General features: G+C 59.2%; 78 protein-coding genes, 24 pseudogenes and 1 other annotated feature (1 of these 103 running past the window's edge). Of the genes and pseudogenes, 48 read left to right on the forward strand and 54 right to left on the reverse strand.

Annotated features, from left to right (window positions below):
• Nucleotides 1–406, reverse strand: a pseudogene (locus S101446_RS15850) (type II restriction endonuclease); the annotation flags it as partial.
• Between the two features lie 474 nt (nucleotides 407–880).
• Here S101446_RS15850 and S101446_RS15855 point away from each other — a divergent pair.
• Together S101446_RS15855 and S101446_RS15860 are read left to right on the forward strand one after the other, a co-directional pair.
• Nucleotides 881–3,154 (forward strand): annotated as a pseudogene (locus S101446_RS15855) (copper-transporting P-type ATPase); the annotation flags it as partial.
• Between the two features lie 138 nt (nucleotides 3,155–3,292).
• Nucleotides 3,293–4,550 (forward strand): annotated as a pseudogene (locus S101446_RS15860) (cation:proton antiporter).
• A 40-nt stretch (nucleotides 4,551–4,590) separates the two neighbouring features.
• Here S101446_RS15860 and S101446_RS15865 read toward each other — a convergent pair.
• The 3 genes and pseudogenes from S101446_RS15865 to S101446_RS18790 form a co-directional block, all read right to left on the reverse strand.
• Nucleotides 4,591–5,961: a ClC family H(+)/Cl(-) exchange transporter gene (locus S101446_RS15865; RefSeq protein WP_087609056.1), complete on the reverse strand. Its 1,371-nt coding sequence runs from the start codon at nucleotides 5,959–5,961 to the stop codon at nucleotides 4,591–4,593.
• Between the two features lie 19 nt (nucleotides 5,962–5,980).
• Nucleotides 5,981–7,264, reverse strand: a complete 1,284-nt coding sequence (locus S101446_RS15870) for a chloride channel protein (protein WP_019092385.1) — start codon at nucleotides 7,262–7,264, stop codon at nucleotides 5,981–5,983.
• Nucleotides 7,265–7,653: 389 nt separating this feature from the next.
• Nucleotides 7,654–7,761: pseudogene (locus S101446_RS18790) on the reverse strand (integrase core domain-containing protein); the annotation flags it as partial.
• 168 nt (nucleotides 7,762–7,929) lie between these two features.
• On the opposite strand from S101446_RS18790, the gene S101446_RS15885 reads away from it, so the two are divergent.
• Together S101446_RS15885 and S101446_RS15890 are read left to right on the forward strand one after the other, a co-directional pair.
• A protein-coding gene (locus tag S101446_RS15885; protein ID WP_118963845.1) for an IS3 family transposase occupies nucleotides 7,930–9,116 on the forward strand; the annotation gives its coding sequence in 2 pieces (ribosomal slippage) (nucleotides 7,930–8,188 and nucleotides 8,188–9,116; 1,188 coding nt in all).
• A gap of 79 nt (nucleotides 9,117–9,195) precedes the next feature.
• On the forward strand, nucleotides 9,196–9,531 hold the full coding sequence (locus S101446_RS15890; RefSeq protein WP_244184667.1) for a type II toxin-antitoxin system death-on-curing family toxin: 336 nt from the start codon (nucleotides 9,196–9,198) through the stop codon (nucleotides 9,529–9,531).
• Between the two features lie 143 nt (nucleotides 9,532–9,674).
• Here S101446_RS15890 and S101446_RS18795 read toward each other — a convergent pair whose 3' ends face one another.
• From S101446_RS18795 to hmpA, 4 genes and pseudogenes are all read right to left on the reverse strand, one after another.
• Nucleotides 9,675–9,812, reverse strand: a complete 138-nt coding sequence (locus tag S101446_RS18795; protein WP_408884649.1) for a transposase — start codon at nucleotides 9,810–9,812, stop codon at nucleotides 9,675–9,677.
• A pseudogene (locus S101446_RS15895) lies at nucleotides 9,806–9,952 on the reverse strand (transposase); the annotation flags it as partial. The gene S101446_RS18795 and the pseudogene S101446_RS15895, both read right to left, overlap by 7 nt.
• Nucleotides 9,953–10,484: 532 nt before the next feature.
• Nucleotides 10,485–10,853, reverse strand: a complete 369-nt coding sequence (locus S101446_RS15900) for a DUF488 domain-containing protein (RefSeq protein WP_087608910.1) — start codon at nucleotides 10,851–10,853, stop codon at nucleotides 10,485–10,487.
• 2 nt (nucleotides 10,854–10,855) lie between these two features.
• The gene (gene hmpA, locus S101446_RS15905; protein WP_087608911.1) at nucleotides 10,856–12,064 is read right to left on the reverse strand and encodes an NO-inducible flavohemoprotein; all 1,209 of its coding nucleotides are present in this window, start codon (nucleotides 12,062–12,064) and stop codon (nucleotides 10,856–10,858) included.
• A 691-nt stretch (nucleotides 12,065–12,755) separates the two neighbouring features.
• Between hmpA and S101446_RS15915 the strand changes: the two genes are divergently transcribed.
• From S101446_RS15915 to S101446_RS15930, 4 genes and pseudogenes are all read left to right on the forward strand, one after another.
• The gene (locus S101446_RS15915; protein ID WP_087609057.1) at nucleotides 12,756–13,976 is read left to right on the forward strand and encodes a nitrate/nitrite transporter; all 1,221 of its coding nucleotides are present in this window, start codon (nucleotides 12,756–12,758) and stop codon (nucleotides 13,974–13,976) included.
• A 22-nt stretch (nucleotides 13,977–13,998) separates the two neighbouring features.
• Nucleotides 13,999–15,641: pseudogene (locus S101446_RS15920) on the forward strand (alginate export family protein).
• A gap of 29 nt (nucleotides 15,642–15,670) precedes the next feature.
• Nucleotides 15,671–18,568 (forward strand): nitrite reductase large subunit NirB, encoded by a 2,898-nt coding sequence (gene nirB / locus S101446_RS15925; protein ID WP_087608913.1) that lies wholly within the window; start codon nucleotides 15,671–15,673, stop codon nucleotides 18,566–18,568.
• A gap of 4 nt (nucleotides 18,569–18,572) precedes the next feature.
• On the forward strand, nucleotides 18,573–22,079 hold the full coding sequence (locus tag S101446_RS15930; protein WP_244184668.1) for a molybdopterin-dependent oxidoreductase: 3,507 nt from the start codon (nucleotides 18,573–18,575) through the stop codon (nucleotides 22,077–22,079).
• On the opposite strand, the pseudogene S101446_RS15935 reads toward S101446_RS15930, so the two are convergent.
• Nucleotides 22,048–24,675, reverse strand: a pseudogene (locus S101446_RS15935) (Tn3 family transposase); the annotation flags it as partial. The gene S101446_RS15930 and the pseudogene S101446_RS15935 sit on opposite strands and share 32 nt — an antisense overlap.
• A gap of 114 nt (nucleotides 24,676–24,789) precedes the next feature.
• Here S101446_RS15935 and S101446_RS15940 point away from each other — a divergent pair.
• Nucleotides 24,790–25,350 carry a recombinase family protein gene (locus tag S101446_RS15940; RefSeq protein WP_087608914.1) on the forward strand — a complete coding sequence of 187 codons (561 nt, stop codon included), beginning with the start codon at nucleotides 24,790–24,792 and terminating at the stop codon, nucleotides 25,348–25,350.
• A 64-nt stretch (nucleotides 25,351–25,414) separates the two neighbouring features.
• On the opposite strand, the gene S101446_RS18700 is transcribed toward S101446_RS15940, so the two are convergent.
• The gene (locus tag S101446_RS18700) at nucleotides 25,415–25,720 is read right to left on the reverse strand and encodes a helix-turn-helix domain-containing protein (protein WP_087608915.1); all 306 of its coding nucleotides are present in this window, start codon (nucleotides 25,718–25,720) and stop codon (nucleotides 25,415–25,417) included.
• 63 nt (nucleotides 25,721–25,783) lie between these two features.
• A protein-coding gene (locus S101446_RS15950) for an IS3 family transposase (RefSeq protein ID WP_118963845.1) occupies nucleotides 25,784–26,970 on the reverse strand; the annotation gives its coding sequence in 2 pieces (ribosomal slippage) (nucleotides 25,784–26,712 and nucleotides 26,712–26,970; 1,188 coding nt in all).
• A 59-nt stretch (nucleotides 26,971–27,029) separates the two neighbouring features.
• Here S101446_RS15950 and S101446_RS15960 point away from each other — a divergent pair.
• Nucleotides 27,030–27,407: pseudogene (locus S101446_RS15960) on the forward strand (lipopolysaccharide biosynthesis protein); the annotation flags it as partial.
• An 18-nt stretch (nucleotides 27,408–27,425) separates the two neighbouring features.
• Here the strand turns inward: S101446_RS15960 and S101446_RS15965 are convergent.
• Nucleotides 27,426–29,528, reverse strand: coding sequence for a TonB-dependent receptor (locus tag S101446_RS15965; RefSeq protein ID WP_244184684.1), 2,103 nt, complete (start codon nucleotides 29,526–29,528; stop codon nucleotides 27,426–27,428).
• 121 nt (nucleotides 29,529–29,649) lie between these two features.
• The gene (locus S101446_RS15970) at nucleotides 29,650–30,108 is read right to left on the reverse strand and encodes a DUF2946 family protein (protein ID WP_014106937.1); all 459 of its coding nucleotides are present in this window, start codon (nucleotides 30,106–30,108) and stop codon (nucleotides 29,650–29,652) included.
• A gap of 119 nt (nucleotides 30,109–30,227) precedes the next feature.
• On the opposite strand from S101446_RS15970, the gene S101446_RS15975 reads away from it, so the two are divergent.
• The gene (locus tag S101446_RS15975) at nucleotides 30,228–31,112 is read left to right on the forward strand and encodes an energy transducer TonB (RefSeq protein WP_341865155.1); all 885 of its coding nucleotides are present in this window, start codon (nucleotides 30,228–30,230) and stop codon (nucleotides 31,110–31,112) included.
• A 512-nt stretch (nucleotides 31,113–31,624) separates the two neighbouring features.
• Here S101446_RS15975 and S101446_RS15980 read toward each other — a convergent pair.
• Nucleotides 31,625–32,707: an IS5 family transposase gene (locus tag S101446_RS15980; protein ID WP_208620588.1), complete on the reverse strand. Its 1,083-nt coding sequence runs from the start codon at nucleotides 32,705–32,707 to the stop codon at nucleotides 31,625–31,627.
• A 154-nt stretch (nucleotides 32,708–32,861) separates the two neighbouring features.
• Here S101446_RS15980 and S101446_RS15985 point away from each other — a divergent pair, with 154 nt between their 5' ends.
• The 13 genes from S101446_RS15985 to S101446_RS16045 all read left to right on the forward strand — a co-directional run bounded on the left by S101446_RS15985 (nucleotide 32,862) and on the right by S101446_RS16045 (nucleotide 46,096).
• Entirely contained in the window at nucleotides 32,862–34,265 is a 1,404-nt protein-coding gene (locus S101446_RS15985; RefSeq protein ID WP_014106934.1) for an aminotransferase-like domain-containing protein, read from the forward strand.
• Nucleotides 34,266–34,605: 340 nt separating this feature from the next.
• The gene (locus tag S101446_RS15990) at nucleotides 34,606–35,088 is read left to right on the forward strand and encodes an MSMEG_0572/Sll0783 family nitrogen starvation response protein (RefSeq protein ID WP_010512510.1); all 483 of its coding nucleotides are present in this window, start codon (nucleotides 34,606–34,608) and stop codon (nucleotides 35,086–35,088) included.
• 24 nt (nucleotides 35,089–35,112) lie between these two features.
• Nucleotides 35,113–36,087: a Nit6803 family nitrilase gene (locus S101446_RS15995; RefSeq protein WP_048851485.1), complete on the forward strand. Its 975-nt coding sequence runs from the start codon at nucleotides 35,113–35,115 to the stop codon at nucleotides 36,085–36,087.
• Nucleotides 36,084–37,193, forward strand: a complete 1,110-nt coding sequence (locus S101446_RS16000) for an MSMEG_0568 family radical SAM protein (protein WP_087608919.1) — start codon at nucleotides 36,084–36,086, stop codon at nucleotides 37,191–37,193. The genes S101446_RS15995 and S101446_RS16000 overlap by 4 nt, the downstream gene beginning before the upstream one ends.
• Nucleotides 37,190–37,753: an MSMEG_0567/Sll0786 family nitrogen starvation N-acetyltransferase gene (locus S101446_RS16005; RefSeq protein ID WP_087608920.1), complete on the forward strand. Its 564-nt coding sequence runs from the start codon at nucleotides 37,190–37,192 to the stop codon at nucleotides 37,751–37,753. Before S101446_RS16000 ends, S101446_RS16005 begins: the two co-directional genes overlap by 4 nt.
• Nucleotides 37,750–38,724, forward strand: coding sequence for a sll0787 family AIR synthase-like protein (locus tag S101446_RS16010; protein WP_014106929.1), 975 nt, complete (start codon nucleotides 37,750–37,752; stop codon nucleotides 38,722–38,724). Before S101446_RS16005 ends, S101446_RS16010 begins: the two co-directional genes overlap by 4 nt.
• On the forward strand, nucleotides 38,721–39,899 hold the full coding sequence (locus tag S101446_RS16015; protein ID WP_087608921.1) for an MSMEG_0565 family glycosyltransferase: 1,179 nt from the start codon (nucleotides 38,721–38,723) through the stop codon (nucleotides 39,897–39,899). Before S101446_RS16010 ends, S101446_RS16015 begins: the two co-directional genes overlap by 4 nt.
• Complete coding sequence (locus S101446_RS16020; protein ID WP_087608922.1) at nucleotides 39,887–40,174, forward strand: MSMEG_0570 family nitrogen starvation response protein; 288 nt, start codon at nucleotides 39,887–39,889, stop codon at nucleotides 40,172–40,174. Before S101446_RS16015 ends, S101446_RS16020 begins: the two co-directional genes overlap by 13 nt.
• Before the next feature lie 16 nt (nucleotides 40,175–40,190).
• Complete coding sequence (locus tag S101446_RS16025) at nucleotides 40,191–41,438, forward strand: MSMEG_0569 family flavin-dependent oxidoreductase (protein ID WP_010512404.1); 1,248 nt, start codon at nucleotides 40,191–40,193, stop codon at nucleotides 41,436–41,438.
• A 15-nt stretch (nucleotides 41,439–41,453) separates the two neighbouring features.
• Nucleotides 41,454–43,226 carry an AMP-binding protein gene (locus S101446_RS16030; RefSeq protein WP_048851489.1) on the forward strand — a complete coding sequence of 591 codons (1,773 nt, stop codon included), beginning with the start codon at nucleotides 41,454–41,456 and terminating at the stop codon, nucleotides 43,224–43,226.
• Between the two features lie 278 nt (nucleotides 43,227–43,504).
• Nucleotides 43,505–44,938 carry a cytochrome ubiquinol oxidase subunit I gene (locus tag S101446_RS16035; RefSeq protein ID WP_087608923.1) on the forward strand — a complete coding sequence of 478 codons (1,434 nt, stop codon included), beginning with the start codon at nucleotides 43,505–43,507 and terminating at the stop codon, nucleotides 44,936–44,938.
• Nucleotides 44,939–44,940: 2 nt separating this feature from the next.
• A complete protein-coding gene (gene cydB, locus S101446_RS16040) occupies nucleotides 44,941–45,960 on the forward strand; it encodes a cytochrome d ubiquinol oxidase subunit II (RefSeq protein WP_087608924.1) in 1,020 nt (339 codons plus the stop codon).
• Nucleotides 45,947–46,096, forward strand: coding sequence for a DUF2474 domain-containing protein (locus S101446_RS16045; RefSeq protein ID WP_081477948.1), 150 nt, complete (start codon nucleotides 45,947–45,949; stop codon nucleotides 46,094–46,096). Before cydB ends, S101446_RS16045 begins: the two co-directional genes overlap by 14 nt.
• Nucleotides 46,097–46,538: 442 nt before the next feature.
• Here the strand turns inward: S101446_RS16045 and S101446_RS17820 are convergent.
• Nucleotides 46,539–46,682, reverse strand: a pseudogene (locus S101446_RS17820) (integrase); the annotation flags it as partial.
• Nucleotides 46,683–46,991: 309 nt separating this feature from the next.
• Nucleotides 46,992–48,178, reverse strand: a protein-coding gene (locus S101446_RS16055) for an IS3 family transposase (RefSeq protein WP_089179083.1) whose coding sequence is annotated in 2 segments (ribosomal slippage) — nucleotides 46,992–47,908 and nucleotides 47,908–48,178 — 1,188 coding nt in all. Because the reading frame shifts where the segments join, the coding sequence is not laid out codon by codon here.
• A 126-nt stretch (nucleotides 48,179–48,304) separates the two neighbouring features.
• Between S101446_RS16055 and S101446_RS16065 the strand changes: the two genes are divergently transcribed.
• Nucleotides 48,305–49,378: an alkene reductase gene (locus S101446_RS16065; protein ID WP_087608926.1), complete on the forward strand. Its 1,074-nt coding sequence runs from the start codon at nucleotides 48,305–48,307 to the stop codon at nucleotides 49,376–49,378.
• 312 nt (nucleotides 49,379–49,690) lie between these two features.
• Here the strand turns inward: S101446_RS16065 and S101446_RS16070 are convergent, their stop codons facing one another.
• Together S101446_RS16070 and S101446_RS16075 are read right to left on the reverse strand one after the other, a co-directional pair.
• Nucleotides 49,691–50,617: a ketopantoate reductase family protein gene (locus S101446_RS16070; protein ID WP_087608927.1), complete on the reverse strand. Its 927-nt coding sequence runs from the start codon at nucleotides 50,615–50,617 to the stop codon at nucleotides 49,691–49,693.
• A gap of 86 nt (nucleotides 50,618–50,703) precedes the next feature.
• On the reverse strand, nucleotides 50,704–52,146 hold the full coding sequence (locus S101446_RS16075) for a tyrosine-type recombinase/integrase (protein WP_087608928.1): 1,443 nt from the start codon (nucleotides 52,144–52,146) through the stop codon (nucleotides 50,704–50,706).
• A gap of 433 nt (nucleotides 52,147–52,579) precedes the next feature.
• Between S101446_RS16075 and S101446_RS16085 the strand changes: the two genes are divergently transcribed.
• From S101446_RS16085 to S101446_RS16105, 5 genes and pseudogenes are all read left to right on the forward strand, one after another.
• The gene (locus S101446_RS16085; RefSeq protein ID WP_208620585.1) at nucleotides 52,580–53,917 is read left to right on the forward strand and encodes a site-specific integrase; all 1,338 of its coding nucleotides are present in this window, start codon (nucleotides 52,580–52,582) and stop codon (nucleotides 53,915–53,917) included.
• Nucleotides 53,907–54,683, forward strand: coding sequence for a segregation and condensation protein A (locus S101446_RS16090; protein WP_087608931.1), 777 nt, complete (start codon nucleotides 53,907–53,909; stop codon nucleotides 54,681–54,683). The genes S101446_RS16085 and S101446_RS16090 overlap by 11 nt, the downstream gene beginning before the upstream one ends.
• Nucleotides 54,684–54,819: 136 nt before the next feature.
• A pseudogene (locus S101446_RS18515) lies at nucleotides 54,820–55,032 on the forward strand (DUF7146 domain-containing protein); the annotation flags it as partial.
• Nucleotides 55,033–55,073: 41 nt separating this feature from the next.
• Nucleotides 55,074–55,442, forward strand: a pseudogene (locus S101446_RS16100) (hypothetical protein); the annotation flags it as partial.
• 189 nt (nucleotides 55,443–55,631) lie between these two features.
• Nucleotides 55,632–56,585: a helix-turn-helix transcriptional regulator gene (locus tag S101446_RS16105; RefSeq protein WP_157684868.1), complete on the forward strand. Its 954-nt coding sequence runs from the start codon at nucleotides 55,632–55,634 to the stop codon at nucleotides 56,583–56,585.
• On the opposite strand, the gene S101446_RS16110 is transcribed toward S101446_RS16105, so the two are convergent.
• Together S101446_RS16110 and S101446_RS17825 are read right to left on the reverse strand one after the other, a co-directional pair.
• Complete coding sequence (locus tag S101446_RS16110; RefSeq protein ID WP_087608933.1) at nucleotides 56,569–57,411, reverse strand: sulfotransferase; 843 nt, start codon at nucleotides 57,409–57,411, stop codon at nucleotides 56,569–56,571. The two genes, S101446_RS16105 and S101446_RS16110, sit on opposite strands and share 17 nt — an antisense overlap.
• A gap of 129 nt (nucleotides 57,412–57,540) precedes the next feature.
• Nucleotides 57,541–57,714, reverse strand: a complete 174-nt coding sequence (locus tag S101446_RS17825) for a hypothetical protein (RefSeq protein WP_244184690.1) — start codon at nucleotides 57,712–57,714, stop codon at nucleotides 57,541–57,543.
• Between S101446_RS17825 and S101446_RS16115 the strand changes: the two are divergent.
• Nucleotides 57,656–57,900 (forward strand): annotated as a pseudogene (locus S101446_RS16115) (transposase); the annotation flags it as partial. The gene S101446_RS17825 and the pseudogene S101446_RS16115 overlap by 59 nt on opposite strands.
• A gap of 60 nt (nucleotides 57,901–57,960) precedes the next feature.
• Here the strand turns inward: S101446_RS16115 and S101446_RS16120 are convergent.
• Nucleotides 57,961–59,147, reverse strand: a protein-coding gene (locus tag S101446_RS16120) for an IS3 family transposase (RefSeq protein WP_118963845.1) whose coding sequence is annotated in 2 segments (ribosomal slippage) — nucleotides 57,961–58,889 and nucleotides 58,889–59,147 — 1,188 coding nt in all. Because the reading frame shifts where the segments join, the coding sequence is not laid out codon by codon here.
• A 63-nt stretch (nucleotides 59,148–59,210) separates the two neighbouring features.
• Here S101446_RS16120 and S101446_RS16130 point away from each other — a divergent pair.
• Nucleotides 59,211–59,840, forward strand: a pseudogene (locus S101446_RS16130) (IS256 family transposase); the annotation flags it as partial.
• 236 nt (nucleotides 59,841–60,076) lie between these two features.
• Here the strand turns inward: S101446_RS16130 and S101446_RS16135 are convergent.
• From S101446_RS16135 to S101446_RS17830, 4 genes and pseudogenes are all read right to left on the reverse strand, one after another.
• Complete coding sequence (locus S101446_RS16135; protein ID WP_087608934.1) at nucleotides 60,077–61,279, reverse strand: HNH endonuclease; 1,203 nt, start codon at nucleotides 61,277–61,279, stop codon at nucleotides 60,077–60,079.
• A gap of 118 nt (nucleotides 61,280–61,397) precedes the next feature.
• Nucleotides 61,398–61,598, reverse strand: a pseudogene (locus tag S101446_RS16140) (IS5/IS1182 family transposase); the annotation flags it as partial.
• Between the two features lie 438 nt (nucleotides 61,599–62,036).
• The gene (locus tag S101446_RS18800) at nucleotides 62,037–62,165 is read right to left on the reverse strand and encodes a hypothetical protein (RefSeq protein WP_219722976.1); all 129 of its coding nucleotides are present in this window, start codon (nucleotides 62,163–62,165) and stop codon (nucleotides 62,037–62,039) included.
• Nucleotides 62,166–62,266: 101 nt separating this feature from the next.
• Entirely contained in the window at nucleotides 62,267–62,458 is a 192-nt protein-coding gene (locus S101446_RS17830; protein WP_146008534.1) for a hypothetical protein, read from the reverse strand.
• Between the two features lie 376 nt (nucleotides 62,459–62,834).
• Here S101446_RS17830 and S101446_RS16150 point away from each other — a divergent pair.
• Nucleotides 62,835–63,470: pseudogene (locus tag S101446_RS16150) on the forward strand (Mu transposase domain-containing protein); the annotation flags it as partial.
• An 88-nt stretch (nucleotides 63,471–63,558) separates the two neighbouring features.
• A pseudogene (locus tag S101446_RS16155) lies at nucleotides 63,559–63,936 on the forward strand (ATP-binding protein); the annotation flags it as partial.
• Nucleotides 63,937–64,054: 118 nt separating this feature from the next.
• Here S101446_RS16155 and S101446_RS16160 read toward each other — a convergent pair.
• The 5 genes and pseudogenes from S101446_RS16160 to S101446_RS16180 all read right to left on the reverse strand — a co-directional run bounded on the left by S101446_RS16160 (nucleotide 64,055) and on the right by S101446_RS16180 (nucleotide 66,674).
• Nucleotides 64,055–64,459 (reverse strand): transposase, encoded by a 405-nt coding sequence (locus S101446_RS16160; RefSeq protein ID WP_087608935.1) that lies wholly within the window; start codon nucleotides 64,457–64,459, stop codon nucleotides 64,055–64,057.
• Nucleotides 64,460–64,519: 60 nt separating this feature from the next.
• A pseudogene (locus S101446_RS16165) lies at nucleotides 64,520–64,678 on the reverse strand (transposase); the annotation flags it as partial.
• Between the two features lie 118 nt (nucleotides 64,679–64,796).
• Nucleotides 64,797–65,534, reverse strand: a complete 738-nt coding sequence (locus tag S101446_RS16170) for an HNH endonuclease signature motif containing protein (protein ID WP_244184670.1) — start codon at nucleotides 65,532–65,534, stop codon at nucleotides 64,797–64,799.
• A gap of 35 nt (nucleotides 65,535–65,569) precedes the next feature.
• Nucleotides 65,570–66,409 (reverse strand): hypothetical protein, encoded by an 840-nt coding sequence (locus tag S101446_RS16175; protein WP_087608937.1) that lies wholly within the window; start codon nucleotides 66,407–66,409, stop codon nucleotides 65,570–65,572.
• The gene (locus S101446_RS16180) at nucleotides 66,396–66,674 is read right to left on the reverse strand and encodes a hypothetical protein (protein WP_087608938.1); all 279 of its coding nucleotides are present in this window, start codon (nucleotides 66,672–66,674) and stop codon (nucleotides 66,396–66,398) included. The genes S101446_RS16175 and S101446_RS16180 overlap by 14 nt, the downstream gene beginning before the upstream one ends.
• 70 nt (nucleotides 66,675–66,744) lie before the next feature.
• On the opposite strand from S101446_RS16180, the gene S101446_RS16190 reads away from it, so the two are divergent.
• Nucleotides 66,745–67,931 (forward strand): IS3 family transposase gene (locus tag S101446_RS16190; RefSeq protein ID WP_118963845.1). Its coding sequence is split into 2 segments (ribosomal slippage): nucleotides 66,745–67,003 and nucleotides 67,003–67,931, totalling 1,188 coding nucleotides; the frame shifts between segments, so codons are not numbered across the junction.
• Nucleotides 67,932–68,142: 211 nt separating this feature from the next.
• Here the strand turns inward: S101446_RS16190 and S101446_RS16195 are convergent.
• Nucleotides 68,143–68,655, reverse strand: a complete 513-nt coding sequence (locus S101446_RS16195; RefSeq protein ID WP_146008533.1) for a hypothetical protein — start codon at nucleotides 68,653–68,655, stop codon at nucleotides 68,143–68,145.
• A 345-nt stretch (nucleotides 68,656–69,000) separates the two neighbouring features.
• On the reverse strand, nucleotides 69,001–69,639 hold the full coding sequence (locus tag S101446_RS16200; RefSeq protein WP_087608940.1) for an SOS response-associated peptidase: 639 nt from the start codon (nucleotides 69,637–69,639) through the stop codon (nucleotides 69,001–69,003).
• A gap of 264 nt (nucleotides 69,640–69,903) precedes the next feature.
• On the opposite strand from S101446_RS16200, the gene S101446_RS16205 reads away from it, so the two are divergent.
• The 4 genes from S101446_RS16205 to S101446_RS16225 all read left to right on the forward strand — a co-directional run bounded on the left by S101446_RS16205 (nucleotide 69,904) and on the right by S101446_RS16225 (nucleotide 76,962).
• Nucleotides 69,904–70,680, forward strand: coding sequence for an ImuA family protein (locus S101446_RS16205; RefSeq protein ID WP_087608941.1), 777 nt, complete (start codon nucleotides 69,904–69,906; stop codon nucleotides 70,678–70,680).
• On the forward strand, nucleotides 70,580–72,118 hold the full coding sequence (locus S101446_RS16210; protein ID WP_279629061.1) for a Y-family DNA polymerase: 1,539 nt from the start codon (nucleotides 70,580–70,582) through the stop codon (nucleotides 72,116–72,118). The genes S101446_RS16205 and S101446_RS16210 overlap by 101 nt, the downstream gene beginning before the upstream one ends.
• Nucleotides 72,115–75,282: an error-prone DNA polymerase gene (locus S101446_RS16215; protein ID WP_087608942.1), complete on the forward strand. Its 3,168-nt coding sequence runs from the start codon at nucleotides 72,115–72,117 to the stop codon at nucleotides 75,280–75,282. Before S101446_RS16210 ends, S101446_RS16215 begins: the two co-directional genes overlap by 4 nt.
• Before the next feature lie 1,038 nt (nucleotides 75,283–76,320).
• Nucleotides 76,321–76,962 (forward strand): invasion associated locus B family protein, encoded by a 642-nt coding sequence (locus S101446_RS16225; RefSeq protein WP_087608943.1) that lies wholly within the window; start codon nucleotides 76,321–76,323, stop codon nucleotides 76,960–76,962.
• A 141-nt stretch (nucleotides 76,963–77,103) separates the two neighbouring features.
• Here the strand turns inward: S101446_RS16225 and S101446_RS16230 are convergent.
• A protein-coding gene (locus S101446_RS16230) for an IS3 family transposase (RefSeq protein WP_118963845.1) occupies nucleotides 77,104–78,290 on the reverse strand; the annotation gives its coding sequence in 2 pieces (ribosomal slippage) (nucleotides 77,104–78,032 and nucleotides 78,032–78,290; 1,188 coding nt in all).
• Nucleotides 78,291–78,370: 80 nt separating this feature from the next.
• Between S101446_RS16230 and S101446_RS16240 the strand changes: the two genes are divergently transcribed.
• Genes S101446_RS16240 through S101446_RS17835 form a run of 3 tightly spaced genes read left to right on the forward strand, consistent with a single transcriptional unit; the run spans nucleotide 78,371 to nucleotide 90,541 of the window.
• A complete protein-coding gene (locus tag S101446_RS16240; protein WP_244184671.1) occupies nucleotides 78,371–80,044 on the forward strand; it encodes a ShlB/FhaC/HecB family hemolysin secretion/activation protein in 1,674 nt (557 codons plus the stop codon).
• Nucleotides 80,041–89,943 (forward strand): two-partner secretion domain-containing protein, encoded by a 9,903-nt coding sequence (locus S101446_RS16245; protein WP_087608945.1) that lies wholly within the window; start codon nucleotides 80,041–80,043, stop codon nucleotides 89,941–89,943. Before S101446_RS16240 ends, S101446_RS16245 begins: the two co-directional genes overlap by 4 nt.
• A 25-nt stretch (nucleotides 89,944–89,968) precedes the next feature.
• Nucleotides 89,969–90,541, forward strand: a complete 573-nt coding sequence (locus tag S101446_RS17835; protein ID WP_157684869.1) for a hypothetical protein — start codon at nucleotides 89,969–89,971, stop codon at nucleotides 90,539–90,541.
• 105 nt (nucleotides 90,542–90,646) lie between these two features.
• Here the strand turns inward: S101446_RS17835 and S101446_RS18655 are convergent.
• A pseudogene (locus S101446_RS18655) lies at nucleotides 90,647–90,829 on the reverse strand (transposase); the annotation flags it as partial.
• Nucleotides 90,830–91,111: 282 nt separating this feature from the next.
• On the opposite strand from S101446_RS18655, the gene S101446_RS16260 reads away from it, so the two are divergent.
• The 3 genes and pseudogenes from S101446_RS16260 to S101446_RS18520 form a co-directional block, all read left to right on the forward strand.
• Entirely contained in the window at nucleotides 91,112–91,597 is a 486-nt protein-coding gene (locus S101446_RS16260; protein ID WP_087608946.1) for an SMI1/KNR4 family protein, read from the forward strand.
• A gap of 321 nt (nucleotides 91,598–91,918) precedes the next feature.
• Nucleotides 91,919–92,542: a hypothetical protein gene (locus S101446_RS17845; RefSeq protein ID WP_157684870.1), complete on the forward strand. Its 624-nt coding sequence runs from the start codon at nucleotides 91,919–91,921 to the stop codon at nucleotides 92,540–92,542.
• A 396-nt stretch (nucleotides 92,543–92,938) separates the two neighbouring features.
• Nucleotides 92,939–93,679: pseudogene (locus S101446_RS18520) on the forward strand (IS3 family transposase); the annotation flags it as partial.
• Between the two features lie 419 nt (nucleotides 93,680–94,098).
• Here the strand turns inward: S101446_RS18520 and S101446_RS16270 are convergent.
• The 9 genes and pseudogenes from S101446_RS16270 to S101446_RS16310 all read right to left on the reverse strand — a co-directional run bounded on the left by S101446_RS16270 (nucleotide 94,099) and on the right by S101446_RS16310 (nucleotide 102,126).
• Nucleotides 94,099–94,488 carry a holo-ACP synthase gene (locus S101446_RS16270; protein ID WP_087608948.1) on the reverse strand — a complete coding sequence of 130 codons (390 nt, stop codon included), beginning with the start codon at nucleotides 94,486–94,488 and terminating at the stop codon, nucleotides 94,099–94,101.
• Between the two features lie 18 nt (nucleotides 94,489–94,506).
• Nucleotides 94,507–94,818 (reverse strand): hypothetical protein, encoded by a 312-nt coding sequence (locus S101446_RS17860; protein WP_157684873.1) that lies wholly within the window; start codon nucleotides 94,816–94,818, stop codon nucleotides 94,507–94,509.
• Entirely contained in the window at nucleotides 94,787–96,382 is a 1,596-nt protein-coding gene (locus tag S101446_RS16275) for a patatin-like phospholipase family protein (protein WP_087609060.1), read from the reverse strand. Before S101446_RS16275 ends, S101446_RS17860 begins: the two co-directional genes overlap by 32 nt.
• Before the next feature lie 498 nt (nucleotides 96,383–96,880).
• Nucleotides 96,881–96,997 (reverse strand): annotated as a pseudogene (locus S101446_RS18805) (oxidoreductase); the annotation flags it as partial.
• Between the two features lie 38 nt (nucleotides 96,998–97,035).
• Nucleotides 97,036–97,338, reverse strand: a pseudogene (locus S101446_RS16280) (integrase core domain-containing protein); the annotation flags it as partial.
• 4 nt (nucleotides 97,339–97,342) lie between these two features.
• A complete protein-coding gene (locus tag S101446_RS16285; protein ID WP_157684874.1) occupies nucleotides 97,343–98,746 on the reverse strand; it encodes an IS30 family transposase in 1,404 nt (467 codons plus the stop codon).
• A 1-nt stretch (nucleotide 98,747) separates the two neighbouring features.
• Nucleotides 98,748–99,733 (reverse strand): annotated as a pseudogene (locus S101446_RS18525) (IS3 family transposase); the annotation flags it as partial.
• Nucleotides 99,330–99,446, reverse strand: a sequence feature (AL1L pseudoknot). (Overlaps the previous pseudogene by 117 nt.)
• 50 nt (nucleotides 99,734–99,783) lie before the next feature.
• Nucleotides 99,784–100,619, reverse strand: a pseudogene (locus tag S101446_RS16300) (site-specific integrase); the annotation flags it as partial.
• Nucleotides 100,620–101,820: 1,201 nt separating this feature from the next.
• Nucleotides 101,821–102,126: a hypothetical protein gene (locus S101446_RS16310; protein WP_087608952.1), complete on the reverse strand. Its 306-nt coding sequence runs from the start codon at nucleotides 102,124–102,126 to the stop codon at nucleotides 101,821–101,823.
• 228 nt (nucleotides 102,127–102,354) lie between these two features.
• On the opposite strand from S101446_RS16310, the gene S101446_RS16315 reads away from it, so the two are divergent.
• Nucleotides 102,355–102,648 (forward strand): transposase, encoded by a 294-nt coding sequence (locus S101446_RS16315; RefSeq protein WP_087608953.1) that lies wholly within the window; start codon nucleotides 102,355–102,357, stop codon nucleotides 102,646–102,648.
• 347 nt (nucleotides 102,649–102,995) lie between these two features.
• Here S101446_RS16315 and S101446_RS18810 read toward each other — a convergent pair whose 3' ends face one another.
• The 11 genes from S101446_RS18810 to S101446_RS16370 all read right to left on the reverse strand — a co-directional run bounded on the left by S101446_RS18810 (nucleotide 102,996) and on the right by S101446_RS16370 (nucleotide 112,546).
• The gene (locus S101446_RS18810; protein WP_408884647.1) at nucleotides 102,996–103,196 is read right to left on the reverse strand and encodes an IS66 family transposase; all 201 of its coding nucleotides are present in this window, start codon (nucleotides 103,194–103,196) and stop codon (nucleotides 102,996–102,998) included.
• Nucleotides 103,145–103,303, reverse strand: a complete 159-nt coding sequence (locus S101446_RS18530) for a hypothetical protein (RefSeq protein WP_341865156.1) — start codon at nucleotides 103,301–103,303, stop codon at nucleotides 103,145–103,147. Before S101446_RS18530 ends, S101446_RS18810 begins: the two co-directional genes overlap by 52 nt.
• 444 nt (nucleotides 103,304–103,747) lie before the next feature.
• A complete protein-coding gene (tnpB, locus tag S101446_RS16325; protein ID WP_279629062.1) occupies nucleotides 103,748–104,086 on the reverse strand; it encodes an IS66 family insertion sequence element accessory protein TnpB in 339 nt (112 codons plus the stop codon).
• 36 nt (nucleotides 104,087–104,122) lie between these two features.
• The gene (locus tag S101446_RS18815) at nucleotides 104,123–104,347 is read right to left on the reverse strand and encodes a hypothetical protein (protein ID WP_408884650.1); all 225 of its coding nucleotides are present in this window, start codon (nucleotides 104,345–104,347) and stop codon (nucleotides 104,123–104,125) included.
• Nucleotides 104,348–104,750: 403 nt separating this feature from the next.
• The gene (locus S101446_RS16335) at nucleotides 104,751–105,839 is read right to left on the reverse strand and encodes a hypothetical protein (RefSeq protein ID WP_087608956.1); all 1,089 of its coding nucleotides are present in this window, start codon (nucleotides 105,837–105,839) and stop codon (nucleotides 104,751–104,753) included.
• 6 nt (nucleotides 105,840–105,845) lie between these two features.
• Nucleotides 105,846–107,027: a hypothetical protein gene (locus S101446_RS16340; RefSeq protein ID WP_244184673.1), complete on the reverse strand. Its 1,182-nt coding sequence runs from the start codon at nucleotides 107,025–107,027 to the stop codon at nucleotides 105,846–105,848.
• Between the two features lie 99 nt (nucleotides 107,028–107,126).
• A protein-coding gene (locus S101446_RS16345) for an IS3 family transposase (RefSeq protein ID WP_118963845.1) occupies nucleotides 107,127–108,313 on the reverse strand; the annotation gives its coding sequence in 2 pieces (ribosomal slippage) (nucleotides 107,127–108,055 and nucleotides 108,055–108,313; 1,188 coding nt in all).
• Nucleotides 108,314–109,570: 1,257 nt separating this feature from the next.
• Nucleotides 109,571–110,386: a hypothetical protein gene (locus tag S101446_RS17870; RefSeq protein WP_157684876.1), complete on the reverse strand. Its 816-nt coding sequence runs from the start codon at nucleotides 110,384–110,386 to the stop codon at nucleotides 109,571–109,573.
• A 238-nt stretch (nucleotides 110,387–110,624) separates the two neighbouring features.
• Nucleotides 110,625–111,119, reverse strand: coding sequence for a phage pre-tape measure protein (locus tag S101446_RS16360; RefSeq protein ID WP_208620586.1), 495 nt, complete (start codon nucleotides 111,117–111,119; stop codon nucleotides 110,625–110,627).
• The gene (locus S101446_RS16365) at nucleotides 111,088–111,876 is read right to left on the reverse strand and encodes a phage tail tube protein (RefSeq protein WP_157684877.1); all 789 of its coding nucleotides are present in this window, start codon (nucleotides 111,874–111,876) and stop codon (nucleotides 111,088–111,090) included. Before S101446_RS16365 ends, S101446_RS16360 begins: the two co-directional genes overlap by 32 nt.
• A 58-nt stretch (nucleotides 111,877–111,934) precedes the next feature.
• Nucleotides 111,935–112,546 carry a hypothetical protein gene (locus tag S101446_RS16370; protein WP_087608961.1) on the reverse strand — a complete coding sequence of 204 codons (612 nt, stop codon included), beginning with the start codon at nucleotides 112,544–112,546 and terminating at the stop codon, nucleotides 111,935–111,937.
• Nucleotides 112,547–113,220: 674 nt separating this feature from the next.
• Between S101446_RS16370 and S101446_RS16375 the strand changes: the two genes are divergently transcribed.
• On the forward strand, nucleotides 113,221–114,564 hold the full coding sequence (locus S101446_RS16375) for an IS1182 family transposase (RefSeq protein WP_087608962.1): 1,344 nt from the start codon (nucleotides 113,221–113,223) through the stop codon (nucleotides 114,562–114,564).
• Between the two features lie 122 nt (nucleotides 114,565–114,686).
• Nucleotides 114,687–115,343, forward strand: a pseudogene (locus S101446_RS16380) (transposase); it runs 179 nt beyond the window's last position.

Here is a 115,343-nt window from a genome sequence, read left to right on the forward strand (position 1 = left end):
GGTCCCAGTCCCTTTATCTTGCGAGCATCAATCGCATGAATGGCCGAAACCACGTGCTCTTCAGTATTGCAGCACAGACAGGTATCGAGAAGCTGACCGAACGCTTTCTGGTTGACGGGATTCTCGTAGATATCTGGAATTCGTAGCTTCGGCTTCCAAAGGAACGCATGATCTGCCCCCTTGAAAATCTGACGCTGCTCCGCAATCGAATGAACAACTGTTTCCAGTGAGGAGCCACGATAGGCGACCCCGAACGTACCAGCGGCAATCCGGTGACAACCTGCTGCAGCCCCCTGCGGATGGAGCGAAAGTTCTTGATACGCTCGTCCCATAAAAACCAGCTCTGATAGGTTGCTGCCGGATCGTCCCGCCAGCGAAGAATGAGGTCTCGAATAAGGTCGGTCATCAGTCCAGAAGCTAAGATTACGTTCATTCCAGACACTGATTGTAACAGCGACGTAGGTCAATGCCTGCTGACGATCATGTATCGCTGAATGTATGCTCTTTTGGGGGATCACCGGTATGCGGGCAACTGTCTCGACAAAGTGGTCGTTTCATTGTCTGTGCTGTGACATGGTTCAATGCCTGTTCCATCGCAGTCTGAAATTCAGCCGCTTCCATCGGGGCAACACGCATGACGGATACCAGACAGGATGATCGGCAGATGATGGTGCCCAGGACGTACATGATCCGGTCTGTGGCATGAGTGTGAATACTGTGACAGCAAAATTTCACACGCTGCATGAATGGACACGATTATTATTTTTGTAGTGAACACTGCCAGCGGAAATTCGGGGCAGACCCCGCAGCTTTCGTGGCGGACGAGGCGTCCATTACCCATGACCAGTCCCTGGCAGGCCAGACGGCGTGGACCTGTCCGATGCACCCGGAAATCAGGGAAACGCATCCGGGAAAATGCCCTAAGTGCGGCATGGCGCTGGAACCTGCAGAGAAAACTGGTAATGCTCCGGCGATGCCAGCAATGGAACATGGTCAGAAATCGGGCAGCAATACCGGCCATGACCATCATACGTCCACGAACGAAATGCCCTCTCTTGCCGGAAACCACACAATCTGGACCTGTCCCATGCATCCGCAGATCCGGCAGGATCACTCCGGAGACTGCCCGCTCTGTGGCATGGCGCTGGAGCCGGAGGATCCGACCGGGCACAATGAGGAAAATCCCGAACTCAGGGATTTTACGCGCCGCCTGATCGTGGCCGGGGTGCTTGCCATTCCGCTCATGCTCATCGCCATGGGAGGCGATGTCGGTCTGCATCTTGTGCCGCCTGTGCTGTCGCCATGGGTGCAACTCGCGCTCACGCTGCCTGCCGTCTGCTGGGCCGGGTTACCGTTCTTTCAGCGCGGTCTCGCCTCACTACGCACCGGCCATTTCAACAGTTCACCCTGATCATGTTCGGCGTGGGTGCGGCCTTTGGCTACAGCCTCGTGGCAACGATCTTCCCGACGCCTTCCCCGCGACCTTCCGGATGCCTGACGGCAGCCTTCCGGTCTATTATGAGGCGCGGGCGTGGTGGTGGCACTCGTGCTGGTTGGGCAGGTCCTGGAACTGCGCGCTCGCGCCGCAACCGGCAACGCGATCCGCCGCTATTGGATTCACGCGAAACAGGCGCATCGCATTGGCGCTGACGGGCAGGAAAACGATGTTGCGGTCGAAGATATCGCGACAGGCGACCGTCTCCGCGTTCGGCCGGTGAATCTGTCCTGTTGATGGCATGGTGCTGAACGGCGCGTCCAGTGTGGATGAAGCGATGATCACCGGCGAGCCTGCGCCCGTGGTGAAGAAACCGGGCGATGCGGTGACGGGTGGCACCATTAACGGCACTGGCAGCCTGGAAATCGAGGCACGGGCGGTCGGCAGCGACACCATGCTTGCCCGCATCGTGGCAATGGTTGCCACAGCACAGCATAGTCGTGCGCCGATCCAGAGCATCGCCGACCGCGTGTCGGACTGGTTCGTCCCGCTGGTGTTGGGTATATCCCTCGTGACTTTCGTCGTGTGGTATTTTGTCGGTCCCGCGCCGCGCTTCGGCCATGCCCTGCTCAATGCCATATCCGTTTTGATCATCGCCTTCCCTGCGCGTTGGGACTGGCCACGCGATGTCCATCATGGTTGGCACCGGGCGCGGCGCGCGTGAGGGCGTTCTGGTGCGCAATGCCGAGGCCCTGCAGGCACTGGACAAGGTGGACACCCTGGTGGTGGACAAGACCGGCACGCTCACGGAAGGACATCCCCGGTTGATCGCCCTCGACGTTGCGCCAGCGTGGCAGGAGGACGATGTGCTGCGCCTGGCGGCCTCAATCGAAGCGCAGTCCCAGCATCCGCTGGCCCAGGCAGTGGTCCGGGCACTGAAGGAGCGCCATGGCACGCTGGGGCAGATCAGCGATTTCGGCTCACAGCCCGGCCTCGGCGTCAGCGGCACAGCAGATGGCCGTCAGGTGGTGATTGGCAATGCCGAAAGGCTCAAGCAGGCCGGGGCAGATCCGCTCCGCTGGAGGCAGATGCAACGCGATATCGTCAGTCCGGCGCGGGGGTCATGTTTGTTGCGATAGACGGGAAAGCAGCGGGGACGATTGCCGTGGCCGATCCGCTGCGGGAAGACACGAAAGCTGCGTTAGCGGCGCTGCATGATGACGGGATGCGCATCGTCATGCTGACTGGCGATAACGAGACGACTGCAAGAGCTGTGGCACAGGCTGCCGGGAACATTGCAGAGGTACACGCCGGGCTGAAGCCCCAGGACAAGGCCGATATCATCAGACAGTTGGAGAGTGTCGGCCGCCATGTGGCGATGACGGGAGACGGCGTGAACGACGCGCCGGCCCTCGCGGCGGCTTCCGTAGGTATCGCCATGGGAACAGGAACTGACGTCGCCATCGAGAGCGCAGGCATCACACTGGCCATGGCAGCCTGGGTGCGCTGGTCCGCGCCCGAAAACTGGCGCACGCGATCATGCGCAATATCCGGCAGAACCTTGCCTTCTCGTTTCTGTTCAACGGGATCGGCATTCCGGTTGCGGCAGGCGTCCTCTACCCGGTATTCGGACTGTTGCTATCGCCGATGATCGCAGGTGCCGCCATGGCGCTGTCTTCCGTCACCGTCGTTACCAATGCGCTCAGGCTAGGGCGGATCAGTGATGGCGGGCATTCCGCTCGGGATGCCAGAACCGGTAACCTTTGTGAATATCCGTCCTTCTGGCAGATCCCGGTCTATAAAAGAGAGCACCGGTTTTTCTTGACGCGAAACGCCAGAAAGGCCAGCGATCATACCATGGATACCATCAGCCTGATCGCCCTGCTTCTCATGCTTGCCGCTGCCTTTAGCATTCTCAATCACCACACGCTTCGCGTTCCCGTGACGATCGGCGTTCTGATCTTCTCGTTGCTGACTTCCCTGCTGGTCATGGTTCTGAACCTGCTGATCCCGGCCTATGATCTTCAGGCCCTGCCGCGGTCTGTGCTGGGGGTCATCAACCTACCCGCGGCGCTTCTGAATGGTGCGCTGTCACTTCTTCTCTTTGCCGGAGCCATGCAGGTTGATGTCGGACACCTGCGTGCGAAACTGATGTCCGTGACAGCCCTGTCCATTCTCGGGACTGTTCTGGCCGTGGCCTTTCTGGCGGGCGCGGCCTGGAGTGTTTTTCCGCTGTTGGGCCACGCTGTTCCCTTACATGGTGCATCGTGCTCGGCGCCATTCTCGCACCTACTGATCCGGTTTCGGTCGTGGGATGTTAAAGCGTCTGGGGCTGCCGGGGCCGCTTCAGGCCATTTTCGCGGGCGAGAGCCTGTTCAATGACGGCGTCGGGGTCGTCATTTTCGGTGTGACGATCGGACTGGCGACCGGAGACAGTCAGGGCGTAGCCGCCTCCGGGATTGCCCTCAGCTTCTGCCGCGAGGCGCTTGGTGGCGGCCTGCTGGGCGCACTGACGGGGTGGATTGCGCTTCGTGTGCTCAAGGGGCAGCGGGATCCGCATATCGATCTGCTGACGTCACTGGCCCTGGCGACCGGAACCTTCAGCATTGCCAACCACCTTGGCATGTCAGGCGCGATTGCTGTCGTCGTGGCCGGATTGTGTTTCGGAACAAGCTATAGCCATTCCGTTTTCGATGAAGCGTCCCGTAAGGAACTCGATATCGCCTGGACCCTGATTGACGAAGTGCTGAATGTCCTGCTGTTCATGCTTATCGGCTTTGAAATACTGGAGATCACGCCGCATCTGTTTACGGTGCTGGCAACGCTTGCCGTGATCCCGCTGTCCATTGCCGTGCGGGCATTGAGCGTGCTGTTTTCCACCCTCCCGGTTCATCTCCGGCAATGGGAGCGTGGCCGTGTTCTGGGTATCCTGACCTGGGGCGGCCTGCGTGGCGGCATCTCGGTTTCGCTGGCGCTTGGACTGCCACCCGGTGAATTGCGCAATCTGCTGCTGCCTGTCTGTTACGGCGTGGTAGTGTTCACCATTATCGTGCAGGGATTGACCATGGAACGGGTCGCCCGCAGGCTCTATCCGTCATCCGCATCCCCGGTCTGAATGATTCCTTATGAAACAGGTATTCCAAAAGGTGATAATTTCAGCGTCTTCCGGTTGCTGCCCTGAGCCTCAGCGCCTCGTAGATCGGTGTATCGCCGAGCGCTCCTGCCACTACCATTGCCGCGAAGCTTCCAGACAGAAGCGGCAATACAAGATCGGACGATCGGGTCATTTCCATGACGAGGATAATGCCCGTCAAGGGCGATCGAACGGATCCCGCAAACATGGAGGCCATGCCGACAATCACAAATGGCGTGGTCGCCAGCGCTGTATCCGGGCTCAGTATCTGCGCCACAAAGCTGCAGGCCAATCCGGACAGTGCCCCCAGGGCAAGCATGGGTGCAAATAGTCCTCCTGGTGTTGCGGCAGCATAGGAAATCGCACCGAAGATCAACCGGAAAACGAACAGGGCAGGGATAATACACCAGCTTATCGTATTATTTATCGCTGCCTGGGTAATCCAGTCCCCTCCACCTGCCAGATGGGGATCAAGCCACACAACAAGTCCAGCCAGACCACCAATCAGAACGGCCCTGACGGGTATGCTGACAGGCAGACGGTCGGCAAGGCGCAGTGCTGAAAGAATTGTCCGGTTATATCCAACCGCCAGCAGACCGGTCATGAGACCGGTCATGACAAAGAATAGCTGCTTCGCGATCGCTTCAGGCGGGACCTGATGGAACACGATGAAATCAGGCTGGCCGCCCAGGATGCCACGACTGATCAGAATGGCTGAAATGGACGCCCCGAGTGCCGCACACACCATTCTGGCTTCAAACCGTCCCACCAGTTCTTCCAGGACAAAAACGGCACCTGCAGCCGGCGCATTGAAGGCCGTTGCAAGACCGGCTCCTGCGCCAGCGGCGAGGAGAGCGCGACAGTCCGCCTGCCGCAGAGAGAGCAGTCGTCCGATCGTATTGGCTGTCGCGGCACCCATCTGCACGCTTGGCCCTTCGCGTCCTAGGGCCAGTCCACCTCCAATCGCCAGCAGACCACCAATGAACTTGACCGGGATGAGCACCCATGGCGCTGGGACCGCGACGCCCGACAGCACGGCCTCGACATGGGGAATACCGCTGCCTGATGCCAGCGGCGCAAAACGGCGCACCATTTCCACTGCGACAAGGGCCGCCAGGGCAACCCCCACGACCAGAAAGCAACCCTCCCACGGAGAACCATGCAGAAACCGGAGAGCCAGATCCGTTCGCGCGGTTTCCAGCCCTTTAAGAAACAGGCGGAAGACCCCACAGATTGCACCGGTCGCAAGTCCGATCAGGATTGACGCTGACGCCAGGAAAACCAGACTGCAGGAACTCCCGGTCTGTTCCGGTTGTGGTTTCCGGTTCGGCACCTGCTGCAGCATCGTGTCTTCTTTCGTTGACTGACGGTTCTCTGGCTCGGAATACTGCATCAGCAACCCGGGTCCCGGTTCAGGAGGGATCAGTTTCCTGCCTTGAAAGTGTTTTTTCCTGACCTGCCTTCCGTTCCGTCTTCTCCATGAACCCCGCGGCGAGGGCGGAATAAAGCGGATGCGGGCAGACCGTGCGCGAGACCCCGAACGCCAGAAACGCAGTCGCGAGAAGCGCCAGCGTGACCTGCTGGTTATCGCATACTTCCATTACGATAATCGTCGCCGTGAGGGGGGACTGGGCAACGCCACAGAAATATGCCGCCATCCCAAGCAGAACGACCGCGCCTGGAGATGTATGGGGCAGGAACTGCTCGATCCATCCGCCCATTCCGGCGCCAATGGCAAGAGATGGTGCAAACATGCCCCCGGGTATCCCCGAACAGAAGGTGATGAGCATGGAAAGGTACTTCAGGAGAAAGAAGGACGCGGGATAATGGAGGCTGCCATCCACGATCCCCCGCGCCTGGAGATAGCCCGTACCATAGGTTGCACCATCGGATGCCAGTCCGATCAGGGCCAGAAGCAGACCGCATAGAGCAGCAAACCCGAGAGGGAAACGTGCTGCAAACGGACGAAGTGATCCAGGCAATCCTTTTGACAGCCTGATGACAAGGCGGGCAAAAAGGCCACCTGCCAGCCCACCGCTTACACCACACACCAGAACGGCCAACCATGCGACACCAACCGGGATGGAGGCACTGGTGCGACCGAAATAGGTATAATTCCCCAGCAGGGCAATCGCGGTGATCCCGGAAAAGATGATGACGGTCAGTGTCCGTCCTGACGATTTCTGTTCAAAGGAATGGGCGAGTTCCTCAATGGCGAATACAACTCCGGCCAGGGGCGTGTTGAAGGCCGCAGCCATGCCGGCGGCTCCGCCCGCCAGGATCATACCGTGTCGGGTGACGTCATTATGCTGACCCATGGCCCGCGAGAACGCATGCATGATGGACGCCCCGATCTGGACGCTGGGTCCTTCACGACCGATTGAGGCGCCGCAGATCAGACCGAGGCATGTCATCAGGATCTTGCCGAGCGCAATGCGCAATGTCAGGATTCGGTCCACCAGCATGAAATTATGCATATGCAATGTTGCAATTGTCTGGGGGATACCCGAGCCTTGGGCACCATTGAACAGCACGCGCGTCAACCAGGTAATGGCGACCAGTCCAAGCGGTGCAATCAGAAGCATGGACCAGGCATTCAGGGCGACGATGTGGTAACGCAGATCGGCCGCCGCATCCCCCAGATGGGCAAAGATCACGGAAATAATCCCGATCAGCACAGCCCCCGAGCAATACATGAGTGTTCTTTGCCATTTCAGGGTCCTGACACGCGCCAGACGACGAAGCCGACGGGCTCGTCTGGCGCGATTTCGGCCCGGAACGGACTGGCAGTCAGCCTGATCTGCACCATGGTATGACAATGTCGGCAAAATGGTCACGGCAGAGAAGGTCCAGACTGTGAGACAGGAACGGGGCATATACCATTTTTTCTTACGCCCCTGCTCAGAACCCATACCGGGAAGCTACAGGAGATTCATCCTCAAAATCTACGGGACTGCTACGTAGATCATTCATACATCTGGTGAGTTCCGTCTGGTTTCATTATCCAGATTATCATGCCGTTCTGCCATGCCCTTGAGACCCTTGTCTGGCGACCGGGTCCGGTGTTTGCCATCCAGTTGGGGATGTGGGGGCGCACCGTATTGTAGTCTGCCCGCCAGTCAGCCAGAATCTGGCGGGCATGCATCAGGGACGTGAGCAACGTTTCGTTGAGACATTCATCCCTGAACCGGCCATATCTTACTTCTAACCTTCGATGAGCCCGGATTTCTTCTGTGGTTGCCGTCCGTTATGCAAGAGTTTTCTGACCCATATTGACGTGTGATCGTGTGCGGTCAGAGGTGGTCCCCATTTTTCGGACAGGGCGATAAGCTATCATCTGGCCTGAACGAGGACGGGTTTTATGGGCAAGGTTACGCGGAAGAGGTATGCGGCAGAGTTCAAGTCACGGGTTGCGCTGGAGGCGATCCGTGGGGAACTGACGCTGGCGGAACTGGCTTCGAAACATGGGGTACATCAGACGATGATCGCCCAGTGGAAACGGCAGGCGATCGAGGGGATGGCGGCGACCTTTTCCGGGAAGACGGTGGCTGAGCCCCCGGTCAGCCCAGCTGACGTGGAGAAACTGCACGCGAAGATAGGCGAACTTCTCGTGGAACGGGATTTTTTACGCGATGCCTCTGCTCGGTTGGGCGTGATCAGAGGCGGCAGATGATTGACCCGAAGAGAGCATGCCTGCCGATAATCCGGCAATGCACGCTGCTGCAACTCAACCGGTCGGGCGTCTACTATCGGCCTGTGCCACAGAGCGAAGCCAATCTGGAGCTGATGCGGCTGATCGACGCCCAGTTCCTGGAAACGCCGTATTATGGCTCACGGCAGATGACATGGCATCTGCGCCGCCAGGGACATGAAGTGGGCCGCAAGCGGGTCCGGCGGCTCATGGCGATCATGGGCCTGCGGGCGATCTACCAGAAGCCGCGCACGACCGTGCCCCATCCGGAGCATCGGAAATATCCATATCTGCTACGGGATCTGGTCATCAATCGGCCTGACCAGGTCTGGTGTTCCGATATCACATATATTCCCATGAAACGGGGATTTCTCTATCTCGTGGCGATCATGGACTGGTTCACGCGCAAGGTCCTGTCCTGGCGTCTGTCGAACACGATGGACGTGGAGTTCTGTATCGAGGCGCTACAGGATGCCCTCATGCGCTATGGCGCCCCGGACATTTTCAATACTGACCAGGGGTCGCAATTTACGACACCCCGTTTCAGCGGGATACTGGAAGAGCGTCAGATCCGCATCAGCATGGATGGGCGCGGTCGCTGGCTGGACAACGTGTTCATCGAGCGTCTGTGGCGGTCGCTGAAATACGAATGCGTCTACCTGTACGCGTTCGAGACCGGATCAGAGCTGAGGGCCGGGCTTGGCAGATGGATCGCCCATTATAACGAAAGGCGTCCGCATACGGCGCTGGCTGGACGAACGCCCGATGAGGCGTATCATGACGTGCCGACGCCATCTGGTCCGGGGTTAACCCCGGACCAGATGGCCAACAGCAACGCCGTCAGAAGGGCGGCATAACAACAACCGGGTATAGCTTATCAAGCCCGCAAAACTGTCCGAACGGACGGGACCACCTCAGTTTCTGCATGATTGCGCCTTGCGCGAATATGGCGGCGCGCAGGGAATCAAAAGTGTGGATTTGCTGCATAGCGCGCTAGACCGACCGTTGAACCGTTATCACTACGCGGATCCGGTCCCTGTCGATCTGTTTGACATCGCCGCCGCCTATGCCTTCGGCATTGCGGGCAACCACCCGTTCAATGACGCCAACAAACGGACTGGCTGGGCCTGCTGTGTGTTGTTTCTCAAAGTGAACGGCCAGAACGTCGCCATCACCGCTCCGGACGTGGTGGAGTGCATGGTCGCTCTGGTCGAAAGAAAAATCGATGAGACAGAATTCGCCATTTGGCTGCGGAAGCATCAACTTCCATAAGATTATTGCTGACATTTGATGTCCGCTTCCGCTGTTATCTCGGGATCCGGGCAGTTGGGACGACGTCCCGAAAGCCGACATTGTCAGGCGAACCGCGATAGTCCGAGGTTGGGACATTCCTGTCGATTAGGACGTGTGGTCAGTTAATTCCGATGATGGCGGAGACGAGTTGCACTGCTTCTGAACTGCTTCAGTCTGGCGAAGAACCGTTCAATGATGTTTCTGTTTTTGTAAAACTGAACGTTGACTTTTCGTGGATAGCGTCGGTTTCTCTTTCGCACCAGCGGCGCAGACGTCTGTGCACATTCTTCCAATCCCCGAACCGCGCTGGCAGGTCACGCCACGAAATGCCAGCGCGGTAGCGATACAGCACGGCTTCCACAAACAGCCGGTTATCCGCAGCCGTTTCACCGACATGACCTTCATGATGGTTCCCAATCCGGTTAAGTCCTCAGATCAGCCACTCACCTGGCAACGACGTATCCGCCACCAGTGTCAGACATTCGCGCGTGTAATTGCCCATTACCGTCAGCACCCGGAAGCACCATCTGTTGTTCAATACGTCCGAGACGGAAGCCAAGCTCCGACGCTCGCGTAGCTTGTCGGGCAGTATCACCGGCGAGTGCGTACCCAGCGCTTATTTCCGGCCGCCATGCTTGCAGACCGACATTCCTTCCCGACTGGACAGGATATGCAGGTACCGATAGCCAATAGACGTCTTTCCACAGCTAATACGCGAAGTCGACCGCGCACCGCTGCAAGTAATCCTTCTCCTGGATCGTCCAGGCCACAGCGTCCTATCGTAAATCGGGCGTTACAAGTTTTTTTGTCAGCAGTTCCTTCAGAATTTTGATGATCTGCCCAGGTGCGCTCAAGGCTTTGGTTCCTCTGCCATCATGTGATGCCATGATATATGCCTTCTGCCGTGCTGACACAGGAAATGGTGGGATCATTCAGGCCGCGTGATCCAGCAGGCGACGCAGGTAGGCGGCCAGCACAACTGCCTCGTTATGCTGCTTGTCACGCGCGCCATACAATAGGGTAAGCGGACCGGCGCGTGCCATGTCCAGCAATTGCTGAACCGGCAGGGGATTGGCCAGAAGTTCCGCGCTGTAGCGTTGCTGAAACCCGTTCCACCGGGCCGGGTCATGGCCGAACCATTGTCGCAGGTCAGTGCTGGGGGCAATGTCCTTCAGCCATAGGGTCAGGTCGGCGCGCTGCCTGCTGACCCCGCGGGGCCACAGCCTGTCTACCAGCACACGACTGCCATCATCGGGTGCAGGCGGGTCATAAACCCGCCTGACATGGATGGTGTGTGCCATGCTTACCCGACCAGTACCGCATCCGCCGCGGAACCGAAGAATTCGAAACGGATCTGGCTTTCGGGCACGCCACCCGCCTTCAGCGTGGCGATGGCATCACGCATGAAGCTGTCGGGACCGCAGATATAATAGCTCGCGGACCGGTCGATTTCGTGCGTAAGCCATGCTGGTGTCATGCGGCCTGCGTGGGTGGTGACGCCTGTGGCGTCCTGTGCTGCCTGCGGTGTAGCGCGGCTGTAGAACAGATCGGCGTGCAGCATGTCCTTTGCTGCAAGGTCACGGATATAGGGGCCAAAGGCTTCCGTTGCGGGCGTGCGGGTGGTGTGGATGTAACGCACGCCTCTGGCCGCGTCCGTATCCAGCGCGCCCAGCATGGAAATGAAGGGCGTCAGGCCAGACCCTGCGCTGAGAAATACGATGGGTGCGGGGGCCGGGTTGCCCAGCGTGAAATCACCCGCTGGCGCGGATACCTGCAGTACCGTGCCTTCATGCACGCTGTCATGCAGCCAGTCGGATACCACGCCATTATCGATGCGGCGGACGCTGATGCGGTAGGACCGGGAACCGGGTGCGGAGGAAATGCTGTAATTTCGCCGTTCCGACCCGTATCCCGGCACATCTAGGCGGAAGCTGAGATACTGTCCCGGCACATGGCGCATGATGGGTTTGCCATCGACGGGTACCAGTTCGAAAGAGGTAACGGTCTCGCTTTCCACCGTGCGGCGACTGACATGGAAGGGACGCCAGCCAACCCAGCCACCGGGGGCCGCGGCATGGGCCACGTAAATCTGTTCTTCCCGCCCGATCAGGATTTCGGCCAGGAACCAGTAGGCCTTGCCCCATGCATCCATGATCTCGGGGGTTGCCGCATCCCCCAGAACATGGGCGATGGCGCCCAGCAGGGCATCGGCAACATAAGGATAGTGCTCGGGCAGGATGTTCAGCCCGACATGCTTTTCCGCAATGCGTTCGACCGCACCGGCCATGGCACCAAGGTTGTCGATATTGCGGGCATAGGCCAGCACTGCAAGCGCCAGCGCCTTTGGCTGCTCTCCATCCTTCTGGTGCGAAATGTTGAACAGGTCACGAATGTCCGGATTGGCCAGCAGGCGGCGATACATTTCCGTCGTTATCGCCAGACCATGTGCTTCCAGCGCGGGCACGCAGGCCTTGATGATGCTGCGGGTCTTGTCATCCAGAGGTGACGCCATTTTTTCCGATCTTTCTTAAAGATATATATTTAGGAAATCTTTCTGGATGTCTTTAAAGATGTCAATATTTTATACCCTTATGGCCACGCATACCTTTTATGCATGGGTCGTTTTGTTGGGTGGTCCGAAAACATCTGCATAATCTCGTACGCGGTGCTCCAGTGCCCAGCGTATCGGGAACATGCTCCATCCGTTTCCCACTCAGCAGCATGAAGCCTGCTTACAGGTTGATGGCCTGATGCCGTCCGCATAACCTGCGTGGTGGCGTGGGTGTTCGATCAGATACTTGAGCGGTGGCGAAGCGCTCCCGGAATGCACGCTCTAACGATCGGGCGATCGTGCAAGTGGTATCTACGCAAAAACCGTCTCGCTGGTCACGGCGATCCCCTGCCACGATCTTTTTATGCAATGTCTCGAAATTGCGCGGTTCGGCAGGTATATTTTCTGGGACGGCGGCTTTGGCTCATATGATTCTGCCATGACAACATGAGAAAAATGTTTTGACATCGCATTGTTCCGCGTGCAATTAAATACCAGACAGGTTTCCTGAAAGACGCGTTCATCAATGGCGGTGAACGACGTGAAAATGGCACAAACGATCACGACGACACCCGGACGGCCAACGATGGTCTCCGTGCCTGAATAAAGGCGTCTCCGTCACACCTGATGGATGGGGACTGGATGCGATGACGTGGACACAGGATTCCTCAAAGCCGGAAACCCGCGTACCCTTCTTGCGGCGTTCCTGTATTTCGATGTCTCGTTCATGGTGTGGGTCCTGCTTGGCCCGCTGGGCATTTCGATTGCTCACGACCTGCATCTGAATGCCGGTCAGAAGGGCCTGCTGGTCGCGACCCCGGTTCTGGCAGGTGCGCTTTTGCGTGTACTCGCCGGCGCGCTGGTCGATCATTTCGGGCCGCGACGGGTCGCGATTGGCGCCCAGATTCTTGTCATCGCCGGGCTGTTCCTGACATGGCTGATCGCGCCACACAGCTATGGCGCACTGTTCGGGGTTGCACTTGTGCTGGGCGTCGCCGGGGCGTCGTTCGCGATTGCGCTGCCGCTGGCCTCCGCATGGTATCCGCCACAATATCAGGGCACGGCGCTGGGAATTGCCGGGGCCGGCAATTCCGGCACGGCGCTTGCCTCGCTGTTTGCACCTGGCCTGGCCGTGCTTTATGGCTGGGTCAATGTGCTGGGACTGGCAACGCTGCCGCTGACCGCCGTGCTGGTCGCCTTTGTATTGCTGGCCAGTGAACCGCCGCAGCGCCGCTCCAGTGGCGGCCTGGTAACGTGGCTGCCCGTCCTGCGCAGCGGCGACTGCTGGCTGCTGATGTTCTTTTATGGCGTGACATTCGGCGGTTTTGTGGGGCTTGCCTCGTTCCTGACCATCTATTTCAATGACCAGTATGGTCTGCCGCCCGCCATGGCCGGAAGCTGCACGGCGCTGGTCGTGTTTGTCGGGTCTTTCGTGCGTCCGCTGGGGGGTGCCTTGGCCGACCGGATCGGGGGCGAGCGTGCCCTGAGCATCCTGTTCGCGCTTGCGGTCGCCATCTTTGCCGTGATCGGCTTTGGCCTGCCCACGATCTGGCTGGCTTTCCCGGCCTTTTTCCTGGGCATGCTCGTGCTGGGTCTGGGCAATGGCGCGGTGTTTCAACTGGTGCCCATGCGTTTTCCCAGCCGGGTTGGTATCCTGACCGGGCTGGTGGGCATGAGCGGCGGGGTAGGCGGGTTCTATCTGGCGTCATCGCTGGGGGCCGCGCGTCAGGCCACGGGTTCTTACGGTCCCGGCTTCCTGGGCTTTGCCGGGGTTGCGCTGGTGGCGTTTGCCTGTGTTGGCGTGTGCCGCCGCCGCTGGGCGGCTGAACGCCCCCGGATGTCGGCTGAAGCCGATGCGGCCGCCTCTTCATAAAATCAGATCAGGAACGTATCCCGTGACCTGTATTTCCGACGTGCTCCGGCCCGCTTCGCTTACGGTCGGCTTTACCACCGTTCTTGCCAGCCTGTTTACCGGGCATGCGGCCCATGCCGATACTCCGCCCGCCGCGGGTGTCACGGCAACCGGTATCCTGCCAACTGCGTCCCGTCCGCCTGAAAAGGCGGCCATCCACCGCCTGGCCCTGCCACACAGCCCTGACTGGGGTGTCTTCAACGCAGGCAAGGGAGCCGCCGCCGGGTTCGGCACCGTGGGTGGTTTTGGCCAGGCGCGCTGGGCCGAGGACTGGAGCGATATTGTCAATACACCCCCTGAACAGCGCCGCAATGACTGGTTCAACCGCCTGAAATACATTCCCCTGACAGATAAAGGCGATATCTGGCTGTCCATCAATGGGGAGGAACGGCTACGCTATGCCTTTGAAAACCAGCCGCAGATGGGGACCGCCGGCAAGACCAATGCCAGCCGCGTGCTGCTGCGCAGCCAGTATGGCGCCGACCTGCACCTGGGTGAACATGTCCGCGCCTATGCCGAGTTCCTGTGGGGCGAAGCGGGGGGATCGAACTATTATGGTTACCAGACCGGGGTGCAGCGCGAACGGCTTGATCTCCAGCAGGGCATTCTGGAGGTAAAGGGCAGGATGCTGGGGGCACGGATGGGCGTGATCGGCGGTCGCCAGATCTTTCTCGATGCTCCCGTTACCATGCAGTCTGCGCGCGACCTGACCAATGCCCAGCAGTCGTGGGATGGATTCCGTGGCTACGCGGTGTGGAAATCCTTCCGGCTGGACCTGTTCGATTTCATGCAGACCAGCAAGCTGCCGCGTAACGTATTCGCCGACGGCACGAACTACAACGCCCGGATGTATGGGATTTATACGTCCACGGCGCTGCCGAAGTTTTCGGTCATGGGGCAGAAAAGCCAGGTTTTTGCTGATGTGTTCTTCATTGGCTACCTGTTCAACGGTGCATCGGCGGCGCTGGCCACCACAACGGGCACGCAGGCCGGATCGACCCGCCGCGACAATATCGGTGCACGCGTGTGGGGGAATGTCGGCCCCTTCGATATCAGCCTGACGGGCGTGTTCCAGGGCGGCGAATTCCGTCCCGCCAGCGGGGGCGCAACACGCGCAGTGCGCGCCTATGCCGTTAACGGGACATTGGGATGGACGGCAAAAAGCCTGAAGGCAAAACCGTCCATCGCATTGCAGGGCGATCTGTTTTCAGGCGGGTCCTACCATAGTCAGGATGGCGCGGTCGGCACGTTTGCCACTCCCTATTTCCCGCTGCCGTATTATAATGACGTGACACTGGCCCTGACATCGCAGAACCTAGTCGGCATCGGGCCGGTCATTACGGCAGCCCCGCTGCCAAACCTGCATCTCAAGCTGCATGTCCCCGTTTTCTGGCGCGAAAGCACGCAGGATGCAGTGTATATGGCACCGGCAAGATCTATAGCTGGTGTAACGGCCTTTCGGGCGGCTTTATCGGCACCACGCCCCAGACACAGCTTGCGTGGAATTTCGCGCCCCACTGGACATGGACGCACGATATCGCAGGCTTCGTCGCATCGCAGGGGATGCACCGTGCGGGGGCGAAGGACGGGGCATTCTACATGCAGACCATGGAATTCAAATTCTGACAGCCGATTGTACGACAGGGGAAACGAACATGACCGGAACGCGAAACATCGTCATCATCGGCAACGGTATGGTTGGCCATTACTGTGCCGAACAGCTTGTGGCGCATGGTCTGCATGAGGACTGCGGGATTCACATTTTTGGTGACGAACTTCACGATGCCTATGACCGTGTGCACCTGACCGAATATATGAGCGGACGCGACGCGCTGGCGCTGCGCCTGCATGTGGATGATTTCCATACCCATCACGGCCTGACCCTGCACCGTGGCGTCAGGGTGACCCGCATCGACCGCGCGGCCCGGATGGTGGAAAGCGCCGAAGGCCCGCTGCCCTACGACACGCTGATCCTTGCCACTGGTTCCACGCCGTTCGTGCCGCCGGTTCCAGGCAATACGGGCACAGCGGGGCTGGTCTATCGCACGCTGGATGACCTTGACATGATCCGGGCCGCAGCAGATGGCGCGTCGCACGGCGTGGTCATTGGCGGCGGCCTGCTGGGACTGGAGGCCGCCAATGCGCTGTCGGGGCTGGGCCTGTCCACGGCCGTTGTGGAATTCGCGCCGCGCCTCATGCCCGTGCAGCTTGATGATGATGGTGGTCAGGCCCTGAAGCAGCGGATCGAGGCACTGGGGATCGAAGTGCTTACATCCCATGCCACGCAGCAGATCACCGCGGGCGAGACACATCGTCACCGCCTTGTCTTTGCCGATGGTACGTTTCTTGAAACCGATCTGGTGGTCTTTTCCGCCGGCATTCGCGCACAGGACAGGCTGGCGCGTGACTGCGGGCTTGCCATCGGTTCGCGCGGCGGTGTCGTGATAGACGGGCAATGCCGTACATCCGACCCGGCAATCTACGCGATCGGGGAATGCGCGTGCTGGAACGGACAGGTGTTCGGACTGGTGGCACCGGGCTACACCATGGCGCGCACGCTCGCATCCACCCTAGCGGGGGAAGAAGCCGCCTTTACCGGTGCGGACATGTCCACCAAGCTCAAGCTGCTGGGTGTGGATGTCGGCTCGATTGGCGATGCGCATGGCGCGACACCGGGTAGTCGGAGCTACCGCTTCATCGGGGAAGTGGATGGGTCCTACCGCCGCCTTGTGCTCTCGGATGATGGCAGTCGTGTGATCGGGGCCGTGCTGGTGGGGGATAACGCCTATTACGATACGATCGTGCAATATGTACAGAACGCCATCAAACCCCCGGCAGACCCGGCGGCCCTGATCCTGCCGCGTGGGGAGGGAGCGGACCTGCTGGGCGCTGACGCGCTGCCCGATACGGCCATGATCTGCTCGTGCCACAACGTGACGAAAGGGGCGATCTGCACCGCCATTGAAGGCGGCTGTACGGATATTGCCGCCCTGAAGCAGTCCACAAAGGCCAGTACCGGCTGCGGCGGGTGTTCGGGCCTGCTCAAGAACGTGTTCGAGACCGAACTCGAAGCGCGCGGCATTGCGGTGGACCACAGCCTGTGCGAACATTTTTCCTACACGCGGCAGGAACTATATTCCCTTGTCCGCGTGCACGGGATCCAGACTTTTGAAGACCTGATGGCGCAATACGGCAACGGTGGGCTGGGCTGCGATATCTGCAAGCCCGCTGTCGGTTCCATCCTGGCATCAGCCTGGAACAGGCCGATTACGGACCCGCTCTATATTCCGCTGCAGGACACGAACGACACGTTCATGGCCAACATGCAGAAAAACGGCACCTATTCGGTCGTACCCCGCATTGCGGGCGGTGAGATCACACCGGACAAGCTGATTGTCCTGGGCCAGGTAGCAAAGAAATACGGTCTCTATACCAAGATCACTGGCGGTCAGCGTATCGATCTGTTCGGTGCGCAACTGGACCAGTTGCCTGATATCTGGGCTGAACTGCTGGAAGCAGGCTTCGAGACCGGGCAGGCCTATGGCAAGTCCACCCGGACCGTAAAGTCCTGTGTTGGCAGCACATGGTGCCGCTATGGCGTGCAGGACAGTGTGGGCAAGGCGCTGGATCTGGAAAACCGTTACAAGGGCCTGCGTTCGCCGCACAAGCTCAAATTCGCCGTGTCCGGCTGCACCCGCGAATGTGCCGAGGCACAGAGCAAGGATGTGGGGGTGATCGCAACCGAGAATGGGTGGAATCTTTACGTTTGCGGCAATGGCGGCATGCGCCCGCGCCATGCGGAACTGTTCGCGACTGATCTCGATGCACAGACGCTGGTGAAATACATCGACCGTTTCCTGATGTTCTATATCCGGACAGCGGACAAGCTGCAGCGTACCTCGGTCTGGCGTGAAAATCTTGAAGGCGGGCTGGATTACCTCAAGGATGTCATCATCAACGACAGCCTTGGCATCTGCGCGGAACTGGAACGGCAGATGCAGATGGTGGTGGACCACTATCACTGCGAGTGGCGCGACGCGCTGACGGACCGTGAAAAACTCAAGCGGTTCCGCACCTTCGTCAATGACAGCCGCCCCGACCCGAACATCCGCACCATTCCCGAGCGCGATCAGGTCCGTCCAGCCGAAAACCTGCCCGAAACCGTAGCATCACCCGGCCCGCATGACTGGACCGAACTGTGCGGACTTAATGACCTGGTGGCAAAATCAGGTGTCGTAGCCTGGCATGACGGAAGCCAGATTGCCCTGTTCTACCTGCCTGCAACGCAGGGCGCGCCTGCCCGGGTCTATGCGATCGACAACCATGATCCGTTTTCAAACGCCAATGTAATCGGGCGCGGCATCATGGGCGACCTGAAGGGACAGGTGGTGGTGGCCTCCCCGCTCTACAAACAGCATTTCCGTCTGGAGGACGGACAGTGCCTGGAAGATCCCGCCGTCCGGCTGCGGACATGGGACGCCCGCGTGGAAAACGGGAAAGTGGCGATCCGGGCCCGGACGGCTACAGCCACGCCGGAACCCATTCCGGCCTGATCCCATGGCGCGGGAGGACATCCGCACGGTCTGCCCCTATTGCGGGGTGGGCTGTGGGGTCATACTGGAGGTGGAGAACGGCCGTATTGCAAAAGTGCGGGGCGATGGCGCGCACCCGGCAAATGGCGGCCGCCTGTGCACCAAGGGCAGTTCGTGCGACCGGCCGCTCCTGTCCGACCAGCGCCTGCGCCATGCCGCCATCCGCCCCCGGCGCGGGGAACAGGCCGTATCTGTGGGCATGCAGCAAGCTATCGACGCCACGGCGGAACGGCTGCGCGCCATCCTTGACGAGCATGGACCCGACGCCATTGCCTTTTACGTATCGGGGCAGATGTCGCTGGAAGCACAGTACCTGATCAACAAGCTGGCCAAGGGCTTTGTCCGCAGCCAGCATATTGAATCCAATTCCCGCCTGTGCATGGCCGCCGCGGGCACCGGCTACAAGCTGTCGCTTGGTGCCGATGCGCCACCGGGCAGCTATGAGGATTTCGACTGCACCGACCTGTTTTTCGTCATTGGCGCCAACATGGCTGACTGCCACCCGATCCTGTTCCTGCGGTTGATGGACCGCAAGCGGGCGGGTGCACGGCTGATCGTGGTTGACCCACGCCGGACGGCCACGGCGGAAAAGGCCGATCTGTACCTGCCCATCCGTCCCGGCACGGATCTGGCGCTGCTCAATGGCCTGCTGCATCTGTTGGTAAAAAACGATGCGATCGACAGGGACTTCATTGCCCGGAGCACGACAGGATGGGAGGCGATGGAACCCTTCCTGGATGAATATGCCCCCCAGACCGTGGCTGAAATCACCGGCCTGCCGGTCGAGGACATCCTGACCGCCGCGCGCTGGATTGCGGAGGCCGGGGAGTGGATGAGCCTGTGGACCATGGGCCTGAACCAGAGCATTGCCGGCACCTGGAACACCAACGCCCTGTGCAACCTTCACCTTGCCACCGGTGCCATCTGCCGCCCCGGCAGCGGGCCGTTCTCGCTGACTGGGCAGCCCAACGCCATGGGCGGGCGCGAGATGGGCTACATGGGGCCGGGCCTGCCGGGACAGCGCAGCACGCTGGTAGCAGCCGACCGTGCCTTTACCGAAGAACAGTGGTCGCTCCCCCCCGGCACCCTGCGCGAAACCGGGGGCAATGGCGTGATTGCCATGTTCGAGGCGATGGAACGCGGTGAGATCCGGGCATGCTGGGTCATCTGTACCAATCCCGTTGCCACCGTCGCCAATCGCCGCCATGTTGTCCGGGCGCTGGAGGCGGCCGAATGCGTGATCGTGCAGGATGCCTTCGCGGATAGCGAGACGACACGCTTTGCCGATATCGTGCTGCCCGCTGCCCTGTGGGCCGAAGGGGACGGCGTGCAGGTCAATTCCGACCGTACCATGACACTGGCCCGCAAGGCCGTGCCGCCGCCGGGCGATGCGCTGCCGGACTGGGACATCATTGCCCGCGTGGCGCGTGCCATGGGGTATGAGAAAGATTTTGCCTTCACCTCTGCCGCCGACGTGTTTGCCGAGGCCAGCCGGTTCGGCAACCCGAAAACCGGCTATGACATTGCAGGCGTCAGCCACGTACGGCTGCGCGAAGGGCCGGTGCAATGGCCCGCGCCCGCAGGCGACACGCAGGCCCGGCACCCGATCCGTTACCTTTGCTCCGACGGCACCGGCCCGGTCTTTGCCACGCCGGACGGGAAGGGCGTCTTTTTTGCCCGTCCGTGGATGCGGCCGGATGAATGGCCGGATGAGGAATTCCCCTTCGTGCTGAACAGCGGCAGGCTGCAGCACCAGTGGCATACGCTGACCAAGACCGGCCGCGTGGACAGCCTGAACCGCCTGAATCCCGGCCCCTTTGTAGAAATTGCCCCGCCCGATGCCCATGCGCTTGGCCTGACGCAGGACGATCGCGTAAGGATCACGTCACGGCGGGGGCAGATTGTCCTGCCGGTCCAGATCTCCGCGCGGGTACGGCCCGGCACCTGCTTTGCCCCGTTCCACTGGAATGACCGTTTCGGGCCGGACCTGACGGTCAATTCCATTACACCGGATGCTGTTGACCCGATTTCGCTGCAACCCGGTTTCAAACTCTGCGCGGTGGCGCTGGAACGGGTAGAACAGGCCGCAGGCCCGGCCGCCGATGATGTGGAACCAGTCAGGAAAGGAGAGTCCGCCATGATGCTGCGCGCCCTTGCCAGCCATCTCGGTCTGGAGCGGCCGGACCAGTCCGTTGCCGCAACCCTGCCCGAGGAGGGACGGGCATGGCTGTCCGGGTTCCTTGACGGGCTGGAAATGGCCCCGCCGGGCGTGGGCGAGGTACCCGTGCTGCCCGCATCGGCACCTCTGCCGGCACAGGCGCGCGCGCGCATCAGCGGTATTCTTGCAGGCTTGTACAGCCGCATGCAGCCGGGTGAAGGCGGCGGGACCATGCCGGCGCCTGCGGCCGCCACGCCGGGTATCAGCGTATGGTGGGCATCTCAGACCGGGCGGGCGGAAGGACTGGCGGCCACGATCGTTGGCTGGCTGCGCGAAGCCGGCCACGCGGCGGAAGGAAAATGCCTTGATGCATTTGATGTAAACACCACCGCCGCGGGTCCGGCGCTGTTCGTGGTATCCACCTTCGGTGACGGGGACCCGCCAGACTGCGCCGCTCCGTTCTGGGACATGCTGCGTGAACGCCAGGCCCCCATGCCCGGCCTGATATTTGCCGTGCTGGCACTGGGAGATTCCTCGTATGCCAGTTTCTGCGGCTTCGGCCGTGCGCTGGACGGACGCCTGCGGGAACTGGGGGCAACGCCATTCGTGGAACGCGTGGACTGCGAGCCGGATTTCAAGGATACGGTCGAGACGTGGCGGACAACCATGCTTACGGCCCTTGCGCAGGTCGCAACCGGTGGAAAGGTTGCCTCGTCCGCACTGGTGGAAGCACCATCGCCCCCGGTTTCCGGCACGCGGGAGGCCCCGGTCATGGCCCGCTTGTCCATCAACGAGCGGCTGTGCGCTGCAGGGTGTGACAGGGATACGCGGCGTATCGGCCTGGATGTAAGCGGAACGGAACTGAACTGGTTCCCCGGCGATGCGCTGGGCATATGGCCCAGCAACCCGGCGGTCCATGTGCAGGCGGCCCTGCGCGCGCTGCGCCTGCCGGAAGAGACGCCCATCGTGCTGCGCGGCTGCGGAACGGTGGGGCTGCGCGAAGCCCTTACGCGCCACCTTGACCTGAGCCGCCCCAACCCGGCCATGCTGGAGGCACTGGGTGGTTGTGCGCCGGGTTTCCTGCCCCACCTGCTGAACGATGTAGTGCTGTCGGTCACGGCGCAGGACATAGCGGGCCTGTTCCGGCGCATGCAGCCGCGGCTTTACTCGATTGCCTCCTCGCCACAGGCATCCGGGCGGGTGGTGGAATTGACAATGGGGGGCAGCCTTACGCCATGGCCGGGCATATGGGGTCGTTTGCGGGAGGGGGCGAAATCCTACGTTAAGGCTTTGGCCAGCGATATTCTCCGGTGAGATTGATGTGCTCCCATCCGAGCGGAGAGACGTGGGCCAAGAGATCGGGCGATAGCAGTTTTCCCTCGCGTTTGTGACTGGCAACGACTTCGCTCAGCTTCATGGTGTTCCAGAAGATGATGATGGCGGCTAGCAGGTTCATGCCGGCGATCCTGTAATGCTGGCCTTCGGCGGAACGGTCGCGGATTTCGCCGCGCCGGTGGAAGCTGATGGCTCGTTTCAGCGCGTGATGGGCCTCGCCCTTGTTGAGCCCGATCTGGGCACGGCGTTGCAGCTCGGCATCCAGAATCCAGTCGATCATGAACAGGGTCCGCTCGACGCGGCCGACCTCCCGCAAAGCCGTGGCCAGTTCGTTCTGCCTCGGATAGGAGGCAAGTTTGCGCAGGATCTGGCTTGGCGCGATGCTTCCGGCCGCGATGGTGGCAGCGATGCGCAGGATATCGAGCCAGTTGCGCTCGATCATGACCTGATTGATTTTTCCGCCGATCATGGCCCGCAGGTGGGCCGGGGCGGCCATGGGATTGAATGCATAGAGCCGTTTGGACGGCAGATCGCGAATGCGCGGAGCGAACCGATAGCCGAGAATGGCGCATGCGGCAAAGACGTGATCGGTGAAGCCGCCCGTATCAGCGAACTGCTCGCGGATATGGCGGCCGGCATCGTTCATAAGCAGGCCGTCGAGGATGTAAGGAGCTTCGCTCGCCGTCGCAGGGATCACCTGGGTCGCGAACGGCGCATATTGGTCGGAGACGTGGGTATAAGCCTTCAGGCCCGGGGTATTGCCGTATTTCGCGTTGACCAGGTTCATGGCCTCGCCTTGTTCCGTGGCGGAGAAGAACTGGCCGTCGCTCGAGGCCGAGCTGCCCATGCCCCAAAACTGGGCCATTGGTAGCACTGCTTGCGCCTCGACCACCATGGCCAGCGCCCGGTCGTAGGCTTCGCCCTCGACATGCCACCGTCCAATGCGGATCAGTTCCCAGAAGGTGTGTGTGTTCGTCGCGTCGGCCATCTTGCGTAGGCCGAGGTTGATCCCTTCCGCAAGGATGACGTTCATCAGCCCGATCCGGTCGGCGCAGGGCGCTCCAGTGCGCAGATGCGTGAACGCTTCGGTGAAGCCGGTCACTGCATCCACCTCCAGCAAGAGATCGGTGATGCGCGTGGGCGGGATCTGCTTGTAGAGATCGAGTACCAGATCTTCGGCGCCGGTCGGCACGGCGGCTTCGAGCTTCTCGATATGCAGAACGCCGTTTTCGATCGAACCGCCGGGAATCGTACCCGTGCGTGCCGCACGGCCAAGCTCGCGCAACCGGATATCGAGACGAGCTTGGCGGTCCGCCAGCCATTCTTCCGGCCGCAATGGCACGGCGAGTCGACCGCTTTCCGCAACGGCTTGCGCCGGGACGAGTGCATGTTTCAGATCGCCATAGCGCCGGGATCTGGCCAGCCAGACATCCCCGGAGCGGAACGTATCGCGCAGATGGAACAGCACCGCGATCTCCCAGAGGCGGGTGTCGCCAATCGCCTGGGCACGAAGATGACGATGCCATTTCGAGCTAGGCCGAAGGAAGCCGATACGCGCGGCATCATTCACACCGGCGCGCAGGGCCGTCACCGCTTCCAGAAGCGGCAGCGCGACTGGCGCAGCCCGCAGATCGAGCAGGCGCAACATGCGAGGAGCGTACCGGCGGAAACGGTGATAGCCATCGAGCACATGATTGAGCGGATCGTCCGCCATGGTGGCGGTCAGTCGTGTTGCCATTGCAACAAGAGTTTTGAAACCGTCCCAACCCGATCCACGCGCAATGACGTCGTCCAGCGGCTGGCCGTCGTCCTGTGCATCGACCAGGGCTCCGCCAATTTCGGCGAAGGATTTCAAGGTGTCGCGCACCACGTTCGCCTCGTCGGCGACCTTCGCCTGGCAAATGCGCTCTGATGCACGGTAGAGCCTGCCGACGATCCGGTCGTGGGTTTCGACCACGGCGTCGGCGAGCATCGCCTGCCATTCCGACGCGCAAACGGCCAGAATAGCAAGCCGTCTGTCTTGCGGAAGATCGCGCATGCCATCTGCATAGTACCGTTCGCCCTGCCTACGCAGACGTGTCACGCGATGAGCAGGAACACCGGCCAGCAGATCCTCGGAGAAATCGATACGTTGCAGGTATTCGAGCCGGTCGAGCAGCCGGTTAGCCGACAAAGAGTTCGACCCAGGCTCGAATTGGCGCAACCACACGAAGCGAGACACCCGGTCGTCAGCCGTCTCCTCGAGCAATGACAGCAACTGCTCCCGGATGGCCACGGACAGCCGGCTGGCGATCCTCGTCTCGATCCGCCGCTCAGCATCGACCAGGGCCTTGGCGCAAAGCCGCTCGATCGTCGATGTTGCAGGAAGAACCATGCGGGTGCGTCGGCACTCAGCCACGAAGCGGCGGGCGATATCCTCGTTCGACACCGCCATCTCGGCTTCCCGAAACAGCCAGTCCTTTAGTTCGCGTGAGCCACGTCCGGAGAAGGTACGGAATCCGTAGAGCGCCCGCAACTCGGCAAGATGTTCGTGCCGCGTCTCTTCGCGGGCGGCATACTTTTCTGGACACTTCCGGCCTTGGCTGAGAACCTGGCCTTTCTAGTGTCAGGAAAACACACAAAACGAATTCATTGACATAGTGTAAGCGTATTCCTTAGGTGTTTTCTGACACATAAGGGAGCGTTCATCATGGTCGGTCAGATCATCGCCTATGTTCGGGTATCAAGTGTTGACCAGAACACCGATCGGCAGAGCTTCGATGGGGTGAAGGTGGATAAGACCTTCACGGACAAATGCTCCGGCGGCACGCGGAACAGACCGGCTCTCACCGAGATGCTTCGTTATGTAAGGGAAGGTGACACCATAATCTGCCACAGCATCGACCGGCTTGCTCGTGACCTTCAAGACCTATTGCATCTTGTGGAGACACTCACAGTCCGTGGCGTAGGTGTTCGGTTTATCAAAGAAGCCCTGACGTTCGAGGGGAACGCTTCGCCCATGCAGACGATGATCCTGCAAGTGATGGGGGCTTTCGCTCAATTCGAGCGGTCCTTAATCAGGGAACGCCAGCGCGAAGGGCAACAGGCTGCCAGAGCCAGGGGAAAGCTACCCGGACGTAAGAAATCCCTGTCACCGGATCAGATCACGGCTCTAAAGGCCCGCGTTTCTGCTCACGAGCCAAAAGCCCAGATTGCCCGTGAATTCGGAATAAGCCGGGAAACGCTTTATGCGTATCTCAAGGCAGTCTAGCAAGAAGGGGCCGTTTGCGAGAGGTGCACCTCATTGCTCCTGATCCCGCTTCTCTGTGGTTCGATCAGGCTACCATCGCCCGGCGCACCGCATCGGGTTCACGCCATAAGACACGCAGAAGCGTCCGCACCGCCGGGTCAAGGCTCACACGGCCCTGCTCCCAGTTCCGCCATGTCGCCACCGGCACACCGACCAGAGTGGCAATGTCTGTCTGGGTCAGCTTCAACTGGCGGCGCACCGTCGCAGGAGACGGATAGGCTGGCCCCGGCAGATCGCTTTCTGTCCCATCTTCGCGGGCCTGCTGGTCAATCTCTGCGGCCGTCGTCGCCTGAACGCGCGCCAGATCGACCCGGCCGCCACGACGTTTGATGTCTGAGGTGGTCCCGTCCGTTCGGACAGTTTTGCGGGCTTGATAAGCTATACCCGGTTGTTGTTATGCCGCCCTTCTGACGGCGTTGCTGTTGGCCATCTGGTCCGGGGTTAACCCCGGACCAGATGGCGTCGGCACGTCATGATACGCCTCATCGGGCGTTCGTCCAGCCAGCGCCGTATGCGGACGCCTTTCGTTATAATGGGCGATCCATCTGCCAAGCCCGGCCCTCAGCTCTGATCCGGTCTCGAACGCGTACAGGTAGACGCATTCGTATTTCAGCGACCGCCACAGACGCTCGATGAACACGTTGTCCAGCCAGCGACCGCGCCCATCCATGCTGATGCGGATCTGACGCTCTTCCAGTATCCCGCTGAAACGGGGTGTCGTAAATTGCGACCCCTGGTCAGTATTGAAAATGTCCGGGGCGCCATAGCGCATGAGGGCATCCTGTAGCGCCTCGATACAGAACTCCACGTCCATCGTGTTCGACAGACGCCAGGACAGGACCTTGCGCGTGAACCAGTCCATGATCGCCACGAGATAGAGAAATCCCCGTTTCATGGGAATATATGTGATATCGGAACACCAGACCTGGTCAGGCCGATTGATGACCAGATCCCGTAGCAGATATGGATATTTCCGATGCTCCGGATGGGGCACGGTCGTGCGCGGCTTCTGGTAGATCGCCCGCAGGCCCATGATCGCCATGAGCCGCCGGACCCGCTTGCGGCCCACTTCATGTCCCTGGCGGCGCAGATGCCATGTCATCTGCCGTGAGCCATAATACGGCGTTTCCAGGAACTGGGCGTCGATCAGCCGCATCAGCTCCAGATTGGCTTCGCTCTGTGGCACAGGCCGATAGTAGACGCCCGACCGGTTGAGTTGCAGCAGCGTGCATTGCCGGATTATCGGCAGGCATGCTCTCTTCGGGTCAATCATCTGCCGCCTCTGATCACGCCCAACCGAGCAGAGGCATCGCGTAAAAAATCCCGTTCCACGAGAAGTTCGCCTATCTTCGCGTGCAGTTTCTCCACGTCAGCTGGGCTGACCGGGGGCTCAGCCACCGTCTTCCCGGAAAAGGTCGCCGCCATCCCCTCGATCGCCTGCCGTTTCCACTGGGCGATCATCGTCTGATGTACCCCATGTTTCGAAGCCAGTTCCGCCAGCGTCAGTTCCCCACGGATCGCCTCCAGCGCAACCCGTGACTTGAACTCTGCCGCATACCTCTTCCGCGTAACCTTGCCCATAAAACCCGTCCTCGTTCAGGCCAGATGATAGCTTATCGCCCTGTCCGAAAAATGGGGACCACCTCTTGCTGACATGGATGCTGCATGTGCACTGGCATGGTGGCCGCCACCTGATCATGCTCATGCTGGGCAGCGCCGTGCTGGGCCTGGGCATCGTGCCGCTCGAACCACTGCTGACCGTGATCGGCCAGGTCTCGCGCGTGCTCCGTACCCGCATCATCGTGACCCTGACCTACCTGCCGCTGGTTTATGGCATGACCCGGCTGTGGCGGCTTGAGGGGGCTGCGGCGGCAGGCGTCGTGGCGGGACTGATCATGTTTGGCATCTGCCTGCGCCCGGTGCTGGCCTGGTTTGGCCAGATGGCGCCGGGCCGTGCACCCGCCCGCCCCGTCACGGCGGAAACACAGGGCGGGGAAGGCGGGACGGGCACCTCCTGATGGACCGCCCCGCTCAGATCAGAAGCTCGCCGTCAGGCTCACATTGAACGACCGCCCCATGCCGGGCAGGGCGCGCAGGCTGCCGGTGGCGGCGTAATCGGCCAGCGACCAGCCGCCCAGCGGCAGTTCGTATTTCTGGTTCAGCACGTTGTCGATGCTGGCATCGAGCGTCATGTAGCGCCAGTGATACTGCCCGCCCAGCCCCAGCAGGGCATAGCCGGGGGTGCGGGGTTCGTTGCGCACCCAGTCCACCGTGTCCTTGGCCTTGACGAAGGTCATCTCGACCCGGCCGCTCCAGTTCTTCCACCGTTCGTTCAGCGTGACGCTGCCATTGGTGGGCATCTGGTGGTACAGCCCCGCGCCATTGGTCAGGTCCTGCCCGCGCACCCAGTTGAGGTTGGCCACGATCTCGCCCCGGCCAAAGCGGGCATTCTGCCACAGCCGGTAATTGCCCGATCCGTTGATGCCGTAGCTCTGGGCATTATGGTTGGCAAAGCCCAGCGTGTAGAACTGCCTCGCGCTGGCAAGGCGGTAGGCGTTTATGTAGTCGTGGGTGTAGGTGTAGTAGGGCTGGACCTTGAGGTCCCACCGGTCGCCATCGGGGTCATGCCAGTCAGCGGTGATGGAGGCGGTATTGGCGACCTCGGGCTTGAGGTCGGGGTTGCCCACGTAGCCGTTGCCATCGCCAAACCAGTTGATCATGCTCGTGACCATGGCCGAGCGGCCCCAGGCATAGCGCTCGTACAGGTTGGGCGAGCGGGTCTTGCGGGCATAGCCGCCCTCGATGGTCAGGTCGCGGCGTGGCTTCCAGCGCACCAGGGCGGTGACATCGAAGTTCACATCCGTCCGGCCCCGGTCGGTGGTGTTGAAGGCATTGGCCGCGTTGATGCTGGCCATGTTCATCATGCTCATGGTCGATGAATAGCCCGATACCGGGCCGGTATTCATCATGACCAGGTCATTGCGAAAGCCCAGCAGCGTGGTCACGCGCGGGGTCCAGGCGGCCTCCCATTCCACAAAATGGCCCAGCCGGTCGCGGTGGCCGTTATTGATGCTGTGATAGGTGTCCGGCCCCATCATCATGCTGCCCGCAACCGGCGGCCACCAGTCATTGAGGCCGGAATGGTCGAACGAACTGCCCAGCCGCAGGGTCTGGCCTTCCGCCAGGGGGATGGTGGCCTTGATGCTGTAGCCGGCCATGCGGGCATTGGTGTTCATGGGCATGTGGGTGGTCTTGGCGCGGTCGGGCAGGAAGTCCATGGCGTGGTCCTCGCGCTGCCAGTAGCCCCGGGCCTCAAGCTCGCCCCAGTCGAACGTGCCGAGATACTTGCCGTTGACGAAGGTGGAGCGGTTGTTCGTCATGTCCATGTACTGGTTGGCAAACCCTTCATGCGGGGTGTCCTGCTGGCCAAAGGTCAGGGCCAGCAGATGGTTGCCCTTGTGCACGCCAAAGGTCACGGCATGGTTGTAGGTCAGGTAGCTTGTCGAGCGCACCAGCCCCGCATCCCCGCCACCTTCATAATCACCCGCCTGCGCGTAGGAGGCATTGTAGCGCAGGCTGAACGTGTCATTGGCCACCGTCAGGCTGCCCGAGGCGCCATCCCCGCCGCCATTGCTGCGATAGGTGCCGGTGACATGCCCGGTCACGAGCACCTTGCCATGCCTCGCAAACTGCGGGTCCTTGCGCTCGACATCGATCGTGCCGCCGGTGCTGTCGCCGCCCATGCTCACGGGGGTTATGCCCGCGATGGCGGTGGCGGTGTCCACGCTGTCGGGGTCGATGAAGGACAGGGCAGGGTTCATGTGGTTGGGGCAGCCCGAGGCGATGCGCACGCCATCGACCACGGTGGCCACGCGGTCATCGGCCATGCCGTTGAGCACGGGCAGCGAGGCCAGCCCGCCTGCGGAATACGTGCTGACACCGGGCTGGTTGCGAAACAGGCTGGCGGCATCGGGGCTGCTCAGGCTGGCCGCCGTGCGCTGCGTGGCGGAAGGGGACGCCGCTGAAAGCAGGCGGTCGCCCATGGGGGTGCTGTCCGCCGTATCCTCGATCGAGAGGCCGGGCAGGGTCACGGTTGTCTGGGCGCGCGCGCCCAGCGGGTGCAGGGAGGCCGCCAGCATGCAGCCGCCTGCGGCCACCACGAGGGGGGGGGCCGTTTTTTTCATGGAAGTCACTTTTCATGTCCTGAACAGGAAAACGAAAGACGCGCACGCCCGTATGGACGCGCGGCAGCGCGTGAGTTCAGGAGATGGAAGGTGGCCCGCAGGCCGGGGGCAGCCCCAGCGGAGTGGGAGGGGGCGCGCGGGGCTGGCGGGGTTCGTGCCGGTGGGCGGCCCATGCCATGGGCGGCAGGGGCAGGAAGGGCAGAACCACCAGCGCAAGGGCAGGCAGGTGCAGGAGCGGGCAGAGCGGGCAGCCTTCGGCATGGTCGTGGCCATGGGGGGGCATGTCGCCATGCTCATGGGGCGCGTTCGCCATCGCCATGTGGTGATGCGGCGGCGCTGCGTGGCGTTCTGTCCGCGTTGCGACGGGAGCGATATCGATTCCCGTCAGCCGCATGATGGTGCCGCGCGGCAGTTCGCCGGGCAGGCTGCGGCTTTCAACCAGCAACTGGCCCCATAGCCCCAGGCACGCACACAGCACCATGACCCAGCGGATCACAGGCATGTCATGCATGAAGGGGTGGCGGGCTTGGCCCATGATGGACAGGTTCTTTGCGGTTGTAAGATAAAGGCGGTAACAGGACAGTGTTCTCGGAGGTCGGGGGCTTTTTGTCAAATGACAAGGCAGCCCGCGCCCATGCCCCAATGGATGGAAGCGTGCAGCAGCAGGACAGAACGGCAGGCCGGATTCTTGTCACGTCAACCGGCCCCGCCGGCTGGCGGCGCGGGCGGCTGCTTGCGGGCTGGGCCATCATGGCTGCCGTGCTGGGCCACGGCCTGATTGCCGCGTGGCTGCTGCCCGCCCGCGCGCCCGTGCCCGCGGCCCCAGCGGAAAAAAACAGCATTCAGGTCTTTTTTGACCAGCCCGGGGTTGCACCGCCCCCGCAAGAGGCTACGCCACAGCCACAGCCACAGCCACAGCCACAGCCACAGCCACAGCCACAGCCACAGCCACAGCCACAGCCACAGCCACAGCCACAGCCACAGCCACAGCCACAGCCACAGCCACAGCCACAGCCACAGCCACAGCCACAGCCACAGCCACAGCCACAGCCACAGCCACAGCCACAGCCACAGCCACAGCCACAGCCACAGCCAAAAGCCGTGGCCACGCTGCCTGCTGTTACCGCCCGGCCCGCCGTGCGCCCTGTTGCGCAATCCCGGTCACCGTCTGCTCAGCCCTCGGCCCAAGCTCGTGTTGCCGCACCGGTTGGGTCTGCCCCTGCGGCAACGCAGAATGGCCCGGCCGTGCCTGGCGCAGCACAGACTGCGGCGGTTGTGCCAACCGCGCCCCATTGCACGCCCCCCGCCTGGCGTTACCCCGCCATGGCCCGTCACATGCATGAGGAAGGCAATGCGCTGGTTGATGTCGTGCTGGGGAGCGAGGGGCAGGTGGTACAGGTCAGCCTGAAATCCGGCACCGGCTATGATGACCTGGACAGCACGGCCCTTGCCGCTGCGCGTAAGGTCCAGTGCACCCCGCAGGGTCGCCCGCTGGAGGGCACGCATGTCCTGCTGCCGGTTACGTTTCGCCTGCATTAATGGTGAAGGGACGTTCGGCAACCCTGTGCAGGCAGCCGCCTATGCGTATAAGAATGTCCGTTTTAAAAAATTAGCGCGCTGCTTGAGGGCGGGATAGAAGGCTGGTTATCATTTTTTTAGGAATATTTTCCGCATAAAGGGTGTGTCGCCGGAAACATGCGTTTTCTGGTGATGGCAGCCCCGATCACGATCGACCATCCATCCTGACGGTCGGGGCTGTCTTAATTTCTTGCATGGCTAAAGTCAGCACATGCTAAGGGCATCAGAATATATGCCCTGTGTAGCCGATCCATCATGTCATTTTATGCTATAAAAATGAATAGGTGATATATATAATGAGATAAAAAAAGATAATATAAACAATCATTCCTAATGCATTTGGAGGGATCGAAGAACCCCTGATTGATGTGCTTGGCCGGTAATTTCTGGGTTTTGGCGATTTGATTGACGGTTTTTGCGATGGCCTCCGGTCTGCGTTTTGAGCAGATTGGGAGTTGTCCTCCGCTGGATGGCTATGCGCTCGCGTTCAATCTTTCGAGGAAGAGGAAGCGGCGCATATTGTAGACGATATTGGCGAGCCCGATCCTCATGGTGGCTCGGCTGATACCGACAGTCCGGACAAACAGCCCCGTCTGTGACTTCTGATCGGCAAAGACATGCTCGACACGCGACCGGATAATGGATTTTCCTGCATTCGATTTCTGGATATGCCGGGGCATAGGCTTGAGATGCGGCTTTTTGCGATGAACCTTGGAGACAAAGCCCTGCTTTTCCATGAAGTCTTCATTGGCTTTTGAGCGGTAGGCCGTGTCAGCCCAGACACTTGAGGCTGTATTGGTTTTATCCAGCAGCCCCTCTCTCAATCGCGCGCCATCACTGGCGGCGGCATGCGTTGTTTTCCATTTCCGGATGAACCGGTATTTTCGATCGATGGAAACATGCGATTTATAGCCAAAGAACGGGATGGCGAGATCGCTGGAGGGCATGGTTCCATCATCCTGCCGCTTCGCCTTCGTGAACTTCAGTGTCCATCGCGCATGACGATCCTTGTGCGACAGCTTTGCGGGTTTGTCCTGCCAGTCTTCAGGAATACGTCCTTCCCGAAGATCGGCTTTCTCTGCATTGGTGTTCCGCTGCTTCGGAGCCGCTACCAGCGTGGCATCCAGGATCTGGCCTGACATCGGCAAATACCCGGCGTTGCGCAGGGTGGCATCAAAGCGGTTGAACAGCCCATTGATCGCACCCGCCTGGGTCAGACGCTTTTGACACAGCCAGACCGTTTTGGCATCCGGCACCCGATCTGAAAGTCCCAGACCAAGGAAACGCATAAAGGAGAGGCGATCGTTGATCAGATATTCCGTCCGCTCATCAGACAAATTGTTGAGCGTCTGGATCACCAGAATTTTGAACATCAGCACAGGATCAAATGGCGGTCGTCCGCCTTTGCTGCCGTCAGAATACGCCAGAGCCTTCTCCAGGTCAGGGCGGAAGACTTCAAAATCCACAGTCCGGGAAAATGCTTCGAGCTGATCACCAAGCCCGCTCAAGCGGGCAAGCCGCTCTTCAACGTCAAAAAATCCCGTCTGCTTCATGATCCATACTCCAATCAACGCAAGGAAAATGGAATCACAGAGCAGACCTCAATACCAGAGGGTTTTTCGAACCCTCCATCTGTATCGATCATTATTGCACGGATTGTATGGTATATGGTCGAATGGAATATCATCGAATGTATGGAAATTCCATCCCATGTCAGCATACCCCTATCTCGCCCACTGGAAAGAAGAGATCAGCCGGAGTCCGAACGCGATTTACATGACGCTGGCCGATGCCCTGGCGCTTTCCATCCGCAAGGGCGACCTGAGGGAAGGCGACAGGTTGCCACCACAGCGCACGATCGCGGAGTATCTCGGCACCAATCTGACGACCGTGACCCGGGCCTTTACCGAGGCCCGCCGACGCGGCCTGATTGACGCAACGGTCGGCCGAGGAACCTTTGTCCGTGTCGGCGCGGGGGAAAGCCACTGGCGCCATACGGGACCGGCTGTGGTGGATCTGACCATGAACCTGCCACCGATCCCGCAGGAACCACCGCTTCAGCGGATCATCCAGAGCGACATCGCAGCCATCCTGAAACAGCAGGATCTGAACAGCCTGATGTCCTACCGGGTGACGGGTGGCACACAGGAAGAACGCCAGCTTGGCGCGAAATGGATCGCGCCCGTCATCGGTCAGCGGCGAACGGATGAAATCCTTGTCTCACCTGGTGCCCAGAGCGCTCTGGCGGCCACTGTCAGCACCCATACCCAGCCGGGCGATGTGATTGTCACCGACCGTATTGCCTATCCCGGCATCCGGACCATCGCGGCGCAGTTCGATCTTATTCTGGTCGGCGTGGACAGCGACATGGACGGGATGATGCCGGACCAGCTCGATCGCGTCTGCGCCGAACATCATCCCCGGATGCTCTACTGCATTCCGACCATCCACAATCCCACCACGGCCACGATGTCCCTGCAACGACGCAAGGATATCCTGAAGGTTGCCCAGCATCATCATCTGCATATTGCCGAGGATGACCCCTACAGCCTGCTGATGGACAATCCGCTACCGGCGCTGGCAGCACTCGACCATAGCCGTGTCAGCTACGTGGCTACCCTTGCCAAGACGCTCAGTCCGGGCCTGCGCATCGCCTATGTGGCCTTGCCCAATGCGGACATGACCCGACGGGTCGCGGCGGCCATCCGGGCCATTGCGCTCACCAATGCCGGTCTGCTCAGCGCGCTGACGGCGCGGTGGATGCAGACAGGGCAGGCGCATACGATCCTGCACGCCATCCAGAAAGAACTGCGCCTGCGCCAGTCCATTGCCCGCAGGGTGCTGGGGGAGGGGCATTGCATGAACCCCGACGGGCCGCATGTGTGGCTGAAACTGCCGGACTGGTGGGGCAGTGCGGATTTTGTGGCCTATGCCCGCAGGCGGGGACTGGCGCTGGTGCCCAGCACCGTTTTCACCATCAGTGGCGAGCCGCCGCAGCGGGCCCGGATTGCATTGGGCAGCGCACCGGATGCTGCAAGCCTTGAGGAATCCCTGCATGGCGTGCTGTCGGTCCTGCAACACAAACGCTCACCCGGCTTTGCCGATATTGTGTGACCTGCGCGCAGTGTCTGGAATCGATGGGACCATCTGATTCCGGGGCGCGCCATGCGGGCACACGGAAAAACAAAAAGGCACTTCATTCACGACTGCGTGATTATAAAATCAAGCTAAAACAGACCTTTATGGATACACCTTACGATTGTATGGTTGTCGTATATTTCTTGTATGCCTCTGTCGTGGCAGGATGGCGGCATGTAATCTGATTTGATCCGTTTGTACCTTTTTCATAAGGCATACAATATTTTGGCTCTCTGCCATCCCGTGCCACGTTTGCCTCGGCAACGCGGTCAGTCCCGGCTCCCTGCCGGAGACCGCAGCACACGGGAGAGATACCATGCCGAAAGTCGAACACGCTCCGTACAAAGACGGCGACTGCTTCGTCAATTATGAAAACAAGGTTTTTGAGGACGTCAAAGCCCAGCCCGGCGAAAAAGCCCTCATCACCTTCCACACCGTCGCCAATGAAGGCTCGGTCGGGTTCGTCAACCTGCTGCAGGCCACCCGCCTGATCCGCAAGGGCTTCGAGACGTCGGTGCTGCTATATGGACCGGGTGTCACCCTTGGTGTGCAGCGCGGCTTTCCCCGTCTGGGCGACGAAGCCTTTCCGGGGCACATGAACTGCAACAAGCAGATCGCAAAAATCCTTGAGGAAGGCGGAAAGGTCTATGCCTGCCGCTTCGCGCTTCAGGCCCTCTACGGCTACGGCGAGCAGAACCTGATCCCCGGCATCACGCCGATCAACCCGCAGGACGTGCTCGACATCATCCTGCTGGCCCGGCGCGACAACGCCTTCATCCTCAATACCTGGACCCTCTGAAGGCCGAAGGGAGGACCGCAAGCCATGTCCCGTATCGTTCGCGCCGCAGCCATCCAGATCAGCCCCGTCCTTGGTGACGATGGTCTGGGAACTGCCCGGAAAGTCTGTCAGGCCATCCGCGAGGCCGCCGAAAAAGGCGTGAAACTGGCGGTCTTTCCCGAAACCTTTGTGCCGTACTATCCCTATTTCTCGTTCATCCAGCCGGCTTTCCGCTTCGGTGGGGAGCATCTGGCGCTTTACGAACGCGCCGTCGTCATTCCCGGTCCGGTCACCGACATGGTGGCCGAGGCCGCGCGCCAGACCGGCATGGTCGTGGTGCTGGGCGTGAACGAGCGCGATTTCGGCACGCTCTACAACACCCAGATCATCTTCGACGCCACGGGTGAAATCCTGCTCAAACGCCGCAAGATCACGCCCACCTACCATGAACGCATGGTCTGGGGGCAGGGCGATGGTTCCGGGCTGAAAGTGGTGGAAAGCGCTGCCGGTCGCATTGGCGCACTGGCCTGCTGGGAGCATTACAACCCGCTCGCCCGCTACGCGCTGATGACCCAGCACGAGGAAATCCACTGTGCCCAGTTTCCGGGCTCGCTGGTCGGGCAGATCTTTGCCGACCAGATGGAAGTCACCATCCGGCATCACGCGCTGGAATCCGGCTGCTTTGTGGTGAACGCCACGGGTTGGCTCACCGAAGAGCAGATCAAGGAAATAGCCCGCGATCCCGCGCTGGAAGGGCCGCTGCGGGGTGGGTGCTTCACGGCCATCGTCTCGCCTGAAGGGAAGCTGCTCGGCACACCACTGACGGAAGGCGAGGGGATGGTGATTGCCGATCTCGACTTCGCCCTGATTACCAAGCGCAAGCGGATGATGGATTCCGTAGGGCATTACGCACGGCCCGAACTGCTCAGCCTGCTTCAGGACCGGCGGCCCGCCCGCACCGTTCATTACGTTGGGGAAGCCAATCCGGTTCCCACATCTACAGATGAGGCTGCGTCATGACCATTCCGACGCTCGGTACACTTTCTGGTCGCAAGCTCGTTACCGACCTGCAATCCTTCGGGCTGCAGATCGGTGAGCAGACCGGCGGCATTGCCCGCAAGGGAGGCGCCGGTCCTTCGGATCACAAGACGATTACCATTGCAGGCCAGACCGTCATGGTCCCGGTCTATACATCCGGCGCGCGGCATTCACCATTCCAGGCCAGCCCGCCGGACCAGCACGGGGCCAGCACGCTGCTACGCGATGGGCAGACACTGGGCACGATCCATTTTCCGGCCGCCCCGCGCTTTTACGGACTGAGCACGGCGGACGGCATTCCCTACTGGAAGATCGCCCTGCTGCATGGCCGTGACACGCTGGCGACCACGGTGCACCAGACCTGCATCCGCTATGCCGACCGGCGCACCTCCTGTCAGTTCTGCGCCATCGGCCAGTCGCTGGAGGCCGATCGGACGATCGCTTACAAGACACCGGCGCAGCTTGCCGAGGTCGCCAAGGCCGCCGTGGAACTGGACGGCGTGCGCGACATGGTGCTGACCACCGGCACGCCCAATGTGGTTGATCGGGGTGCTGCCGTGCTGGCGGAATCAGCCCGTGCCATTCGGGCGGCTGTGGATCTGCCGCTTCAGGTCCAGTGCGAGCCGCCGCGCGATCACGGCTGGTTCCAGCGCCTGCGCGACGCCGGGGCCGACAGCCTGGGTATGCATCTCGAAGCCGCAACACAGGCGGTGCGCGAGAAGATCATGCCCGGCAAGGCCACGGTCAGCGTGGATCGCTATATGGACGCTTTCGCCAGCGCCGTGCCGGTCTTCGGGCGCGGGCAGGTCAATACCTACATTCTGGCCGGTCTTGGCGACAGCGCCGCAGATATTCTGGCTCTGGCCGAACGCCTGATTGCGCTCGGGGTCTATCCCTTCGTGGTGCCGTTCGTGCCGATTTCCGGCACACCGCTGGAAAATCACGCGCCGCCTTCGGCCGATTTCATGAAGTCCGTGCTTGCCCCGCTGGGGCGCATGCTGCGCGAGGCGAACATGAAATCCACCGACATCCGGGCCGGGTGTGGCCGGTGCGGCGCCTGTTCCTCCCTTTCGGCGTATGAACAATGACCATGATCCTCGAAGGGGTGGAAGACCGCCCGTTCATCCCCACGGAATATGTCGTGCGCCTTGCCCGCACGCCGTGGGAACGCGCAGGATATCACGCGCTGCGTCACGAAGTATTCTGCACCGAACAGCATGTTTTTGCAGATGACGATCGCGATGCGATTGATGCGACCGCCATTCCCATCATCGCAGCCTGCTGCATGGCGGGGATGCCGGACCGGATCGTGGGAGCGGTGCGCATCCATGAGGCCGAGCCCGGCGTGTGGCGCGGTTCCCGCCTGGCCGTGCATGAAGATCATCGCAGGCTGGGGCGGATCGGGGCGGAACTGATCCGCATGGCGGTCAGCACGGCGCACGGACTTGGAGCCAGACGGTTCCTGGCCCAAGTGCAGGAACAGAACGTGCTGTTCTTCCGCCGCCTGCACTGGAAAAGTCTCGGGGCCCTCACCCTGCATGGGCTGCCACATCACGACATGCAGGCCGACCTCTCACGCTATCCGGCGCATGGGCTGGACCAGACCTGGCTGCTGCGCCCGCAGCCTCGTAACCGGCAGGTGGCATGATGGCACACGAACTGACGACACTGCTGCGCACGCTTCGACACGGTCGGGCCCTTGCGGGCAAACAGGATATTGCCGAAACCGTCGCAATTCTTGGTCGGGATACAAGCGATGGTATCCGCCTAGGAGATGACTGTGCTGCCATACCGGATGGCGATGGCTATCTCCTGCTGGCCAGCGAGGGGTTTCAGGACAGCTTCGTGCGCGCCATGCCGTGGTTTGCCGGCTATTGCGGCGTGATGGTCAATATCAGTGACATCGCGGCCATGGGCGGTCGCCCTGTGGCTGTGGTGGATGCGTTGTGGAGCGATACATCCGAGGCGGCCGCGTCCATTCTGACCGGTCTGCATGAAGGTGCGCGCACCTATGGCGTGCCGGTTGTCGGCGGTCATACCAACATGCGCAGCACCCATAATTCGCTGTCGGTGGCGATCCTTGGCCGTGCCCGTCATCTGCTGACCAGTTTCGATGCCCGACCGGGCGAAGTCCTGATCGCCGCCATCGACCTGCGCGGCCGCTGGCACGACCCGCACCCGTTCTGGGATGCGAGTTCCGCACTGTGTCATACTGAGGGGGCGGCACGCCTTCGGGGTGATCTCGATCTCTTGCCCGGCATTGCCGAGGACGGGTTAAGCCGCGCCGCCAAGGACATCAGCATGGCCGGACTGCTGGGCACCGCCCTCATGCTGGCAGAATGTTCGGGTATCGGCATGACCATCACGCTCGATGACATTCCACGTCCCGACGATGCACCAATGGAACGCTGGCTGTCCGCATTCCCCAGCTATGGCTATCTGCTGACGGCCCGGCCCGAGGCGGCCGGGGCAGTCATGGCCCGCTTTCATGGGCGGGGCATAGCGGCTTCTGTCATCGGTCAGTGTGACAGCACGCAGCGGCTGGATGTCACATGGGCGGACGAGAAGGAAACCTTCTGGGATCTCGCCCGGATGCCTCTCATGGGGTGTGCGCCATGAGGCTCTCCATCGGCATCCTGACCCATTCCACCAATCCGCGTGGCGGCGTGGTGCATGGCATGGCGCTGGCCGAAGCCCTGTGCGACGCAGGCCACGACGCCACGCTCATCGCGCCGGATGTAACCGGGGTCGGTTTCTTCCGCAGGCCCCGCTGCGCCACAAACTGCATCCCGGCTGTGCCCGAGCCCGACCTGCCAACGCTGGTGGAACGCCGTATTGGCGAGATCAGGGACGCCCTGCGTGGGCAGCATTTTGACGTGCTGCATGCGCAGGACCCGATCAGCGCCAATGCACTGGCCGAACTGGTGGAAGAGGGGCGGATACCGGGCTTTGCCCGCACGGTCCACCATCTTGACCATTTCACGCACCCGGTCCTTGCCGCGCGGCAGGAACGGGGGATCAGGGCGGCGGCCGAACTGTTTACCGTCAGCCCAATGTGGGAAGATGTCCTGCGTAACAACCATGGCCGTGAAGCCCCGGTCGTGGGCAACGGGGTTGATCCCGTGCGCTTTTCGCACGTCCCAACCGCGCATGATGCCGCGTTGCGGGCGCGGTATCATCTGCCTGCCGACCGTCACCTGATCCTGTCCGTGGGCGGGATCGAGCGGCGCAAGAACACGTTGCACCTGCTGGAAGCGTTTGTGGCCCTGCGCCGCGAACGGCCGGACGTGCATCTGGTTGTGGCGGGCGGGGCCTCGCTGCTGGATCATTCCGCCTACCGCACCCGGTTCACGACGTATCTGCGCGAAAGCGGTGCAGCCGATCATGTCACCATCACCGGGCCGGTTGCGGATGAGGACATGCCCGCCTTCTACCGGCAGGCGGACGTGCTGGCCTATCCGTCCATAACCGAAGGGTTCGGCCTGTGCCCGCTGGAGGCGCTCGCGTGTGGCACGCCAGTCGTTGTGCCGGAAATCGCGCCCTTTACCGAGCATCTTTCGCGGGCAGATGCGCTGTGGTGCGACCTAGCGCGCCCCGACACCCTGTTTCTGGCCTTGCGGGATGCCCTTGGCGCCCAAAACCGCGAACGCTTCCGGGCCAGCGGCCCCGCAACCGCCCGCCGTTTCGACTGGGGCCGCGTCGCCAGTCGGCACCTCCCCGCATACCGGCGTCTGGCGGCGCGGTCGCGCACCGATGCCATTGCTTCAGGAGTTCTTTCACCATGCCCGAAATGACCTTTCGCGTGCGCTGGCCCGATGGGAAGGAGACTGACTGTTACTCCCCGTCGCTGGTCATAAGGGACCACTTCACGCCCGGTCGGGATTATCCGGTCCGGGAGTTTCTTGAAAAGGCGGACACCGCCCTGACGGACGCCAGCGAGCGGGTTCGCGCCCGCTACGGCTTCCCATGCAGCCGCGCCCTTGGCCAGCTTCAGGCCATAAGGCAGGCCAGTGCGCCCTTCCTGAACCAGTCCGACGCGCAGGTGCGCGTCCTGTCCTTCAGTTATTGAGACGAAAAGAACGATCATGACACAGAACGAGAAAACCATCCCCGTCATCATCGTGGGTGGCGGACAGGCCGGGCTCTCCATGAGCTGGTATCTCTGCCGCGAGAAGGTGGAGCACATCGTCTTTGAGGCAAAGACGGCCTGCCATTCGTGGGATGATGAACGCTGGGACAATTTCTGCCTGGTCACACCGAACTGGCAGTGCGAACTTCCCGGTCATCCCTATAAGGGGAAAGACCCGCACGGCTTCATGGTGAAGCAGGAAATTATTGACTACGTGAAGGGCTTTGTCGCCTCCTTCAATCCGCCCCTGCGCGAGCACACTGCCGTTACCTCCATCACCCGCCATGAAGGTGGTGGCTACCGCGTGGTAGCAGGTGGTGAGACGTGGCACGCAAAGCATGTTGTCATCGCATCAGGCGCATATCAGGATGCGGTCATCCCCGGCTATGCCAGCGCGATCGATCCCGCCATCCATCAGGTTCACTCGCAGGATTACCGCAACGCGGCCCAGTTGCCGGAAGGGGCTGTGCTGGTCGTGGGTAGCGGCCAGTCCGGCGCGCAGATTGTCGAGGACCTGTTCCTTGAAAAACGCAAGGTCCATCTCTGTGTCGGTTCCGCCCCGCGCGTGTCGCGCTTCTACCGTGGCCGCGACGTTGTGGACTGGCTTGCGGACATGCACTTCTACGACCTGACGGTGGATAATCACCCTCTGCGTGACGGTGCACGCGACAAGACCAATCATTACGTCACGGGCCGAAATGGAGGCCATGATCTTGATCTGCGCCTCTTTGCAAAGAAGGGCGTTGGCCTGCATGGCACGCTGGAGACAATCCGCGATGAAGTGGCGCACTTCGCGCCGGATCTGAAGGAAAACCTTGATGATGCGGACAAGACCAATGCCGACATCAAGAAATCCATTGACGCCTACATCGCCCGTGAAGGGATCACGGCTCCGACCGAAGCCCCTTATGTGCCTGTGTGGGAGCCCGATGGCAGTAACACCCCGCTCGACCTGAAGGCTGCCGGGATCACTTCGATCCTCTGGTGCATCGGCTTCCGCCCGAACTATCGCTGGATCGACGTGCCGGTCTTCAACGGGGCCAACAAGCCGGTCTGGCATCGCGGCGTGACCGATGCGCCGGGCTTCTACTTCCTCGGCCTGCCATGGCTGCACACCTGGGGATCGGGACGGTTCTCCGGTGTTTCGCGTGATGCCGCGTGGCTGGCCAGCCAGATCACCGGCAAAGACGTGCCTGTAGCCTGAACGGAGTAAAGCGCCATGCTTCCATGGACAACATATGAGGCGATGTATGACGCGGCCACAAGCCAGCCAGAACAATTCTGGCTGGAGGCGGCGCAACGCATCACATGGAAGCAGGCACCTGTGAGCGCATGCAGGACACGGGCGGATGGCTGGCATGACTGGTTCCCCGACGCCACGCTCAACACCTGCCATAACGCCGTCGACCGGCATGTAGCGGACGGACGCGGCGGGCAGGCGGCGCTGATCTGGCATTCCTGCGCCACGAAGGAACGGCAGGTGGTAACCTACCGGGAACTCCAGGGCAGGGTGGCCGGGTTTGCCGGCGGCCTGCGCGCGCTGGGGGTGGAGAAAGGCGACCGCGTCCTGATCGCCATGCCCACCATGATCGAAACCGCCATCGCCATGCTGGCCTGTGCGCGGATCGGGGCGGTGCATGTGGTGGTTTTTGCGGGTTACGCCGGACCTGAGCTGGCTCGGCGGATTGATAGCGTGGCGCCGAAAGTCATCATCATCGCCAGTTGCAGCTTTCAGGGGCAAACCACCATACCATCCCAACTCGCCCTGAATGAGGCGCTAGCCGAAGCCGAGCATAAACCCCAGGCCTGCGTGATCGTGCAGCGAGCGACCTGCCCGGCTCAGCTTCTGCCGGAACGGGATCACGATTTCCATACGCTGGAACAGTCCGCGCCGGCAGAGCCGGTCATGCTGAGATCTGAAGATCCCCTGTATATTCTTCATACATCCGGCACGACAGGTCATGCGAAGGGCATCGTGCGCGACAATGGCGGGCATGCCGTGGCCCTCGCCCTGTCCATGGAGCTGATCTATGGCTGCGAACCCGGCGATACGTTCTTCACGACATCGGATCTGGGCTGGGTGGTAGGCCATTCCTACGGGGTCTATGCACCGCTGCTCAGCGGCTGCACCAGCGTGATCGTGGAAGGCGGCGCATCGGCTTCCGCCATCCGCGCGCTTTGCCATGAGCACGAGGTGAAATGCCTGTTCACCACACCCACCCAGATGCGCCTCATGCGGCAGGAAAGCCGCAACCTGTCAGGGGCCATCCTGCCTGCACTGGCCCGCATTTTCGTGGCCGGGGAGTATGCGGACCCGACATTGCTGGAGTGGGCACGATCCTATTTTTGCAAACCCGTGGTCAATCATTGGTGGCAGACCGAAACCGGATGGAGCATCACCGCGCATTTCTTTGGCCTGCCCGAGCGTGAGCCGGTTGCGCTCATGAACGACATCGGGCGGCCTGCACCGGGATTCCGTCCGGAAATCATGCTGTCCATACCCGGTGAACAGTGCGGCGAAATTGTCCTCTCCCTGCCGCTGCCACCCGGCTGCCTGGCTGGCGTATGGAAGGATGGAGCGATCCATGTTCCTGCAGCTTACCTGGACGAGACCGGCCAGTATTATCGTACCTTTGACGAAGGTATGATCGAGGCCAGCCGCGCCGTGCATATGCTCGGGCGTTCCGATGATGTCATAAAGGTCGCGGGCCGGCGAATTTCGGGCGTACAGATCGAAAAGATCATCGCCGCCCATCCAGAAGTTCATGCCTGTGCCGTAGTGGCCACCCCTGATGAACTGAGAGGCCAGCGACCTGTCGCCTATGTAGTACCTAACTCCGGCGTAGAAGGCAGACCTTCTTCCGAGGAGATAATCGGACGGGTCAATCACGCACTCGGTCGCTGGATTGGCCTTAAGGAAGTCCGCTTCGTCAAACATCTGCCAACAACGGTTTCAGGAAAGATCACGCGGAAACGCCTGTTGGTATCTTAACGTTATCAGGCTCGTACCAGATCATTCTTACGGAAAAATGGTGAGCTCAAACAGACAGTCCGGAGACTCTGCACTTATCAATATGTCATGGTTAAAGGATTATTAGAAAGACGACAGAATGGTAACTGAAGGCGTCTTCAAAAATCAAAAAAATAACAGATGCCTACATCTATCAGACAGTGCGAATATTCCAACAACAAAACCGTCTAGCAGTCTGCATTTATTGAAATTTTATATTTCTTATAACTGCGACTGAATCAGGATTTGGGGAATTACCCATGCAACCATCTCACGATATCGCGCTGCTTCTTGCACGCTTCCAGTTCGCCTTTACCGTAGGCGTCCATATTGTTTTTCCTGCCTTTTCAATCGGCTTGGCAGCCTATCTGGCCGTACTGGAAGGATTATGGCTTAAAACCGGCCGTGCGGCCTATCTTGATCTCTATCGATACTGGATCAAGATATTCTCGATCGTCTTTGGGATGGGCGTCGTCTCCGGACTGGTCATGTCGTATGAATTCGGCACGAACTGGTCAGTTTTCTCGCGGAAAGCCGGGCCTATTACAGGTGTCCTCCTATCGTATGAAGTCATGACAGCCTTCTTTCTCGAGGCGGGCTTCCTAGGGGTCATGCTCTTTGGCATGAACAAGGTGGGACGCGGCCTGCATTATGCAGCAACATGTTGTGTCTCGGTCGGCACACTCATCTCGATGACATGGATCCTGGCATCAAACTCATGGATGCAGACGCCGCAGGGATACACGATTGATGCTGCTACCGGTCGCTTCATACCTGCGGACTGGCTTGCCATCATTTTCAATCCCTCTTTCCCTTTCCGGCTTGTGCATATGGGTCTGGCGGCCTTTCTTTCGGTTGCCTTTATAGTAGGGGCGACAGGGGCGTGGCATCTGCTCAAGGCACGCCGTGCGGGCACCCAGGCAAGCGAACCAGTGCGCCTGATGTTTTCCATGGCGATGTGGATGGCAGCCTTCGTTGCCCCTCTGCAGGTCCTCGCCGGTGACGCCCACGGGTTGAACACGCTCAAATACCAGCCGGTTAAAATTGCTGCGATGGAAGGGGACTGGGAGTCAGAAGCACGTGCCCCTGAACTACTGTTCGGTATTCCCAACATGAAAACCGAACATACGGATTATGCCATCAGGCTGCCGCTGGCCGGGTCGCTCATCCTGACACACAGCCTGAATGGCAAGGTACCGGGCATGAAGGATTTCCCGCGTGACCAGCGTCCGCCTTCTCCCGTGATCTTCTTTTCCTTCCGCATCATGATTGCGCTGGCGATGCTTATGGTCATTGTCGGGTTCTGGTCACTCTGGCTGAGGCACAGAGGAACTCTGTTTAGCAGTCCGGGATTTCATCGGGTCGCCGTATGCATGGCACCGGCCGGTTTCATCGCATTGCTGTGCGGTTGGGTGACGACCGAGGTTGGGCGTCAACCATGGACCGTTTATGGTTTGCTCAGGACATCCGATAGTGTTTCCCCGATTGCTCTGTCCAATATGGCGCTGACGATGACCGTCTTTGTTGTAGTCTACGTAATCGTATTTGGATCAGGCATCGGCATTCTGGGCCGCCTGCTAGCACGCGCACCACAGGAAGGAGAGCATGAGACCAGCCCCTCTCATGCCCCGGATATTCTAGCCACAAGCACTCATCCCAAAGTCATCAATCCCTCTTCTGGCGAAGGAGCCTGAACATGATGGACGTCGCATACTGGCTTCCGATCATATGGGCCGTTATTCTGGTCGCTGCGATCACCATCTATGTCGTCCTTGATGGCTTTGACCTTGGCATCGGAATGCTGTTCGCCGTGGAACGGCATGAAGGCCGCAGGGATGTGATGGTCAACACCATTGCCCCTGTATGGGACGGAAACGAAACGTGGATGGTCCTTGGTGGCGCTACGCTTTACGGGGTCTTTCCTGGGGCCTATTCAACCCTGCTTCCCGCGTTTTACCTGCCGATCGTGCTCATGCTGGTTGCCCTGATCTTCCGGGGTGTAGCCTTCGAATTTCGTATCATGACACGCGGGACTGGACGCGAAAAACTGTGGGACGGTGGCTTCATGATTGGATCGGGAATCGCTGCTTTCTGCCAGGGCGCAATCCTCGGCGGAGTTGTTCAGGGAATCAAGGTCGTGGATGGAGCTTTTGTTGGCAGTTCAATGGACTGGCTGACCCCATTCAGCGTGCTGTGCGGACTGGCCGTCATGTGCGGTTATGCCCTGCTCGGGGCAACTTGGTTGATCTGGCGCACAACCGACGTGCTAGAAGCTTCCTGCCGCAAATGGGCGAAGCTGCTGGCAATCGGGTTGTTTGTATGCATCGTCGCTGTCAGCCTGTGGACGCCTATGTTGCACGCACCCTACCTGCGACGCTGGACCGAGTGGCCCAATATCGTATTTGTCGCACCCGTTCCCCTTCTGGTAATCGCACTAGGTTTTCTACTGACCATCGGTCTGCGTCGTGGGCATTCCAAAGGACCCTTCCTGTGTGCTCTCGGTTGGTTCTTTCTCTGCCTGTCCGGACTCGGGATTACGGTATGGCCGTATGCTGTTCCGCCCGGGTTGACGCTGTGGGATGTATCATCCCCCCCATCCAGTCAATTTTTTCAACTGGTCGGCACCGTCATCTTGCTGCCGATCATCCTGACCTACACAGTCTACTCCTATCGTGTGTTCCGGGGAAAGGTAACGGAAGCAGATGGCTATCATTGAGATTGTACAGGGCAATGGGGACAACGCGCCCCGGCGCCTTAGCCAGCGTATAGGTTGGTTCATCGGCATATGGACGCTTAGCACAGCAGCGTTATTCGCAAGCGCACTACTCGTTCACATGATCGTACCAAAATGACTAAATCTGTGGTTGTTCTGACAACCACAGATTCATTTTTTAACATTGATTATACCCAGTTGAATTCCTGCCACGATCTTATTGAGCCGTTTAGCGGCGATCTTTTGCCTGATTTCGGGTCGCCGGAAATAAATCGGTATCTCACAGAGCAACGGGCCGCCGTCCCATGCTGTTGCCATGATCCGCATTGAACTAGGGCGTTTCGTCAGTTAAGCGGGAGGATTATGCCGCTTGTACTCCCGTTTGATCTGTGATGTTTTCTTCCTGTTGATGGGACGGGAAGAGTGTGAATGCGACGGTATGGTCTGAGCGACAGTCAGTGGAAGCGGATAGCCCACGCGAGCCAGGCCATGCGTGCAGGACGACTGGTCATCATGGTGGACGATGACAGCAAGTAGAACGAAGGCGACGTGGTCATGGCGGCTCAATTCGTGACGCCTAAGCGGCCCAGAAACATAGCGAAACGGCCGACATTGCGAAGGTAATTGCGTTGCGTTCCCTGGGAGAACCGCCGCACCGCCATGTCATCAAGCAGGCGCTGGCGAAGGTGACTGATTGCAGCAATGCACAGGGACTCCGTCATCATCCGGGCTCCTTTTGGTGGGAAAAAGCCAGAGTGCTTGGCCCGATCAGGACAGTTACAAATAAAATAGATCTCTCACGCCGTGGTGACAGACTTCCATGTCACACCAATCCCGCGCAGCGGGTTCGTTCATTCAACTGATCGGTGCATGCGCGGACACTGCTCAGATCGGCAAGGTCCAGGGCAACCAGTTCAGATGCTCAGCCTGCGCGTTCTACCTCAAGTCAGACGAGGTGGTAGGCCTCCTGTTGTTGAGGTGGTCCCGTCCGTTCGGACAGTTTTGCGGGCTTGATAAGCTATACCCGGTTGTTGTTATGCCGCCCTTCTGACGGCGTTGCTGTTGGCCATCTGGTCCGGGGTTAACCCCGGACCAGATGGCGTCGGCACGTCATGATACGCCTCATCGGGCGTTCGTCCAGCCAGCGCCGTATGCGGACGCCTTTCGTTATAATGGGCGATCCATCTGCCAAGCCCGGCCCTCAGCTCTGATCCGGTCTCGAACGCGTACAGGTAGACGCATTCGTATTTCAGCGACCGCCACAGACGCTCGATGAACACGTTGTCCAGCCAGCGACCGCGCCCATCCATGCTGATGCGGATCTGACGCTCTTCCAGTATCCCGCTGAAACGGGGTGTCGTAAATTGCGACCCCTGGTCAGTATTGAAAATGTCCGGGGCGCCATAGCGCATGAGGGCATCCTGTAGCGCCTCGATACAGAACTCCACGTCCATCGTGTTCGACAGACGCCAGGACAGGACCTTGCGCGTGAACCAGTCCATGATCGCCACGAGATAGAGAAATCCCCGTTTCATGGGAATATATGTGATATCGGAACACCAGACCTGGTCAGGCCGATTGATGACCAGATCCCGTAGCAGATATGGATATTTCCGATGCTCCGGATGGGGCACGGTCGTGCGCGGCTTCTGGTAGATCGCCCGCAGGCCCATGATCGCCATGAGCCGCCGGACCCGCTTGCGGCCCACTTCATGTCCCTGGCGGCGCAGATGCCATGTCATCTGCCGTGAGCCATAATACGGCGTTTCCAGGAACTGGGCGTCGATCAGCCGCATCAGCTCCAGATTGGCTTCGCTCTGTGGCACAGGCCGATAGTAGACGCCCGACCGGTTGAGTTGCAGCAGCGTGCATTGCCGGATTATCGGCAGGCATGCTCTTTTCGGGTCAATCATCTGCCGCCTCTGATCACGCCCAACCGAGCAGAGGCATCCCGCAAAAAATCCCGTTCCACCAGCAACTGGCCGATCTTGGCGTGCAGTTTCTCTACATCAGCAGGGCTGACTGAAGGTTCCGTTACTGACTTACCAGAAAAAAGGCTTGCCATGCCTTCGATCGCCTGGCGCTTCCATTGGGCGATCATCGTCTGATGCACGCCATGTTTCGAAGCCAGTTCCGCCAGCGTCAGTTCCCCACGGATCGCCTCCAGCGCAACCCGTGACTTGAACTCTGCCGCATACCGTTTCCGCGTAACCTTGCCCATAAAACCCGTCCTCGTTCAGGCCAGATGATAGCTTATCGCCCTGTCCGAAAAATGGGGACCACCTCTTGTATTCCACATGAGGCTTCCCAAATCCCTAGGAACTGCGTTTTTTAAGAAGGATCTGTCATGCCCAGCCTGTTTGAGCCGATTGAACTGGGAAGCATTTACGCAAAAAACAGAATTCTCATGGCGCCGCTGACACGTGGCCGGGGCACCCGCGAGCATGTACCCACTCCCATCATGGCCGAATATTACGCGCAACGCGCTGGGGCCGGTCTGATTATCTCGGAAGCGACTGGTATCAGCCGCGAAGGTCTTGGCTGGCCGTATGCGCCGGGTCTGTGGTCGCAGGAACAGGTAGAAGCCTGGAAGCCTATCACCGCTGCAGTCCATGCAAAGGGCGGAAAGATCGTGGCCCAGATCTGGCACATGGGCCGCATGGTGCATTCCAGCGTGACGGGTCAGCAGCCTGTGTCCTGCTCGGCGACAAAAGCACCTGAAGCGCTCCATACTTATGACGGCAAACAGGCTCCCGAAATTGCCCGTCCTCTTACCAGGGAGGACATTGCCCGCATCCTGGACGATTATGAAAACGCCGCTCGCAATGCTCTTCAGGCAGGCTTTGACGGTGTGCAGATTCATGCCGCCAACGGTTACCTGATCGACGAATTCCTGCGGGACGGCACCAACCATCGTTCCGACGAGTATGGCGGTTCGCCGGAAAAGCGCATCCGCTTTCTGCGTGAAGTCACGGAACGCGTGATCGCAACGATTGGCGCGGACAAAACGTCAGTACGGCTGTCCCCCAATGGCGATACGCAGGGCTGCATCGACAGCCATCCCAAGCAGGTTTTTGTGCCGGCGGCAAAGCTGTTGAACGACCTCGACATCGCTTTTCTTGAACTGCGCGAACCCGGACCGAATGGCACGTTCGGCAAGACCGATCAGCCCAAGCTGCATGGCCCGATCCGCGAAGTGTTTAAGAAGCCGCTGGTTCTGAATCAGGACTACACACGCGATGAAGCGATCGAGACAGTTGCAACCGGTGTTGCAGATGCCATTTCATTCGGTCGCCCATTCATCGCCAATCCGGACCTCGTGCGTCGTCTGGAAGACAATCTGCCCCTGAACAAGGACGATATCCGCACCTGGTACTCGCAGGGTGCAGAAGGCTATACCGATTATCCACTTGCTCGCTGACACCCTATTTTTTCCCGCAAGCTCCTTCCAGGGAAAGGAGCTTGCATTTTAACTATAGAAAACATTTAGATGCCGACCTGATACTTGTCATGTGCAGGATGAAATCACTTGAATATTTCTACCCCCTGTCATGAATTTGAATGCTGCGAAAGCCTGTTTTTGGTAGTCCCTATGACAGCCGACTATCTCCTTTCTCCCAAGTCAGACGTTTCATTCCGGCTGTTCATGTGGGAAGAATTATCGTCGAATAAGGCGGCCATGATCTCTGAAGCGGATGTGTCCGCCGGTACCTCGTGTCCGCCCTGTGCGTCTTCACGCATGCCTTTGCTGTTCGTACACGCGCAGATTCAGATCCGCGAGATCCAGGAGAGGCGTCGGGATCTGATGGACGCGTGCCCGCCTGACCAGGTCACCAATAATCTGCTGCGCCTCCACAGGAGCGCCCTGCAGCAGATCCCGGAACATGGAGGACGTCAGGGTGGAGTCCGTTTTCGTCAGGAGACTGACAGTGCTCTTCAGGGTGGCATCCCGCAGGGGATAACCGGCGGCAGCGGCCGTTGCCGCACATTCATGGATAACTGCCTGCGCAAAGGCCTGACCTGCTGGCTGGGTGGCGACATCCCCTACGGTTCCGCGCATCAGGCAGCAGATGCTGCCCAGGGAGGCGAGCAGAACCCATTTGTTCCACATATCCTGCAGGATGTGGGTGGAACACACGGTTTCAAATCCGGGACCCGACAAGATTTCCGCAATACTGCGCGCCGCTGGCGTCTCACGACCATCCCGCTCCCCCACGGAAAGCCGGGGGAGGGAGCCCGTCTGGACAATGCGCCCCTGCGCATCAAGCTTGCTGACGATAAAGCACGTCCCCCCCATGACCGCGGCAGGGCCAAAGCGGTCTGCCAGAATATCAAGATGCTGCATGCCGTTGAGGAGCGGGACAATCCGTGTCTGTGGTCCTACCGCAGGCGCAAAATCGTTCATTGCACCCGTCAGGGAATAGGCTTTTACGCTGAGCAGGATGATGTCGTAGGGACCCTCAATCCCACCGGCCATCACCATCCGGGGGGCGATGGTGACGTTGCCAACGGAACTGATCAGGCACAGGCCCCCGGCACGGAGCTGCTGCAGGCGCCTTTCGCGCACCAGAAAGGTCACGTCATGCCCGGCGCTGGCCATGCGCGCGCCAAAATACCCACCCACGGCGCCGGCGCCGACAACAAGAATTCTGGAACCCATGACGCTGTTTCCTCTCTTTGATCCGCCCTGACGTGTCGCGGTTGAAGGCGAGTTGAAGCGCTCTGGAGGCAGGGGTCAAGACAGGCTCAGAATCTCGATCTTCCCGGGTGCCGGGCCTTGATGCTGGCTTCGTCGATATAGGTCTCGACGACCTGAAGGCTTTTGTGCCGCGAGAAGCGCTTCAGTTCCAGGAGATCATACCCGTCCTTTGCGCCCGTGGTGATGGCCCCGCGGCGCAGGCTGTGTCCGCCAAAGTCCCCCTCAAGGTGGGTGTCGCCGCAGCGTTTGCGGATGATGTCCGTGACGGCCCGGTCCGACAGGGCGTGCGGCCCTATCCTGGGCAGGGGCCCGACGGGAGTGGTGCCCGCCCTGCGGTCCCGCGCGGACCAGATGCGCCGGAAGACCGGACCTTCCGTGATCCCGGCCTGCCGGAGCCAGGTCTCGTATGCCAGAACCGGGCAGTTCCGGGTCAAGCCCCGCGGGATGCCGATCAGAGTACCCTTGCGCTGGGGATCCCCCTTGGACCGGCCCAGCCGGATCTGCATGCCATCCTCGTCCACCGTGATGTCGTCCACCTTCAGTGCGGCAAGCTCGGAGCGCCGGAACGCGCCGGCAAAACCGAGCAGGAGAATGGCCCGGTCCCGCGCACCGACCAGATCGTGTGGGCTGATAGCTTCGACGACCCGGACCAGCCTGTCCCAGGTGAGCGCGGTTTTCTGGCGGGGCAGGGTCTCCTTTGCCTCCCGACGGATGCCGGCAAGCGTTGCGGTCACCATCGGGTGGGCGGTGGGTACGGCAATCTGCGCCAGGTGGTGCAGGTAGCGCAGGGCGGCCCGATGCAGGTCGATGGTGCTGGTCCTGCGGCCCTGCAGCGCCATGTCGGCCAGATAGGCGGCAACGTCCTCGCTACGGGCCGGCAGGGCGGGCAGGGCATGACCGGCAGCCCAGCGACACCAGGACCGGACGGCGGCGCGATAGGTGCGCAGTGTGTTCTCAGCCTTGCTGCGATGCATATAGGCATCGGCCGCCTGACGGGCCGTAGCCAGGCGGCCATCATGTTCGGGGACGGGCTGTGCCGAGACGACGGAAAACCATTGCGCGACGGCAGCGGCCGGCTGGCCGACAGGCGCAGGCGGCGCCTCTGTCGTCTCGGGACAGGTCCCTACGGGCTGGAGCGGCCGGAACCAGGCCAGGAAACAGGGTGTGCCATCATCGATTTCCAGTCCGACGGCCAGTTCGAACCCTGATGGGACATCCGCAACGTGGTCCTGAGCCATCTGTTGGGCGGCCGAGGCATACGGCACGCCCTGGGCGAGGGGGGTATCCGGGGAATAGCTACCGTCCGGCAATTCGATGCCCGCCAGAAGCAGGGGCAGGGGTGGTGTGAACCGCGCGGTCGAGAGGATTTCGCACCAGCGCGCCGGATCCTGTGTCTCGGCCAGACGCTGCCGTGTCAGGGGGTCAACGCGGGCGTGCAGTGCGGCCTGTGCTTGCCTGCTGGTGCCGAGGATCCGGACGTCGCTCAGCATGGCAGGGTTGCCCGTACGTAGGATCCCTGGCCATCACTTGGGCAGCAGGGAAGGGGTACGCAGACAGGCTTGGCGAAAAGGCTCGGAAACAGGCGCATTTCGGGATTTTAGCAGGCATTTTGGAATTTTTCATCTACTTCCGACAAGATAACTTATCGGAAGTAGGTTTTTGATCGGTGAGATTTAGCCCGGCGGGGTAGGGAGAGACCAGAAAGTCCGGGAAACCGCGCCTTTCGGGATCAATCGGGCGCTTTTCCATTCTCCAAAACCTGTTAACATGATACGACGTGTTGTATGAAGCGCACACGCCTTAATATGGTCAGGGTCAGGAGGCGCGGCTTCCCGCTGAAGATGGGCAGGCTGCCCTCTTCGAAAGCCCGTTCGGGATCGGCCCGCAGGGCGTTCGGGGCGGAAAACCGGGGATCCCATCCGAATGGCTGAGACTGACCGACCGTTGCAGGCGGCGCGGCCGCCGACCGGCCTGTCGCCGGCCACGGCGCGAGCTTACGCAGCATCGTGGCGCGCTTTCGTCGGAACCCAGGCAGTCGGCCTCTGCTTTCCGGTCGACCCTATCGCGGTGGCAGCATGGCTGGAGGCTCGGGCGAAGGCCGGACGGCCGCGGCAGAGCCTGGTGGTAGATCGCGCGGCGCTGACGGCATGGTGTGCCGCCAATGGCGAGGGGCTCGATGTGGCCCTGCCCGCTACGCGGGTGCGTCGGACCGGGGCCGGGGTCGATGCGGCTTCCCTGCTGGCCGCCGCGCGACGCTGCCGGCCAGACCTGCCCGGCCTGCGCGACCGGGCTTTGCTGTTGCTGGCGGCCACGCTGGACATTGGTGCTGAGGCGCTGGCCCGGCTGACGGTGGAAGACATCACCGACACGGCAGACGGGATGGCCGTCGCCCTGCTGCGGCCCCGGTCGGGGCGCCACCAGTTGCGCCGGTTGCGGCGACGCCGGGAACCGGCCGTCTGTCCGGTGCGGTCCTGGGCGGCCTGGCGCGATGCCGCGCAACTGCGCTGGGGAGCAGCCTTCCGGGGGATCGATGCGCACGGTACCGTCGGGGATCCATTGTCGGTGCCGGGGATCCGGTTCGTGCTGGACCGGGCGCTGGGGCGTTCGGATCGTCCTGCCCACCGGACACGGCGGACAAAATCGGGATCCCCGCCAGAGTCCTCAGTCCGGACGCCAGCGTGCCAACACACGTTGAGACCGACGCCGGACTGGATCCGGACGACGCTCACGGTAAGCGGTCCGGTGGACGTAGTGGCCCGGTTCCGGGCAGCGGCCCAGGGGCCGGGGATCATCCCCTGGCAGGTGGATTTTGACTATGAACAGGCGCGCCTGCTGGCGCCGATGGCCGGGCAGGGGGCGCAGGCGGTGACGCTGGCCCGGCTGCTGCGCCAGGCATCCGAGCGCCTGCATCGGATTGCCCTGCAGCACCAGGCGGCGAGCACGCCCGCCTGTGCCTTTGACCTGCACCGGCTGGTACCGGTTCCCGGTCTCATTCTGGAGGCTGGGTTGGACTCCCGTGCGGCGGCGGCCTGGCTGCAGGCGCAGTGGGGCACGCTGCTGCCGTTGCGCCGGGTAGAGGTCGAAGCCCCGCGCGACCAGCGCGCCCGCCGCAGCGCCCGGCTGGTCTACCGCTTCTGGTCGGCGGAGTGGACGCCGTGGCAGGCGCTGGAGCGGGTGCGGACGGACTGGCCAGAGCTGGTTTTCGACATCCGGCCGCAATACGCGCGCGCTGATGCCGGGAAGACCGCCGATGCTGCCTGACGAGGAGGAAGACTGGGGTGATCCGCCGCGCCGGCTGCCGCGCCCGGTTGTGCCCGAGTTCCATGTCGAGGGGTTTGACGGGCCGCTGGACCTGCTGCTGGATCTGGCGGAACGGCAGCGTCTGGATCTGGGTGTGCTGTCCATCGCGGATCTGGCGGCCCAGTTTGTCGCCGAGGCAGAGCGGCTGGCGCGCACGACGCCGCTCATGCAGCGCGCGGACTGGGTGATCTGGATTGCCCGGCTGGTGTTCCTGCGCTCGCGGCTACTGTTTGCCACGCAGGCAGAAAAACAGATTGCCGAAAAGGAGGCGCGCCGGACGGTCGGCCAGATCGAGGGGCTGCTGGAGATGCGCGCGGCAGCGGACTGGCTGGAAGCACGACCGCAGCTTGGCGTGTCGGTTTTTACGCGGGGCGGAACAGACGTGGATCGTAGTGTTTCTGTACGGCAGAGGACGTATTTCAGTCTGATGGAAGCCTGTCTCGCTGCGCTGGAACGGGAATTGGTGAGGGTCGAGACATCTGTTCCGATCTATCGGATCGATGTGCTCTCCTACTGGCGCGTGACCGATGCATTGGTCCTTATGCGTGAGAAAATAAGGAACGGAACCTTTCGGAGCATATGGGAGTGTGTTCCCGCGATGGCGTCTACCGAACATCAGGGAAATATTGGTCGTCGAGCGGCTGTAGCTGCAACATTTGTGGCTGGGCTGGAATTGGTGCGCCAGGGAGATGCGTCGATCGATATGGTTAAGTTTCCTATGGCATAATGCATCGTGGTTGTAGACGCTCTGGAATGGTCGGGATCTCGCCATTAGATCTGCTTTCGCGTACGTAAGGATGGGAATGGGCCGCTAAGTTTCTGCTACACCGCATATTGCCCATGAGAAACTGCGCTGGCCCCCGCAGGCATCAGTAGTTGGCGGTGCTGCGAGACGACTCTGGGCCATGTCCCGCTCTATTGCAGAGACAATGGTGGAAACCTGACTGCTGCATCGTGACCTGACTTGCCTGTCAGACCTCTCATCCCTACGTTTCCATCCTGATTGTTAATACCGCGCCAATACCGACAGCCCGACCGAGACCTGGCCCGCTCTGATCGCAGGCGTCCAGCGTACCTAGCTGGCACCGAACGGAAAGGGCAAGGCTCCCGTTGCCATGCCCTATCAGCCACGCTGACCGACACGTAGCTGGAACCTGATCTCGAACCGCTGCTCTGGTCCACGGTCGCCGTCTTTCACTGCATGGTCGGGCAGCTGGAGCGTGATCTTGATCGCAACGGGGTGACCCAGCAGCGAAGTCAGAAAGAACAGGATGTCAGCGAGATCTGCTCGGTGAAAATGGAGCGCCTCGGTGCTGGCTGATCCCAAGATCGGGTTCAAACCCGACCGGAACCGGCATGGCAAGGCCGCCCCGTTCCGGCGCAACGACGCCCTGCTGCAAGCCCTGCCCATCGGCGTCATGGTGTTCTGGGGATCGGGCAATTAGGATAACCTCTGACTGACAAGGCGAAGCAGATGGGCATCTAGGTCTGGAGGTTCTACAAGGAGGCTTGCACGTGAGCTCCGGTGTCTATTTTTAGGCTGCTAACTTACTGCAATTTTTCGGGTTATTGACATCCGTCAGTCGGCATAATCCAATAAATGAGCCATATTCGGAATATGACGGTATATCTTGCCATAATTGTAAATTTTAAGATTTAAAAAGGAGGAATCACAGTGAATAATTGTGAAGAAAACGTGATATCAGCGAATAATTTCTTAAATGGCAGCATGGATGAAATAAGAAAATATAATTTGAACCAAAATGTTAGCCTTGCTTCACTTCCGGAAGGCGTAGAAGTTTATATATGGCGGAATCATGAAGGGAGTTTAGATTATAGCATATTTCATGATGACGATAAATTACACTTTGCTCTTCAACTGACGGGAAGAGGAGCAACAGGTATGACATGTCGCGATGGTTTCATGCGCTATGAACGATTTCAGATAAAAGGAGTGAATTATGTCAGTTATCGTCCTGGAACGGTGATAGATTATAAAACTAGAGGCCACGTTATTGGGTTAACTCTATCTCTTCCTTCTAAAAAAGCGATTGAATGGATGGGAGAGGAAAGTTCTGCGCTCTCCAAAAATATTGCGAGTGGTCATTATTTTTTAGAAAACATGAATAATATTGAGATTAATAAGGGCGCAAACTGGATACTGGAAACTCTCTCTGGATTATCAATTAAAAAAAATAATTCAATAATATTTCTGGGTAAGGCGCTTGCATTAGCAGGATATATTTTAGAAGCTCCAACTCTTGGGATGCGCGAGACAAGAGCGCAGTTGTCTGGGTGTGATCAGCGTCTTCTATACGCACGAGATATGATTCTTTCAGATCTTAGTCAGCCACCTCGGTTGGAACAGATTGCTAAATATGGTGGAATGAGTGTCTCCAGTCTTCAACGTGGATTCCGCCGGCTTTTTGGAAAGAGTCCCTACATGATTTTTCACGAAGAGCGTATGCATGCTGCATATCGTAGGTTGAGTCAGGATGAAGCATCAATAGTGATGATCGCATCAGATATTGGTTACAGTAATCCTAGTCATTTTTCTTCTGATTTTCGTAAAGTTTTTGGATTTTCTCCCTCATTATTAAGAGGAGGTAGAGTCAGGTATCGCAGATAATGTCTGCATTTTCCCGATTTTCGGAAGGGTCTCTCCAGAACATGCAGCCCGCCAATCGAGATACGATATCCGGGGGCAATGTAAGGCATCTTGAAGGAGAGTGGATATATTTTCCAACAGAGTGAAGTCCAATAGTGTTTAAATTTTCATCAAATTTATTCGCATCATTGAATTTTATATTATTAAGATCATATATGTGATGTTTAATGCCTAGAATAGATTCTAACCTCATTAAGGTTTCTTTGGGTCTTTTTGTTAGAGTATCATAGTCAACAATGATTAGTTTTTTAGCAAATTTGCTATAGAATGCTTCCCTGATAGCTTTCCAGCAATACCCGAAAGCCCCCCCACTTGAAAGAAGAGCTTCAACTCGTTCATGCAGGGTGCCGCGATGTTCAATTGGAATCAAACGAGAACCAAGCAATGGATCGGATTGAATAATTCTTTCAAAGGAATTGATTATCCACACAGGGTCTCGAACGCAACAAATTACCCTCGAATGTGGATGAATATAATCTAATAGATTTAAACGGGTGCACCACATGCGGTGATTGTCAAAAACAATATTTCCAATAAACGGCGATTCTTTGTTTGAGTAGTAATTATTTATAATCCCAGAAATTAATTTTTTACGCTGCGTTTCGTTAAATTCTGTTGTTAGTTCTCCCTCCACCATGATGGAAGATATTTTTACTATCATGGGTAAGACAGGTGAAGTGATTCCGGCATGCTGAACAGATGGATTTTGTCTTAAAATGGCGGCCAGAAGCGTGGATCCCGAGCGCGGTAGTCCCGACATGCAATGGAAAATGAACTGTGATGACATTTTACACCCCGTTTCAGCCGTGCCAAGGGGTGTTACCTAATATCGAGTATATGCTTGCGTCTGCCCAGTTCTGGTCATTTAGTAACCAAATTCGGTCATTTTTTATCGTCTTGAGAGTATCCGTTGTGGTCAGGCGGCTTTTGGCATCCAGAAGTGATCTTTGTAGAGCAGGGCGTTTGCGAGGATGACGAGCTTTCGCATGATTGCGGTAATAGCGATCGTGGCGTCTTTTTCCTTTGCGATAAGGCGGTTTCCCGGCTTCGACGGTCGGATCATCTCGATGTATGCGCGTGGGATGAGCATATGTGAGATCCAGAGCATCTGCTTGAAATCTATGGGATGGAAGCTTTGCCGGACCTGATCAGCGTCATCACCGACGCCGTTCTGGACGAAGTGACAGCGCCGCTGGAGGCGGTCTATCCGGTAGTGTTCTTCGATGCACTGCGGGTGAAGATCCGCGATGAAGGCATGGTGCGCAACAAGGCGGTGTGAGGTGGTCCCGTCCGTTCGGACAGTTTTGCGGGCTTGATAAGCTATACCCGGTTGTTGTTATGCCGCCCTTCTGACGGCGTTGCTGTTGGCCATCTGGTCCGGGGTTAACCCCGGACCAGATGGCGTCGGCACGTCATGATACGCCTCATCGGGCGTTCGTCCAGCCAGCGCCGTATGCGGACGCCTTTCGTTATAATGGGCGATCCATCTGCCAAGCCCGGCCCTCAGCTCTGATCCGGTCTCGAACGCGTACAGGTAGACGCATTCGTATTTCAGCGACCGCCACAGACGCTCGATGAACACGTTGTCCAGCCAGCGACCGCGCCCATCCATGCTGATGCGGATCTGACGCTCTTCCAGTATCCCGCTGAAACGGGGTGTCGTAAATTGCGACCCCTGGTCAGTATTGAAAATGTCCGGGGCGCCATAGCGCATGAGGGCATCCTGTAGCGCCTCGATACAGAACTCCACGTCCATCGTGTTCGACAGACGCCAGGACAGGACCTTGCGCGTGAACCAGTCCATGATCGCCACGAGATAGAGAAATCCCCGTTTCATGGGAATATATGTGATATCGGAACACCAGACCTGGTCAGGCCGATTGATGACCAGATCCCGTAGCAGATATGGATATTTCCGATGCTCCGGATGGGGCACGGTCGTGCGCGGCTTCTGGTAGATCGCCCGCAGGCCCATGATCGCCATGAGCCGCCGGACCCGCTTGCGGCCCACTTCATGTCCCTGGCGGCGCAGATGCCATGTCATCTGCCGTGAGCCATAATACGGCGTTTCCAGGAACTGGGCGTCGATCAGCCGCATCAGCTCCAGATTGGCTTCGCTCTGTGGCACAGGCCGATAGTAGACGCCCGACCGGTTGAGTTGCAGCAGCGTGCATTGCCGGATTATCGGCAGGCATGCTCTCTTCGGGTCAATCATCTGCCGCCTCTGATCACGCCCAACCGAGCAGAGGCATCGCGTAAAAAATCCCGTTCCACGAGAAGTTCGCCTATCTTCGCGTGCAGTTTCTCCACGTCAGCTGGGCTGACCGGGGGCTCAGCCACCGTCTTCCCGGAAAAGGTCGCCGCCATCCCCTCGATCGCCTGCCGTTTCCACTGGGCGATCATCGTCTGATGTACCCCATGTTTCGAAGCCAGTTCCGCCAGCGTCAGTTCCCCACGGATCGCCTCCAGCGCAACCCGTGACTTGAACTCTGCCGCATACCTCTTCCGCGTAACCTTGCCCATAAAACCCGTCCTCGTTCAGGCCAGATGATAGCTTATCGCCCTGTCCGAAAAATGGGGACCACCTCTGTGCATATCGCCCTGGAGGTACGCGCCGACGGCACGAAGGAGGTCCTCGGCCTGCGGATCGAGCAGAAAGAGGGCGCCAAATTCTGGCTCCGTGTCATGAACGAGCTACGCCATCGTGGCGTCGAGGGTGTCCTACTGGCCGTGGTTGACAGACTCAAGGGCTTTCCCCGCGCCATCCGCACCGTCTTCCCCAAAACCCTAGCGCAGATCTGCATCGTTCATCTGCTGGGCCATTCGCTGGATTTCGTTGCCTGGAAAGACCGCAAATCCGTGGTCACGGCTTTGAAGGATATCTACCGGGCGGTGGATGCCGAGACAGGAAAAACCGCTCTGGCCGCCTTTGCCGAAAGCCCCTGGGGCCGGAAATATGCAGCGATCGTCCAGTCCTGGGAGGGGGCATGGGGGGAGGTCATTCCTTTCTACTCTTCCCTGCCGACGTCCGGAAACTGGTCTATACGACCAATGCCATAGAAGCGCTGAACGCCAGGCTCAGGCGGGCCGTCCGGGCCAGAGGGCATTCCCCCCAATGACGACGCGGCGGTTAAGCTCCTCTTTCTGGCCTTGAGCCAGGCCGAGAAAGAATGGATCATACCTCAAAGGGAATGGTCCATGGTAAAGGCTGAATAGCCCCTAGATTTCTGGATGCCCAGGCTCCTAAAAATGAGGACAGGAGGCGTTGATGGGGAACTCCAATTTCAGTGATGAGTTCACCCGTGCAGTTCGAACAACAGCAGATTTTGAATGCTCAAGGCGTGTAGAAAACTAGGGGCCATTCAGATCGCTTATCTCCAGTCTCATCACAGATGCCTAAAACAGATTTCCGCAATTAAATCAATGAGTCCCGAGCCTAAGCAGAGCTTTATTTAAGTCTTCGGTTTCTTCGGGATGCCAGTCGGGGGAAGCCGGTCGCGCTGATTCCGGAGCGCTTCGAGATTGCGAAGCTCAGGATGCGCATGCGGCCCGTGCTGATGTGCTAAATACTCTGGGAGCGAGATAGGCCCTACGGCCTTAGCGACTGGAGGCACCGTCAACCATGCTACCCCATCGCGGTATTCCGCCCCTAGCTTATCGAAGAATTCTGGATCATCCGTAATCTGAATTATCAGGCTGCGACCGGAGGGTGGCTGCACAACAAGTGAAAGCCTATCTGAAAGCCGCAGCAAGAGTAGGCACCACCCGCCCGGCCAACGCAACATGTGCCCAATATCATTATGGTCCCCGCTAGTAAGAAATCCAGAGCCCCGGATGGGAATTTGCTTACGTTTTTCTGGGTTTGCTTCTCGAAACGCCTTTCGAAGGTTGAGGCCAGAAGGCGACTTTAGGAACCGCACGCCAAACAGTTTGTACCCGATGGCCAAAGCAAGTTTGGCCATGAACCGGCTGTCGGCTCCCAATGCGATGGCAATATGATTGTGGAGCCCTTTCCCGCGAACTGTGTTAGCCTCAAATGCTTTGATGAACTGGAGATCGGCAGCTTGCTGCAAGTCAGTTGCGTCCAGATTCCTGAAATGCTTTGCCTTCCTTGGCAGTTCAAGGTTCGTCACAAACTTGTCGGCCTTTGAGAAATGATGCTTCACAGACGACAGGGCCGTGTCGATCCAGTAGGGCTCCGCCGAAGTTAAGGCGACAATAACCCGCCCAGCCTTCGACCGCTTCGACTGGCGACGTGGGTCGCCTCCGGCGTAGGCGTTCCACGTGACTTCCTCGCTCGCCTTTCGGAAGTGAATAATGTTTGCGCCCGGCGCGCAGACCCAGAAATCTGCGACCTCGCCGTCCTGCACAGGGATATTTTGGATTACACCGAGATAACTCAACGGCAATATACCCGTTGGCTTCTCGGGATTGAGATAGTCAAGCGCATCGTGAGAGCGCGCGCTAGTGACGAAAAAACTCTTGATGAAGGCACCGTCTACAAACACACCGGACATGTTGTTGCAGGCGCCACAAACATGATCTGTCCGCCAAAACGTCGGCAGGAAATCGCCGCCCAATGCATCAGGCCAGATATGCTCGTCGGAAAAATCGTTATCTTGTTTGTCGAGACCACAATAGATGCATGTCTTCATTGAGAATTTATACCCTGAAATTATCCTGAAAATAAGTAACAACTCACGGAGCAGTTAAACTAGTGGCTTGCATATATACAAAAAGTCATCAACGCGAACACGTATCCAGTTCTAATAGGAGACCGATTGTGTCTTCCATCGACATTACCATATCGGCAAAGGATGGCGCGTCCGCTGACGTGGCAACAGCGCCCATTGTCACGATTAGTTGGCTGCCTTCGGCGCAGGCCACGGCCGGGGTGTTGTAAGCCTGCCGGAATCCATGGGCGTCCGAGCGCAGCATGAGGCGGCTATCGGGATCAGTCAGGCTGATCTGCCTCGGCCCGCCATTCCTTGAGCCTTGCCCACAGGTTTTCGACCAGATGCCGGTGCCTGTATGCCCATTTTGGACAGGTGACTTCTGGATCATCCTTCTTGGCGGGATGACAGGGTAAGATCTCCGGCTCCAAAGATACTCACGGAATTTGTGTGAGGCGTAACCACGATCGCAGACGACATAGATCGTTGGGTTGACCGTCCGCAGCTACGCAGACCTTGGTGCCAAGTCCTCCACGTGAGTGGCCAAGAGCTTCACGATCCTTTCGGCGTTCTCCGTGCCCCCTTTTTTAGCTGTCCCGACTGCCTTGTGATGGGCACGGATCGTCGTGCCATCGAGAAAGACCATGCCGCGAGCCTGATCCTTGTCTTTGACCTTTTCAAAGAGGCGCTGCCATATACCGAGCTTCGACCATCGAATGAACAACTGTGCGGCAATCCATCAGGGAGCAAACGCAGATGGCAGAGCGCGCCATCTCGTGCCGTTCTGGTGACGCCGGAAAATTGCGGAAATCGTCCGCCGACGATTCCTCCGTGGGGTCTTGCCCTTGGGCCGGACTTCCTCGATCAGCGGCTCCCATACAGATCAGGCCTGATCAGAAAAGACAGACTGCATCATGCTCATCATAAACGGCTATGCAGTCCGTTCTGTTATTCAAGGCCTAACAGGCCCTAGATGGTGATCGGCGTATATGAAATTCCTCGCCGAGTTAACTCAGATTCGATTTCATCTTTCTGTTCTTTCCAGTCTTGATGAATTCGAACCCCATATTTCGTATCTTTTCCACTGGCAGCCAATGAATCATCAATATTCAAACAATCAAAAATTGCTTTATGCTGAGATTTAAGAGATAATTCAGACATTTTCGTTATGTCTTTATAAAAATTTGACATAAATTCCTCGTATTTTTTAATTATCCTGATATAGCCCGCTAACTATTTCTACGCTTCTGAGTATTTTATTTCAAGTCCATCGATGCCTCATGTCTGGAGCGAGCGCAGAACGGGAGCGCCGTCGCGGAAGGTCGTGCCTTGTGGGGTTGCCATGGCATCGCGTGACGGGAAGCGTGCGGAAGTCGCTGGACTTGTATTGGTTCGCCAGCGCCCAGGATCCGGGGAGGGAGTGTGTTGTTGATTTTCACTCAGAACTGACTCGGGTAGGGCGGAAATTTTCATCGAGAATTGACCTATGCCTTCGCACTGCCCGGCAGCATCTGCTGGGGTTTGAGGAGTGATTGACATGGAGCTTCTGAATGTGATCCGTCGGTGGCACTGCCGGGATCATCTTCCGATCCGCGAGATCGAACGCCGGACGGGACTGTCACGCAATACGATCCGGAAATATCTCCGGGCGGAGAGTATTGAACTGCGGTTCCAAGTTCCCGAACGTCCCGGCCGACTGGACCCGTTTGCTGACAGGCTGAGGGGATGGCTGGTCCTGGAAGCCGCCCGATCCCGCAAGAACCGGCACACAGCGCGACGACTGCATGAAGACCTTGTGGCACTTGGTTATGATGGATCCTACGGACGGGTGGCCGCTTTCATCCGGCAGTGGAAACACGAACAGCACCAGGCACGACAGACAACGGGTCCGGGTGTTTTCGTGCCCCTGTGCTTCCAGCCCGGGGACCTCATGCTGCCGGGGCGTCCCTTTGACGGGTTTGTCGAACAGACCAAGTGCGTCTCACCAACCTGCCTGATCCAGTTCGAAGGCAACCGCTACAGCGTTCTGGCCTCCTTTGCCAATCGTCCGGTCAGCCTGCGGGTTTATCCCGACAGGCTGCGCATTATCGCCGAAGGGCAGGTTCTGTGCGTGCATGACCGGATCATCATACGTTCGCATGGTGTGCCAGGCCGCACGGTGTATGACTGGCGGCATTATCTGGCGGTCAGCCCTCTCGCTTTTGAAGCAAGAGTGGCATAATCACTGCCTGACCGGCGCAAAACCGTTACAAGTCCAGACGCGCTTCTGGTCAACGGTCGACCTGGTCAATGCGCTCGAACAGGAAAAGACCGCCAACCGGGCCGGGCAGATTGCCGACAGGCTGCTCCGCCTGGATCTCGTGATTCTTGATGAACTCGGTTATCTCCCCTTCAGCGCGTCTGGCGGCGTCCTGCTGTTCCATCTGCTCAGCCGTCTCTACGAGCGCACCAGTGTCATCATCACGACCAATCTGAGCTTCAGTGAATGGGGAGACGTCTTTGGTGACCCGAAGATGACAACGGCGCTCCTCGATCGGCTGACCCATCACTGTCATATCCTCGAGACAGGAAATGACAGCTACAGGTTCCGCGCCAGCACCGCCGCGTCAAAAAACAGAAAGGACAGATCCTCTTCTTGACCGCCCGCCCGACTATGCCTGAAATAGCAGCTGGCTGGGTCAATTCCTGATGAAAAAACCCGGGTCAGTTCAGTCGCACCTGTTGCCAGCCAGACCTGGACACCGGAAGGAACCGGGATCATGGCCGCAGCAGCATGATCAGGCGTTCAACCCTCTCGGGTGGAATATCGTGACCAAAACGCAGGATGCTGCCATCGCGGAATGTAATTTCCGTCTGGCCTGGCGCCTGACCTTCCTGCGCAACCGGTTCTGCCAGTCTGACAGGCACAAGGGGTCCTTCTTCAGGCCGTCTACTGCGCCGACGGCATTCCTGCCGGCAGCGATAGAGAAGACTGACATGGATCCCATGCTGGCGGGCCACTTCACGAATGGAGAGTCCGCTTTCGAAAGAGGCTTTTACAACCCGGGAGCGAAAGGCCGGCGTGTAGGCCCGTCGGCGTTCTCCCACAATCTCGATTGCTGCATGGTTTCTCCGGACATTCGCTGCGACCGTCTTGTGTTCATTCTCGATAAAATCGTCCATGCATAGAAGAAAATATCCGGTCCTGTCTGTCTACAAGGCGGCTTCTACCGGATGCTTACCTGGAAGATCATGCCATGGAATGCCTGCGTGATAGCGATACAGTTCCGCCTCTATGAATAGACGGGTGTCCGCAGCCGTGCCGCCGATATGACCTTCACGACCCGGGAGAAGGTCCTTTATTCTCTTCCATTGGTCGTCGCGCAAACCATAACGTCGCATTCGTCTGTCTCCCTCAAAACCGGGAAAACAGACATCATAAAGCGCCAGAAAGTACAACCCTCATGTATCGCACTCGGGGCTTAACTGACGACACGCCGTAGTCATGCCGAACCATCGCTCAACCGACTGTTTGGGTGTAGTCCTCGAAGCTGGAAAAAGCCCTTAGCCCTTTAGCCGCGTTTGCCTTTGCTATGCGTGTTCGGCTGATCCTCCGTTGAAGATAGGCGCAGAGGGCGTCGAAATCCTCAATCGCCAGCATTCTCCAGGATCCCCTGAAGTTTGCTTCAATATTCTTCGTAATAGCGCCATAGCTGAATTTTGTGTCGCGCGATTTATCGGCGCTTGCGAATTTATTATAGCGATTGATCAGGTACTGAATATACCGACTTGCTTTCAAATCGGCCCCTATGGTGCCAACTGCCGGCTGTATTTTTACCGTTTTACAGGCACTCTTCACGTGGAGGGTTGCAGCTATGATGGTGCCGGGACTGTCAATGACAACATTGCCGCTATTGTTGGTCACCTCGATACGCCGAAGGTCGCTGAGGAGTATCTTTGCGTAGAAGGCATCGGTAGCCTCTTCGGGCCGCCCCATTTCCTCCTCTCGAAGCCGCTTGATCTCCTTAAGCGCCTCTGCCGAATACACGTCGGGTTCAGCGTCCACCATTTTATGGTGCCGGCGGCACAGCAGAACTAGATTGGCGAAGCTCTGCCGTTCGTCCTCGCTCTGCGTGACGTCGAAGCGGGGGCCGCCCTCATTTCTCGCGCGGATATGGCATATTTCGCCGGTGATCGTTCCCACGGCTTCTACAATGGGCAAGGTGCACCTTGGAAAGGCGCAGAGGTTCCCCGACATCGCGAAGAGCCTTTTGATCGTCGCCTCCGATGGTCTCATTTCGCCAGCCCCGCGTCGGGAAACGGCTCGACCGAGCTCATTGCCAGCTTGCCGGCAAGGTGCTGCATGAACGAACGTGTATTCTCGAAGATCTGGACCGCACGCTCTTCATTGTACCGCTCAAGCGGGTGCATTGCGTGATTGCGCCAGGCGTTCTTGATGAAACGTAGATGGACGCCCGCTTCGGACGCCCATTGCTCCTCATCCCGACCGTCGACCTTTCGTCGGACTTCGCGAAGCTTGTCCTCGATCGCGCCGAGGACGCTGTTCCAGTTCTCACCCGACGGCACATCCAGATGCTTGGCCAACGCGGCCAGCCCCGACTCGAGCACGCGCATCAGGTGCATGACCGTGGCCGTCCAGCGCCCCAACGCCCGGCACTTGCCAGCCTCGGCGATATCATAGGCGACATCCGAGAAAGTATCCTCAACCAGTTCACCGAAAAGAGGGTCCGTGGAGAAATATCGCGCGCTGGAGGCCGGAAAGGCAAACAGCAATCGGGCCTCCATCTCATCCTGAAAGGCCGAAGTCAGGATCGCTATCGCATCAGCGACGAGACTCAATCGATCGGGTGTCAGGGCGATGAAAAACGGTGCGACCTTGTCAAGGTTCTGCAACAGTCGACCGGCGCTCGCCCGGCTGGCGGGCATGTCCAAGCCGTCCGCAATGGCAGCGAGCCGACGGCCGCACTCGCCCATCTCCACGAAGCGCTGGAACTCCATTTGGCCCATGCCTCCATTCTCGATGAGTTGCCGCCGCATCATGACCAAATGCTTGTGCGATCCGGCCAGATAGGTGAGCGAGGCCAGAAGGTGGTGAACATCAATCCGGATCATGCGCGCCTCCTGCGGGGTTGGTGGCTTCAAAGGCGGTCGCCGGATGGTGCTGGATCATGAGTTTGATGTCGTTCTTGCCGCCGCAGACCTTGCACTTCCAGCCCCTGCCGTTCTCGATCTCGCTTCCCCACGCGAAGATCGACGTCTTGCATTCCGGGTTGGCGCACTTGACCTCAACTTGGTGCGGCTCGAAACGCGCCTTGCCCTTTCCGGCATCGCTCAACTTGTAGGTCGCGCCACATTCGAAGCACTTCGCATCGACCACAGATAGAGGTGGTCCCCATTTTTCGGACAGGGCGATAAGCTATCATCTGGCCTGAACGAGGACGGGTTTTATGGGCAAGGTTACGCGGAAGAGGTATGCGGCAGAGTTCAAGTCACGGGTTGCGCTGGAGGCGATCCGTGGGGAACTGACGCTGGCGGAACTGGCTTCGAAACATGGGGTACATCAGACGATGATCGCCCAGTGGAAACGGCAGGCGATCGAGGGGATGGCGGCGACCTTTTCCGGGAAGACGGTGGCTGAGCCCCCGGTCAGCCCAGCTGACGTGGAGAAACTGCACGCGAAGATAGGCGAACTTCTCGTGGAACGGGATTTTTTACGCGATGCCTCTGCTCGGTTGGGCGTGATCAGAGGCGGCAGATGATTGACCCGAAGAGAGCATGCCTGCCGATAATCCGGCAATGCACGCTGCTGCAACTCAACCGGTCGGGCGTCTACTATCGGCCTGTGCCACAGAGCGAAGCCAATCTGGAGCTGATGCGGCTGATCGACGCCCAGTTCCTGGAAACGCCGTATTATGGCTCACGGCAGATGACATGGCATCTGCGCCGCCAGGGACATGAAGTGGGCCGCAAGCGGGTCCGGCGGCTCATGGCGATCATGGGCCTGCGGGCGATCTACCAGAAGCCGCGCACGACCGTGCCCCATCCGGAGCATCGGAAATATCCATATCTGCTACGGGATCTGGTCATCAATCGGCCTGACCAGGTCTGGTGTTCCGATATCACATATATTCCCATGAAACGGGGATTTCTCTATCTCGTGGCGATCATGGACTGGTTCACGCGCAAGGTCCTGTCCTGGCGTCTGTCGAACACGATGGACGTGGAGTTCTGTATCGAGGCGCTACAGGATGCCCTCATGCGCTATGGCGCCCCGGACATTTTCAATACTGACCAGGGGTCGCAATTTACGACACCCCGTTTCAGCGGGATACTGGAAGAGCGTCAGATCCGCATCAGCATGGATGGGCGCGGTCGCTGGCTGGACAACGTGTTCATCGAGCGTCTGTGGCGGTCGCTGAAATACGAATGCGTCTACCTGTACGCGTTCGAGACCGGATCAGAGCTGAGGGCCGGGCTTGGCAGATGGATCGCCCATTATAACGAAAGGCGTCCGCATACGGCGCTGGCTGGACGAACGCCCGATGAGGCGTATCATGACGTGCCGACGCCATCTGGTCCGGGGTTAACCCCGGACCAGATGGCCAACAGCAACGCCGTCAGAAGGGCGGCATAACAACAACCGGGTATAGCTTATCAAGCCCGCAAAACTGTCCGAACGGACGGGACCACCTCAGATTTCCCTTGCGGCATGCGCTTACGGATTAGGTAGCCGCATGTCATGCAGCCGAGCGATGCGAACGTTCCCATCGTCGGGTTCCACATTGGCGACGCCAGCACGTCAGTCAGGTGGCGACGAACAGTAATCTGGATGTGTGTCACGCCGCTCATGCCGCCGATTGCTCGGCGTCGGGCTGCGGGCTGCCTTCGCTCCCAAGTGCAGCCAGGACATGGGCATGCACTTCGCCGAGATTGATCAGTGTCACGATTTCGGGTGCTTCCTCAAGCGTCTTCTTCAGGAGTTTCATCTGGTCGGGTTCGTAGATGATGTGGTCGCCGTACGGCGGCCAGATCGCTATTAACCGAGGAACAGGTTTCCGATCGTGGGCGAAGGCGGACCACCGGTCCTGTCGGGATACGACGGAATTCGCGGCCTCAAAGGTGAAGCCCGCGTCGATCAGGAGCTTCGCCATCCGAAACAGGCAAAGGTCGGGAATACTGAAACGCTTCCACTTCGCACGCGGGTTGGGATCGTCGTGAGTGTCGGTGTCCGGCTTGTGAAACCCGGGTAACATTCCTGCACGGCCGCCCAGTCCCCGCTTCAGATAAGAGCGCAATCCTTCGTATCCAACACCGACAATCTCGGCCGCCCGCGCTGTTGTTACGGTACGATTGGACATAGTGGCTCCAGAACCGGTCTTGTTAGTTCTGAATATAGCGATACTAAAACCGGTGTCAACGGGACCGAATTGGCGCCGAAGGAAAATAGAACCGAGAGGGTCGCGGTCGAACTGACGGAGTATCCCGATTAGCGAGCACGACGACCATGAACCGCACTACGCCTCTTCGCTCATCGACTATGTCCTGAGAGAACTTCAACTCAATGGCTATGACCGGCAATTCGACAGCGTTGCTGGAAGGCTGTGCCGCTGAAGGAAGTAGCCATTATGGAGATTATAAATTCCGAAGAAGAACTACCTCCCACAATTAAGTCGACATACCTCTTTCCCCCACATAATCGCCTCCTACCGGGGAGCATGTGCCATCTTTAGGGTATTGTCGGGCAGGGGGTGCTGTAGTTGCAGCGTATCGTCCAGGGGCGCCTTCATCCACAGATCCAGTTCTTCCGACCGGGTCAGGATGACCGGCATGGCTTTCGGGTGAATGGCACCGACTTCCCGATTGGCGGTGGTGGTCAGGAAGCCGAACAGGTCATCCGTCGTTTCGCCATCGGCCAGTTTCCGCACCGACGTCCACTGGCACCAGATCCCTGCAAAGAAAGCCAGCGGTTCCCCATCACTCCGGGCAAACCAGACGGGCCTGCTGGTCCCATCCGGCAGACGCTCCGGTTCGGAAAAGGCCGTGAGCGGTACCAGGCAGCGATGCGCCACACCTTCCCATCGCTTCCACCAGGTCGAGGTGGGATTGCGGATATTGGTCACACCCCGATCGACCCTGTGGCCTTTCAGGTATCCCGGTGGGGTCGGCATGCCCCAGCGCGCCATGACCAGTTCGCGACCATCCGGCACGTTCCGCACGATGGGCGCCATGGTGTTGGGCCAGATCTCGGGCAGGGGCCGGAGATTGCCTGTGCGGTCGGTCATGACCCTGGCTGCCTCCCGGATCGCCTGCTGGCTGCTGGTCATCGCATAGAGGTTGCACATCACGCCTTCCTTTCGCGAGTCCGGATATGGGTGTCCTGCCGGACGGTATCCACCCTGCAGGACGGGGACGGCTGGACTGTTCCTGATAAACCCCTGCAATGCAGACAGTTTTCATCAAGCCTGGATCGGCTGGCAGGCCTGTACCCGCGTCCGGATCACAGCCGTTTTTCCAGGATGGGTTGACATTCGTCACCGCACCAGAACAAATAACGAACACAATCACTGATTCCGTGCCAGAAACACCCGAATGGACTGTCCGATCTCATGCCCGCACCTGAACCCCGTCCCGCGCTGGAGGCGCTGAGAGCACAGGTCAGCCTCCTCGAAGGCCAGGGCCGGCGCAGGCGGGGCGTGCTGCCCTTCGGCATGCCCGAGATTGACGGTCGCCTGCCGGATGGCGGACTGGCGCTGGGCGCGCTGCATGAGGTGGCAGGCGGTGGCCATGACGCCCTGAATGCAGCAGCATCCGGGCTGTTTTCCGCCGGGATCGCTGCCCGGACACGGGGAAAGGTGCTGTGGATCGCCACCCGCCAGGACCTGTATGCCCCGGCCCTGCAGCAGGTCGGGCTGTCGGCGCGACGGACCATTTACGTCGCGGCCAGTTCTGACGTCGATGTCCTGGCCTGTTTCGAGGAAGCACTGCGCCATCAGGGACTGGGCGCGGTCGTGGCCGAGGTGGCCCGCCTGTCCATGACAGCGTCACGCCGCCTGCAGCTGGCGGCCGAGACATCCGGTGCTCTGGGCATCGCCATACGGCGCTGGCGGCGACAGACGGATGCGGCCGATTTTGGCCAGCCCACGGCTTCGGTTACGCGGTGGCGCGTCTCGGTCCTCCCATCCATGCCGCTGCCAGTGCCCGGCGTCGGCCGGTCCCGCTGGCTGCTGGAACTCATCCGTGCCCGCGCGGGCGAATGCGCCGATTTCGAAGTGGAGGCCTGTGATGCCAAAGGGAGACTGGCACCGTGTCGTCTCGCTCTACCTGCCGCTCTGGCCGACAGACCGGCTCAGGAAGCGGCTGGGCACCGACGCGCCCGCGCCTGACCGCCCACTGGCACTCGTCGGACGGGAAGGGCGGCGACGGGTCGTGCTGTCGGTCGATCTCGCTGCCCGTAGGTTGGGCCTGCGTCCGGGCACGCCTGTCGCGAAAGCGCAGGCGCTCCATCCCGATCTGCTCATCATGGACGCCGACCCGGACGGTGACCGGGCAGGACTGGAGCGGCTGTCGCTGTGGTTCCAGCACCGCATCGCCCCCATCGTGGCTCCTGATCCGCCGGACGGCATCGTGCTGGATACGACCGGTGCCGATCACCTGCATGGGGGCGAGGCCGTCATGCTGGAGAACATGGTCACACGCCTGAAGGAGTCCGGGATTACGGCCCGGGCCGCGATTGCCGATACATGGGGTGCGGCCCATGCGCTGGCCCGCTATGGCCGGGGACGCATCACCCTCGTGCCGCCCGGTGAGACGGCGGCAGCGATTGCCGACCTGCCCATCGAGGCCCTGCGCCTGCCAGCGGATATCATTGATGGCCTCCATGGGCTGGGTGTGTCACGCATCGGCCCGCTGGCCGGTATGCCGCGCGCACCGCTGGCCCTGCGCTTCGGCCCGGATGTCGCCCGCAGGCTGGACCAGGCTTTCGGGCGGCAGGCGGAAGCCATTGTCCCGGTCCGGCTGCAGGCACCGGTGCAGGTCAGCCGGAACTTTGCCGAACCGATCAGTGCCGCCGAGACCATAGCCCGCTACATCACCAAACTCGTGCCGCCCCTGTGCGCCGGGCTGGAGGAACGCGAACAGGGCGTGCGCCGCCTCGACCTGCTGCTGCACCGGGTGGACAGCCACACCGAGGCCGTGCGCGTGGCAACGGCCATGCCGGTGCGGGACGTCAGACGCCTGACCCGTCTGCTCTGTGACAGGATCGAGACCATCGATCCGGGCTTCGGGATCGAGCGCATGGTGCTGACGGCTTCGCTGGCCGAGCCGATCCTGCATCGCCAGGGTGTGTCCACCCTGATCGAAGAAGAAGAGGCCGACGTCTCCGACCTGATCGATACCCTGGCCAACCGCGTCGGCACGCAGGCCCTGTATCGCTTTGCCCCAGTGGAAAGCGACGTGCCCGAACGGGCTGTCTGCCGCGTGCCCGCCCTTGCAGCCGAGGACGGAAAGGAGTGGCCGGATCACTGGCCACGCCCCACGCGCCTGCTGCCCCGTCCCGAGCCGATCCAGACCATGGCGGTGCTGCCCGACCATCCGCCGGTCTTCTTCATCTGGCGCGGCATCCGCCGCCGGATCAGATGCGCAGATGGCCCTGAGCGGGTCTTTGGCGAATGGTGGAAAGGGGATGCCGAACTGACCACCGTGCGGGACTATTTCCGGGTGGAAGACACCAGCGGGGAAACATTCTGGGTTTACCGGACAGGGGATGGCGAACATGGAGAGACCGGTTCGCAGGGCTGGTTCCTGCATGGTCTCTTTGAATGAGCATGCCATACGCCGAACTGCAGGTGACGAGTTATTTCTCGTTCCTGCGCGGCGCATCCTCACCGATTGAACTGTTCGAGCAGGCAAAGGCCCTTGGCATTGAAGCGCTGGGGATCTGCGACCGCAATTCGCTGGCAGGCATGGTGCAGGCCCATGTTGCCGCGAAAGAAACCGGCATCCGCCTGGTCGTGGGCTGCCGTCTCGACCTCGCCGATTTTGCGCCAGTGCTGGTCTACCCGACGGATCGGGGCGCTTATGGCCGATTGTGCCGATTGCTCACCCTTGGCAAGGCCCGGGCCGGGAAGGGGAAATGCCATCTGCTCTGGGAGGATCTGGTCACATGGGGCGAGGGCCTCCTTGTCATCCTGCTCCCGGATACGGCGGATGATGCCTGCGCCCTGCAGCTTCGCAAGCTGAAGGACGCCTTTGTCGACCGGGCCTATATGGCGCTGACCCTGCGGCGTCGGCCCAATGACCAGATGCGGCTGTATGAACTGGCGAACTTGGCCCATCAGGCGCGGGTGCCAGCGGTCGTGACCAATGACGTGCTGTTCCACACCCATGACCGGCGCATCCTGCAGGATGTGGTGACCTGCATCCGCAACCACACCACCATCGACGAGGCCGGCTTTGCCCGTGAGCGCCATGCGGACCGCTACCTCAAGCCGCCCGCGGAAATGGCCCGGCTGTTCAGCCGCTATCCCGAAGCGATGGCCCGGCCCATGGAGATCGTGGCCCGATGCCGCTTCAGCCTTGATGACCTGGCCTACCAGTATCCCGACGAGGTCTCCGTCCCGGGCCAGACGCCGCAGCAGGCGCTCGAAGCCCTGACCTGGGAAGGGGCGGCAACGGCCTATCCCGAAGGGATTCCGCCCGAGGTCAGGAAAACCCTCAGCCATGAACTCGCCCTGATCGGGCGCATGGATTATGCCCCGTATTTCCTTACCGTCCACAGCATCGTCCGCCATGCCCGATCGCAGGGCATCCTGTGCCAGGGGCGGGGATCAGCGGCCAATTCCGCTGTCTGCTACGTGCTGGGCATTACCGCCATCGATCCGGCACGGACGTCGCTGCTCTTCGAGCGGTTCGTCTCCGAAGAGCGCCGTGAGCCACCGGATATCGACGTGGATTTCGAACACGCGCGCCGGGAGCAGGTGATCCAGTGGATTTATGGTCATTATGGCCGCAACCACGCTGCCCTTACAGCTGTAGTCACACGTTATCGCGCCAAGGGCGCGCTACGCGATGTCGGCAAGGTCATGGGCCTGCCCGAAGACTTGATCCGCACCCTGTCCGGCCAGATCTGGGGCTGGGGGCGGAAGCTGGATGAGGACGCGCTGAATGAGACGGGGATCGATATGTCCGACCGGCGCATCCGGCTGACGCTGGATCTGGCCCGCTGCCTGATCGGCGTGCCGCGCCACCTGTCGCAGCATCCCGGCGGGTTTGTCCTGACCCGTGACCGGCTGGATGAACTGGTACCGATCGAACCGGCGGCCATGGACGCTCGCCAGATCATCGAATGGGACAAGGACGATATCGACGTCCTGAAATTCATGAAGGTCGATGTGCTGGCGCTGGGCATGCTGACCTGCATGAAGAAGGGGCTGGACCTTCTGGCCGAACACAAGGGGCAGCATTACACGCTGCAGACCATCCCGGCCGAGGATCCCCGGACTTACGCCATGATCCGGAAGGCCGACACGATCGGGGTGTTCCAGATCGAGAGCCGCGCGCAGATGTCCATGCTGCCACGTCTCAGGCCCCGGGTGTTCTATGATCTGGTGATCGAGGTCGCCATCGTCCGGCCCGGCCCCATTCAGGGCGACATGGTGCATCCCTATCTGCGCCGGCGGGCCGGGCAGGAAAAGGCAGTCTACCCGACGCCGGAACTCGAAAAGGTGCTCAGGAAGACGCTGGGCATTCCGCTATTCCAGGAACAGGTGATGCAGGTGGCCATGGTCTGTGCCGGGTTTTCGGCATCCGAGGCCGACCAGTTGCGCCGCGCCATGGCCACCTTCAAGAATACCGGCACCGTCTCGCGCTTCCGCACGCGCCTGATCGAGGGGATGACGGCGCGCGGTTATCCCGAGACCTTTGCCGAGCGCATCTTCCAGCAGCTTGAGGGGTTTGGCAGTTACGGCTTTCCCGAAAGCCATGCCGCCAGCTTCGCCATTCTGGCCTATTCGTCATCCTGGATGAAATGCACCCATCCGGATGTGTTTCTGGCAGCACTCCTGAACAGCCAGCCCATGGGCTTTTATGCGCCCGCACAGCTTGTGCGCGACGCGCGCGAGCATGGGGTCGAGATCCGGCCGATCTGCATCAACGCTTCGCGCTGGGACAGCACGCTCGAAGGCCCGGAGCGGGATGACGGGCTGTTTGCCGTCCGCCTGGGCATGAAGCTGGTGAAAGGGCTGGCCAATGAAGATGCGGCCCGCATCGTAGCGGCTCGGGGCGACCGATCCTTTGTCTCGGTCGACGATTTGTGGCGTAGGGCAGGGGTGAAGGGGGTGGCCCTGACCCATCTGGCCGAGGCGGACGCTTTCCGGCCGGGGCTGGGCCTGGCCCGGCGCGAGGCGCTGTGGGCCATCAAGGCATTACGTGACGAACCTCTGCCGCTGTTTGCCGCAGCCGCCGTCGTGCGTGAGGCGGAAGAACCTGATGTGCTGCTCCAGCCCATGCGGGACGGGGCCGAGGTCGCGCGCGATTACAACCACACCGGCCTGACCCTGCGGGATCATCCCCTGGCCTTCCTGCGTGCCGACCTTATCGAGCGTGGAATGGTGACGTGTCGGCAGGCGTTCGAGGCAAGGGCCAGGAGCAGCCTGTCGGTGGCTGGGCTGGTACTGGTCCGCCAGCGGCCCGGTTCGGCCGAGGGCGTGGTGTTCATGACGTTGGAGGACGAAACGGCGGCGATCAACGTGATTATCTGGCCCGATATTTTTGAACGTTTCCGCCGGATGGTCCTGTCAGGACAGATGCTGGGGGTTGTGGGGCGACTGCAGAAGGAAGGGGAGGTGGTGCATCTCGTGACACGTGAGATTGTGGATCTTTCCCATCTGCTGGCCGATGTGGGGAACCGGTCGTCGCAGATACCTCCAGACTTCGATCAGGGCAGGTCTTTCGAAAATATCATTGTGAAGGCGCGGAATTTCCACTGAATGTACGGTGTTAGGAGTTTAGTCCCGAGCGTGGATGATATGGCACGCTTGGCCCGGAAGGTGTGCGGGGGCCTGCGTGTGCATGGTCTAAGGATGCCAGGTTTTCGAGGTAGTTGGTGACACGCATCCAGGAGGCGGCGTCATCTACGAGGCTGGCCTCGACGCAGCGGCCAACGTGATACCGCGCGCGTTCCCTGGCGCCTGGCAGCCCGTATTCGCGCAGGAGGGCTACGGTCATGGTGTCTGTTTCCATGACCGCGCGGTCACGGGCCTGCTTTGTTATTGAAACTGCCATCTGTCCGTCCTTTTTTCACGCCTGTCCTGTGACGACAGCCGGGAAGGAGGGCAATCAGGCACACGCCTCCTGCCCGCCCTGGCGTCGGGCGGGTAGAAACGTGTTCCAAAAGGGCAAAAGCACGCCCTGCCTATTTCCGCTACGGCGGACAGGTTTCCCCGTTCACCGCTGGACATAGTCCGGGTGTTGTATTGGGCAGGCCACCCGACAAGGAGGCCGCCCTTTTGGAAAAGGCGTTTCTACGCGCCTTTTCCAAAATACCATATGCTGTCTGCCAGCACCACCCGCCCAGGGCCTGCCTGTGTCGTGGATGCGTGTTGCGTTACCTTCCGGGGCATGAGAGGAAAGGATGATGGGCTACGGTCGCGGCATGCTGACTCTCTGGTCTATCGGTGGCAGGTCATTCGGAAGGCATGCTCGGGTAGAGGTTCTGGTTTTCCGTGGGGCCTTTTGTGCGTCCATCAACAGGACCGAGTATTTATTTACCAAGTAAATAAATGTTATTACATATAATGATATAGAACGGATACCGGATGGTCTCCCTGATTATATCAAGGGATTTTCTTATAAAATGTATGGAACGTGTCATTATTCAACCGAGGGTTGAAAGAATTATTTTATTGCTGCATTCGATGTCGAACTGTATCTGTAAATAACGAAATATGTCGTTTTCAAGGCGACATTCCATCAAAATCATGACTGACGCGGGGTGCCGGTCAGGCTGACCGTTCAGGGGAGTACTGATGCAGTTCAGGACCGTGGCTTGCGCCTTTCTTTTTTCTGCCGTCCTGACGGGCGTGTCCCATGCTGCAGGAACGGCAGCAGCCCCGTCTACCGCGCCATCGCCCACAAAAGGGGCATCCACTTCTCCGCAGGCCCCGGCCCAGCCTTCGCCGATCACCACGCAGCAGACTTTTGGCGCCTGGCAGGCCAACTGCACCTATGCGCCCGCGACGCGCGCGGCTTCGCTGTGCGTGGCGGCCCAGCAGCTGAGCATGCAGCAGCAGGGCAAGGCCGTGCCGCTGGGCATGGTGATCGTCGCCCGGGCCGCGACCGACAAAATGGCGATTACCGCGCGTCCCTACGAACTGAGCATCATGACCCCGCTGGGCTTCGACCTCACGAAGCCTGCGACCCTGTCGATGGATAACGGCAAGCCGGTCAGCCTGCCCTATCTGGTGTGCAACGCATCGGGCTGCCTGTCGACGCTGCAGGCGACGCCGGCCATGATCACGGCACTGAAGGCGGGCAAGGCCGGCCATATCCGCGTCAGCCGCGTGCCCGCGCAGGGCGGCGGCACGGTCACGATCAATTACGACATGAGCCATTTCTCCGACGCCTTTGGCGCAATCGAGACCTGGTCCAGCCAGAAGGCGCCGGCCTGACGCAGGCGGCATAGTCTGGATCGCGCGGGATGCGCTGGCAGGTTTTCGCCGCCTCGACCGTTCTGGCAATGCCCGGTGCGGTGAGGTGGTCCCGTCCGTTCGGACAGTTTTGCGGGCTTGATAAGCTATACCCGGTTGTTGTTATGCCGCCCTTCTGACGGCGTTGCTGTTGGCCATCTGGTCCGGGGTTAACCCCGGACCAGATGGCGTCGGCACGTCATGATACGCCTCATCGGGCGTTCGTCCAGCCAGCGCCGTATGCGGACGCCTTTCGTTATAATGGGCGATCCATCTGCCAAGCCCGGCCCTCAGCTCTGATCCGGTCTCGAACGCGTACAGGTAGACGCATTCGTATTTCAGCGACCGCCACAGACGCTCGATGAACACGTTGTCCAGCCAGCGACCGCGCCCATCCATGCTGATGCGGATCTGACGCTCTTCCAGTATCCCGCTGAAACGGGGTGTCGTAAATTGCGACCCCTGGTCAGTATTGAAAATGTCCGGGGCGCCATAGCGCATGAGGGCATCCTGTAGCGCCTCGATACAGAACTCCACGTCCATCGTGTTCGACAGACGCCAGGACAGGACCTTGCGCGTGAACCAGTCCATGATCGCCACGAGATAGAGAAATCCCCGTTTCATGGGAATATATGTGATATCGGAACACCAGACCTGGTCAGGCCGATTGATGACCAGATCCCGTAGCAGATATGGATATTTCCGATGCTCCGGATGGGGCACGGTCGTGCGCGGCTTCTGGTAGATCGCCCGCAGGCCCATGATCGCCATGAGCCGCCGGACCCGCTTGCGGCCCACTTCATGTCCCTGGCGGCGCAGATGCCATGTCATCTGCCGTGAGCCATAATACGGCGTTTCCAGGAACTGGGCGTCGATCAGCCGCATCAGCTCCAGATTGGCTTCGCTCTGTGGCACAGGCCGATAGTAGACGCCCGACCGGTTGAGTTGCAGCAGCGTGCATTGCCGGATTATCGGCAGGCATGCTCTCTTCGGGTCAATCATCTGCCGCCTCTGATCACGCCCAACCGAGCAGAGGCATCGCGTAAAAAATCCCGTTCCACGAGAAGTTCGCCTATCTTCGCGTGCAGTTTCTCCACGTCAGCTGGGCTGACCGGGGGCTCAGCCACCGTCTTCCCGGAAAAGGTCGCCGCCATCCCCTCGATCGCCTGCCGTTTCCACTGGGCGATCATCGTCTGATGTACCCCATGTTTCGAAGCCAGTTCCGCCAGCGTCAGTTCCCCACGGATCGCCTCCAGCGCAACCCGTGACTTGAACTCTGCCGCATACCTCTTCCGCGTAACCTTGCCCATAAAACCCGTCCTCGTTCAGGCCAGATGATAGCTTATCGCCCTGTCCGAAAAATGGGGACCACCTCTCGGCGCTGGCCCAGGTGCCTGGCCTGCCCGGCGGCGTGATGCCGGCGGGGCCGGGCTCGTCGCAGGACCAGTTCCAGCGCTTCGAGCAGCATCAGGAGCAGCTTGACGCGCTGCCGCCACCGTCAAACGACATCCAGATCCAGAAGCCGTCCGCCCTGCCACAGGCATCAAAAACCTGTGTTACGGTGCATGACATCACGGTCGAAGGCGCGCAGCACCTGTCGCGCGCTGTGAGCGATGCGATCACCGGTCCCCATGTCGGCACCTGCATGTCGGTGCGCGATCTCAACGGACTGATCAACGCGCTCAATGCCGCCTATATCCGCCAGGGTTTCATCACTTCGCGGGCCTACCTGCCCGAGCAGAAGCTTTCCAGCGGGCACCTGCGGATCGTGGTGATCGAAGGGAAACTGGCGGGTGTCCAGTTACAGGGCCGCCCGGCCCGGCTGGCGACCGTCATGGCCTTCCCCGGGCTGCACGGGAAGATCCTCAACCTGCGGGACCTGGAACAGGGGATCGAGGACATGAACCGGCTGAGCCACTGGGGGGCGCGCATGCGCATCGCCCCCGGCGGCAGGGCAGGGGCGTCCACCGTGGTGGTCACCGCGCCAAAGCGTGGCGTGCTGCACGGCCAGGTCTGGTTCGACAATTACGGCCAGCAGATTACCGGGCAGGAGACGGGCCATGCCATGCTCACGGCGGAAAACCCGCTGGGGCTGCTGGACCTGTGGTCGGTGGAATATGACCACTCGCTTGTCGGCCATGCCGGGCAGCGGGGCACGTCCTACCTGTCGGTCAACGGGTCGATCCCGTTCGGTTACTGGACCGTGTTCGGGTCGTGGTGGCGCTCGCAGGACGACTATCCCCTGCTGGCCCTGACCGATGTCTACCACCTGGGCGGCAGCCGTCGTGACTGGCGCCTTGGCATCTCGCGCGTGCTGCTGCGCAACCGCATCGGCGTGACCACCTTCCAGGCCAGCTACGAGCGCAAGTCGTTCGGCTCGGAGATCAACCATACGGTGATCGACACCGAGACGGCGCGGCAGGCCTTCGTCAACGTGCAGGTCAGTGAATCGCTCAAGGGCTGGGGCGGGGTGTGGTACATCACCGGCGGCCTCAAGGTCGCGGTGGATGGCGCGGGCACGTGGTCGAACTTCACCCGTCCCGGCTGGCAGGACCCGCACTCGTCCTACCTCAAGCCCTCGCTGGATATCGACGGTTACAAATCGCTCACGCGCGGCGTGCTGTGGCACACCACGCTGCACGGCGAATACAGCACGCGCGACCAGTTCCCCACCAATGAACTGCAGGCCGGTGGACCGTATACCGTGCGCGGCTTCCTCGAGCAGGTCCTGCTGGGCAATGACGGCGGCTACATGCGCAACGACTTCTCGTGGCAGCTGCCCACAAAGGGCCTGAAGTGCGGGAAGTTCGCCTTCATCTGCCGCCACGTCATCGAGGGCACCCAGCTTTATGCCGCCCTTGATGTCGGCGTCGTGCGCGCGGGCTTTGCCTCGTCCTCCACGCCGCCCGCGCTGCGGGGTGGCGAGATGGCGGGCGGCGGCCTGGGGCTGCGCAAGACCACGGGGCCGTTCTTCTGGAACGTCTCCCTGACCCATTCCATGTATACCGGCCCGCTTCCCTCGGAAGGGCTGATCCCGCTGTTTCAGGTTGGAGCGAAGATATGATGAAGACGCCCCGCAGGGTTGCCGCACCCGATATCATTCCGGGTCCGTCACGTCTTCAGCGCTGCGTGCATGTCTTTGCCGCCGTCTCCCTGTTCCTGGCCTCGACCGTGTCCGCCGCATCCGCCCAGCAGGCGGAGCCGCAGATCGTGGTCGATCCCCATGCCGGCGGCCCCGAGCCGACGCTGGACAAGACCCAGAACGGCATCGACCAGGTCAATATCGCCACCCCCAACGCGGCGGGCGTGTCGCATAATGACTTCATCCAGTATGGCGTGCCCGAAAGCGGCGTGATCCTGAACAACGCCACCACGGCGACCGAGACGAAGATCGGGGGCGTGGTGTATGGCAACACCAATCTTGACGGCCATGCCGCCAGCCTGATCCTCAACGAGGTGACCGGCAACCTGCCGACACAGATGCTGGGCTATACGGAAGTGGCGGGGCACCAGGCCTCGGTGGTGGTGGCCAACCCCAACGGCATCACCTGTGCGGGATGCGGGTTCATCAACACCGCCCATGTGACCCTTGCCACCGGCACGCCGGAGATGGATGCCAGCGGCAACCTGAAGGATATCGTCGTCCGGGGCGGCAACATCACCTTCGAGGGGAAGGGCGGGGACTTCACCACCGTGCCGGTGCTCGACATCCTGTCGCGCTCGGTGACGCTCAAGGCGCAGGTCAATGCGCAGACGGCCACTATCGTGGCCGGACGCAACCGGGTCGATTACGGCACCAACGCGGCCCATCCGCTGGCGTCCGACGGCACGGCCGCCCCGGAATTCGCGATTGATACGGCGGCCCTTGGCGGCATGTATGCCAACCGGATCTACATGGTGGTCAATGAGGCCGGCGCCGGCGTGCGGGTTGACGGCACCATGGCGGCCAATGCCGGGGACATGACGCTGACCGATGCCGGCGACCTTGTACTCAACGGTTCCATGGCGGCCTCGGGCAACCTGCAGGCGCAGGTGGGCGGGCAGGTCAGCAATGCCGGGACGCTGCAGTCAGGTGGCGGGATGCAGCTGGCGGCAGGCAGCGCCCTGAATAACAGCGGGACCATTGGCGGCGGTACGACCCTGGCTGCCCGGGCGGCTGCGATCGGCAATAGCGGGACGGTGACGGCCGGGGCTGGCGCGCTGTCGCTTGCCGCGACCGGTGCGCTCGATAACAGTGGCGGCATCGGCGCATCCGGTGGCGCCCTGTCCGCCCGGGCAGGGTCGCTCGCCAATACCGGCACAATTGCAGCCCGGACGGGTCTGACGCTCGCCAGCGGCAGCACGCTGTCCAATGCCGGTGGCCAGATATCGAGCACGACCGGGCTGGCCTCGATTGCCGCCGTGGGGGCGCTGGATAATACGGGCGGGAAGATCCTCGACCAGTCGGGTGACATGACGCTGTCGGCGCAGGCCGTCACCAATAATGGTGGGGCGATCCAGGCGGGGGGCAGCCTGACTGCTGCACTGGCCAGCTATACATCCGACACCACGGCTTCGTTGACGGCGCAGCAGGCCCTTGCCGTCACCGCCACGGGGGCGGTCGATAACGAAGGCACGCTGGGTGGCGGCACGGGCGTGACCGTGACGGCGGACCACATCGCCAACGGAGCATCCGCCCTGCTGGTTGCAACCGCAGGCAACCTCACCCTCAACGCGGCGGGGACTGGTGGCCTGGCCAATACGGGGATGATAAAATCCCAGTCGGCATCGGGCAGCCTGACGATCGACGCCGCCACGCTGGCCAACAGTGACAGCATCCTTGCCGCAGGCACGCTTGGCGTGCGCACGGCGGGTACGGTGACCAATACGGGTACGTTATATGGGGCAGGCGGCCTGAGCCTTGCTGCGGGTGGCGCCCTGTCCAACAGGGGCGGGCAGCTTGGCAGTGATACGGGCGTGGTGCAGCTTGCCGCCGCCAGCCTCGACAATACCGGGGGCAAAATCATCGCGACGGATGGTGGCCTGAACATCGATGCCGCCAGTGTCGCCAACAATAACGGCTGGCTGCAGGCAGCCGCCCTCATGTCCATCGTGACGACCACGCTCGACAATACCGGCGGGACAGTGCTGGGCGGGACATCCGTCACCCTTGCCCGCGATGCGACGGGTGCGGCCCTTGACCACCTGACGAACGCATCGGGCCTGGTCGAGGCCAGCAATGACCTCACGATCAGCGCGGTGAGCGTTGACAATACATCTGGTGGCCTGGTCGGGAAAACCGGTTCTGTTGCCATCACCGATAACGGGTCGGGGCAGGGACTGTTCACCAATACGGATGGCGCGGTCCAGGCGGGTGGCGCGCTGACGCTTGCGACCGGCCAGTATGCCAGTGACACATCTGCCGCCCTTCAGGCAGGAACCGCGCTTGACCTGTCGGTCACGGGGGCGGCCGATAACGAAGGGGCGATCACGGCGGGTGACGGGCTAAGCCTTTCGGCGGCCAGCCTGGTCAATGGCACGAAGGGGACCATCGGTGCCCTCGCCGGTGACACGACGATTGCCGTCCACGGGAATGCGGCATCGCCTGCCCTGTCCAACGCTGGCGCCATCGAGGACGCGGATGCCGCCGGTGTCCTGAAGGTCGATGCGACGTCGCTCGCCAACACGGGCACGATCATCTCGCAGGGGAACCAGAACGTCGACGCCGACGGCCTCCTGCTCAATAGCGGTGAGATCGCCTCACTTGCCGGCAGTAGCGCGCTTTCGGCCGCGGGTCTGACCAATAGCGGCCTGATCGCGACTGCGGCAGGGCTTGACGTGTCCACGACGGATGGCCTGCTCAATACCGGCACGCTGTATGGCGCGACCGGACTGACGCTTGGAACCGGGGGGACAACGTCCAATCAGGGCGGGACCATCGGCACGGGGGCTGTGGGCGCGCTGGCCATGACGGCGGCGCAGGTCGCCAATGACAATGGCACGATCCAGGCCGGGACCGGCCTCGCGCTTTCCACCGCAGGTCTCGATAACGAAGCCGGCACGATCCTCGCGGGAGGCGCCATCGGAATCCGCAATGGTGATGCCACGACGCCGCTGACTGCCCTTGATAACCGGGGCGGCGCGGTGCAGGCGGGCGGCAACCTGACCATTGCGGCGGCCAGCCTCGCCAACACTGCCGGCACCCTGGTCAGCGTGGGCGGCAACGTCACGCTCTCCGCAGGGTCTCCTGCCACATTGATGGCGATACTGGACAACTCGTCGGGCGGCATCATCCAGGCGGCCGGGAGTGTCTCGATCGCGGCCGGCACGATCGGCAATGACAATGGCCGCATCCTCGCACTCGATGGCAACATCGCGCTGGATGCCGACAGCGCGCCCGCATCCGCCCTGGCTTTCTCGAACGCCGGTGGCGCGGTCAAGGCGGCCGGGAACCTGTCGCTGGTGACGGGGACCTGGTCCGATGATGCCACGGGCGTCATGAGTGCCGGTCAGGACCTGTCCGTGGCGGCGGCGGGCGACATGGCTGTTGCGGGCACGCTGGTGGGCGGCCAGGGGCTGGGCCTTACGGCCGCTGGCCTGACGACCGCTTCCAGCGGGTTGATGGCGACCGAAAACGGCGTGCTCTCCCTCGTCCTGACCGGAACGGGTAGCGGTGACGGCCTGTCCAATGCCGGGCGGATCGAGGCCGAAGGCCGTGGCGCCACCCTTGACGTCACGACGCAGGCGGCCCTGGCCAATGGCGGCACGCTCGTCTCGCAGGGCGATGTCACCCTTGCGGCGCAGGGCGTGACCAATAGCGGCGAGATCGGTGCGCTGGCTGGCCTGGTGGACCTCAACGCGGCCTCCCTTGCCAATACCGGGACGCTGGTGGCGTCCGACCAGATGAACGCGACCCTGTCCGGCTCCGTGTCGAATTCCGGCCTGGTCTACGGCACGCAGGGCGTGACCCTGAAGAGTGGCGGCGCGATCGACGATACCGATGGACGGATCGGGGGCAATGGCGCGGTCGCCCTTTCGGGGGCCAGCCTGACCAACACATCCGGCGCGGTCATCTCGGGTGCGGGCGCCGTGAGCGTCACCACGACCGGCGCAGTGGGCAATGAAGGCGGTGCGATCCAGGGCGCGGGCAATGTCGCGCTGGCGGCGGCGGCGCTCGATAACACCAGCGCCGGCCGGATCGTCAGCACCGGCGGCACGCTGGATGTCCGCAATGCAGGCGGCGGCGCGATGGCGCAGCTTGCCAATGACGGTGGCGCGCTGCAGGCGGGCCAGGATATCACGCTGGTTGCCGACAGCCTGACCAACGGGTCGGGCGGCCTGGTCAACGCGGCCGATGGCAGCCTGCTGCTCTCCGCCGGCGGCACGCAGGCGGCCGCCAGCATCAATAACGCGGGCGGCACGCTGCAGTCATGGGGCAACCTGACCCTGGTGGCGAACGGGCTGGACAATGACGGCGGCAGCGTGATCGAACGCTCCGGCCAGAATACCCTGTCGCTTGCAAATGCTGGCGGCAGCGCGATGACCGGGTTCAGCGATACGGACGGCGTGGTGCAGGCGGCGGGCAATCTATCGCTTGATACGACCTCGCTCGGTGGTGCTGCGCAGCTGGTCGCAGGGAACACGCTGGCCGTGACGCTCACGGGGGACCTCGACAGTGGCATGCTGTTCCAGTCCGGGGGCGACACGCTGCTGCGGGTCGGGGGCGACTACACGGCCGAGGCCGGTGGCGGCGTGCTGGCCGGGGGCAACGTCACCATCACGGCGGCATCGGTCACCAATAACGGCGCCCTGATGGCCGAAGGCGGCGTCCTGGACGTCTCCTCGGGCGGGGCGATCACCAATACCGGCCTCATTGATGGTGTGGCCGGTGTGGCCCTGGACCTGCCCGGCACCCTGACCAACCAGCTTGGGGCCATCCTTTCGGATAACGGGTCGATCGGGATCGGCAATGGCGCCAGCGGGGCGGCCACCGCCGTGTTCAACCGCTCCGGCGAGATCGTGGCTGACAGCGCCAGCGGGGATGTCCTGATCAACGCTGGCACGGTCACCAATGATGTCCTGGGCGGGGTGACGGTCGTCGCCAATGCCGTCCTGTGGAGCCATAGTTACGCGGGCGGCAGCAATGTCGATATTCCCGTGCCGGCAGGCCTGCTGGATACCGTGACCGGCGCACAGGGCACGGGCCAGCTTGTCGGTCATTCCCAGGGCGGCACGATCTATGTGCAGGAAGATGGTGGTCGTGCCACGCTCAACAACGCCGCCTCCCTGATCTCGGCCGGGCGTGATGTGGATATTACAACCACAGGTGGCATCATCAACGATGCCAGCCATATCGCGGCGGGGCGCGACATCAATCTCAGCGGGGGCAGCCTCGACAATATCGGCTACGCCGTCCAGCATGCTTTCTATGTAACCTGCAAGGCCTTCTACGGCTGTAGCTGGACCAGTCAGTCCGACCCGGCCTTCAAGGGCGGGTCGACGTCGGCCGTAAGGCACAAGAAGAAGTTTGGCCTCATTACGGTCGGCCATTACTGGACGGCCGCTCCGCAGCCCAAGGAAAAATGGGGTTCGAGCGAGACCTATTACGGCCCGACCGGCACCATCGTTGCAAAAGACAATATCACGGGCACCTTCACGGGCACGATCAACAACCAGACGGAAATCGCCAACGCGAGTTCCAGTGAATATACCAGCTATACCGGCGAGACGCCGGGCGGCCTGTCTCCGGTGGCTGCCGCTTCGTCTGCGTCCGGGGTTGCGGCTGACGCCGCGCTGAACGGCGGGGCGACGGCGGCCCTGGCGGATGTCAGCACCGGGGTCGCGGGGGCGGCCGGCACGCGGAGCAGTGCGGCGGCGCCCGCCACCACGGGCGGCACCCTGGCCTATCAGGGGGTCGAGACCGCGCAGGTGAAGGCGTCGGCGACGGCCCAGGAAGCCGCGATGACGCTGCCGGGATTTGCCACCAGCAGCGACCCGACCATCCCGACGGTGATCTCGGCCATTCCGGGCGGCAGCGCGCTGTTCATCGCCGATCCGGACCCCAGCGCGCATTACCTGATCGAGACCAACCCGAAATACGCGACCTTCAGCGGCTTCTATGGCTCGCAATACCTGGTCAACCGGCTGGGCGACAACACGGCGGATTACGAGTTCCTGGGGGATTCGTATTTCGATACGGAGTTCATCCAGCAGCAGATCGTGGCGTCGACGGGCCAGACCTTCCTTGGCAGCAGCTACGAGACGGCCAACGAGCAGATGGAACTGCTGCTCAACAACGCGGTCTCGGAATCCAATGCGCTTGACCTGACCTTTGGCGCAGCGCTGACGGCCAGCCAGCAGGCGGCGCTGACGCAGAACATTGTCTGGTATGTGCCCGAGACGGTGGACGGGCGCAGTGTGCTGGCGCCGAAGCTGTATCTGGCCCCAGGCCAGGCGACGCTTACGGACGGGGCGGAGATCTCGGCGACCAACGTGTCGCTGACCGGCTCGAGCATCAACAATACCGGCACGATCAACGCCAGCAACGCGCTGTCGCTGACCGCGACCAGCGGGGATATCGTCAATGCCGGCGGGACGCTGTCGGGCGGCAGCGTGGCGCTGGCGGCGCTGAACGGCTCGGTCGTCAACGAGGACCAGCTCAATACCTTCATGGTCGATGGCGGGAAGGCGCAGTCACTGGGCGCGCAGGGCACCATCACCTCGGGGGGCGATGCGCAGATCCATGCGGCGAAGGACATCACGTTTGATGGCGGGTCGCTCAGCGCGCTGGGCGATACCACGCTTGTGGCAGGGCAGGGGATCACGCTGGGTTCGGTTGCGGCGAGCGCGTCGCAGGACATCGAGCAGCATGATTACAGCCACCGCGCGGCCGAGACGGAGAATTTTGGGGCGTCGGTCAGCACGGGCGGGAACCTGACGGCGGCCGCCCTCGGCGGCGACCTCACCCTGGCGGGCGCCACGGTCGCGGCCGGGAAGTCGGCCACGCTGATGGCGACGGGCAACGTGAACCTCAACGCGGTCACCGACAGCCAGTCCTCCTATACCCGCACCGTCGAGCACGGCTTCCTGAACAGGACCACCACGACCTCGAGCGAGAGTTCCACCGACCAGGTCGGCAGCACGGTGGCGGCCAATGGCAATGTCACCATGGTCTCGGGCGGGGATATGTCCGTGGCGGGCACGGTTGCAGGCGGCGGCAATGTCACGCTCCAGGCAGGTGGAACGTTCACCGAAAACGCCCTGAAGGATACGGCCAACGCCTTCTATGAACAGAAATCGTCCGGGCTGTTCCTTGGCACCAGCGGGGCTTCGGCCAAGATCGGCTTTGGCAAGACGACCGATACCGACACCTATTCCCAGACCAGCTGGACCCCCAGCGAGATCGCATCGACCGGCGGCAACCTGAGCATCACGGCGAACGGGCCGGTCACGATCAACGGATCCGACCTCGGGGCGGCGAAGGATGCGACGGTCACGGGATCGTCCGTGTCATTCAATGCGCTTGAGGATGTCGCCACCCAGACCCAGACGCACAAGTCGCTGTTCATCGGCGATACCACGGGGCTTAACCCGAACTCGGTGGTGGGACAGATGGTGGATATCGCCCTGTCCGCCTCCCAGGCGAGTGGCAAGGATAGCGGGCGTCTCGCCGGACTGGACGGTGCAGCGGCGGCGGGCATGGGCGCCCAGGTCGGTCTGGAGGCGTCAAGACAGGTCAAGTCCGTTTCCAGCCTGTTCGAGAAAGGCGATACTCCCGAGGGCAATATCGACCTGATTGCGGTGCAGTCGAATATCGGCTTTGACCTCGAGAAGTCGAGCACGACGCTGACGACGGGCACGGTGCAGGGTTCGACGGCGGCGGCTGGCAACACGCTGGCCGTGACCGCGACAGGCGGCGTGCCGACCGACAGCCAGTCGGGCAATATCGTGGCGACGGCGTCCCAGCTTTCGGGCCAGGACGTGACCCTGACCGCGCCGGGGCAGGTGACGCTGCAGGCGGGATATGACACCACGCACGAGGTCGCCAGCTCGAAATCGATCGAGGCCAGCGTGGGGGCCTCGGCCAGCATCGGCACGAAAGGGGCCGGTGTCAGCATCGAGGGCGAGTTCGGCGCCTCGAAGACCAACACCAATGCCGCGTCCAGCACGGCGGTGGACAGCACGGTCAGCGGCACGGACAACGTCACCATCGCCAACGCGACCGGCACGACGACCCTGAACGGGGCGGAGATCAGCGGCGGGTCGATTGATGTCGCGACGAAAGACCTGACCATCACTACGGCGCAGGACACGTCGGGCTACAATTCGAAGACCACGGGCATCGACGCCAGCTTCTCGGTGCCGGTCTGGGGCGCGGGTGACATCGGGGGAAGCGCGAGTTTCAGTCACACGACCGTCAAGGACAGCTATGCCTCGACCGAGGCGACGCAGTCCGGGCTGTATGCGGGCAGTGGCGGTCTTGATGTCACGGCGAGCGGGACGACGACCCTGAACGGGGGCGTGATCGAGAGTACGGCGGCGGCCGCGCTCAACCAGCTGTCCACGGGGACGCTGGTGGCCAATGACATCGCCAACCATGCCGACGCCACGGCGAAGACGATGGGCTACCAGGCCAACGTCATGAATCCCGAAGGGGCTACGGGCGGTGGCACGGGCGGGACGATGACGGCGATCGGCGCGGGCATGGCGGCCAATGCCGGTGGCCTGCTGGGGGCCGCGACCCATCAGGACGCCAGTTCGGTCACGCAGTCGGCGATCGGGTCGAACGTGCAGATCGCAGCCGGCAGCACCAATGGCGACCTCTCCCGCTCGCCCTCCACGTCCAGCCATCCGCTGACCAACACCTTTGATGCCCAGCAGATGCAGAACGACCTGCAGATCCAGCAGGTCGGATCGCAGGTCGTGGGACAGGTCGGGGGAATGGTTTCGGATAGCCTCGCGGCTTCAGGTCTGAATGCCTTCAAGGAAGGCGGATACGGCCGTGTGCTTCTGGAGACAGCTGGAAACGCCGGTGTCGCCGCGCTGGGCCACGGCAGCATTGGCGGATCGGCTCTTGCCACGTCGGCGGCCGGGTTTGGAAACCTTGTCACCCTGCCAGCTGCTGCTGGTATCGCAGAAGCCATTGCGCCGAACGATCGTGACGCCCAATATGCCATAGCCAATACGATCGAAACGGCGGCCAGCGCAGGACTGGGGGCGGCCGGCGGAGCCGTGGCAGGAAACTCTTCTGTCGATGCGATTAGCGGTGCCGGGGCTGCCTCAAATGTTGCCCAGTATAATGCCAGTGCAGACATGGCGATGGAGTACGAAAAGGGACTTGCAGTTTTAGCTGGCGTTAGCGAGGTGCTTGGTCCTGTTCTTGTCCCGGCTCTTTCCTCTGTGGCGGTTGCAGCAGCTCCCGTTGTTGGTGGTATAATCGTTGGATCCGGCATATATTATGGCGGGAAAGAATTGTATGAATACCTCGCAACCACAAGAGGCGACACGTCTATTGATGTGGCGTCCGTGGCAATGTCGGGTTCCGATACGAAAGAAACATCAGAAGGACAAGATTCTAACAATAACGAAAAAGAACGTAAACAAAATGATGGATCTGGAAGTGTCGCTGTCGCAGGTGCGCCGGATCCAAACGAGAACCCGCCAAATAATAACAATAAGTCCACAACTCGCAATGACTCGAATCAACAAAAGGTATCTACAGAGTACGACACCTCAATTACAAGTCGGGGTAGTAAATACCCAAACGTAAAAACTAATATAACGGCAACAGAATTCCGTAATAATCTTATAAACAACGGATACAAAGTGACAAAGAGCGGGGAGTCTACAAATGGAAAATGGGTCAGTTTATCAAAAGGAAAATCGTCCTATACGATTTATATTAGAAGCAGCACTAAGGAATTTGGGGCGCAATTTTTTGGCGAGAACGGTAGTCGAGTAAAGTTTTCATTGTCTGGACCCTAATTTATGATGTGGAATAACATAACAAATGAATAATAAATTAGAAAATACACTACTAAGACATATTAAAAACTCCATACGTAATGGGGTTTATTTTCCAAACATGGTATTTGTTGATGTTTGGGATATTTATTATCTATTCCCGTCCGATTATTTAACAGGAAATGAGGCCGCAGATATAATATGGTCACTTATGAAGTGTAACGGAGAGAGCTTACTTTGTTTTGTAGACGTTACGACAATATATGAGTTAAAAAATGATAGTATATCGTACATAAATATAGATAATGATCTATATAAAGATTATCAAAATATGTGGGAAAAAGACAGGGATGATAGTATTCCGTGGTTGTGTAACGTAGATACATACTCTGCATCGTCGACATCTGGAAAATGGTTTCTATATAGTGAGAGAGATAATGAAATATCGATGATTGCCTTGAAAGGGCCGGATAGTATAGAATGTTTCAAAGCATGCAGAAATTTGGTTCATGCAATACTTCCTGAGGATTTAGAAAAAAAAGAACTTGTTCCCGGTCCATTTGACAGGCTAGATCCGAAATGGATTGAAAGTTTCCAGAAGTTTTACAATAAATCATAGCACTACTTTGGCAGAATGCGTTTTGGGGTCTGGAGTAGAAGGTTTCCACAGAGCAGCCTCCAGTGGTGTGCGAGACTGTGTACAATCTTGTGCGGTGCCATTTTTTCAGGCCATTGGGAAGCGAGCATCGAACATGATTGCGAGCTGGCATCTGACAGCGTACCATTCGCGTACTGAACGCTTCCACTGTGTGCGGGTAGCATTGAGCGCCAGGTAAAACAATTTTGCTGCGGCCTCGTCACTCGGGAAGTGGCGACGGGTGCGCACGGCGCGACGGATCTTTGCTGAATAGCCCCTAGTTTTCTAGGGCCTGTTTGGAATTATCGTGAATTGATGACTGTGGCGACGAGATGGATCATGGCTGCGAATGACCTGTCTGTCTTGTCGCTGTGCATGGCGATACGCTTAAACTCCTTGAGCTTGCAAAAGAAGCTCTCGATGAGATGACGCGCTTTGACCAGGCTCCCATCGAACGGGCGTCTTTCGAGGCGATTGCTGCGCTGGGGAATGACCACGCAGGCACCACTCTGGTGGAGCTTCTGTAATAAAGAATAGGTTGAGGAGTGAAAAATGATCAGTTTCGGCGATAAAGAACGGGAAATATCAGATGGGGATATTGTATATTGGGAGGAGAAATTAGGATTCTTATTTCCAGACGCATATAAAAATTTTATAAAAAAATACAATGGATCCAGTATTCCTAACAATTATATTGAAATACCACCAAATCAAGGGGCATATCTTTCAAAGATAATTCCTTTAGAAGAGGTGCATGAATATATAAAATCTCTAAATGATAATAATATAACTCAAAATTATTTTCCGTTTGCCTTAGATGATAGTGGGAACTATTTCCTTATGGAGAAGTGTAGTGGCTCGGTATATTTTTATGATCACGAATATACAGGAATGTGTGCAATAACTGAGATTGCTAAAAATCTGGACGGTTTTTTAAAGATTATACAACCGGTATCTCTGGACAATATTCCTATGCCTAAAGGAAATATTATTTATATGAATGAAGATATTTTAAATAAGTTCAGAAAAAAATCTTAATGTTAATTTAGAATATCCGTTTTACTGAGAACTGATAGGCGGTCCGTGGCGAACCGACGTTGATGGCAGGTCGCTCAGCGCGCTGGACGACACCACGCTTGTGGCAGGGCATGGGATCACGCTGGGTTCGGTTGCAGCGAGCGCGTCGCAGGACATCGAGCAGCATGATTACAGCCACGGTAAGCGGCCTCAAACGGCCGCTTACCGTGCAGTTCGAACAACAGCAGGTTTTGAATGCTCAAGGCGTCCAGAAATCTGGGGACTATTCACATTCCGTGCGGGGGCCGTCCACAACATCACCTCTATTGTCAGGTATAAGTTATGAAGAAAATATATTTGTTAAGTTTTTTGGCTCTTACTGCATGTGGCGGCCCACGTTTGCCAAAGCAATTCGATGTGAATGAAGTCGCCTGGTCAAAAATCCCTTCATCGTCAAAACTGATTGTACGCGGCTATACAATTAACAGATATGGTAAGGAAAAACGCTGTGATAGTGGGGGGGCAACCTATGCCACCCTATACCCGCAAAGCAGCTATTTTGATCAGTGGTGGAAAATCGAGACGTCTGGATGGCATTTTACGGATACACCCTCAAAGCTGGCACAGTCTTATATGAAGAAGGCTCCCTTGCAGCGTTTCTGTCAGTTTGAATTTGATAATGTTGCTCCAGGAAAATGGTATCTGGAAATGAACATGGGATACTATTCTTTCAGTATGTATGAGACTTATGGATCTCGTGAAGAAAAGACATTCAAACCCAGATATGGAGACTTAAACGATCACTATGTGCATGTCCCAATTATTATAGACACAACAGATGAAATTAAAAAAACAATGATTGTTTATTATCCTCATAAAAAGGGCAGTCCGGTCGAGCAGCTTGAATGGGTTGAGCCTCACAAAGACAAGAAAAAGGACACCAATGGTATGTTCGAGGGGAATTAAAGAGATGATCGTTGATTTTCACTGAGAACTGATGATGTGGGCGGTTCCCTGTGGTCCTGTGAGGATGCTGAGGAGTGGGACTGTCAGGAATTTCGTGTTTGGGCGTTTGATGCGAAAGAAGGAGCAGCTCTACCGGAAGTGTCCTCTTTGTAGTGTATGGACCATTTCTTTGATAGGCAGGTTTGACGTAGAAAGCCGTCGCGCATCGCTACCTCTGATAATGAGATTTGGATCACAATACCAGACTTCTGTGCTCTTTCGTCCCCAGGCTAAATTGTGTGATTGTCACGATCGTTGGCATGGGATAGGGAAAAGTGGGTATCTCTGTTACAAAGGTGGCTCTCTTTTTTTTGGATAGGGCGATACGCTATGATTTGACCTGAGAAGGGTGGGTTTATGGGCAAGGTTACGCGGAGAGGGTATTCGGCGAGTTCAGGTCGCGGGTCGCGCTGGAGATGATCCGGAGTGACCAGACGCTGGCGGAACTGGCGTCGAAGCATGGCGTGTATCATACGATGATCGTCCGATGACGGCGCCAGGCGATTGGGGGCATGGCAAGCCTCTTTTCTGGCAAGGCAGCACCGGAAGCTACATCCAGTCCGGCCTACGTGGAGAAGCTGCATGTGAAGACGGGCCGATTGCTGGTGGAACGTGATTTTTTGCGCGATGCCTCTGTTCGGTTGGGCGTGATGAGACGCGGCAAAAGATCGACCTGAAACGGCCTCGGCTTTCGGGCGTGCGGCAATACATGTTGCTGCAACTTCGCCGATCGGGCGTCTACTACCGGCTGGTGCCAGAGAGCGCGGCCAATTTGGAACCTATGCGGCTGATCGACGCGCAGTTCCTGGAGACACCGTGTTACGGGGCCCGTCAGTGAACCGGCATCTTCGTCATCTCGGCCGCAAGCGGGTTCGCCGGTTCACGGTAAGAATGGGCCTGCCGGCGGCCTATCAGAAACCGCGCACGACTGCGCCACATCCAGAGCATCGGGAATATCTGTGTGTACTGCGGGATCTGATGATCGACCAGATTAACCAAGTGTGGTGTTTCGATATCACTTATATCCCGATGCACAAGGGCGTTTTCTATCTGTTGGCGATCAAGGACGGGCTCGCGCGCAAGGCGCGGTCCTGGCGTCCGGCATTGAGCATATGCGGAGACCACTGAAACAAGAATGCATTTATGTACATCCGGTCGAGACCGGATCGGACTTTGTGGACGAGGACGGCAAAAACGGATTGGCTATTATCATGGGCATCGTCCCCATATGGTGCCGACGGACGTCCGCCTCAGAAGTTTCGCCACGCTCGATGAAGTGGAAGACGATTGACACCCTGCGGCAGTTGAAGAAGGCATCGCCGCTGCTACCTTCGGCTACGACCGCAGCCATAATTTTTCGTAGGGTTTGACGGTGTCGACGAGGAGTTGCTCACGACCATCTGGGGAACGTGCATGCACGTGTCATAGTGCTATCATTTGTGGTTTTGCGATATGGGGAAAAACTTCGCGGCGTCGGGCAGCTCAGAGGAGACTGATCGGATGTCGGGGATCCTAACTTATGTTGCGGTGCCGCCGATTGCGAGCGCCACCGCTGCCGCGCTTTGAGTGCTATGGGTCACGCTGACCAGCCATTCGGAAATGCCGAGCGCCGTTGCAGCGGCGCGCGCGCCCCCGCTCACGTCGACACGGGGGGCGGAGACCCCGTCGGACAGAAGTTCGATGTCGGTCCAAGCGATGCCGTCCTGTAAACCGCCGACTGTTTTGAGGACCGCTTCCTTTATCGCAAACCGGGCGGCGAGGTGGGCTAGCCGCGCTGCGTCAGTACCCTCGAAAGCTCGTTCGCGTAATGTAAACACTCGGTCGAGGACGTCGGGATCGAACGCACCATAGAGAAGCTGGAAGCGGTCAAGATCGACCAGATCAAGGCCAATCGCGATTGTGTTCATGCGCTTGGAGCCGCGAGTTCAGCGAGCAGCACTGCGCTTGAGGTCGGGATCCTTAATGGAATTAAGCATCTCTCGTCGATCGTCAGCGATTTTTTTTGCCTCGAGAAGAACGCCCGACATTGCATCGCGATGTTTGGCAACAGCGAGTGAACTGGCTTGCTTTGCCTCACCTGCCGTTTTTGGAGCAGGTGTTCCTGCATCTTTTATCCGTTTCCAACCTCTTCGCCTGCTGCCGCCCTTTGAGGTATCGGACACAGCACTAGCCGCGACCAAAAATTGATCAGGCGTGGTCGATCGCTTAAAGGTGGTGCTTTTCCATGCCATCATCATCTTCCAGTTCGAACAGTTCCTCTATTATCAGACTAAAGAACTCATTTACAGCATTTTCAATCTCGGTCACCGCAACCTCAAGCCTTTCGTCTGGCTTGAGTTTCGCATCCCCGCCCATATAAACGACGAAACGTGGGCGGCCGTTGCCATCTGATATAGGGATGCATAACTGCCAGAACAATTTCGGCCACTGAAGTTTGCGCCGAAACCGATTTGCATCACCAGGCAGGTTCAGTTTATTGGGGAAGGGTGCAAGCTCAAAACGCGATTCCTGAGTTCGCCATGCTTCACCGAGAATTGAGCCCTCGATCGGTATCAGCATTCCTTCGTCTGCATGGGTTTCGTAGCCAGTGGAGAACCGTAGACGCAGCGAATGGTGGTAATCCCGGTCGGGCACTGCGATCGCAACACGGACGTGCTTCGCATTGATCGAGAGCGCTGACTCGATAACGTCTTCGGCCAGACCCCGCGTGACTTCACAGGCGTTACGATAAAGCTCCGGGCGACGGAAAAGGCGCTTGTCGAGCCTGACGCTGGCAGCAGCTTCCCCGTCACGCACCTCCTGCCTCGCCTGATCGACAGTAAGATCAAATTGTAGCAGGTTAAGACTGCTCTCGAGTATGAGTTGCTCGGCCTGTCCTGAGACACGAAGGTTGAGTTCGGCGGATCCAAAAAGGGCCGTCCGAATGGCGGACGGAATCCAGTTGAAGCGGCGGACGACCGGCGCGTTCGAGGTGTCGGCAATCTCGACCGCGATTGTCAGAGCCTGTGGATCGAGTTCACGTTCCTCGTCGAAGGGCCAGGCTGGTAGATTGGACACAATGCCCCCATCAACAAATGTCGATTGTCCAATCCGCCAGGGCTCGAAAATGATCGGCAGGCAAATGGAAGCTGCGACTGCGTCTGCGACCGCTACATCCGGCGTCCGATGGGGCGAAAATAACTGCAAGCTGCGCCTGCTGAGATTGGCGCTGACAATCTTCAGGGTTGGGCGACCGTCACGTCCGAAATCGGCCATAGTAACGATACGATCCGGTTCGGCCGGATAAAGTTTACGCTGGAGCAGCGTGCCCAGAACCGTTCGAAAGCGCTGAACGTCCGCCAGCCCACCAATGAAGACGCGCGCGGCAAGAAATCCGAGCGCTGCCAACCCGACTATCGCAAGTGCTGCCGAGGCGATCACGGGTGCCGAACGGGTTGCACCAGCTAGGATCAGCGCGGGTGGAATAGCAATCGTCAGCACGAGCGCTAACGTTTTTACGACCCAGCTGTGGGCTGACGCCCATCGGAAAAGTAGTACGCGCGCCCAACCGGTGCGTCCGAAGATATCGGTCGCGCGGTTGAAGTCGGGATCAATCTCGTTGAGCTGGTCGATCAGTGTCGGGCCGCCATCCGGGTCGAGCAGATCGCGGGAAGAGAAGCCCGCTGCCTTGAGCGCGGCCACGATCGCCCCGGCTGAGGTTCCTGCGAGGCCACAGAATACCACGCCACGATCTTCCAGTGCGCGCAGTGCGCCGACATGAATCAGTCCCTTGGCACCGCCGCCGGCAAGGGCAACGAACACGCGCTGCGGACCGGCGAAGAGAGGTGGCCTAGCCAATTATGTTGGTCCTGTGCCGTGAGGCTTTACCCGTATTAATGAGAGGCACGTCTAATCTGCAACGGTTCAAAAATGTCATGTCCTCGACGTTAAAAAATCGCGACAACCTGGCTTGAGTATATCATATCCAGCTACGAATTTGGTCGTGGATCGCGTAGCGATCGAGAGTCTTCTGATTCTAATCGATATTCACGTGTAGACCGCCAATAACTTTCCCCCCTTTCCTACCATAAAGTAATCAAGATGCCGGTCAAAAACGATGCCGGCTTTCCAGAATCTGACTGGGTGCTGAGGATGGCCGCTATCAGCGTGGCGCTTTCCTAACGCAGATCGGCAGAAAATCCCCACAAGTCAGAAGTCCCATTCCGGCTGTTCATGCAGGAAAAATGACCGTCGAACAAGGCGAGCATGATCTCCGAAGCGGATATGTCTGCCGGTGCCTCGTGTCCCCCCTGTCCGTCTTCACGCGTGCCTTTGCTGTTCATACACGCGCAGATTCAGATCCGCGAGATCCAGGAGAGGCGTCGGGATCTGATGGACGCGTGCCCGTCTGACCAGATCACCAATAATCTGCTGTGAACTGCCCCGGGTTTACCGGAGAGCGATTTGTTCAGTAATCAGGCAGCGATATCAAGTCTGCTCTGATCTGCATAAAAGGCTCGTTCGGCTTCGGCGGGAGGCCTGTAGCCGATTGGCGCCAGCAGGCGTCGGTTATTATACCAGTCCACCCATTTGAGGGTTTCCCATTCGACCTGCGCCATGGATTTCCATGGCCCCAGATGATGGATGACCTCGGCCTTGTATAAACCGTTGATGGTTTCCGCCAGTGCATTGTCGTAGCTGTCACCAACCGTGCCGACCGAGGCGTCGATGTCAGCCAGAGCCAGGCGTTCGGTATATCGGATCGACAGGTATTGGGCGGATTCAACCGGTCGTCGCAACACCTTCGATTATATGTTGTTTGAGCAGTTGGTCGAGTGCCTCTGCGGGTGTTTTCCAACCGAGTGTTTTGCGTGGCCGTGTATTAAGAGCATGGGCAACCGCATTTAATGCATCGGTATCATGCTGGGTGAGATCCGTTCCCTTGGGGAAGTATTGGCGCAGCAGACCATTGGTGTTTTCGTTGCTGCCACGTTGCCAGGGGCTTTTTGGATCACAGAAGTAGATATCAAGACCGGTATCGATCTGGAGTTGGGCGTGTTGTGCCATCTCCGCTCCCTGATCCCAGGTCAGGGATCTGCGTAGACTGGCAGGTAGCTCCATGATGGTCCCTGCAATCGCGTTACGAACGGCCTGGGCCCCATGACCGGCAAGGGCTGGACCATTCCTGATCACTCTGGTTTTTCCATGCCCTTCCATCCGCGGCAGATGCAGCAACATCGTAAAGCGCGTTGTGCGCTCGACCAAAGTTCCGATCGCTGAACTACCAAGGCCGAGAATAAGGTCGCCTTCCCAATGGCCCGGCACAGCCCTGTCCGCAACCTCTGCCGGACGATCACTGATCATCAAGGCGTCTTCGACAAAAGATCTGCCTCGCTTACGCGCACGTTCCCGAGGAAGACGGAGTGCCCGCCCCGAGCGCAGGCAGGCGGAAAGTTCGCGTTTCAGAGCGCCGCGCCCCTGGATGTAGAGTGCTTGATAAATTGCTTCGTGACTGATGCGCATGCTCTGATCCTCTGGGAAATCCATCTTCAGCCGTTGCGCGATCTGTTCCGGGCTCCATGCAAGGGACCAGCGTCGACTTTGACGATGAACTGCCCGTCGCTTTTTCCATATCACGAGAGGCCCTTTCAGTGCGACACCATCCGGCGTGGCGATCAGGCCTGCAAGGCGATCGTGGACATAATCGTGCAAGGTAGAATTCTGTGCCAGCTTACTCACTTTGGGACGTTGGGCCGCACGATCCGCATGCCATTGCGCTGTAATGGCACGATAATTGAAATCCCCGCTCCGGGTCGCAGAATTGCGCCTGATCTCACGAGATATCGTGCTGGGCGAACGTCCCAGCTTGCGGGCAATAGCACGCACCCCGGTCTTGCGTGCGCATTCCAGGGCGATTTCTTCACGCTCGGAAAAAGAAAGACTACGGCCCTGTGGGCAAGAGGCCGAAGGGGTTAAATGTGTGGGTGGCATCCCGCCAGAACTCCGAAACCAACGGCTTCCAACTGGAGCAGAAACACCGGCTTCGATACCAGCCTCTTCGCTGGAAAGACCTGCCGCGATACCCTGCCAGAACCGACAAAGGGTCTCACGCTGCCAGACAGGCGGCCGTCCTGGCGAGCACAATTTGCGCCTTGTGGACCGATCCGATTTCCGTTTCCCTGTCATCGTCTACACCTCCAATATTAAGGTGTTGCGACGACCGGTTGAATCCGCCTTGTGATCCACGGTCCGAATGATGGATCAGCGCCTTGTTTCCCGCGGGCTTTCGTTGCCAGATGGCCTGTTCAAGGGCATCGAGCACGAACTGGGTGGTCATGGAAGTCGAGACTTTCCAGCCCACGATCCTGCGGGCGAACACATCAATGATGAACGCCACATAGACCATGCCATTCCAGGTCTGGACATAAGTGAAGTCCGAGACCCAGAGCTGGTTGGGAGCCTCGGCCTGAAACTGCCGGTTGACCCTGTCATCGGGACAGGGGCGCGCCGTATCCGGACGGGTCGTGATGACCTTCCGGCCCCGGATCACACCCTTCAGACCCATCTGCCGCATCAGGCGCTCAACAGTGCAGCGCGCAACCTGTCGTCCTTCACGCTGCAGGCTGTGCCAGACCTTGCGCGCACCATAAACAACACGGTTGTCCTGCCAGATCCGACGGATATGTTCCATCAACTCCCTATCGCGCCGCGCACGCGGGCTGGCCCTAGCCGGTTCTCTTGCCATGGCCGCCTGCTGGTAAAACGTGGACGGGGCAATCGGCAGAACGCGACAGATTGGCTCGACCCCGTAATCGGCACGGTAGGTTTCAATAAACGCGATCATTTGCGAAACGGGCGGTCGAGCTCCGCCTGAGCAAAATAAGCCGAGGCCTTCTTGAGGATCTCATTGGCCTGACGCAGTTCACGGACCTCGCGCTCCAACGCCTTGATCCGTGCCGTCTCGGCCGAGGTCGGCCCCGGTTGCGCCCCAGCGTCCCGTCGGGCCTGCTTCCACCAGTCGTGCAGGCTGTCGCCCGAGCAGCCCAGTTTGCCACCAATCTCGCGACAGGCCGCCGATAGGCTAGGGTAATCCGAGCGATGCTCGTCCAGAAGGCGCACGGCGCGCTCACGGAACTCAGGCGAATATCGCGATGTCTTCTTCTTCTCTGCCATAGGGCTCATCCTCCGAGAGTTTTACTCTCCGGTAAACCCGGGGCAGTTCAGTCCCAGGTGAGCGCGGTCTTCTGGCGGGGCAGGGTTTCCTTTGCCTCCCGACGGATGCCGGCGAGCGTTGCGGTGACCATCGGGTGGGCGGTGGGTACGGCAATCTGCGCCAGGTGGTGCAGGTAGCGCAGGGCGGCACGATGCAGGTCGATGGTGCTGGTCCTGCGGCCCTGCAGCGCCATGTCGGCCAGATAGGCGGCAACATCCTCGCCGCGGGCCGGCAGGGCGGGCAGGGCGTGGCCGGCAGCCCAGTGGCACCAGGATCGGACGGCAGCGCGATAGGTGCGCAGTGTGTTCTCTGCCTTGCTGCGGTGCATATAGGCATCGGCCGCCTGACGGGCCGTGGCCAGGCGGCCATCATGTTCGGGGACGGGCTGCGCCGAGACGACGGAAAACCATTGGGCGACGGCTGCGGCCGGCTGGCCAACCGGCGCAGGGGGAACTGCGTCTCCCGCCTCGGGACAGGAGCCTACAGGCTGGAGCGGCCGGAACCAGGCCAGGAAACAGGGGGTGCCATCGTCGATTTCCAGTCCGATGGCCAGTTCGAACCCTGACGGGATATCGGCCACATGGTCCTGAGCCATCTGTTGGGCGGCCGACGCATACGGCACGTTCTGGGCGAGGGGGTATCCGGGGAATAGCTACCGTCCGGCAATTCGATGCCGGCCAGAAGCAGGGGCAGGGGCGGTGTGAACCGCGCGGTCGAGAGGATTTCGCGCCAGCGCGCCGGATCCTGTGTCTCGGCCAGACGCTGCCGCGTCAGGGGATCAACACGGGCGTGCAGTGCGGCCTGCGCCTGCCTGCTGGCGCCAAAGATCCGGACATCGCTCAGCATGGCAGGGTTGCCCAGTCGTATGGTCCCTGGCGATCATATGGGCAGCAGGGCAGGCGGACAGACATGGTGGAACGGCTCTGGAGCAGGTGCATTGCAGGGTTTTTGCTGAAAAGCCGCATTAACGGGAATAGAAATCCCATTTTATCAATCGCCTATTTTAATACGTCAATTGTGGAAATACCCTTCTTAAATGAGGTGAAAAGAAGTTTCCTAATTACGCGAAAGGATGTCCGATGTCACACCCGCAGACCTAAACCGTATTCTCGACCGGCAGCGTGCCGCGTTCCTGCAGGACGGACCACCCGGCCTTAAAAGCGTTGGACCGATCTGCGCCACCTGGACGCCGAAATTCTAAAGCGAGGCACCGAGATCGTGTGTGCCCTGAAAACGGATTTCGGCCCGCGCGCGACGCTGGAGGGCGCCATCGTAGAGCTGATCCCGCGGCTGCAGTCGATCCATTACATGATCGCCCATCTGGGGAATTGCTGGGCCAACGTGCGCAGATACAAGTGGTGGAGGCGATCAGTCAGCGTCTGGAGATGGCGTTGGCACCGCTCATGTTCGGCAGACTGTCGGGCTATGGAGTCACTGAGGCGAAAACCGTTGCGAAGACCGTTTTTTGAACTTGCGGGACAGACGGCCGATGGATGGTCGAGCATATGACAACGCGGCCCAATGCCGCATTATCAGTCAGACTGCCAATTCATTAGGCTATCCGGTTCGGAACAACCGGGACCAGGAATTAAGCTGACAGGTAGCACTCGCCACATGTCGGGCATCCATGCGGTTATGACGATTAGTGGAAAGTGGACGTTGTCAAGCAAACCTCAATAGATCATACATATGACATTACTGTGGATTGTAAGAAAACCAGTGAGCGACGGCTTGATGCAATATCGGATATTCAAAGCGTATCGGTGACGCCCCTGCCTATGCTCGGTACTGACCCCTGCAGATTGTCGGCTATTAGTGAAAGTTCTGGAAAAAAGTCTATTCCGGAGAATGACTCTCGTGGTAGGCTTTAGTTTCTGGTGGCGTTCCGGTGTGTCCATTTGGACACGTGTAATTTGCATACAGTTCATTTGCGCCGCAACGCTGACCCGTGCAATTATCCTTTTCGCACCAGCACAATACTCTGCCATGCATATGCACATCAGCTTTACATTCGGGACATTTCATAACCTGAACCTCAACAATGCTATCAAACGTGGTTACCATATTGGCTTCGTGTAAATGCCAACGCTGTGCTAAAGACCAATGCTTGGCTCGGATTCAGGAAACAGGTATTTAGGTCTACAACCACATACAGGCCGTCACCCTGACGTTCCGCATAAAGCCCGCGCGCCTCACAAATGCCTACGCACTGTTCAACAAGTCTCGGGGTGATGCGCTGTTGGTATGAGCGAAGATCGACATAAAAACGACTGATGGTCACTCCGTGCTCGCTTGAAAGGCGGTCAAGCGCGGCATCAATGAAATCATCAATCTGGCGCATGGTTAGGGCCATTTTCTACTCCTTGCTTGCATGTTGCGTTTCCCTTAACGTCGTTATTAACGTGATAATATACAAATAACATACGCGCAAGGAGAAAATAACCTCTCCCGAGGCGCGCTCCTCTGTCCCATCGCGGAGTCGGCTCGCACCCTTGAGGGGCGGATGTCGTCATAAATGGACGGCACGCTCCTTCTGCGCCCGATCGTTTTCCAGACGTTGCTAGGATCTGTCATGCCTTGAATGACAAAACGGACTGCATCGCTGATTATGATGAGTGTGATGCAGTTTGTCTTTTCTGATCAGGTCTGGTCTGTCTGGGAAACGCTGATCGAGGATTCCACCCGAAGGGCAAGAATATTCGCGCTTTTCTGGCGTCATCAGAACGGTGCGAAATGGCGTGTCGTGCCAACTGAGTTTGGTCCATGGTGGATTGCAGCACAGTTTGTCGTTCGATTGTCTAGGCTTGGTGTATGGCTGCGCCTCTTTGACAAAATCAAAGATAGGGATCAGGCCCTGGTGCATGGTCTTTCTTGATGTCATGAGAATCCGTGCCCATCACAAGGGGGCCGGGCGGCTAAAAAAAGAGCACAGAGAACTCCGAAAGGATCGTGAGGCTCTCTGCTCCTCATGGCTACGGACAGTCATGACAGGATTGTCCTTATACTCTGTCATCCTGGCAGGCGCACGAATTACCGTGTGCCTACGGTCTGCGCGACAATCTGCCACACCCATCAATCTATGTCGTTCGCGATCCTGGGTATGCGTCACATAGATGCCGTGAAGATATTTGGCACTGCGGCTCTCGTCCTGTCATCCCTCCAGCGCAGCACAATCGTGAGGTCGCCTGCCTGAATTGGGGTTCCTGGCATCTGGTCGAAAATCTATGGGGAAGGCGTCAGGAGTGGCGGGCTCTCGCAGCCCGATATGAGAAGGCATCGGCCAACCAGCGTGGATGTGTCGAAGTCGATCCCTGCGCGGGCAACGGCCATGCTCTGGCGGTACAGCGGCCAATGATCGGCAAACCTGCCAGTCAGGATCGCCGACAGCAGCCATGGCGCGGGCTCCGGGCGAGCGGATGGCACGGCGCCGGTGGCTGCGTGATACTCTCGCAGTTGCTGCAGCAGACTTTCTTCCGCACCATCTGGATCACCCTGAATTGTCTGGGGACGACGTCCAGCATCTTGGTCATGCTCTCGCGCAGCTTTCCCAGACGGGATAAACTACAGCATGGTCACTACATAGGGCCCGGAGAGCGACCGGCTCATGCGGCAGAGCCACAGGCGCCTGGCGCTGCCGCTCAACACCCGTTTCCGATGCCCTGACCATCGTCGCTGGCGCGTTGGCGGGATTGTCTTCGGCGATCGCCGTTTCCAGATCCTCGAGCTCGAGTTCCGACTGCTCGAGCAGGCGTCCGCCCCGCTCAAGAGGACGCACCGAAGCGATCCTGCCGCATCCTGACGATCAGCAATTTCAGATGCGCGACCATCGCTTGGGGACCCGTTGCGCGCCGTTCAGCCTCCTGACGGGCCACCTCGGACGCTGCCAGGGCCGCCCGCAGGCGATCTATCTCCGATATCCCGGTCTCCACGCTGCCCATGACAGCATGGATCGGCCCTGCTGCGTACCGAAAAATTCATTCAGCCTGCCAGTTCCGGCCGCAATGTGCGTTGCGGATGCCCCCCCCGTCGATGCCTTCCAGCAGGTAACCCTGTTGCGCGGGTGATGGCGCAACAATGTCCTCTGCGGGCGAGGGCCATATGAAGCGGCCTTTCTTGAGCCGTTTGGCGTAGAGCGACATGCCCAGTCTACCGTGCCAGAGTAATTTAAGCAGACCTTCAGCCCCCCCTGCAGGCAACCAGGTCTCCCGCATGGGGTTGCGTCCCAGGGCCTCCTGAAACTTCAGGTCCAGACCGGGCATGCTGAGCCGCATGTCGGTCGCACCTGTTGCCAGCCAGATCTGAACACCGGACACAACCGGGATTATGGACGCAGCAGCATGATCAGGCGTTCAACCCTCTCGAGTGGAACATAGTGACGGAAACGCAGGACGCTGCCGTCGCAGAATGTAATTTCCATCTGCCCTGGCACCAGACCTTCCTGCGCAACAGGTTCTGCCAGTCTGACAGGCACAAGGGGGCCTCTTAGGGCCGCCTCTGCCGCGCCGACGGCATTCGTGCCGCCAGCGATAGAGAGGACTGACATGGATCCCATGCTGGCGGCCCACATCGCGAATGGAAAGGCCGCTTTCGAAATAGCCTTTTACAACCTGGGAGCGAAGAGCGGGCGTGTAGGCCCGTCAACGTTCCCTACAATGTCGATTGCCGCATGCTTCTGCTGAGCAGCCGCGGCGACCGTCTCGTGCTCATTCCCGATAACATCGTCCCTTCATCGAAGAAGATATCCTACCCTGTCGGTCTACAAGGTGGCTCATACCGGATGCTGACAAGAGAGCGATCCGCTTTGATGCAGGAACAAAAGAGCCCCTTCGTCGCACGAGGTATGGGTCGACAAGATATTTAGAATGCAATGTGCGTACGGCACCCTTTGACGGGCGATGAATGCGGCAACGAACTGTAGTGAGAATGCGCCAAAGCACGGACCCGAAGCCGGTTCACAGACCAGCATCCCATGTTGCCTTACAGCGATTTGAGGAACAGAGATTCAATGGCTGTTTTCATCTCGCGAGGAATGCCGCTCGCCGCAATCAGATATTCGGCCATCGAGAGCGAAAACTGCCGCACCCGCTTGTTGCTGTTTATCATAGCATTGAGAGAAAGATCGAGCTTCGCATCGGGTGCATTTACTTCCCTGATCGCAAGCTCGCGGCTGACGACTGCGCAGCGGAAAATTTCCTGCGGAGCATGCATCACGAGGCCCGCAAACGCGATTAGTTTATCCCACGCTCTAAGGTCAAAAACTGTGGATTCCGGTGCGTTTTTTTCTAGCTTCTCGCGCATGTGACGACGAAGTTCATATGCCTCCTTGCCACCCCAAATATAATACCGGAGCGAAATCTCGAACTTCTTCTTGTCCATCGTAGGCTCATAGAACCGGCGAACGTCACGTCCGATAGAAGCCCAAAGTAAAAAGACTGAGGCCAAAGCGTTAAGGAAGATGGCAATATGCTCGCGGTTCGCGGGATCGAATTGTCCGCGAAGGTCACGCAACTCAGCCACAAACCTCCTAAATGCATGCCAAGGGGCATTGGAGAGCGGAGCAATGTTATTCGTAAGACTATTTAGACCTTCCGACCAAACATTTCTGGCGTAAGCGTCGGCAAGTGCATTCCATCGATCGATAGATGACTGATACATGTTATGACGATCGAACGCGGCATCATATGTCAAACTCAAATCGCGAAAGGACTTTTCATCATGCAGATCCACTCGCATTCTCAACGCGGAGATGCGATGATTGAATACGGCAGGCGTCTTGAGCAGGACCATCGCCTCGTCGCAACCTGTATATGAGGCGACCCCGCTGGCCCAGAAGGCTCGGTTTATCGGGCTCATTTTTCCGGATTTGCAGTCAAACAAAGTGCGCCTGATGTTTGAGTCGGAGACGAATTCAATTCCTAGCACATCCAGATCAGTGAGTACTTCCGGCTTCTCCGTAAGTTCGGAGGCACTCGATACGACGACCTCAAGGAACGGCAGCATGCCACGCGCCAGACAGAACTGCATGGCAAGCTCCTTGAGATAGCGATCCTTGTCGAATTTCCCCATTATCGATTATCCGAGCTTTGTGATCATCTGTTCAAACTCGAAGACCGCCTGCGGATCTTCAACCTGCTTCGTGCGCCGCCTCATCTCAGAGGATGAAATCAACGATTGAATGTAGGTCTCATCCTTGGACAGTGCAATGCGGGCATTTTCGTTGACCTCCATACCTGCCAATACACCGCTACGGAGGATCTGGATCGCGAGGGTCAGGGACGCCTCATTCTCAGGGGTGCGGATGAGATGAAGCTCCCATCTCCCGGGCGTCGTCTCCGACAACCGTCCCACGCGCAGGACTACAAGATTGTGGTACTGGAGACCGGCTTCGGAGTTTGAACCGATGAAACCACGATCACGGAAGACCTCAAGGATACGCACCGGCGAAATAATTCGATATTCGCCCGGCAAGAGTTGACCCTTGCGTACGGCGGCGACTAGCGCCATAGCCCGCTCGTAAATTTCCCGATTTGCAGCGTTCAGGCGACCGGAGCCGGGACGGGGAGTAAATATGAAGGACTCCTGCGCCTTACCGAATTTGATCGTCGGCGGTTTTATTACCCCTTCGGTGGAAAGTTTCTGAATCAGCGCAACTTCGGTCGCAGAGAGCTTTACCCCACCGATCTCTTTTCTCGTTCCCACCAGAGACAACGGCCAGCCTTGATTATTCTTAACCTTCTGCAAGGTGGAACTGATCGCCGAAGCCCCGGACTTCGCAGCCGCATCGGCGAGGCTCTCAAGATTATCGGCAAAATAGAACGGGCTTATCAGTATGTTTTTCCCGCGAGCCTTATAACTGGAAACGATACCACTACGGTCTCCCAGAGCTATGCAACGTTCGAAAACGATATTTTCGATACCAAGCTTATTGCGGATAGCGTCCTTATTGCCGGGAGCAGTGTATAACTCGCCCAGCAGCAACATTGTCGCCTGTTCATGTGCGTTAAGAGTACATTCGGAGTCCGCAAACTCGCCTATCTTCTGATAGACATCGTCGAAAAGCGGGATATTCGGTATAACCGTTTCTATCCGCCTGCCTTTTTCGACCAGGCGAACAAAGCCCACCTCCTTTAGCACACGAAGAACCTTCTCGAGCGCGAAGGATGGTATCGACATGAAGTAGTCGGATACCTTTCGCAGCACCTCATAGTCGATCTCCCCCAACGACTTTATGTGGATCGAGAGTGTGGCTGCCATGCCAATGGTTTGCAAATCATCAAATTCGGCAATCTGTAGTGAGGTGGTCCCGTCCGTTCGGACAGTTTTGCGGGCTTGATAAGCTATACCCGGTTGTTGTTATGCCGCCCTTCTGACGGCGTTGCTGTTGGCCATCTGGTCCGGGGTTAACCCCGGACCAGATGGCGTCGGCACGTCATGATACGCCTCATCGGGCGTTCGTCCAGCCAGCGCCGTATGCGGACGCCTTTCGTTATAATGGGCGATCCATCTGCCAAGCCCGGCCCTCAGCTCTGATCCGGTCTCGAACGCGTACAGGTAGACGCATTCGTATTTCAGCGACCGCCACAGACGCTCGATGAACACGTTGTCCAGCCAGCGACCGCGCCCATCCATGCTGATGCGGATCTGACGCTCTTCCAGTATCCCGCTGAAACGGGGTGTCGTAAATTGCGACCCCTGGTCAGTATTGAAAATGTCCGGGGCGCCATAGCGCATGAGGGCATCCTGTAGCGCCTCGATACAGAACTCCACGTCCATCGTGTTCGACAGACGCCAGGACAGGACCTTGCGCGTGAACCAGTCCATGATCGCCACGAGATAGAGAAATCCCCGTTTCATGGGAATATATGTGATATCGGAACACCAGACCTGGTCAGGCCGATTGATGACCAGATCCCGTAGCAGATATGGATATTTCCGATGCTCCGGATGGGGCACGGTCGTGCGCGGCTTCTGGTAGATCGCCCGCAGGCCCATGATCGCCATGAGCCGCCGGACCCGCTTGCGGCCCACTTCATGTCCCTGGCGGCGCAGATGCCATGTCATCTGCCGTGAGCCATAATACGGCGTTTCCAGGAACTGGGCGTCGATCAGCCGCATCAGCTCCAGATTGGCTTCGCTCTGTGGCACAGGCCGATAGTAGACGCCCGACCGGTTGAGTTGCAGCAGCGTGCATTGCCGGATTATCGGCAGGCATGCTCTCTTCGGGTCAATCATCTGCCGCCTCTGATCACGCCCAACCGAGCAGAGGCATCGCGTAAAAAATCCCGTTCCACGAGAAGTTCGCCTATCTTCGCGTGCAGTTTCTCCACGTCAGCTGGGCTGACCGGGGGCTCAGCCACCGTCTTCCCGGAAAAGGTCGCCGCCATCCCCTCGATCGCCTGCCGTTTCCACTGGGCGATCATCGTCTGATGTACCCCATGTTTCGAAGCCAGTTCCGCCAGCGTCAGTTCCCCACGGATCGCCTCCAGCGCAACCCGTGACTTGAACTCTGCCGCATACCTCTTCCGCGTAACCTTGCCCATAAAACCCGTCCTCGTTCAGGCCAGATGATAGCTTATCGCCCTGTCCGAAAAATGGGGACCACCTCTGATCGCCATGATCGTTTTTGGCCGGAATGGTAATAGCCGTATCGAACTGTTCTACCTGCCAGTCGTCCGAAGTCAGGGTCGTCTGGGTAGGATTGCCGGGATTGGCAATGTCGTATGCCGGACTGCTTACACCGTCGTACAATAGTTGCGATGTTGACGGGTAAATCATCATCACGTCGTAAACGCTGGCACCACGGGCGTTTTCCGTAATACGCAGCTTCCCATCATCGCCTGGTGTAGCTTCGTACGAATAAAGCAGATTTCGTTCGGGGATATCGCCACGTGCAGCGAACAGCCAATGCAGTTCACAGATCGTATCTGGATCGGTTGGCACCGGCTGACGTAGCATGGGGCCATTCAGGCTTCCGTCTCCCATGGCGTCGAGCATCGTATAGACCAACTTGCGGAACCAGCGCGATGCCGCACGTTCCTGCGTCGTACCTGTCGCCAGGACCGTGGACGCCATGAGAGCGGCGTGAATGAAAATGAACTGCCCCTCAGATGTGCCGCTATTCGCATGGAAATAATCCCCGCGCCCCGACGAATAGGCCCATGCGTTGACAATAAGGCCGTCCAGAATAAGTGGACCGTTTGGTACCGTGTCCACGTCCTGCACTTCGCCTGGTTCGGCGTGGTAGAGGCGCGTGCTCGTCGTGAGGACGGAGTCACTCAGACGCGTCAGCTGAATGCCATTTTGGTCGGTCGGATTGAGGTAAGCCTTGATGGCAGGCGCTACGAACACGTTGGCCACGAAGCTAGCGCTCGAAGGATTGGCCACTGTAATCGAGTTTGCGCCGATTGCGGTCACTTCAAGGGCATCCGAAATCCGACATGTACTGGTATCCACCAGCGTTACGGTGCCCCCGACCGTGTATTCACGATCAGCGGCATTCTCCACGGGGATAACCGTTTGACCTGCCACGGAACCTGCTGGAACTTCGACAGCGTCGGCCCATAAAGGCATCCAATATTTTGACGCCCCGGTATTACGCAGATAGTTTTCGGCCCACGCCCGATCCTGGCGTGCAAGAAAGATGGAATACTCGAAATCACGCCGCGGGAAGAAGCGCAGCGCGCGTCGCTGCTCGGCACCTGCTGGAGACGAGAGTACCGAAGTCAGATACTCCATCCCCTCTGTCAGCGGATCCGCCCAGTTGGGGCGAAACGGCCAGACGGGAAGTTGGTCGATACTCATGACCTGTTGACTCCCAGTATTGAACGAACGGAAGCTGCATTGTTCTTGATATGCGTCAGCACGACTTTCTCGCCATGCGCGCCGGAGACGGCCTGGGCCAGATCCTTGGGATTCATGACAAGCACATTGCGAATGGACTGCGTGCTGCCCGCCGCACTTGTACCGGTTCCGCCGTTGAGGATATGACGCGGATCACTACGGGTCAGCACTTCTTCGTCGCGCTGCAGGATCGCTGGAACTTCATTGGGCGCTAATCCCGCAATACCGCCCGTATGATAGCGCATGGCACCTGCAAACGCGGCGGGACTAATCCCGCTGCGCACCATGCCGGAGCCGCCAACCACACCGCCTTCATGGAAAAGGTCCGTAAAAAAACTTCCTAGTCCGGAACCAAAACTTTTAAGACCGCTGAGTAACCCACCGCTTCCTCCTGCCGTCTCTGCGCTCCCAAACATCGATTTCATCGCGATCTCGGAAAGTTGCGACGTGAAGCTTATTCCAAAGTCGATTGCCGCAGCTTTCAGAGATTGAAGCGCACTCTTTCCGCTCGCAACACCTTTTAAGAAGTCACTTAGACCTCCCGATGCAGTAGTGGCGAAGGCGTCGCTAATCTGTTTAGTCGCATCAGTCGCCTTTTTCTTATTGTCGTCGAGCGCGTCACCGACTTTGCCGAGTGTAGCGACGAGGTTGCTCGCGGCGCTAGAAAGTGATTCCATTGAAGAAGTTATCACGCTTAGAGCGGCACCATTCGATAGTGCTAGCGCGGCGTTTCCGTTTTTAGTGTCGGACGACGCAGAACTTGCTGTAGCCATAACTACCTCCTTCCAATATTTCTTATCATTTCATTGAACGCATTATTTCCGTCGACAGAGGCTACTGCGGCGAAGGCGCGTCTGGTCACAATCGCATCACTTGCTATGCGATTATTAAGGCGATCAACAACAAGGGCAGCTTCATCGTGCAGGAGACCGATTGGATATCGGCTTGGATGTTGATGCCCATGTTCGAGCAATAGACTTACCTGTCGTCGAATACCCCATATCCATGTTTTTAGGTCAATGGACGTGCTTTGTCTTGTGCCTGAAACGCTGTGGTCATGCGTTGTATTGCTTCCGCGATCAGGCGCACAAACTTTTCCGGCGGCATTTCGGACGTAAACGTCAGCCCCCCGATCTTTTCAAGTGCGTCCAGCTGCGCCGCAAGAGGAAGACGTTGCGCGACAGACACGGCTTTTTGAAACATTGATTCGTCTGCTGGATCTGTATTCGATGCCAGCGTAATCATTTCGGCTACCAGCTCTGGCGCCTGCATGATCACGTCAGCTTCGAGGTCTACAGCTTCATTAGCACTAGCCTTGCTAGTGATTCGACGAAACATTTCGGTCATATCGGCTCGATAGTGAGTATATAGCACCGCAACATCGTAAGGAGAGAGGCCCCGGACGGCGAATTGCACGCCATCCGAGACCTTCACCGTCGCGGTCGCCAGCACAATGTCCTGGAGACGCATAGATTTATACTCCGGCGACAGGCTGACCGTCTGCATAAAGCGCGGCCTGATTGCCAAGCACCTGCACACCGATCGTCAGGGGGAGCGCCTGAAGCGTATCCGCAATCAGTGCAAAGCTGCCGTTGGGAGAAATCGTGACATACGGCATGAAGTAGTCAATGTTATCGCCCACGGCGTTGTAGCTGACAAACTTCAGCGCACCCGAAACGGTCGATGCGCCGGAAATGCTCTGCACGCGGGAAGTCGCGGACAGGTCATAGGTCAGCGTTACACTCGAGCCGCTGGTCGGCACAGTTCCTCCTAGCAAGATATCGAACGTGCCACGGACAGGGTCGATTACATAGTCGGTACCCGCAACGAGTGTGGTGGTCCCCGCTTTGAGCACTGGGTTTAAGAGGCCCCGCAGACCAGTGGGATTGGCCGCAGAAATACCAACCTGATATTTGTTGCCAGGCACAACACTGCCAAAAGTTTCCGAGTTCCCGGTTGACGCCGACTGGGAAACAGTGGCTGTCGTCCCCATAAAGAACAGAGCAATGTTGTCAGCGCTGATGTCTTCCGCCGTGATTGTTGCCGTGCGGTTGGCTTGGAGGGTGACCGTGAGGTCTTTTTCACGAATACCGCGTGTGGACTTATAATGCTGATAGGTGTCGGCTGCAATGCTGAGATTGAATGACGGTACATTCCCCAGAAAGCGGAAACCACCACCTTCGGCGAGCGTTTTGGCTACAGGATCAGAAAACGGAGCGAACCAGGCTTCGCCGCGACCCATCGTATAGTTGTCAGTAATCATATTCAATACTCCGATAATATAGGGATAGTATTAGCAAGGCTAATACCAAAAAGAAAAGTCATGCGTACGGTGATGTACCGTCTTCACTCAGTGACAAGACAAGGTCGAGGTGCCAATACACATGACCATAAGTCGCGTTTGCCGGACGGAGCTCTCCACGACCGACCAATAGGTCAACTACTGCGTTGCCGGAGCCGTTGGCGGAAACCAGACCCATCCCCAGCGGATCGGGCTGTCGGATCTGCTGCGGATGCACACGCTGTCGTTCGATTAGCAGGCGCTTGCGTACGTCTGTGAGTAGCACAATTGCATTATCACTGGGGTTCACCAGGTCATCAACGGCAAACCCCTTTAATCTCAGACGCCATGCATTCACCTGATTGCTGCCATCAAATGGCATGACCGGTTTGTTCAGTGCGCCCGTGTATATTCCCAAAGCTTCAGCTAGTTGTTCAGTTTTGCTGATATGCCGATCAAGAAGCGTGACCGCAGGTAGCTCAGCGTCTGTTGCAGGCCAATCCAGCCCGCGATAGACGCGCGAAACAGTCGTGCTACCGCCGGCTGGTGTGTAATCAGATAGGTCGGTCGGGTAACCGTTCCCTGGCGTGATTTCCTTCAGAGCGTCTGTAATGGCCTTGAGAATACGAAGGCGGAATGGATCAGTGGTCATTTGAGGTCCTTTTTAAAGATGGGACCGCGTCGTTTTGACGACACAAGCATTATGACAGAAAAAATACGTCATTTCTGCCGGAGTTTGTCGTATCCGAACGCATTTACGCTCATGTATTTATTGTTATTAAGTCATGGGATCCTCCGTTATTTATGTTTCTCAATGGACGCACCCGAACATGTCGGTGATGTATCCACGACTGACCATCTGGCATAGCCGCGGGTTACACAAGTTGAATTTGCGTTTAGAGACAATATTCAGGAATATGTTGATGTACGTCCAGTTAAGGTAACGAAAACGCCCGGTGTTTTCTAAAGAAAAAAGTTGTCCTAAAAGGGGTTATGTATGTTCGCTCCTGATTGGTTCAGCAATGCTGCGTGCCGTAAGTTCGCAATCCGTATCCCGCGGACGTATCAGACGAACAACGCTTGTCGACTGTCCCCTATTTCGTGCTGGTCCGAGAAGACTCGGAGCAGCGGAGTGATGATTTGCGCGACTTCTTCATCCGATTGCACTGGAGTAGATCCAGTTTGGATGAACACATTCGAACTAGTGAAAACATCCGATAAATATTAAGTTAGAGCAATTCCACCACGCCAGTGTTCCGGGAAATTACTCTAGCAGCCTGTCGGGTTGGGGTACCCTGTGAAGGGGGGCGGTTGTAAGGTTATGAGATGAGCAGCTTTATCCCGTTTGACCGGTCTCAGCCGTATCTTCTGCCGCCTGATTTGAAGTCGTGGCTTCCGGCTGACGATATGGCGCATTTCATTGTTGCCGCTGTTGAGCGGGTTCCGATGACCGCGTTCTGCGTGCCGGTGCGCACGGGTGGCAAGGCGCAGTATCATCCGCGGCTGATGCTGGCCCTTCTGATTTTCAGTTATGCGAACGGGATTTTTTCCTCACGGCGGATCGAGCGGGCGACATATCGTGACATCGGGGTGCGCTTCGTGGCGGCGAACCTGCATCCGGATCACGACACGATTGCCGCCTTTCGCCGAACGAACCGGACGGCCATTGAAGCTGCATTTGCGCAGGTCCTGCTTCTGGCGCGCGAGACGGGCCTGCTGCGTCTGGGTGTGGTGTCGATCGACGGCACGAAGATTGATGCCGACGCCTCGAAATACCGCTCCCTGCGCTACGACCGGATCAGGGCCCTGCGTGAACAGTTGGGGGTGGATATCGCGAAACTGATGGAACAGGCGGAGCACGCGGACGCCACAGACAGTGATCCGCAGGCATTGCCGGAAGAACTTGCCCGCCGGGAAACGCTGAAAGCGAAGCTGGATGAAGCCTGCGCCCGGCTGGAAGCTGACGCGAAGGCTCAGGCCGAGGCGGCGCGACCGGCATACGAGAAAAAGAAAGCCGTCTATGACGCAAAAACAGGGCGTCGCGGCCGGGCGCCGAAACCGCCCGATGATGAACCACCACCCGAGAGACAGATCAGCCTGACTGATCCGGACAGCCGCCTCATGCGGCGTTCGGACGCCCATGAGTTCCGGCAGGCTTACAATGCTCAGGCTGTGGTCTGCGCTGAAGGCAGCCAGCTGATCGTGACAACCGGCGTTGTCGCCACGTCAGCGGACGCGCCGTCCTTTACCAGCACGGTGCTGTCGATGGAAAACACGATCGGTCTCCCAAAGACAGTGCTCGCCGACACCGGTTACGCCAACGGGCAGGCAGTCCGGGACCTGCGGAAAAAAGGTATCGATCCGCTGGTCGCCATCGGACGGCCTCGCGCCCGCAGGCCATATGATTTCCGGCCACCTCCTGAAAACAAGGAGCCACGCCGGATAACCGAACCCTGGCGGCTAGCCATGAAGGACAGGCTGGAAACCACAGAAGCCGGAGATGTTTACAGACTACGAAAACAGACCGTTGAACCGGTCTTTGGAATTATCAAAAGCATCATGGGGTTCAGAAGATTCAGTCTGCGCAGCCTTGCAAAAGTTACGACCGAATGGACACTCGTCGCTCTCGCATACAACTGCAAAAGAATGGCTCGGCTTCACGCAGCATAAGCCGGGTCTGCCTCGGCGTTATCAGCCGCAAAATGCCCAACCCGACAGGCTGCTAGAGCATGTCAACTGAACTATGAACCGCGCGGTGCGACACGGGGCATAGATTATAATTTACCGTTTCCATTGATGGAGCTGGTGATGGCGCGAGCATTGAGCGACGATCCTCGGGTGCGCGTTCTGGAAGCCGGAGCAACTGGCGGCTCGGGATAGGGATTTCGTCGGCTCTCCGGTGGCTTCGGCGTGAGCGCGAAAGCCGCGAACGAGCGGCGCGCCGTCAGGGCAAGCCGCGCGGCGAGAAGCTGGACGGATATGAGGCCTTTATCGTCGGCATGATCGAAGCGCAGAAAGATATCGCGCTCAACGAGATGGCAGCGCGCCTGAAGGATAGCAGGCTGCTGGCATCGGCCGCAGCATGCTCAGCTGAGGACGGCGGCAGCGCGCGTGGACACTCAAAAGAAGACCGCACATGCAACGGAGCAGGAGCGCGAAGATATCCTGAAACGTCGGCAGGACTGGTTCGGTTCGACGACCCGCCTGACCTCGATCCGCCCCGTTTGGTCTTCATTGACGAAACCTGCCTCTCCACGAGGATTGCCCGCCTGCTTGGTCGCTCTTTGCGCGGAGAATGCTGTCGGGCAGGCGTTCCTCATGGCCGGAAAACCATCACTTTCACCGCTGGCCTGCTCCTCTCAGGCATGACCGCACCCTTCGTGCATGATGGTGCCACGAACAGCGAGATTTTTCAGGCCTACGTGAAGCATGTTCTCATGCCGACGCTG

Source organism: Komagataeibacter europaeus (genome assembly GCF_002173515.1).
GTDB classification, from domain to species: Bacteria; Pseudomonadota; Alphaproteobacteria; order Acetobacterales; family Acetobacteraceae; genus Komagataeibacter; species Komagataeibacter europaeus.

Coding starts and splice junctions, on each gene's coding strand:
- S101446_RS18530 (WP_341865156.1), bottom strand. CDS start 103,303: ATGACCAAGATGCTGGACGTCGTCCCCAGACAATTCAGGGTGATCCAG.
- S101446_RS16260 (WP_087608946.1), top strand. CDS start 91,112: ATGATCAGTTTCGGCGATAAAGAACGGGAAATATCAGATGGGGATATT.
- S101446_RS15940 (WP_087608914.1), top strand. CDS start 24,790: ATGGTCGGTCAGATCATCGCCTATGTTCGGGTATCAAGTGTTGACCAG.
- S101446_RS15990 (WP_010512510.1), top strand. CDS start 34,606: ATGCCGAAAGTCGAACACGCTCCGTACAAAGACGGCGACTGCTTCGTC.
- S101446_RS16340 (WP_244184673.1), bottom strand. CDS start 107,027: ATGGCAGCCACACTCTCGATCCACATAAAGTCGTTGGGGGAGATCGAC.
- S101446_RS16365 (WP_157684877.1), bottom strand. CDS start 111,876: ATGATTACTGACAACTATACGATGGGTCGCGGCGAAGCCTGGTTCGCT.
- S101446_RS16035 (WP_087608923.1), top strand. CDS start 43,505: ATGCAACCATCTCACGATATCGCGCTGCTTCTTGCACGCTTCCAGTTC.
- S101446_RS15985 (WP_014106934.1), top strand. CDS start 32,862: ATGTCAGCATACCCCTATCTCGCCCACTGGAAAGAAGAGATCAGCCGG.
- S101446_RS16110 (WP_087608933.1), bottom strand. CDS start 57,411: ATGTCATCACAGTTCATTTTCCATTGCATGTCGGGACTACCGCGCTCG.
- S101446_RS16315 (WP_087608953.1), top strand. CDS start 102,355: ATGACAAAACGGACTGCATCGCTGATTATGATGAGTGTGATGCAGTTT.
- S101446_RS16010 (WP_014106929.1), top strand. CDS start 37,750: ATGATGGCACACGAACTGACGACACTGCTGCGCACGCTTCGACACGGT.
- S101446_RS16090 (WP_087608931.1), top strand. CDS start 53,907: ATGCTGCCTGACGAGGAGGAAGACTGGGGTGATCCGCCGCGCCGGCTG.
- S101446_RS16070 (WP_087608927.1), bottom strand. CDS start 50,617: ATGGGTTCCAGAATTCTTGTTGTCGGCGCCGGCGCCGTGGGTGGGTAT.
- S101446_RS16030 (WP_048851489.1), top strand. CDS start 41,454: ATGCTTCCATGGACAACATATGAGGCGATGTATGACGCGGCCACAAGC.
- S101446_RS16205 (WP_087608941.1), top strand. CDS start 69,904: ATGCCCGCACCTGAACCCCGTCCCGCGCTGGAGGCGCTGAGAGCACAG.
- hmpA (WP_087608911.1), bottom strand. CDS start 12,064: ATGGCGTCACCTCTGGATGACAAGACCCGCAGCATCATCAAGGCCTGC.
- S101446_RS16000 (WP_087608919.1), top strand. CDS start 36,084: ATGACCATTCCGACGCTCGGTACACTTTCTGGTCGCAAGCTCGTTACC.
- S101446_RS16075 (WP_087608928.1), bottom strand. CDS start 52,146: ATGCTGAGCGACGTCCGGATCCTCGGCACCAGCAGGCAAGCACAGGCC.
- S101446_RS16045 (WP_081477948.1), top strand. CDS start 45,947: ATGGCTATCATTGAGATTGTACAGGGCAATGGGGACAACGCGCCCCGG.
- S101446_RS16285 (WP_157684874.1), bottom strand. CDS start 98,746: ATGACAGGGAAACGGAAATCGGATCGGTCCACAAGGCGCAAATTGTGC.
- S101446_RS16195 (WP_146008533.1), bottom strand. CDS start 68,655: ATGTCCAATCGTACCGTAACAACAGCGCGGGCGGCCGAGATTGTCGGT.
- S101446_RS15995 (WP_048851485.1), top strand. CDS start 35,113: ATGTCCCGTATCGTTCGCGCCGCAGCCATCCAGATCAGCCCCGTCCTT.
- S101446_RS16210 (WP_279629061.1), top strand. CDS start 70,580: ATGCCAAAGGGAGACTGGCACCGTGTCGTCTCGCTCTACCTGCCGCTC.
- S101446_RS16015 (WP_087608921.1), top strand. CDS start 38,721: ATGAGGCTCTCCATCGGCATCCTGACCCATTCCACCAATCCGCGTGGC.
- S101446_RS15865 (WP_087609056.1), bottom strand. CDS start 5,961: ATGCAGTATTCCGAGCCAGAGAACCGTCAGTCAACGAAAGAAGACACG.
- S101446_RS17870 (WP_157684876.1), bottom strand. CDS start 110,386: ATGGCTACAGCAAGTTCTGCGTCGTCCGACACTAAAAACGGAAACGCC.
- S101446_RS16310 (WP_087608952.1), bottom strand. CDS start 102,126: ATGGCCCTAACCATGCGCCAGATTGATGATTTCATTGATGCCGCGCTT.
- S101446_RS17830 (WP_146008534.1), bottom strand. CDS start 62,458: ATGTCTGAATTATCTCTTAAATCTCAGCATAAAGCAATTTTTGATTGT.
- S101446_RS16245 (WP_087608945.1), top strand. CDS start 80,041: ATGATGAAGACGCCCCGCAGGGTTGCCGCACCCGATATCATTCCGGGT.
- S101446_RS17835 (WP_157684869.1), top strand. CDS start 89,969: ATGAATAATAAATTAGAAAATACACTACTAAGACATATTAAAAACTCC.
- S101446_RS16170 (WP_244184670.1), bottom strand. CDS start 65,534: ATGTCGGGGAACCTCTGCGCCTTTCCAAGGTGCACCTTGCCCATTGTA.
- S101446_RS16335 (WP_087608956.1), bottom strand. CDS start 105,839: ATGGGGAAATTCGACAAGGATCGCTATCTCAAGGAGCTTGCCATGCAG.
- S101446_RS16360 (WP_208620586.1), bottom strand. CDS start 111,119: ATGCAGACGGTCAGCCTGTCGCCGGAGTATAAATCTATGCGTCTCCAG.
- nirB (WP_087608913.1), top strand. CDS start 15,671: ATGACCGGAACGCGAAACATCGTCATCATCGGCAACGGTATGGTTGGC.
- S101446_RS16215 (WP_087608942.1), top strand. CDS start 72,115: ATGAGCATGCCATACGCCGAACTGCAGGTGACGAGTTATTTCTCGTTC.
- S101446_RS16270 (WP_087608948.1), bottom strand. CDS start 94,488: ATGAACACAATCGCGATTGGCCTTGATCTGGTCGATCTTGACCGCTTC.
- S101446_RS16375 (WP_087608962.1), top strand. CDS start 113,221: ATGAGCAGCTTTATCCCGTTTGACCGGTCTCAGCCGTATCTTCTGCCG.
- S101446_RS16025 (WP_010512404.1), top strand. CDS start 40,191: ATGACACAGAACGAGAAAACCATCCCCGTCATCATCGTGGGTGGCGGA.
- S101446_RS15965 (WP_244184684.1), bottom strand. CDS start 29,528: ATGCTGGCGGCCTCCCTGCACCCGCTGGGCGCGCGCGCCCAGACAACC.
- S101446_RS16200 (WP_087608940.1), bottom strand. CDS start 69,639: ATGTGCAACCTCTATGCGATGACCAGCAGCCAGCAGGCGATCCGGGAG.
- S101446_RS16085 (WP_208620585.1), top strand. CDS start 52,580: ATGGCTGAGACTGACCGACCGTTGCAGGCGGCGCGGCCGCCGACCGGC.
- S101446_RS15930 (WP_244184668.1), top strand. CDS start 18,573: ATGGCGCGGGAGGACATCCGCACGGTCTGCCCCTATTGCGGGGTGGGC.
- S101446_RS16135 (WP_087608934.1), bottom strand. CDS start 61,279: ATGAAGACATGCATCTATTGTGGTCTCGACAAACAAGATAACGATTTT.
- S101446_RS17845 (WP_157684870.1), top strand. CDS start 91,919: ATGAAGAAAATATATTTGTTAAGTTTTTTGGCTCTTACTGCATGTGGC.
- S101446_RS15970 (WP_014106937.1), bottom strand. CDS start 30,108: ATGGGCCAAGCCCGCCACCCCTTCATGCATGACATGCCTGTGATCCGC.
- S101446_RS15870 (WP_019092385.1), bottom strand. CDS start 7,264: ATGTATTGCTCGGGGGCTGTGCTGATCGGGATTATTTCCGTGATCTTT.
- S101446_RS16370 (WP_087608961.1), bottom strand. CDS start 112,546: ATGACCACTGATCCATTCCGCCTTCGTATTCTCAAGGCCATTACAGAC.
- S101446_RS16225 (WP_087608943.1), top strand. CDS start 76,321: ATGCAGTTCAGGACCGTGGCTTGCGCCTTTCTTTTTTCTGCCGTCCTG.
- S101446_RS17860 (WP_157684873.1), bottom strand. CDS start 94,818: ATGATGATGGCATGGAAAAGCACCACCTTTAAGCGATCGACCACGCCT.
- S101446_RS16160 (WP_087608935.1), bottom strand. CDS start 64,459: ATGGACGATTTTATCGAGAATGAACACAAGACGGTCGCAGCGAATGTC.
- S101446_RS16065 (WP_087608926.1), top strand. CDS start 48,305: ATGCCCAGCCTGTTTGAGCCGATTGAACTGGGAAGCATTTACGCAAAA.
- S101446_RS16005 (WP_087608920.1), top strand. CDS start 37,190: ATGACCATGATCCTCGAAGGGGTGGAAGACCGCCCGTTCATCCCCACG.
- S101446_RS16175 (WP_087608937.1), bottom strand. CDS start 66,409: ATGATCCGGATTGATGTTCACCACCTTCTGGCCTCGCTCACCTATCTG.
- cydB (WP_087608924.1), top strand. CDS start 44,941: ATGATGGACGTCGCATACTGGCTTCCGATCATATGGGCCGTTATTCTG.
- S101446_RS17825 (WP_244184690.1), bottom strand. CDS start 57,714: ATGCTCATCCCACGCGCATACATCGAGATGATCCGACCGTCGAAGCCG.
- S101446_RS16020 (WP_087608922.1), top strand. CDS start 39,887: ATGCCCGAAATGACCTTTCGCGTGCGCTGGCCCGATGGGAAGGAGACT.
- S101446_RS15900 (WP_087608910.1), bottom strand. CDS start 10,853: ATGGCACACACCATCCATGTCAGGCGGGTTTATGACCCGCCTGCACCC.